The 115,343-nt window shown below is 50.3% G+C and carries 117 protein-coding genes and 1 riboswitch (2 of these 118 cut by a window edge); of the genes, 94 read left to right on the top strand and 23 right to left on the bottom strand.

The window, feature by feature from the left end; genetic code table 11:
- From tyrS to L1N85_RS00350, 3 genes are all read left to right on the top strand, one after another.
- A protein-coding gene (tyrS, locus tag L1N85_RS00340; protein ID WP_235234311.1) for a tyrosine--tRNA ligase crosses the window boundary here: on the top strand, window positions 1-312 show its final stretch. It extends 942 nt beyond the left edge of the window; the window shows 312 of its 1,254 coding nt (coding positions 943-1,254); its start codon lies beyond the left edge, outside the window; its stop codon occupies window positions 310-312.
- A gap of 131 nt (window positions 313-443) precedes the next feature.
- Window positions 444-974, top strand: coding sequence for an NfeD family protein (locus L1N85_RS00345; RefSeq protein WP_235233474.1), 531 nt, complete (start codon window positions 444-446; stop codon window positions 972-974).
- A gap of 22 nt (window positions 975-996) precedes the next feature.
- On the top strand, window positions 997-2,532 hold the full coding sequence (locus L1N85_RS00350) for a flotillin family protein (RefSeq protein ID WP_235233476.1): 1,536 nt from the start codon (window positions 997-999) through the stop codon (window positions 2,530-2,532).
- A gap of 63 nt (window positions 2,533-2,595) precedes the next feature.
- Here L1N85_RS00350 and rpsD read toward each other — a convergent pair whose 3' ends face one another.
- The gene (gene rpsD / locus L1N85_RS00355) at window positions 2,596-3,198 is read right to left on the bottom strand and encodes a 30S ribosomal protein S4 (RefSeq protein ID WP_235234313.1); all 603 of its coding nucleotides are present in this window, start codon (window positions 3,196-3,198) and stop codon (window positions 2,596-2,598) included.
- Window positions 3,199-3,562: 364 nt separating this feature from the next.
- Here rpsD and L1N85_RS00360 point away from each other — a divergent pair, with 364 nt between their 5' ends.
- The 6 genes from L1N85_RS00360 to L1N85_RS00385 all read left to right on the top strand — a co-directional run bounded on the left by L1N85_RS00360 (window position 3,563) and on the right by L1N85_RS00385 (window position 8,897).
- The gene (locus L1N85_RS00360) at window positions 3,563-5,500 is read left to right on the top strand and encodes a sensor domain-containing diguanylate cyclase (protein WP_235233479.1); all 1,938 of its coding nucleotides are present in this window, start codon (window positions 3,563-3,565) and stop codon (window positions 5,498-5,500) included.
- Window positions 5,501-5,649: 149 nt separating this feature from the next.
- Window positions 5,650-6,405: a hypothetical protein gene (locus L1N85_RS00365; RefSeq protein WP_235233480.1), complete on the top strand. Its 756-nt coding sequence runs from the start codon at window positions 5,650-5,652 to the stop codon at window positions 6,403-6,405.
- Between the two features lie 16 nt (window positions 6,406-6,421).
- Window positions 6,422-7,537: an aminopeptidase gene (locus L1N85_RS00370; RefSeq protein ID WP_235233483.1), complete on the top strand. Its 1,116-nt coding sequence runs from the start codon at window positions 6,422-6,424 to the stop codon at window positions 7,535-7,537.
- A 136-nt stretch (window positions 7,538-7,673) separates the two neighbouring features.
- A complete protein-coding gene (locus L1N85_RS00375; RefSeq protein ID WP_235233485.1) occupies window positions 7,674-7,916 on the top strand; it encodes an HPr family phosphocarrier protein in 243 nt (80 codons plus the stop codon).
- Between the two features lie 137 nt (window positions 7,917-8,053).
- Window positions 8,054-8,341, top strand: a complete 288-nt coding sequence (locus tag L1N85_RS00380) for a YlaN family protein (protein WP_235233487.1) — start codon at window positions 8,054-8,056, stop codon at window positions 8,339-8,341.
- A gap of 172 nt (window positions 8,342-8,513) precedes the next feature.
- Window positions 8,514-8,897, top strand: a complete 384-nt coding sequence (locus L1N85_RS00385; protein ID WP_235233489.1) for an Asp23/Gls24 family envelope stress response protein — start codon at window positions 8,514-8,516, stop codon at window positions 8,895-8,897.
- 58 nt (window positions 8,898-8,955) lie between these two features.
- Here L1N85_RS00385 and ftsW read toward each other — a convergent pair whose 3' ends face one another.
- Both ftsW and L1N85_RS00395 read right to left on the bottom strand, forming a co-directional pair.
- The gene (ftsW, locus tag L1N85_RS00390) at window positions 8,956-10,152 is read right to left on the bottom strand and encodes a putative lipid II flippase FtsW (protein WP_235233491.1); all 1,197 of its coding nucleotides are present in this window, start codon (window positions 10,150-10,152) and stop codon (window positions 8,956-8,958) included.
- Window positions 10,153-10,162: 10 nt separating this feature from the next.
- Window positions 10,163-10,513 (bottom strand): YugN family protein, encoded by a 351-nt coding sequence (locus L1N85_RS00395; protein WP_235233493.1) that lies wholly within the window; start codon window positions 10,511-10,513, stop codon window positions 10,163-10,165.
- 273 nt (window positions 10,514-10,786) lie between these two features.
- Here L1N85_RS00395 and L1N85_RS00400 point away from each other — a divergent pair, with 273 nt between their 5' ends.
- Window positions 10,787-11,980: an amidohydrolase gene (locus L1N85_RS00400; protein WP_235233498.1), complete on the top strand. Its 1,194-nt coding sequence runs from the start codon at window positions 10,787-10,789 to the stop codon at window positions 11,978-11,980.
- Window positions 11,981-12,055: 75 nt separating this feature from the next.
- A complete protein-coding gene (locus L1N85_RS00405; protein WP_235233500.1) occupies window positions 12,056-12,490 on the top strand; it encodes a CBS domain-containing protein in 435 nt (144 codons plus the stop codon).
- A gap of 69 nt (window positions 12,491-12,559) precedes the next feature.
- Here L1N85_RS00405 and L1N85_RS00410 read toward each other — a convergent pair whose 3' ends face one another.
- Entirely contained in the window at window positions 12,560-13,408 is an 849-nt protein-coding gene (locus L1N85_RS00410) for a thermonuclease family protein (RefSeq protein ID WP_235233502.1), read from the bottom strand.
- Between the two features lie 173 nt (window positions 13,409-13,581).
- On the opposite strand from L1N85_RS00410, the gene L1N85_RS00415 reads away from it, so the two are divergent.
- From L1N85_RS00415 to L1N85_RS00445, 7 genes are all read left to right on the top strand, one after another.
- Entirely contained in the window at window positions 13,582-15,285 is a 1,704-nt protein-coding gene (locus L1N85_RS00415) for a DNA repair helicase XPB (RefSeq protein ID WP_235233509.1), read from the top strand.
- On the top strand, window positions 15,282-17,318 hold the full coding sequence (locus L1N85_RS00420) for a helicase-associated domain-containing protein (RefSeq protein WP_235233513.1): 2,037 nt from the start codon (window positions 15,282-15,284) through the stop codon (window positions 17,316-17,318). The genes L1N85_RS00415 and L1N85_RS00420 overlap by 4 nt, the downstream gene beginning before the upstream one ends.
- A gap of 70 nt (window positions 17,319-17,388) precedes the next feature.
- The gene (locus tag L1N85_RS00425) at window positions 17,389-17,880 is read left to right on the top strand and encodes a YlbF family regulator (RefSeq protein ID WP_235233515.1); all 492 of its coding nucleotides are present in this window, start codon (window positions 17,389-17,391) and stop codon (window positions 17,878-17,880) included.
- A 129-nt stretch (window positions 17,881-18,009) separates the two neighbouring features.
- Window positions 18,010-18,273 (top strand): YlbG family protein, encoded by a 264-nt coding sequence (locus tag L1N85_RS00430; protein WP_235233518.1) that lies wholly within the window; start codon window positions 18,010-18,012, stop codon window positions 18,271-18,273.
- Between the two features lie 244 nt (window positions 18,274-18,517).
- Window positions 18,518-18,955 carry a hypothetical protein gene (locus L1N85_RS00435; RefSeq protein WP_235233520.1) on the top strand — a complete coding sequence of 146 codons (438 nt, stop codon included), beginning with the start codon at window positions 18,518-18,520 and terminating at the stop codon, window positions 18,953-18,955.
- 130 nt (window positions 18,956-19,085) lie between these two features.
- The gene (locus L1N85_RS00440) at window positions 19,086-19,997 is read left to right on the top strand and encodes a selenium metabolism-associated LysR family transcriptional regulator (RefSeq protein WP_235233528.1); all 912 of its coding nucleotides are present in this window, start codon (window positions 19,086-19,088) and stop codon (window positions 19,995-19,997) included.
- Complete coding sequence (locus L1N85_RS00445) at window positions 19,988-20,866, top strand: PHP domain-containing protein (RefSeq protein ID WP_235233530.1); 879 nt, start codon at window positions 19,988-19,990, stop codon at window positions 20,864-20,866. Before L1N85_RS00440 ends, L1N85_RS00445 begins: the two co-directional genes overlap by 10 nt.
- A 78-nt stretch (window positions 20,867-20,944) precedes the next feature.
- Here the strand turns inward: L1N85_RS00445 and L1N85_RS00450 are convergent, their stop codons facing one another.
- The gene (locus tag L1N85_RS00450) at window positions 20,945-22,687 is read right to left on the bottom strand and encodes an Rqc2 family fibronectin-binding protein (RefSeq protein ID WP_235233539.1); all 1,743 of its coding nucleotides are present in this window, start codon (window positions 22,685-22,687) and stop codon (window positions 20,945-20,947) included.
- Between the two features lie 179 nt (window positions 22,688-22,866).
- Here L1N85_RS00450 and L1N85_RS00455 point away from each other — a divergent pair, with 179 nt between their 5' ends.
- The 23 genes from L1N85_RS00455 (at window position 22,867) to spoVM (ending at window position 44,642) form a co-directional block, all read left to right on the top strand.
- Window positions 22,867-25,650, top strand: coding sequence for a calcium-translocating P-type ATPase, SERCA-type (locus L1N85_RS00455; RefSeq protein ID WP_235233546.1), 2,784 nt, complete (start codon window positions 22,867-22,869; stop codon window positions 25,648-25,650).
- A 158-nt stretch (window positions 25,651-25,808) separates the two neighbouring features.
- Window positions 25,809-26,639, top strand: a complete 831-nt coding sequence (gene dapF, locus L1N85_RS00460; RefSeq protein WP_235233552.1) for a diaminopimelate epimerase — start codon at window positions 25,809-25,811, stop codon at window positions 26,637-26,639.
- A 30-nt stretch (window positions 26,640-26,669) separates the two neighbouring features.
- A complete protein-coding gene (locus L1N85_RS00465; protein ID WP_235233555.1) occupies window positions 26,670-28,553 on the top strand; it encodes a bifunctional homocysteine S-methyltransferase/methylenetetrahydrofolate reductase in 1,884 nt (627 codons plus the stop codon).
- Window positions 28,554-28,885: 332 nt separating this feature from the next.
- The gene (gene remA, locus L1N85_RS00470) at window positions 28,886-29,146 is read left to right on the top strand and encodes an extracellular matrix/biofilm regulator RemA (protein ID WP_005548256.1); all 261 of its coding nucleotides are present in this window, start codon (window positions 28,886-28,888) and stop codon (window positions 29,144-29,146) included.
- A gap of 13 nt (window positions 29,147-29,159) precedes the next feature.
- Complete coding sequence (gene gmk / locus L1N85_RS00475) at window positions 29,160-29,777, top strand: guanylate kinase (RefSeq protein ID WP_235233557.1); 618 nt, start codon at window positions 29,160-29,162, stop codon at window positions 29,775-29,777.
- 16 nt (window positions 29,778-29,793) lie between these two features.
- Window positions 29,794-30,003, top strand: a complete 210-nt coding sequence (rpoZ, locus tag L1N85_RS00480; RefSeq protein WP_235233560.1) for a DNA-directed RNA polymerase subunit omega — start codon at window positions 29,794-29,796, stop codon at window positions 30,001-30,003.
- A 272-nt stretch (window positions 30,004-30,275) separates the two neighbouring features.
- A complete protein-coding gene (locus L1N85_RS00485) occupies window positions 30,276-30,458 on the top strand; it encodes a hypothetical protein (protein WP_235233561.1) in 183 nt (60 codons plus the stop codon).
- A gap of 45 nt (window positions 30,459-30,503) precedes the next feature.
- A complete protein-coding gene (locus L1N85_RS00490; RefSeq protein WP_235233563.1) occupies window positions 30,504-30,689 on the top strand; it encodes a hypothetical protein in 186 nt (61 codons plus the stop codon).
- Between the two features lie 125 nt (window positions 30,690-30,814).
- Complete coding sequence (locus L1N85_RS00495; protein WP_235233565.1) at window positions 30,815-30,985, top strand: hypothetical protein; 171 nt, start codon at window positions 30,815-30,817, stop codon at window positions 30,983-30,985.
- On the top strand, window positions 30,957-31,178 hold the full coding sequence (locus L1N85_RS00500) for a hypothetical protein (protein ID WP_235233572.1): 222 nt from the start codon (window positions 30,957-30,959) through the stop codon (window positions 31,176-31,178). Before L1N85_RS00495 ends, L1N85_RS00500 begins: the two co-directional genes overlap by 29 nt.
- A gap of 76 nt (window positions 31,179-31,254) precedes the next feature.
- A complete protein-coding gene (locus L1N85_RS00505) occupies window positions 31,255-31,779 on the top strand; it encodes a YfiT family bacillithiol transferase (protein ID WP_235233574.1) in 525 nt (174 codons plus the stop codon).
- 62 nt (window positions 31,780-31,841) lie between these two features.
- Window positions 31,842-33,059, top strand: coding sequence for a bifunctional phosphopantothenoylcysteine decarboxylase/phosphopantothenate--cysteine ligase CoaBC (coaBC, locus tag L1N85_RS00510; protein ID WP_235233575.1), 1,218 nt, complete (start codon window positions 31,842-31,844; stop codon window positions 33,057-33,059).
- The gene (gene priA, locus L1N85_RS00515; protein ID WP_235233578.1) at window positions 33,056-35,548 is read left to right on the top strand and encodes a primosomal protein N'; all 2,493 of its coding nucleotides are present in this window, start codon (window positions 33,056-33,058) and stop codon (window positions 35,546-35,548) included. Before coaBC ends, priA begins: the two co-directional genes overlap by 4 nt.
- A gap of 42 nt (window positions 35,549-35,590) precedes the next feature.
- Window positions 35,591-36,076, top strand: a complete 486-nt coding sequence (gene def / locus L1N85_RS00520) for a peptide deformylase (RefSeq protein ID WP_235233586.1) — start codon at window positions 35,591-35,593, stop codon at window positions 36,074-36,076.
- Between the two features lie 4 nt (window positions 36,077-36,080).
- A complete protein-coding gene (fmt, locus tag L1N85_RS00525) occupies window positions 36,081-37,037 on the top strand; it encodes a methionyl-tRNA formyltransferase (RefSeq protein ID WP_235233595.1) in 957 nt (318 codons plus the stop codon).
- Complete coding sequence (gene rsmB / locus L1N85_RS00530) at window positions 37,034-38,554, top strand: 16S rRNA (cytosine(967)-C(5))-methyltransferase RsmB (RefSeq protein WP_235233596.1); 1,521 nt, start codon at window positions 37,034-37,036, stop codon at window positions 38,552-38,554. The genes fmt and rsmB overlap by 4 nt, the downstream gene beginning before the upstream one ends.
- Window positions 38,555-38,653: 99 nt before the next feature.
- Window positions 38,654-39,700: a 23S rRNA (adenine(2503)-C(2))-methyltransferase RlmN gene (rlmN, locus tag L1N85_RS00535; protein ID WP_235233604.1), complete on the top strand. Its 1,047-nt coding sequence runs from the start codon at window positions 38,654-38,656 to the stop codon at window positions 39,698-39,700.
- A 7-nt stretch (window positions 39,701-39,707) separates the two neighbouring features.
- Entirely contained in the window at window positions 39,708-40,469 is a 762-nt protein-coding gene (locus tag L1N85_RS00540) for a Stp1/IreP family PP2C-type Ser/Thr phosphatase (protein ID WP_235233610.1), read from the top strand.
- A gap of 5 nt (window positions 40,470-40,474) precedes the next feature.
- The gene (gene pknB / locus L1N85_RS00545; RefSeq protein WP_235233615.1) at window positions 40,475-42,571 is read left to right on the top strand and encodes a Stk1 family PASTA domain-containing Ser/Thr kinase; all 2,097 of its coding nucleotides are present in this window, start codon (window positions 40,475-40,477) and stop codon (window positions 42,569-42,571) included.
- Complete coding sequence (rsgA, locus tag L1N85_RS00550) at window positions 42,537-43,502, top strand: ribosome small subunit-dependent GTPase A (protein WP_235233618.1); 966 nt, start codon at window positions 42,537-42,539, stop codon at window positions 43,500-43,502. Before pknB ends, rsgA begins: the two co-directional genes overlap by 35 nt.
- 5 nt (window positions 43,503-43,507) lie before the next feature.
- The gene (rpe, locus tag L1N85_RS00555; protein WP_235233626.1) at window positions 43,508-44,152 is read left to right on the top strand and encodes a ribulose-phosphate 3-epimerase; all 645 of its coding nucleotides are present in this window, start codon (window positions 43,508-43,510) and stop codon (window positions 44,150-44,152) included.
- A gap of 12 nt (window positions 44,153-44,164) precedes the next feature.
- Window positions 44,165-44,437, top strand: a complete 273-nt coding sequence (locus tag L1N85_RS00560) for a hypothetical protein (RefSeq protein WP_235233630.1) — start codon at window positions 44,165-44,167, stop codon at window positions 44,435-44,437.
- A 124-nt stretch (window positions 44,438-44,561) separates the two neighbouring features.
- On the top strand, window positions 44,562-44,642 hold the full coding sequence (gene spoVM, locus L1N85_RS00565; protein ID WP_010345573.1) for a stage V sporulation protein SpoVM: 81 nt from the start codon (window positions 44,562-44,564) through the stop codon (window positions 44,640-44,642).
- 95 nt (window positions 44,643-44,737) lie between these two features.
- On the opposite strand, the gene rpmB is transcribed toward spoVM, so the two are convergent.
- The gene (gene rpmB, locus L1N85_RS00570; protein ID WP_028611113.1) at window positions 44,738-44,926 is read right to left on the bottom strand and encodes a 50S ribosomal protein L28; all 189 of its coding nucleotides are present in this window, start codon (window positions 44,924-44,926) and stop codon (window positions 44,738-44,740) included.
- A 405-nt stretch (window positions 44,927-45,331) separates the two neighbouring features.
- Between rpmB and L1N85_RS00575 the strand changes: the two genes are divergently transcribed.
- The 5 genes from L1N85_RS00575 to L1N85_RS00595 all read left to right on the top strand — a co-directional run bounded on the left by L1N85_RS00575 (window position 45,332) and on the right by L1N85_RS00595 (window position 50,793).
- A complete protein-coding gene (locus L1N85_RS00575) occupies window positions 45,332-45,691 on the top strand; it encodes an Asp23/Gls24 family envelope stress response protein (RefSeq protein ID WP_235233631.1) in 360 nt (119 codons plus the stop codon).
- A gap of 58 nt (window positions 45,692-45,749) precedes the next feature.
- On the top strand, window positions 45,750-47,483 hold the full coding sequence (locus L1N85_RS00580) for a DAK2 domain-containing protein (protein WP_235234315.1): 1,734 nt from the start codon (window positions 45,750-45,752) through the stop codon (window positions 47,481-47,483).
- A 32-nt stretch (window positions 47,484-47,515) separates the two neighbouring features.
- The gene (locus tag L1N85_RS00585) at window positions 47,516-48,370 is read left to right on the top strand and encodes a DegV family protein (protein ID WP_235234317.1); all 855 of its coding nucleotides are present in this window, start codon (window positions 47,516-47,518) and stop codon (window positions 48,368-48,370) included.
- Window positions 48,371-48,378: 8 nt separating this feature from the next.
- A complete protein-coding gene (gene recG, locus L1N85_RS00590; protein WP_235234319.1) occupies window positions 48,379-50,430 on the top strand; it encodes an ATP-dependent DNA helicase RecG in 2,052 nt (683 codons plus the stop codon).
- Window positions 50,431-50,505: 75 nt separating this feature from the next.
- Entirely contained in the window at window positions 50,506-50,793 is a 288-nt protein-coding gene (locus L1N85_RS00595) for a stage VI sporulation protein F (protein ID WP_235233633.1), read from the top strand.
- A 31-nt stretch (window positions 50,794-50,824) separates the two neighbouring features.
- On the opposite strand, the gene L1N85_RS00600 is transcribed toward L1N85_RS00595, so the two are convergent.
- A complete protein-coding gene (locus L1N85_RS00600; protein WP_235233635.1) occupies window positions 50,825-50,992 on the bottom strand; it encodes a hypothetical protein in 168 nt (55 codons plus the stop codon).
- Window positions 50,993-51,130: 138 nt separating this feature from the next.
- Here L1N85_RS00600 and L1N85_RS00605 point away from each other — a divergent pair, with 138 nt between their 5' ends.
- A complete protein-coding gene (locus tag L1N85_RS00605) occupies window positions 51,131-52,444 on the top strand; it encodes a DUF2515 domain-containing protein (protein WP_235233637.1) in 1,314 nt (437 codons plus the stop codon).
- Window positions 52,445-52,474: 30 nt separating this feature from the next.
- On the opposite strand, the gene L1N85_RS00610 is transcribed toward L1N85_RS00605, so the two are convergent.
- Together L1N85_RS00610 and L1N85_RS00615 are read right to left on the bottom strand one after the other, a co-directional pair.
- Entirely contained in the window at window positions 52,475-52,801 is a 327-nt protein-coding gene (locus L1N85_RS00610; protein WP_235233639.1) for a YolD-like family protein, read from the bottom strand.
- Window positions 52,798-54,063, bottom strand: coding sequence for a DNA polymerase IV (locus L1N85_RS00615; RefSeq protein WP_235233640.1), 1,266 nt, complete (start codon window positions 54,061-54,063; stop codon window positions 52,798-52,800). The genes L1N85_RS00610 and L1N85_RS00615 overlap by 4 nt, the downstream gene beginning before the upstream one ends.
- A 283-nt stretch (window positions 54,064-54,346) precedes the next feature.
- Between L1N85_RS00615 and L1N85_RS00620 the strand changes: the two genes are divergently transcribed.
- From L1N85_RS00620 to L1N85_RS00680, 13 genes are all read left to right on the top strand, one after another.
- Window positions 54,347-55,978 (top strand): spore germination protein, encoded by a 1,632-nt coding sequence (locus L1N85_RS00620; protein WP_235233641.1) that lies wholly within the window; start codon window positions 54,347-54,349, stop codon window positions 55,976-55,978.
- A 4-nt stretch (window positions 55,979-55,982) separates the two neighbouring features.
- Window positions 55,983-57,104: a GerAB/ArcD/ProY family transporter gene (locus L1N85_RS00625; protein ID WP_235233642.1), complete on the top strand. Its 1,122-nt coding sequence runs from the start codon at window positions 55,983-55,985 to the stop codon at window positions 57,102-57,104.
- Window positions 57,073-58,308 carry a Ger(x)C family spore germination protein gene (locus tag L1N85_RS00630; protein ID WP_235233643.1) on the top strand — a complete coding sequence of 412 codons (1,236 nt, stop codon included), beginning with the start codon at window positions 57,073-57,075 and terminating at the stop codon, window positions 58,306-58,308. Before L1N85_RS00625 ends, L1N85_RS00630 begins: the two co-directional genes overlap by 32 nt.
- A 38-nt stretch (window positions 58,309-58,346) precedes the next feature.
- Window positions 58,347-58,547 (top strand): CLC_0170 family protein, encoded by a 201-nt coding sequence (locus L1N85_RS00635; protein WP_235233644.1) that lies wholly within the window; start codon window positions 58,347-58,349, stop codon window positions 58,545-58,547.
- Window positions 58,548-58,612: 65 nt separating this feature from the next.
- Complete coding sequence (locus L1N85_RS00640) at window positions 58,613-60,160, top strand: spore germination protein (protein ID WP_235233646.1); 1,548 nt, start codon at window positions 58,613-58,615, stop codon at window positions 60,158-60,160.
- 17 nt (window positions 60,161-60,177) lie between these two features.
- A complete protein-coding gene (locus tag L1N85_RS00645; RefSeq protein ID WP_235233648.1) occupies window positions 60,178-61,392 on the top strand; it encodes a Ger(x)C family spore germination protein in 1,215 nt (404 codons plus the stop codon).
- A gap of 16 nt (window positions 61,393-61,408) precedes the next feature.
- Window positions 61,409-62,500, top strand: coding sequence for a GerAB/ArcD/ProY family transporter (locus L1N85_RS00650; RefSeq protein ID WP_235233649.1), 1,092 nt, complete (start codon window positions 61,409-61,411; stop codon window positions 62,498-62,500).
- 138 nt (window positions 62,501-62,638) lie between these two features.
- Window positions 62,639-62,751, top strand: a riboswitch (TPP riboswitch).
- A gap of 183 nt (window positions 62,752-62,934) precedes the next feature.
- Window positions 62,935-64,002 carry an ABC transporter substrate-binding protein gene (locus L1N85_RS00655; protein WP_235233655.1) on the top strand — a complete coding sequence of 356 codons (1,068 nt, stop codon included), beginning with the start codon at window positions 62,935-62,937 and terminating at the stop codon, window positions 64,000-64,002.
- Between the two features lie 42 nt (window positions 64,003-64,044).
- Window positions 64,045-64,347, top strand: a complete 303-nt coding sequence (locus tag L1N85_RS00660) for a thiamine-binding protein (protein WP_235233661.1) — start codon at window positions 64,045-64,047, stop codon at window positions 64,345-64,347.
- Window positions 64,337-65,110: an ABC transporter permease gene (locus L1N85_RS00665; protein WP_235233663.1), complete on the top strand. Its 774-nt coding sequence runs from the start codon at window positions 64,337-64,339 to the stop codon at window positions 65,108-65,110. Before L1N85_RS00660 ends, L1N85_RS00665 begins: the two co-directional genes overlap by 11 nt.
- A complete protein-coding gene (locus L1N85_RS00670) occupies window positions 65,111-65,914 on the top strand; it encodes an ABC transporter ATP-binding protein (RefSeq protein ID WP_235233669.1) in 804 nt (267 codons plus the stop codon).
- Window positions 65,911-66,726: a TatD family hydrolase gene (locus L1N85_RS00675; protein WP_235233676.1), complete on the top strand. Its 816-nt coding sequence runs from the start codon at window positions 65,911-65,913 to the stop codon at window positions 66,724-66,726. Before L1N85_RS00670 ends, L1N85_RS00675 begins: the two co-directional genes overlap by 4 nt.
- A gap of 232 nt (window positions 66,727-66,958) precedes the next feature.
- Window positions 66,959-67,738: a glucosaminidase domain-containing protein gene (locus L1N85_RS00680; protein WP_235233679.1), complete on the top strand. Its 780-nt coding sequence runs from the start codon at window positions 66,959-66,961 to the stop codon at window positions 67,736-67,738.
- A gap of 71 nt (window positions 67,739-67,809) precedes the next feature.
- Here the strand turns inward: L1N85_RS00680 and L1N85_RS00685 are convergent, their stop codons facing one another.
- The 9 genes from L1N85_RS00685 to L1N85_RS00725 form a co-directional block, all read right to left on the bottom strand.
- Window positions 67,810-67,971 (bottom strand): hypothetical protein, encoded by a 162-nt coding sequence (locus tag L1N85_RS00685; protein ID WP_235234370.1) that lies wholly within the window; start codon window positions 67,969-67,971, stop codon window positions 67,810-67,812.
- Between the two features lie 189 nt (window positions 67,972-68,160).
- Window positions 68,161-68,889 (bottom strand): copper homeostasis protein CutC, encoded by a 729-nt coding sequence (locus L1N85_RS00690; RefSeq protein WP_235233681.1) that lies wholly within the window; start codon window positions 68,887-68,889, stop codon window positions 68,161-68,163.
- 13 nt (window positions 68,890-68,902) lie between these two features.
- On the bottom strand, window positions 68,903-69,907 hold the full coding sequence (locus L1N85_RS00695) for an asparaginase (protein WP_235233687.1): 1,005 nt from the start codon (window positions 69,905-69,907) through the stop codon (window positions 68,903-68,905).
- A 46-nt stretch (window positions 69,908-69,953) separates the two neighbouring features.
- Window positions 69,954-70,784 (bottom strand): carbohydrate ABC transporter permease, encoded by an 831-nt coding sequence (locus tag L1N85_RS00700; RefSeq protein ID WP_235233695.1) that lies wholly within the window; start codon window positions 70,782-70,784, stop codon window positions 69,954-69,956.
- Window positions 70,785-70,811: 27 nt separating this feature from the next.
- Window positions 70,812-71,693: a carbohydrate ABC transporter permease gene (locus L1N85_RS00705; protein ID WP_235233697.1), complete on the bottom strand. Its 882-nt coding sequence runs from the start codon at window positions 71,691-71,693 to the stop codon at window positions 70,812-70,814.
- 130 nt (window positions 71,694-71,823) lie between these two features.
- Window positions 71,824-73,167, bottom strand: a complete 1,344-nt coding sequence (locus tag L1N85_RS00710) for an ABC transporter substrate-binding protein (RefSeq protein WP_235233700.1) — start codon at window positions 73,165-73,167, stop codon at window positions 71,824-71,826.
- A 117-nt stretch (window positions 73,168-73,284) separates the two neighbouring features.
- Window positions 73,285-74,871, bottom strand: coding sequence for a response regulator (locus L1N85_RS00715; RefSeq protein ID WP_235233702.1), 1,587 nt, complete (start codon window positions 74,869-74,871; stop codon window positions 73,285-73,287).
- Window positions 74,868-76,679 (bottom strand): cache domain-containing sensor histidine kinase, encoded by a 1,812-nt coding sequence (locus L1N85_RS00720; RefSeq protein WP_235233709.1) that lies wholly within the window; start codon window positions 76,677-76,679, stop codon window positions 74,868-74,870. The genes L1N85_RS00715 and L1N85_RS00720 overlap by 4 nt, the downstream gene beginning before the upstream one ends.
- Before the next feature lie 170 nt (window positions 76,680-76,849).
- A complete protein-coding gene (locus L1N85_RS00725) occupies window positions 76,850-78,832 on the bottom strand; it encodes an alpha-amylase family protein (protein WP_235233712.1) in 1,983 nt (660 codons plus the stop codon).
- 145 nt (window positions 78,833-78,977) lie between these two features.
- Between L1N85_RS00725 and L1N85_RS00730 the strand changes: the two genes are divergently transcribed.
- The 3 genes from L1N85_RS00730 (at window position 78,978) to L1N85_RS00740 (ending at window position 81,188) form a co-directional block, all read left to right on the top strand.
- A complete protein-coding gene (locus tag L1N85_RS00730; RefSeq protein WP_235233714.1) occupies window positions 78,978-79,865 on the top strand; it encodes an AraC family transcriptional regulator in 888 nt (295 codons plus the stop codon).
- Window positions 79,866-79,958: 93 nt separating this feature from the next.
- Entirely contained in the window at window positions 79,959-80,708 is a 750-nt protein-coding gene (locus L1N85_RS00735) for an N-acetylmuramoyl-L-alanine amidase family protein (RefSeq protein ID WP_235233716.1), read from the top strand.
- A 237-nt stretch (window positions 80,709-80,945) separates the two neighbouring features.
- Window positions 80,946-81,188 carry a YolD-like family protein gene (locus L1N85_RS00740; protein ID WP_235233717.1) on the top strand — a complete coding sequence of 81 codons (243 nt, stop codon included), beginning with the start codon at window positions 80,946-80,948 and terminating at the stop codon, window positions 81,186-81,188.
- A 380-nt stretch (window positions 81,189-81,568) separates the two neighbouring features.
- Here the strand turns inward: L1N85_RS00740 and L1N85_RS00745 are convergent, their stop codons facing one another.
- Together L1N85_RS00745 and ku are read right to left on the bottom strand one after the other, a co-directional pair.
- The gene (locus L1N85_RS00745; protein WP_235233718.1) at window positions 81,569-82,465 is read right to left on the bottom strand and encodes an ATP-dependent DNA ligase; all 897 of its coding nucleotides are present in this window, start codon (window positions 82,463-82,465) and stop codon (window positions 81,569-81,571) included.
- The gene (gene ku / locus L1N85_RS00750) at window positions 82,462-83,301 is read right to left on the bottom strand and encodes a non-homologous end joining protein Ku (protein ID WP_235233723.1); all 840 of its coding nucleotides are present in this window, start codon (window positions 83,299-83,301) and stop codon (window positions 82,462-82,464) included. The genes L1N85_RS00745 and ku overlap by 4 nt, the downstream gene beginning before the upstream one ends.
- A 333-nt stretch (window positions 83,302-83,634) precedes the next feature.
- On the opposite strand from ku, the gene L1N85_RS00755 reads away from it, so the two are divergent.
- From L1N85_RS00755 to coaD, 4 genes are all read left to right on the top strand, one after another.
- Entirely contained in the window at window positions 83,635-84,084 is a 450-nt protein-coding gene (locus L1N85_RS00755; RefSeq protein ID WP_235233724.1) for a hypothetical protein, read from the top strand.
- 617 nt (window positions 84,085-84,701) lie between these two features.
- On the top strand, window positions 84,702-85,952 hold the full coding sequence (locus L1N85_RS00765; RefSeq protein WP_235233729.1) for a glycosyl hydrolase family 18 protein: 1,251 nt from the start codon (window positions 84,702-84,704) through the stop codon (window positions 85,950-85,952).
- A 344-nt stretch (window positions 85,953-86,296) separates the two neighbouring features.
- Window positions 86,297-86,890: a 16S rRNA (guanine(966)-N(2))-methyltransferase RsmD gene (gene rsmD / locus L1N85_RS00770; RefSeq protein WP_235233736.1), complete on the top strand. Its 594-nt coding sequence runs from the start codon at window positions 86,297-86,299 to the stop codon at window positions 86,888-86,890.
- The gene (coaD, locus tag L1N85_RS00775; RefSeq protein WP_235233741.1) at window positions 86,877-87,380 is read left to right on the top strand and encodes a pantetheine-phosphate adenylyltransferase; all 504 of its coding nucleotides are present in this window, start codon (window positions 86,877-86,879) and stop codon (window positions 87,378-87,380) included. Before rsmD ends, coaD begins: the two co-directional genes overlap by 14 nt.
- Window positions 87,381-87,417: 37 nt before the next feature.
- Here coaD and L1N85_RS00780 read toward each other — a convergent pair whose 3' ends face one another.
- Complete coding sequence (locus L1N85_RS00780) at window positions 87,418-88,632, bottom strand: nucleoside recognition domain-containing protein (protein ID WP_235233742.1); 1,215 nt, start codon at window positions 88,630-88,632, stop codon at window positions 87,418-87,420.
- A 201-nt stretch (window positions 88,633-88,833) separates the two neighbouring features.
- Here L1N85_RS00780 and L1N85_RS00785 point away from each other — a divergent pair, with 201 nt between their 5' ends.
- Window positions 88,834-89,889 (top strand): S16 family serine protease, encoded by a 1,056-nt coding sequence (locus L1N85_RS00785; RefSeq protein WP_235233744.1) that lies wholly within the window; start codon window positions 88,834-88,836, stop codon window positions 89,887-89,889.
- On the opposite strand, the gene L1N85_RS00790 is transcribed toward L1N85_RS00785, so the two are convergent.
- Window positions 89,867-91,123 (bottom strand): nucleotidyltransferase, encoded by a 1,257-nt coding sequence (locus L1N85_RS00790; RefSeq protein ID WP_235233746.1) that lies wholly within the window; start codon window positions 91,121-91,123, stop codon window positions 89,867-89,869. The two genes, L1N85_RS00785 and L1N85_RS00790, sit on opposite strands and share 23 nt — an antisense overlap.
- A 161-nt stretch (window positions 91,124-91,284) precedes the next feature.
- On the opposite strand from L1N85_RS00790, the gene L1N85_RS00795 reads away from it, so the two are divergent.
- The 25 genes from L1N85_RS00795 (at window position 91,285) to L1N85_RS00915 (ending at window position 113,334) form a co-directional block, all read left to right on the top strand.
- Window positions 91,285-91,806: a YceD family protein gene (locus tag L1N85_RS00795; RefSeq protein ID WP_235233747.1), complete on the top strand. Its 522-nt coding sequence runs from the start codon at window positions 91,285-91,287 to the stop codon at window positions 91,804-91,806.
- Window positions 91,807-91,844: 38 nt separating this feature from the next.
- A complete protein-coding gene (rpmF, locus tag L1N85_RS00800; RefSeq protein WP_042160385.1) occupies window positions 91,845-92,018 on the top strand; it encodes a 50S ribosomal protein L32 in 174 nt (57 codons plus the stop codon).
- Window positions 92,019-92,264: 246 nt separating this feature from the next.
- A complete protein-coding gene (gene fapR / locus L1N85_RS00805) occupies window positions 92,265-92,861 on the top strand; it encodes a transcription factor FapR (RefSeq protein ID WP_235234321.1) in 597 nt (198 codons plus the stop codon).
- Window positions 92,845-93,834 carry a phosphate acyltransferase PlsX gene (gene plsX / locus L1N85_RS00810; RefSeq protein ID WP_235234331.1) on the top strand — a complete coding sequence of 330 codons (990 nt, stop codon included), beginning with the start codon at window positions 92,845-92,847 and terminating at the stop codon, window positions 93,832-93,834. Before fapR ends, plsX begins: the two co-directional genes overlap by 17 nt.
- Window positions 93,835-93,843: 9 nt before the next feature.
- Window positions 93,844-94,830 (top strand): beta-ketoacyl-ACP synthase III, encoded by a 987-nt coding sequence (locus tag L1N85_RS00815; protein ID WP_235233749.1) that lies wholly within the window; start codon window positions 93,844-93,846, stop codon window positions 94,828-94,830.
- Between the two features lie 36 nt (window positions 94,831-94,866).
- Window positions 94,867-95,799, top strand: coding sequence for an ACP S-malonyltransferase (fabD, locus tag L1N85_RS00820; RefSeq protein WP_235233754.1), 933 nt, complete (start codon window positions 94,867-94,869; stop codon window positions 95,797-95,799).
- 20 nt (window positions 95,800-95,819) lie between these two features.
- Window positions 95,820-96,569, top strand: a complete 750-nt coding sequence (gene fabG, locus L1N85_RS00825) for a 3-oxoacyl-[acyl-carrier-protein] reductase (RefSeq protein WP_235234333.1) — start codon at window positions 95,820-95,822, stop codon at window positions 96,567-96,569.
- 90 nt (window positions 96,570-96,659) lie between these two features.
- Complete coding sequence (locus L1N85_RS00830; RefSeq protein WP_053375686.1) at window positions 96,660-96,893, top strand: acyl carrier protein; 234 nt, start codon at window positions 96,660-96,662, stop codon at window positions 96,891-96,893.
- A 148-nt stretch (window positions 96,894-97,041) separates the two neighbouring features.
- Window positions 97,042-98,283: a beta-ketoacyl-ACP synthase II gene (gene fabF, locus L1N85_RS00835; RefSeq protein WP_235233756.1), complete on the top strand. Its 1,242-nt coding sequence runs from the start codon at window positions 97,042-97,044 to the stop codon at window positions 98,281-98,283.
- Complete coding sequence (rnc, locus tag L1N85_RS00840; protein ID WP_235233763.1) at window positions 98,273-98,977, top strand: ribonuclease III; 705 nt, start codon at window positions 98,273-98,275, stop codon at window positions 98,975-98,977. Before fabF ends, rnc begins: the two co-directional genes overlap by 11 nt.
- Window positions 98,978-99,106: 129 nt before the next feature.
- The gene (gene smc, locus L1N85_RS00845; protein WP_235233769.1) at window positions 99,107-102,682 is read left to right on the top strand and encodes a chromosome segregation protein SMC; all 3,576 of its coding nucleotides are present in this window, start codon (window positions 99,107-99,109) and stop codon (window positions 102,680-102,682) included.
- Between the two features lie 41 nt (window positions 102,683-102,723).
- Window positions 102,724-103,731, top strand: coding sequence for a signal recognition particle-docking protein FtsY (gene ftsY, locus L1N85_RS00850; protein WP_235233770.1), 1,008 nt, complete (start codon window positions 102,724-102,726; stop codon window positions 103,729-103,731).
- A 166-nt stretch (window positions 103,732-103,897) separates the two neighbouring features.
- Window positions 103,898-104,260 carry a YlxM family DNA-binding protein gene (ylxM, locus tag L1N85_RS00855; RefSeq protein WP_235233771.1) on the top strand — a complete coding sequence of 121 codons (363 nt, stop codon included), beginning with the start codon at window positions 103,898-103,900 and terminating at the stop codon, window positions 104,258-104,260.
- Between the two features lie 27 nt (window positions 104,261-104,287).
- Window positions 104,288-105,673, top strand: coding sequence for a signal recognition particle protein (gene ffh, locus L1N85_RS00860; protein WP_235233775.1), 1,386 nt, complete (start codon window positions 104,288-104,290; stop codon window positions 105,671-105,673).
- A 33-nt stretch (window positions 105,674-105,706) separates the two neighbouring features.
- A complete protein-coding gene (rpsP, locus tag L1N85_RS00865; RefSeq protein WP_102712208.1) occupies window positions 105,707-105,979 on the top strand; it encodes a 30S ribosomal protein S16 in 273 nt (90 codons plus the stop codon).
- Between the two features lie 25 nt (window positions 105,980-106,004).
- Complete coding sequence (locus L1N85_RS00870) at window positions 106,005-106,235, top strand: KH domain-containing protein (protein WP_235233777.1); 231 nt, start codon at window positions 106,005-106,007, stop codon at window positions 106,233-106,235.
- A 130-nt stretch (window positions 106,236-106,365) separates the two neighbouring features.
- Window positions 106,366-106,890, top strand: coding sequence for a ribosome maturation factor RimM (gene rimM / locus L1N85_RS00875; RefSeq protein ID WP_235233780.1), 525 nt, complete (start codon window positions 106,366-106,368; stop codon window positions 106,888-106,890).
- Between the two features lie 3 nt (window positions 106,891-106,893).
- Entirely contained in the window at window positions 106,894-107,646 is a 753-nt protein-coding gene (gene trmD, locus L1N85_RS00880; RefSeq protein ID WP_235233783.1) for a tRNA (guanosine(37)-N1)-methyltransferase TrmD, read from the top strand.
- A 271-nt stretch (window positions 107,647-107,917) separates the two neighbouring features.
- Entirely contained in the window at window positions 107,918-108,259 is a 342-nt protein-coding gene (rplS, locus tag L1N85_RS00885; RefSeq protein ID WP_235233784.1) for a 50S ribosomal protein L19, read from the top strand.
- Window positions 108,260-108,440: 181 nt separating this feature from the next.
- Window positions 108,441-109,067: a signal peptidase I gene (gene lepB / locus L1N85_RS00890; RefSeq protein ID WP_235234334.1), complete on the top strand. Its 627-nt coding sequence runs from the start codon at window positions 108,441-108,443 to the stop codon at window positions 109,065-109,067.
- A 9-nt stretch (window positions 109,068-109,076) separates the two neighbouring features.
- Window positions 109,077-109,943, top strand: coding sequence for a ribosome biogenesis GTPase YlqF (gene ylqF / locus L1N85_RS00895; RefSeq protein WP_235233789.1), 867 nt, complete (start codon window positions 109,077-109,079; stop codon window positions 109,941-109,943).
- Window positions 109,944-109,969: 26 nt separating this feature from the next.
- Window positions 109,970-110,584, top strand: coding sequence for a ribonuclease HII (locus L1N85_RS00900; RefSeq protein WP_235233792.1), 615 nt, complete (start codon window positions 109,970-109,972; stop codon window positions 110,582-110,584).
- A gap of 245 nt (window positions 110,585-110,829) precedes the next feature.
- Window positions 110,830-112,662 carry a hypothetical protein gene (locus L1N85_RS00905; RefSeq protein WP_235233793.1) on the top strand — a complete coding sequence of 611 codons (1,833 nt, stop codon included), beginning with the start codon at window positions 110,830-110,832 and terminating at the stop codon, window positions 112,660-112,662.
- The gene (locus L1N85_RS00910; RefSeq protein WP_235233799.1) at window positions 112,659-112,967 is read left to right on the top strand and encodes an EscU/YscU/HrcU family type III secretion system export apparatus switch protein; all 309 of its coding nucleotides are present in this window, start codon (window positions 112,659-112,661) and stop codon (window positions 112,965-112,967) included. The genes L1N85_RS00905 and L1N85_RS00910 overlap by 4 nt, the downstream gene beginning before the upstream one ends.
- Window positions 112,960-113,334: a YraN family protein gene (locus L1N85_RS00915; protein WP_235233800.1), complete on the top strand. Its 375-nt coding sequence runs from the start codon at window positions 112,960-112,962 to the stop codon at window positions 113,332-113,334. The genes L1N85_RS00910 and L1N85_RS00915 overlap by 8 nt, the downstream gene beginning before the upstream one ends.
- A gap of 82 nt (window positions 113,335-113,416) precedes the next feature.
- On the opposite strand, the gene L1N85_RS00920 is transcribed toward L1N85_RS00915, so the two are convergent.
- On the bottom strand, window positions 113,417-114,988 hold the full coding sequence (locus L1N85_RS00920) for a YifB family Mg chelatase-like AAA ATPase (protein ID WP_235233809.1): 1,572 nt from the start codon (window positions 114,986-114,988) through the stop codon (window positions 113,417-113,419).
- A gap of 324 nt (window positions 114,989-115,312) precedes the next feature.
- Here L1N85_RS00920 and sucC point away from each other — a divergent pair, with 324 nt between their 5' ends.
- Window positions 115,313-115,343, top strand: the start of a protein-coding gene (gene sucC, locus L1N85_RS00925; RefSeq protein ID WP_235233811.1) for an ADP-forming succinate--CoA ligase subunit beta. The gene runs 1,130 nt beyond the window's last position; only the first 31 of its 1,161 coding nucleotides appear in the window; its start codon is at window positions 115,313-115,315; its stop codon lies beyond the right edge, outside the window.

The following is a 115,343-nucleotide window of genomic DNA, read 5'->3' on the forward strand; positions in this document are numbered from 1 at the left end:
CATGGCGAAGAAGCAGCAAATGCAGCGGAAAATCACTTCATTACGGTATTTCAGCAGCGTACGCTGCCGGATGATATTGAAGAAGTTACCGTATCTCCGGAAGAACTTGATAACGGTCAGATACGTATCGTGAAGCTGCTAACTGTACTTGGCTTGCAGCCAACCAGCAGCGAAGCAAGACGCAGCGTGCAGCAGGGAGCCGTACGGATTAATGAAGAGAAACTGACCGATATCCAGGCAGAGGTTACTCTGCAGGACGGAGATGTACTCCAGGTCGGCAAGCGGAAATTTGTAAAAATTAAACTTGGATAATTGTTCTAAATAAGCTTGTTGAATCGATAAAATTCAACAAGCTTATTTTTTTAGAAACAATCTTCTGTTTTTAAACGTAATAAATAACGGGATTATTAACAGGTTATGGATACTAAGAAAGGAGGAGGAAGTTGGAAACTTTATATTTGGCTTGTCTTATTGGCGGCATTATGTATGCGGTCATAAGCGTTGTTTTCGGGGATTGGCTCGGCCAGATGCTCGATGGTGCGCTCGATTTTTTATCGCTGGATGGTCACTCTTGGCTGTCGCCTGCTGCGCTTGTGGGCGGTATTACGGTATTCGGCGGCGCGGGCATCTTGCTTGAACGGTACTCGGCGTTCGGCATGGCAGCAATCCTGATTATCTCAATGCTCATTGCAATCGTAGCAGGAGCAGGCGTGTTTTTGCTTTATGTCAGGCCTATGGAGAACAGCGAAAATTCAATTGCTTTTTCACTCCAGGGGTTATCCGGCATGCTGGCTGAAGTGCTTGTTCCGATTCCAGCTTCCGGCTACGGCGAGGTAATGGTAAAAGTAGGTGCGGGGTTTACAAATCAAATCGCTGCAAGCTTTGAAGGAGTAGACATTCCCGGTGGAGCACAGGTAGTCGTAGTAGAAGTAAAGGACAGCACCTTGTACGTTTCGGAAGTGAATTTAGCTTAATAATAAGCAGCCGAGAGGGGAAATGTCAGTGCCGGATTATTTTATCATTCCTGCGATTGTTGTAGGCGTTATCGTCGTGCTTGGTCTCGCATTTTGGGCAAGGTACAAAACGGTCAGCCCGGATGAAGCGATGCTCGTAACGGGATCATTCCTGGGAACCAAGAATGCCGCTACTGATGAATCGGGGCGAAAGGTGAAGATCATAAGAGGCGGCGGCGCATTCATCCTGCCGATCTTCCAGAAAGCCGAGTTTCTCTCCTTGCTGTCGCACAAGCTTGATGTGTCTACTCCTGAGGTATATACGGAGCAGGGCGTTCCTGTTATGGCAGACGGTGTAGCGATTATTAAAATCGGCGGTGCAATGGAGGATGTAGCAACGGCGGCGGAGCAATTTTTAGGCAAGCCGACCGAAGCGCTGAAAGGGGAGGCTCAGGAGGTGCTGGAAGGGCACTTGCGAGCGATTCTTGGTTCCATGACGGTGGAAGAGGTATATCGGAACCGCGATAAATTTGCGCAAGAGGTGCAGGGCGTAGCGGCCAAAGATTTGAAAAAAATGGGTTTGCAAATCGTTTCCTTCACGATAAAAGATTTGCGGGATAAGCATGGATACTTAGACGCCCTCGGTAAGCCCCGCATTGCAGCTGTGAAACGGGATGCGGAAATCGCCGAAGCGGAAGCGGTACGTGATGCCAGAATTCAGAAGGCGCATGCGGCTGAAGCTGGTCAGAAGGCCGAGCTATTGCGGGATACGAACATTGCCGAGGCAGAGAAGGACAAAGAAATGAAGGTTGCTTCCTTTAAGCGCGATCAGGATACGGCGAAGGCCGAAGCGGATCAGGCTTATTCGATTCAAGAGGCTCGCGCGAAGCAAAGTGTCGTCGAGGAGCAAATGAAGGTCGAGCTTGTGCGCAAGGAGCGGGAAATCGACCTCGAGGCAAAAGAAATTTTACGGCGCGAGAAACAATATGACGCAGAGGTAAAGAAAAAGGCCGATGCTGACCGTTATGCGGTAGAGCAGGCTGCCGAAGCGAACAAAGCGAAGCTGCTTCGGGAAGCCGATGCTCTTCAATACCGAATCGAAGCGGAAGCAAAGGCACATGCTGCTCAGAAGCGTCTTGACGGTTTAGCCGTTGCCGAAGCGGAGAAAGCGAAGGGGACGGCAGAAGCGGAGGTTATCCGGCTTCGCGGCTTGGCGGAGGCGGAAGCGAAGGAAAAGCTTGCGGAAGCGTTCGAGAAATTCGGTGAGGCTGCCATCCTCGATATTATTGTCAAAATGCTGCCTGAGCTTGCCGGCAAGGTCGCTGAACCCATTAGTAACATCGATAAGCTTACAGTAGTCGATACGGGAAATGGTGTAGGCGCAGCCCGTCTAAGCAATTATGTCACCTCTCTGATGTCTACGGCTCCCGAAATGCTGAAGAGCGTATCCGGCATTGATGTGAATGCGCTTATTAAAGGATTAACGTCTAAAGCGATTCCGAATTCTGCTCTCGCGAACAGGGCTGAACAATTGACAGGAGCTCCTGCGGCTCCCAAGCTTCCTGACGTATCCCCTTAATGCATATAATTTAATACGTTAAAAAAAAACCCTCGAACCAATGGATCGAGGGTTTCTACATGATTAACGGCTGTAGAACTCGACGATTTGTTTCTCGTCGATATCTTGGGAAAGCTCACCGCGATCAGGCATGCGGATAAATTTACCTTCCATTGCTTGATCATTGAACTCCAAGTAGTTCGGAAGGTGATGACGGCCTTCCATAGCTTCTTTAATTGTTCTTAGGCTGCGGCTGCGCTCGCGCAGGCCGATTACATCGCCAAGAGAAACGCTGTAAGAAGCGATATCCACTTTCTTGCCGTTTACCGTTACGTGACCATGCGATACCAACTGACGAGCTCCTGCACGGGAGTTGGAAAGGCCAAGGCGGTAAACGAGATTGTCAAGACGGCTTTCAAGGAGGCCCATGAAGTTTTCACCGGCTTTACCTTTCATTTTTGCCGCTTTGTCAAACAAGTTGCGGAATTGTTTTTCGTTCAAGCCGTACATGTGACGAAGCTTTTGTTTCTCTTGCAATTGAACGCCATAACCGCTAAGCTTCTTGCGTTGGTTAGGGCCGTGTTGACCTGGTGGAAATGCGCGTTTTGCAAGTTCTTTACCTGTACCGCTCAAAGAGATTCCAAGGCGGCGGCTTAATTTAAATTTAGGTCCTGTATAACGTGACATACGTAATGTTAACTCCTTCATCAAATAAATTTGTGAATGGGAATGTGTTTCGCCGAATACGTTCAACGTCCGAGCACGCTCGTCCCTGTCAGGCTAGTCAGCCGCTGGCCTGCAGCGAACGTATTTCATGAGGGTGACACAAAACCGTACGCCCATCTATTCATCAATAAATAATATATGAACGATACTGTAGTTGTCAAGATTCCAGCTTGAAATTTACACATAAACTAAGGGAATCGAAAGTCCTATATTTTGTGGGCATAGTAGTGCAAAACTCTTACAAATGAAGTATGATGATTGTATTATTAAGCGTAAAATGGGAAGCTCATCTCCTTGGTTGACACATGGAAGGGTTGGGTGCTGCATGGACGATCGGATAAAAAGCAATTTTCCTCCTCAAATAAAGTCAACAATGGTTGAAGTGTCATCTGAATTACAATCGATTTGGTTCCATAGCGAAGATTTTAGAGATGCGGACGAGCCCATGCTGCCATCGTTGCTCGAGGACAGCTTTGAACAGTGGAGCACAGAAGCCGCTGGTTTAGCGCTATTTCAAAATGGACAATTTGCTTTATTTAATAAAGAAGGGCATGAAATCATAGCGACAGTGCCATTACTGGCTTTAATGGGCGAGGGGCGTGACGCTGCTGCGGCTGCTGCTGTCGCCGATGCGTTGACGAGCCGGCAGACGGCTGCATTCGAGGCAGCGGCCCATTTCGCAGTAGCCGTACCTCAACGCAGACGAGTTGACGGAGCCGTATTCAGCGTAATCGCTTATGTTACGACAACCGATTTTGTTCAAATTAGATCTGAGGTCGAGGCATGCGCTCTTCATTTCCGCAGCTGCTTCTATCGCAAATTCGAGGAGATCTACATCAAAGACATGCTCCTTCAGCAGCAGAGAGCCGAGAAGGAAGCGATCCGGAAGGAAAGCTTATTTCATACCGCCAAACAGCTGTATAATCAGATAGACGTTGCCTCGGTCCTATCGGAATTGCTTCGAAGCTTAGAACAATTATACCCCCACTCGGAAGTGCATTTATATTTGTCGCAGGATCATTTGAATGGAGACCCGCGCGTAAAGCCGTTAGTATTCAAAAATGCAGAGCATGATATTGTGGCTAAAGCTTTCTTGAACGGAAGTTCGGTAACCGAGCATGATCGGGACGGAACGATAAGGCTGGCGGTCCCCATGACAGGTAAGCAGGCCGCATACGGCGTTCTCTGTATGACCATCGGTCCAGGCAAATGGGATGAAGCGGATTTGCCGGCATTCCTGCTTCTTGCTGATACTTCGGGCTCAGCTTTTGAGAATGCTAAATTATATGAACAATCTAATTTATTGATTAATGAGCTCCGGCTTATCAATGAGCTTACGAAACGGTTAAATCAGTCTCTGCGGCTTAAAGAAATATTTCAATTTGCGACTAGTGAGCTGTTAACTATATTTGAAGCGAATTATTGCTGCGTTCTGCAGCTGAATAAAGAAAGTAATCAATTTGTAGTCATGTCCAGTAATATCCCTGCTCTTGCGAGTGAGCAATTTTCCCCGGAATATGGTTTCTGCGGGATGGTCTACCGAACGAAGGAGCCTATGATTATTTCCGATTATTGGCATACAAGAGTAGTCACCTCGAAGCTAATGGATAACACAGGGTCAAGATCGTTGATTGCCGCTCCAATTATGGTTGACGGCGAGGTGGTGGGCGTTATTCTCGTAGCTCATAAAGCGCCGAATTTTTTCTCCTATGAAAATTATAAATTGCTGCAGGTGATGAGTACGCATATCGGCCTAGCCCTCACGAACGCATCCTTGCATGCGGAAGTGCGTAGAATGGTCATTACAGACAATTTAACGGGTTTGCATGCCCGGCATTATTTGGATGAGCAAATTCAAAATCGGCAACGGAAGGATCCTTTCGGATCTTTAATCCTTGTCGACATTGATCATTTCAAGAAAGTAAACGATACGTACGGTCATCAGGTTGGTGACCGGATATTAATTCAAGTAAGCGGCATTATATCTGCAGCAATCAGACAAGGCGATATTGCGGCACGCTGGGGCGGCGAGGAGCTCGCGGTTTACTTGCCGGGAATTCGTGCAGAACAGGCTTACCGCATCGCTGAGCGTATTCGAATGCATGTGGAGGGACAGACCGACCCGGTCGTCACCGTTTCCTGCGGCGTTTCCGAATGGACGTACGAGGATGATAAAATTAGCGTTGAATCGTTATTCTATAGAGCGGACATGGCGCTCTATGAGGCAAAGGGAAATGGAAGAAATTGTATTTTTATTGGATAAAACTAGGATGGATGTTAGCTATCATCCTTGTATCCGCCACGAGGGCGCCGTTTACGGCGTCCTTTTCGTGTTGCTGATTTTATTTAGAATAAGGAACTGAAAGGATAGGGAACCTATCATAGTAACAGGACGGACGGGAGGACTGGCGCGTGATGCGAATGAAAGTAATCGTGACTTTTTTATGGATCGCAGGATCTATGATGTTCCTATTTGGGTGCGGAAATACCGCTGGTCAACGATCACCTGAAGAGTTGCTGTCTTTATCTTACTCGGGTCTTGCTGCTACGGATCAATATGCGTTCACAGGCTCAATGAGCATAAAAACGGCTGACGGATTCGAGTTCAAGCCGCAAATTTTTGAAGGGAAAGTCGTCGATCACAAGCAGTTGACTTTGCAGACGAATAGCGAGGACACGCTGCACTGGAATCCCGTACAAGTGCTTGAGGCGCTGAATGAATCGAATGAGGAAGTAAGCTTGGTTAACGGCAGTAATGACCCGGAGACCGTCACCCTGCATATTGCCGAGAATCAGGCCGCCTCTAAAGAAAGATGGGAGCAAAGGCTTCGTCAAGAGCTTGAGCGTCTAAGGGAAAATGTTTCTCTCGAGGATCGTTCCTATAAAGACGAGTGGCAGAAGGAGCTGGAGCGGTCGGAGAAGCAATTAAACGATATGCTGAAGACCATGAAAGCCGTAACGGTGTATGAGCTCGTAATAGACCGGGATCGGCTGCTGCCCCTCAAAATGGACGAGAAAACGGTATTCAGCTATACCTACAATGGAAAACCGCTTTCAGAGGAAAGGCATACGACTGTACGGTTTCAATCGTTTGACGGTGCGTCCAGCGATACTGTTCAACGGACGCTCAGTCATGTTACGATGGATTTGTTAACCAGCGACAGTTAGAAGGAGAGGGATTACCATGCGCGATCCACGATTGCAAAAGCTAGCTCAAAATTTAGTCGGATATTCCATCGATGTCAGGCCTGGAGAAAACATATTAATCGATATGATTGGCTCAGAACGCGAGCTGGCGAAATGCTTAATCGAAGAGGTAGCCAAGCGGGGCGGGAGACCATTCGTAGAAACGAGTGATCGTTCCGTTCTGAGGACGCTGCTGCTGCACGCCTCGAAGGAGCAGATGGAGCTATGGTCTGCGCTCGATCTGGAGCGAATGAAGAACATGCAAGGCTACATCGCGGTTCGAGCAGGAGAGAACGTGAATGAGCTTGCGGGAATCCCGGATGCAAATATGCGACTGTATGAGCAAATCTATAGAAACCCCGTACATATGGAGCAGCGCGTCAAAAAAACGAAGTGGGTGGTGCTGCGTTATCCGAATGCGTCGATGGCGCAGCTTGCCAATATGAGCACGGAAGCATTTGAAGACTTTTATTTCGACGTATGTAATTTAGATTATGCGAAGATGGATAACGCGATGGATCCGCTGCAAGCGTTGATGAACAGAACGGATCGCGTTCGCATTGTTTCACCGGGTACTGATCTACGCTTTTCCATAAAAGGCATCGGTTCCAAAAAATGCTCCGGGCACCGGAATATCCCGGACGGCGAAGTGTTCACAGCTCCTGTCCGCGACTCAGTACAGGGGACCATTACTTACAATGCGCCTAGCGTATATTCCGGCGTGACGTTTCAGAACATCTCATTCACCTTCGAGAACGGCAAAATCGTAAAAGCGGAAAGCAATGATACGGCCCGTTTGAACGAAATTTTGGATATGGACGAAGGCTCGCGTTATATCGGCGAATTTGCTATCGGCTTTAATCCGCATATTTTGCATCCGATGAATGATATTTTGTTCGATGAGAAAATTGCCGGAAGCCTGCACTTTACTCCAGGTCAGGCCTATGAAGAAACGGATAACGGCAATCGTTCCTCCGTGCATTGGGATTTGGTGCTCATTCAACGTCCGGAGTACGGAGGCGGCGAAATTTATTTCGATGATGTGCTTATTCGGAAGGATGGACAATTCGTCCTTCCTGAGCTTGAAGGCTTGAATGCCGATCATTTGAAATAAGGGTCTGAATGTACAGATTTATGATGTATGAAATGGAAAATAAAGCGGTTTTCTTTTTTTCTCTTGCTGGATGTTTAATTTCGGGTTATCATGGTGACAAAGGTAAGCTTTACTAAAATATTTGGAGGGATCACCCATGTCCAACAATGCAGCTATTGTAGAAATTTCCCAAACGGCTAGCCAATTTACTTCTTCGATCGTTCTGCAAGCCGAGAGCAAATATATCGATGTAAAAAGCATTCTCGGACTGTTCACTACATTAGTTGGAGGACACGCCTACGAACTGCATGTACACGGCCCTGATGCCGAGGCAGCAAAGAAAGCAATGGCTGACGTATTCGCTAAACATAACTTGAACGTAACTGTAATCACAGATTAGCAGCATGATACGAAAACAGAAAAGCGCTCCTTCTTTTAAGAAGGAGCGCTTTTCTGTTTTCACCTTGTATAATCCCTCTTTTTCGTCTAATATAAAGGGTATAGAAGACGGCGGATACGCGCATAGGGGGGAAAACGATGTCTTCACCGGAAATTACGGTACAATTGCATGAGAAAGCGTTTCGTCTTCTTCAGGAAGATGCGAGTAAAATAGAAAAGTTAATCGAAGTCCAGATGGAGAACTTGACTACTCGTCAATGCCCGCTGTACGAAGAAGTATTAGATACACAAATGTATGGATTCTCCCGCGAGATTGATTTTGCCGTTCGTGCCGGTTTAATAGCCGAGATGGCGGGCAAAGAAATCGTAAACAGGCTGGAGAGGAATTTGGCTTTGCTATATGAAGCATTGGAAAGAAAAGAGTAGTCTCCTATAGGGGCTGCTCTTTTCTTACTGATCATCATATATTGGAATAAGGTCGTATATGAACTTTACCAATAAATAACAGATTACCATGTCCGTTTAAAAGCACTGTTCTTGCTTCACCACTTGCCATCCATTACAATAAACATATATGGAAAAATGAGGAGTGAGTCACATGAATGAAGAACTTCAAACAGGTATTATCCGAATTTCTGATGATGTAGTAGCGACGATAGCTGGACTCGCAGCACTTGAGACACCCGGCATAGCAGCCATGTCGGGCGGTATATCCGAAGGACTCGCCAAACGGTTAAGCGGTAAAAATGTGCAAAAAGGCGTTTCTGTTGAAGTAGGGCAGCTGGAAGCAGCAATCGATCTTCGTATTATTGTCCATTACGGAATTCCAATTCAAGAAGTTTGCCGTCAGCTTCAGTTGAATGTGCGGGAGTCGGTCGAGAACATGACAGGCTTGAATGTCGTTGAAGTGAACGTTAAGGTAGAGGGTGTTGCTTTCAAAGAGGATGATGTTGAAGAGCAACAGCAGCAGCGGTTGAAGTAATTTGCAGAGCATAAATAAAAGACGGTAACTCTTGTATCAGAGATTGCCGTCTATTTATTTATGCGCGGTATGTTCGGGAATTGGCCTGTTGTTTTAATGGCTTTTCCACTTTGTTCGATTCTCTTGAGATACTCAGCAAAACGCCCATACTCATCAGGGTCACAAGCAAAGATGATCCGCCATAGCTGATGAAAGGCAGCGTAACACCCGTTAGAGGAATTGCGCCCGTCACGCCGCCGATGTTAATAAACGCTTGCATCGCGATTAATCCAATGATCCCGACGCCAACGACCGTACCGTATTGATCGGGCGAGCGAAGAGCGACAATAAGCCCGCGCCATAAAAATAATAAATAAAAGAGAAGGAAAAAAGTGCTTCCGATAAAGCCAAACTCTTCGGCGATAATCGAAAAAATGAAATCGTTATACGGGTATTTTAGGTAATGTAATTTCTGTATGCTCTCACCGAAACCTGCACCGGTTATTCCGCCGTGACCAAGCGCCTGCAAGGATGAAACCAACTGCCAGCCGGTTCCTTGCGCATCGGCAAGAGGATCTTTAAAGGCTGTAAAGCGATCGATTCTGTACTGCCACTTTTCTTGCCACGTATCAGGGGAAATGGCCATTGTCAGGCTAATAACTACGGTAAAGAATAGAACAACAGCGCTTGCTGTAAGAAATACATGTTTAAGGTTTGCTCCGCCTGCCATAATCATAATGGTAGCGCAAGCTGCAATGACCAAGCACGAGCCAAGATCCGGCTGCAGCATAATGAGACCGCATATAAAGCCAACAATGACAATGACGGGAAGCAATCCCTTTTTAAAATCGCGGAACTTTTCTCCTTTTTTGGAAATAAGCGCTCCGAGATACAAGATTAGAGCTAGCTTAGCTGGTTCCGTGGGCTGAATACCGAGATTGCCAATACCGAACCAGCTTCGGGCTCCGTTTATCGATTCGCTTACGAAAGGAACGAGCATAAGCATAATCATGACGGGTATAAAGAAGAGCATAAATGCTTTCTTGTATATCTGGTAACGCAGGTTCATCATAAACAGCATAATAAAAGTGCCAAGTCCAGCCCACATGAGCTGGCGTTTCGTAAAGTATAATGCATCATTAATCCTTGGATCCACAACTGCCACGCTTGAGCTTGCACTGAACACCATCACAAGCCCGAAGCCGACAAGCAGAAGAGTTAAAATGAGAAGCAGAAAGTCCGGTCTTCCACGGCCACCGTTCTGCGCAGCTTTCATATTTGCCCCGTTACACTAACACTAACAGCTGTTTCAATTGCTGTAATCTTTGCGTTGCCGTATTCATGATTGGCTGCGGGACCGGAGATTCATACTCCATGCCGTGAGGAAAGGTTGCCCGCCCGATATACACGGACTCGATCACAAGTACAGCATGAGGCGATTCCAGCTTGCCTTCAACCGCGCGAGTTGCTATTCTCAAAAAATAATCGGAGCCGCTGGCACGGTCCTCGAGCTTCAAATCGTATGTAGCGCGATAATATTCCCATTGCCAGCGGACAAATCCAACCTTCTCGGCTGATTCATCTAAATGGTCCAATTCGCTTTTAACACCGTTAAGTCCGGTATTTTCAATAATCATGGTAGTTCCTCCCAAAGGTTTTGTGAAGCAAAACTGACTTTGCAAGCATATGCTTCCAGTTCAAAAGACAGAGTTGTACATTCTTTACTCATGATAGTATGTTTCCCCAGCTAGCGCAAGCCTTACTCCGGCTATACGCGGACTTCAAAAGTGACATTTTGACGAAATATATGATTCGCCTCCGAACCATTATGGATAAGCTTTCTTAATTCAGCATTTATCTGTTAAACTATATGGAACCATCTGATATAACGTTGTAGGGAGGTTTGCGATATGCAAACAGAGGATATCGTAGATCAAGCGCTTCAGAAGCTTTATCCAAACATGATTCGTTGGCGCAGGCATCTTCATCAATTTCCGGAGCTGTCGTTTCATGAGAGAGTAACAGCAAGCTGGATTGCTAGCCAATTGGCAGAATTAGACTGCGAAGTACGGACAGGTGTAGGCGGACATGGCCTAATTGCAGTCATAAAGGGAGATAAACCTGGACCTGTTGTCGCTTTAAGGGCTGATATCGATGCTTTGCCAATTCAAGATGAGAAAAAATGTGAATACGCATCCAAGGTGCCTAATGTGATGCATGCTTGCGGTCATGATGCCCATACTGCAACATTATTGGCAATTGCCGCTTATTACACCGCCAATCGCGCAATTATTTGCGGTGAACGCCGATTGCTGTTTCAGCCTGCGGAAGAGGTGACGCCTGGCGGCGCATTGCCGATGATTAAGGATGGCGCCCTCGAAGGGGTGAATGCAGTATATGGCGTCCATTTGTGGACACCGCTGGCGCATGGGCTGGTTGCATCGAAGCCGGGGCCGTTTATGGCTGCGGCAGACGAGTTTATTATTGATATCATAGGACGCGGAGGACATGGCGGCTTGCCGCATCAAGCGATCGATTCGATTATGATCGGTTCTTCTCTCGTCCAATCTGTTCAATCTATCGTAAGCCGCAACGTCAATCCGCTGCATCCCGCAGTCGTTACGATCGGTTCGTTTCAGGCTGGCTCCACGAACAATATTATTGCGGAGCGCTGCAGGCTCAAGGGAACGGTGAGGTGCTTTGACGAGCAAACCAGAATGATGATTCATGAACGTCTGGAATCGCTGATCAAACATACCTGCAGCATGCATAATGCCGAATATGAATATCAGATGCGAATAGGTTATCCCCCCGTTGTGAACGATGAGATCGAGGCAGAACGTTTCTTTAAGGTCGGAGAGCAATTGTTTGGCGATCAGTCCGTTGTGCACTCGGAAGCCATTACGATTGCAGAGGATTTCTCATATTATCTGCAGCAGGTACCTGGCTGCTTTATGTTTGTTGGGGCGGGCAGTGAAGAATGCGGTGCGGTCTTTTCCCATCACCATCCGAAATTCGATATAGACGAGAGAGCGATGTTCCGCGCTGCGCGATTGCTGATTGGCATGGCAGAAGACTATGCAAACGAATTTGTCAGATCTTAATATCGGCAGGCGGGGATAAGCCCTCATGCGATCGGAGATGCTAATTCTCGAATCACGACTCAAGGAGGGCTTTTTATGAAAACAGTGAAACAGATTATGTCCACAGATTGCGTTACCGCTACGCTGCAAGATAATGTGTATGAACTGGCTGTGAAGATGAAGCAGTTTGACATTGGATTCGTTCCAATCGTAGAGGGCAGGAAACTTGTAGGCGTCGTGACTGACCGGGATTTGGTTGTTCGCGGCTACGCGGAGAAGCATTCCGGTTCTACGGCTGTGACGGAAGTGATTACGAAAGACATCGAAACGATTACATCCGATACGACCGCAGATGAAGCAGCTAAGATTATGGCGGCTAATCAAATTCGAAGATTGCCGGTGGTTGATAACGGTGAACTGGTCGGCGTGTTGGCTATCGGGGATTTAGCTGTTCGGGAAATTTTCGTTAATGAAGCCGGCGAAGCGTTGAGCGCTATTTCCGAGCATGAGCCATCACCGGTCCATTCTTAAAAGGAATATGAAAAATAAGACTGCCCCGTCGCTGGGGCAGTCTTATTTTTGGTGCGGAGCTTATTGTCGTTACTCGTCTTCCCATACAGCAACTAGCTCGTTATTCGCATTATAAAGCTCGGCAGGGTCTGATTCGCTGTTGTTCCAAATATTTGATGCTCCCCACTCTAAAGCGTTTGTGACGGGTGCTTCGGATTCTTCCGCAGAGGAAATGAGTACTTTTTGCTTCGGCGCCAGCTCATAGGGTCCAAAAGGATAGGTTTGATTGCCCCGTACGCTAACAAGCTTCCAGCCATCCATCGTAATCGACTCATTCGTCGTATTCGTTATAGTAACAAGCTCTGCCCGCTTGTCGACCTCGATCACTATGCCGCTGCGAGCGGCCTTCTTGACTGGGATATCCGTATTGTCCGAATCGGATGCATTTCTCCAGATCCCTTGTTTATTTTGCTTGGCTTGCTGTTCAATCTGTTTGTAAACGTTTTCCATTTTCACGTTGGGCTCGACAATAAGAACCTTTGCGAGACCTTGCTCGAGTAACAGCTCATTTAATATTCGTCCATCTTTCAACTCGACAATCGCGAGCGTGCGTTCATATTTGTCGGTAAGCTCCTTGTCGAAGGTGAGTCTTACCTTCTTGGATTCATTTAACAGCTGTTCCGTATAGGCGGATGCTTCCGGTCCAAAAGGCTCGACAGGACTATTCGGCTTTTTGGTTTCCGGCGTGTCCACGTACAGAAGACGAATTGTAGTTATATCGTCACCCGTTTTTATTTTGAAAGTATCCCCGTCTACAAAGTCGTATACGGAATACCATTGATTCGATTGTACGGCGTTTGATGAAAGGTCGGCAATGGCCGAGCAGCCCGCAAGCGGCAAACCAATGAGCATGAGGAAAATGATTATGTTTCTTTTCACAGCTGAAGTACCTCCGACACATTTAGCTATATATTAGATGATCTTATCACTATAACACATTTTTCTCATAAATAACGTAAAGAGTATAGATTGGGTTTAGCATAAAATAGACGAAAACCTTTCATACTGACAATAGAGATACTCTGTTTAGATTTACGTTAGGAGGAGGAAGGATGCACGGGCGCGATGACAAGCCTTTGGTTGTTCAGTCGGATTTAGTAATTTTGCTTGACGAAAGTACGCCGAATGCGGGACAGGTCAGAGAGAAACTGATCCTGTTTACCGATGCGGTAAGAAGAGCGGGTTCGATCCATACTTACCGGATGACAGCATTGACGTTATGGAACGCCGCGGCTTCAGGAATAAGTGCCAATGACATTGTCGGCTGGCTGAGCGAATACGGGAAGTACGAGCTGCCGTTTCAAGCAGAAGCAACCATAAGAAGGTTAATCGGCAGATATGGCTGCTTAAGCTTAACGATGGATTCTGGAAAGCTCCTGTTTCAAGGGGAACCGGCTTTGATGGAGCAAATATATAGGCATTCGTCCATCATTGAATATGTGCAGAACCGATTAAAGCCGAATGAATGGGAGCTCTGCAACGGCTGCAGGGGAGTCTTTAAGCAGGAGCTGACGCGTCTTGGGTATCCGGTGATCGATAGGGCCGGCTATCACTCGGGCGAGGCGCTTGCTGTACATATTCGGGAGCATACACTCCGAAATCGTCCCTTTCGCTTAAGGGATTATCAGAAGGAAGCTGTAAAGCAATTTTATAAGGAAGGAACGGTGCAGGGGGGAAGCGGCGTAATCGTGCTGCCCTGCGGCGCCGGGAAAACCATAGTCGGTATAGCAGCTTTAGCCCAGCTCAGCAGTGCGACTCTTATTTTGACCTCAAACAGCACGTCGGTCAAGCAGTGGAAGGAGGAGCTGTTGGATAAAACATCGTTAACGGACGCAGAGATTGGCGAGTATTGCGGCACTTTGAAGCAGGTCCGTCCGGTTACGATCGCAACATATAATATTCTGACTCACCGCAAATCGAAGGAAGCTGCTTTCTCCCATATGAGGTTATTTTCGGAGCGCGATTGGGGTCTAATCATTTATGATGAAGTTCATTTGCTTCCCGCGCCCGTTTTTCGAATGACAGCGGATATACAAGCTACCAGAAGACTTGGGTTAACGGCGACGCTCGTTCGTGAGGATGGCTGCGCGGAGGACGTATATTCGTTAATCGGCCCCAAGCAATTCGACATGCAGTGGAAGTCGGCGGAAGCGGGTTCTTATATCGCTTCTGTCTCGTGTACGGAAATAAGAGTGCCGCTGCAAAAAGAAAAACAGGAGCTTTACCGTGACGCCAGCGCCAGGTCAAAGCTTAGGTTAGCCGCTGAAAATCCCGGTAAAATTCCAATTGTGCAACGGCTGCTGCAAGAGCACGCAGGCAAGCCGACTTTAATTATTGGACAATATTTGAATCAATTGCATGAGATTGCCGACAGACTTAAGGCGCCGCTGTTGACGGGAGAGGTTCCGCAGCAAGACAGACAGCTGCTATATGAACGGTTCAAAACGGGAGCCATCTCGGTTTTGGTCGTTTCCAAAGTTGCTAATTTCGCGGTTGATCTCCCTGATGCGGCGGTGGCTATACAGCTTTCGGGAAGCTTTGGCTCAAGGCAGGAGGAGGCGCAGCGGATTGGCAGGCTGCTTAGGCCCAAGGAAGGAAATAACTCGGCTTGGTTTTATACGATCGTAACCGATCAAACGAAGGAAACGGAGTTTGCTATGAGGAGACAGCTATTTATGCTTGAACAAGGATATCAATATGAGAGGCTTAGTTTGCCGATTGACGGTATCGCCGCCTTGGAGGAGGCTGCTCAATGAACATACAACAGCTCTTGGGCAAGCTGAGCGAACAGCGTGAGGAGCGGTTTATTCTAGCAGATGTTTGGCGGCCCGCCATGCAGCGCGGACTTAGCTGGAGAGAGGCCGCCTTAGACCGTGAGGCTGTACAGTCGGCTGCAGAGCGCCTATCGGCCAATGCTTTGCTCGTTTTAAAAACGATGCTCCGTTCTTTCGCCGCAGTACCCGCTCAGGAAGAACGTCTGATAACGGCTGTTCGAAAACATACTGGTTTGTCAGGCGCTGAATGTCATATGGGTCTTGTTGAATTAGAGGAAGCCGGGATTTTATTCTCTGTCCGGAAAGTGTGGGGGGAAAAAATATTTTTCATCCCGGTCGACTGCTTTAGCATCTGGCAGCAATCATTATGGCCATTCCAAACCGATCCATTGTCTTCCGCTAATCAAGAAAAATTAATTAACGGCAAAATACGGACTCATTGCAGGCCGCTCGGAAGACAGCTGCTTTCCGCTTTCGCTGCTTTAGCCCAAAGCGGGCTGGAGCTTACGAAGAAAGGAGCGCTCTCCAAGAAGACGGTTGCCAAGCTGGTGCAGGTTGTTGAGCTTGATGAGCAATGTCTTCACCGCTTCGGGCTGAAATGGACTCATCGGGAGCTCTATCCGCTGAAGGCTGCATTTATTTTAGAGGCGGGTGCAGCGATCGGATTGCTTCAATCGGGCGAGGGAGCATTGAAATGGAAGGAAGATTCGCTTACAAGCTGGCTGGAGCTGGACGAAGGCAGCAGGGAGCGTCAGTTAATGGATTGGTGCCTAAGGCTGCTCCTTCCGGCCGGAGGAGCAAGCTCGCATGCGGCAGCTGCTTTGATCGGTTTAGAGGCCCGTTTATGGTATTCCGAACGCGACGTGGAGGAATGGTTAAAGAAGACCCGCGTTGAAACATTCATGAATGCCGACTTGAATGTCCGCTGGCCCGCTCCTTGCTGGTATGAACTGTTCCACAGTCTAGGCTGGATGGAACTTGTTGATTGCTGCGGCTCAGACGGCCGCGAGCGTCTGTTCAGGTGGAAAGGATCTTATTCCGCGCATGCCCGCGGCAGCGCTGCGGTCGAGGTGAATCCTCATTATATAACCATACAGCCCAATGGTGAATTAATAGTCGAGCCCAGCTGCCCCTTTACGATTCGATGGGAGTTGGAATTGCTTGCCGAACGAGTATCGGATGAGCAAGTAGCCGTATATCAGCTTAAACCCGTTACGGTTGCGCGGGCATTGGAAAATGGAAGAACAAATAAATCCATTCAGTCCTTCCTTATGGAGGCATCCGGCAGTGACTCCTTGCCTTCCGCTTTCGAAGCATTGATGGAGGTGTGGACCAGCCGGGCATGCCGATATTCGTTTGCAGAGGCCGTCTTGCTGCGCTGCGACAGCGAACAGATGGCAGAGCTGGTTGAGAAGGATTCCGAAATGGCTCCTATGCTGTTGGCTAAGCTCGGAGCATCGGACTTTATGGTCGACAAGTCACAATTGGATGAGATTAGACGCCTGCTGCAGCAGGCGGGTTATCCGCCGCGGAAGGGCGTTCAATCCTATCCCGAAACCGATCATAAATGTTATCCTTTCGTTAAGCATTTGGCAAAAGCTTCACGAAATTCGGCGTTGACCTTCACACCAGAAATTAAGTCTGCAGATACCTTTATTTATGAAACATGTCCACTGCATCATTTTGAATTGACGGACGGCAGCGCCTCCGAGAGTATGCAGCCTTTTTTGCAACTGGAGCAAGTGCCTGCGATCTGGACGAAGCAGCTCCGCTCGTATCACCATTCCACAAGAAAAGAGCTCATTGAGCAGGCATTGGAGTGGCAAACGCCTGTTCAACTGCGAATCGAACAGGAGCTGCGTTCATTTGTGCCTGAGAGAATTGAGCAGCAAAATGGGACCTGGGCGGTTGTCGGGCTGCTGAGGGATGAGCAGGAACGACAGCTGATTCGTCTGACTCCCGACATGTGGGAAGAGATGCGTCTCGTTATTCCCGGCCTCGCCGATCCAACATAATCTCTATCTATTGGCTAAGCGAGTATGGTATGATAATGTAGAAATTAGCGAATTGGGATGGGGTGGATGAATGCCTACTGCTGAAGAGTTGGCGGCCGTTCAGATGGAACAACCGCAAGGCGTCGTTTCTTCGCTAGATATGGCGTCGCTATTGCTTTGCGCCTACGAGTTAGGGGATTGGATAAATCAATCGGCGGAAGTTGCCGAATATTTATATTGGAAGTCGGTCGTGAATGAGGACGATGAAGTGAAACAAATGACGAAGCGATTCGCGAAAGCGAAGGAACTGTTCGTCGAATGTGAACGTTTTGGCCGCTTTCATCCCGATTACAACGAAGCGAAAGATAAAGTGAAGCTAATCGAACGTGAGCTTAGCGAGGTCGAAAGCGTTCGCCGCTTCAAACTTGCCGAGCAAGTCGTGGATGAAATGCTTTTCGACGTATCCCGTACGATTGCCGAGTCGGTTTCGGACAATATTAAAGTGCCGGGCAACGAGAAGGCCGGCGGCGGAAGCTGCGGCAGCGGCGGTTCATGCAGCTGCGGCAGCGGCGGCTGCGGTTAAATCGAATAGATTACGAAGCAGGTTTGCTGCGCAAACCATAGCGAATGCTCACGAAGCAGGTTTGCTGCGCAAACCATAGCGAATGCTCACGAAGCAGGTTTGCTGCGCAAACCTTTTAGGAGGGACGAGATGTTACCGGATCGAACGGGTTATATTATATGGGTTAGTGATTTGAAGGCGGCGAGATCACTCGAGAGATTCGGATCCGTACATTATATGTCACGTAAGATGCATTACGTCGTTATGTACATGAATGCGGAGCGTTCGGAAGAAGCCGTAAGACAAATGGGAAAACTGCCCTATGTTCGCAAGATTGAGCGATCGTACCGCAACGAAATCAAGACCGAGTACAGCAAAGACAGTGAAGACAAAACAAGGTTCTATAGTTTGTAGCCTGCAGGGGCCGGCGATTCCAACCCTGATAATTTTAACTTACGTTGGGTTTGGCAATAATGAGATAACAGACGCTTCTCAGCATGATTTTATCGCTGAGAGGCGTCTTTTTCATAATTATATCCAAAAAGTTGCAAATATGGTCTGACTTTAATTTTTTGTTGTAAATACGGACAATCATGGTAAAATGGTATTAAATTCATAGGATAAAAGCCCTGGTTCTTTGGAAGGAGTAGGTTGCGTAATGAAAGATAAAATGACGAGAAGATGGAGTACATATGAGTCGTTTTATATCGATTTGGGGGATAAGAAGGTAGCGGATATCGTAATTACGAACCATGCTAAAAGCCGCTGGCTGGATCGAATCGAAAGCGAGAAAACCGGTTTCGAAGACATTGCCGAGTTTTTGTGGGAATGCTTGAAGCAAGGCCGGATCGCGCCTTATTACCGCAACGAACAAGATGTGTATCTCATTGATAACGATCTCGTGTTTGTCGCGGAATTTTCTGAATCAATCACGGAAACGGATATTATCGGAAATCCTTTACATAAGATGATCATTGTTACCTTTTTGGGACGTATGTCTGAAACAATTGAACTTAGGGACCTAAAATCCTATTATTCGTGGTTGCGCCATTCCCGGAGAATGACGCTTGTGAAAAGCAGCAGGAAGCGCAAGTAAGGCACATTAAAAGTTGAATATAAATGAAGGAGCGTTAATCTGAAAGGATTGAACGCTTTTTTTGTTAGTCGATTAAGGATCTGTATAAGCTTTGTAGTATAATAACGACATAAGAAAGGATGAATATTCGATGGCACTTAATTTTCATCAGTTGCACATTTTTTATACGGTTGCGGAACGAGGCAGTTTTTCAGCTGCAGCGCAAGCTTTACATATGACTCAGCCGGCCGTTACGATGCAGGTGCAGTCGTTGGAAGATTATTTCGGCACGAAGCTGCTGCAGAGATCTACCAAGCGGATCGAGTTGACGGAAGCGGGCAGAGCGCTTATGCCTTATGCTCAGCGGAGCATTGATATAATTCGTGATACGGATCAAGCGATGTCCGCTTTCACGAAGCAGCTCAAAGGAAGGCTTCAACTGGGCTCCAGCCTGACGATTGGGGAGTATATTTTACCTCGGTTGCTCGGTCCGTTCGGCCAAGAGTATCCGCATATCTCGATCAGTATGAAGGTTATGAATACTTCACAAATAATGGAAGATATATTGAATCATCAGCTTAATTTCGGCTTGATCGAAGCACCGGTTAATCACCCGGACATGCATATGGAAGCTGTGATGAGTGACGAGCTCCGCCTGATCGTTTCTAAGGACCATCCATTAGCCGATCGCTCTTCGGTGACGCTTAAGGAAGTCATGGAATATCCGTTTGTTTTGCGTGAGCAAGGCTCTGGAACACGGCTTGTCATGGAGGAACAGCTAAGGAATAAGAACATCGACCCTGCCTCAATGAAAATCGTAATGGAGCTTGGAAGCACCGGCGCTGTGAAATCGGCCGTCGAGGCGGGGCTTGGCATTTCATTCATTTCCTCGTCTTCGGTAAAGCATGAGGTCGCGCTTGGATTAATTCGTATGATCAAAATCTCGGATACGAAATTTCAGCGTCAATTTTACTCGATTTATTTGAAATCAGCGCTGCTTCCTATTTCTGCAGTTACCTTTTTAACCTTCTTGAGAGAGAGGGATTTGCAACAATGGCTCTAATGCGCGGGCTGGCAGATCTGCATACGCATACGACCGCATCGGATGGCATGCAGTCACCGGCGGAAAATGTGCGGCTGGCGAAAGCGGCTGGTCTTGCGGCCGTTGCCATAACCGATCATGATACGGTGGCTGGCGTAGCGGAAGCCGTCCTGGAAGGGATGCGTACAAATATTATTGTTGTTCCAGGCGTTGAGCTCAGTACCGCAGCGAGCGGCATTGATATACATATTCTTGGTTATTTTACGAATAACGAGGATGAGCGGTGGATTGCAAGGCTTACCAGCCTAAGGGGTACAAGAGATCGCAGGAACGTTATGATAGTGGAAAAGCTGCGCGGGCTGGGCATTCCGATTACGATGGAGGAGGTGCTCGCGGCTGCCCATGGCAGCAGTGCTGAGGACTCGTTGCTGAATTCGGAGGGAAGCGTTGGCAGACCTCACATCGCGGAGGTGCTCGTTCGCAAAGGCATTGTGTCCAGTATGAAAGAGGCCTTCGACCGCTATCTTGCTTCAGGAGCAGCGGCATACGTCAATCCGCCTCGCCTGCATCCCATTGAGGCAATGGAATGGATCAAGGAAGCAGGCGGAACGAGCGTCATTGCACATCCGGGCCTATATGGGAACGATGCGCTGGTAGAGGAGTTGATTCAACATGGCGTTCAAGGAATAGAAGCGTATCATTCCGATCACGGGTCTGAAGAAGAGAGCCGCTATACGAAGCTGGCCGATATATATGGTTTGATAGTTACCGGAGGCTCGGACTTTCACGGCATACGCCGCGGCCAAATTTTTCATGGCGCAGTCGGCAGCCGTGCGGTAGATGTGCATGTGCTTCAGCAGCTTCGGCCTAGTCGGGAGAAATCGGAATGATGGCCCGCCTCTAAAAAACTCTATCGGAAAAATAAAATCACGGCTTCTTATTTGATCAAAATAAGAAACCGTGATTTTTTATTTCGCTTCAACAGCAAGTGATTTGATCCGCTGTTCATCCGGCGTAATGAACAATGTCTTTTGATTGTCGTAAATGACGAAGCCAGGCTTGGCGCCGTTAGGCTTGCGCACATGACGAATAGTCGTGTAGTCGACCGGGATCGAGCTGGAATCGCGCGCCTGGCTGTAATGTGCGGCAAGCATGGCCGCTTCCTCCAGCGTAGCGTTGCCGAAATCGTTGCCTCGTATGACAACATGAGACCCCGGTATATCCTTCGTATGCAGCCACGTATCAGAAGGCGCGGCGAGCCGATTCGTCAAATATTCGTTTTGCGTATTGTTCTTGCCTACATACACGATTGCCCCCTCGGAAGAGGTGTAGCAAAGCAATGTCGGGCGCAGCGCCTTCTTCTTCTTGGGACCACGGCGGCCGCGTTCCTTCATGTAGCCCTGCTCAACGAGCTCATCGCGAATTTCTCCTATATCTGCGAGTGAGGCATTATCCAATTGCTGCAGCAGCGCTTCGAAGTACTGTATCTCCGTACGAGCGATCTCCATTTGCTCCGCCACAATGGCCAGGCTGTTTTTATGCTTCGTGTAACGCCGGAAATAACGCTGTGCGTTGTCAGAAGGCGTTAGCTGCGGATCAAGCTCGATCTTTACCTCCGTCTGCTCCTCGTCATAGAAGTTAATGAGCGTTATGGCCGTGTCGCCGCGCTTTATTTGGTGCATGTAAGCGGTCAGCAGTTCGCCGAGCACGCGATATTTTTCCGCGTCCTTTGCTTCGGCCAGCGTGTCTTCGAGCTTTTTTATTTTTGTTACGTTTTTGGCTTTTTCGTTTTGTACGAACCGGATCAGATCCGCAGCGCGCTGCTTCACGGTGTCGCGTTCTGCTTTATTGCCATAGAAGCCTTCCAAGCAAGCGCTGACGTCAGAAAATATTTTCGCATCTCCTTGAATATGCGTAAGCTTCGTTATGGAGAAATACGCTTTACCGCTGTTTTGCTCCGTTACTATGGTTGGAGCGTATTGGTCGGCTTTCACTTCGCCCATAAAGCTTGAGAAGCTGTTCCAAAGTGTAGAGAGGCTATCCGCTTCATCGTCTCCTTGCGACCGGTATACGAGTTCCTTGGCAAGCAGAGGACTGAAGCCGCTAAGAACGTCTACCAGACGCTTATACATCGGAGAAGACTCATCCGCGGACTGCAGCGCTTCCCCGAATTGCTGCTCATTTTCTATCATTAACGGATCAACCTTCCCTTGATCGGGAGGCGAGGCATAGCTGCTTCCGGGCAATACGATGCGGTGGCTGCTTATAGCAGGCGTGACATGATGAATGCCGTCATGGATGATGCCTGTCTGGGGATCCATCAAAATAATGTTGCTGTGACGGCCCATAATTTCAATAATGATCGTCTTGTTCGATAAGTCTCCCAGCTCGTCGCGATGCTTGACCTCGATATGAATGATGCGTTCGCGTCCGATTTGCCGTACCGACTCGATGATGCCGCTTTCGCAATGCTTGCGGAGCAGCATGCAAAACATAGGCGCCTCCATCGGATTAACGTAGCTGCCGGTTGTCCAATGAACTCTAGGGTAAGTTGGATTAGCGGATAAGAGCAGCTTGCCCTGCATGCCCGCTCCGCGGATGCCAAGCACAAGCTCGTGGTCGGTGGGCTGATGAATTTTATGTATACGGGCGCCGACGCAGCGCTGGAGCTCCTGCGTGATCGCATGGGTGACGATGCCGTCTAATGCCATGGTGTATCGTTCCTCTCTTCCGTTTAAGTCTTTCTCTATCATGCCATAGTTGAGACAAAAACTTAAGCCCTTGTTGGGATATTTTATAGGCTGTCCGAATACATTTACCCTAGAAGGGCTGTCCGAAGGGCCGGCATTGCTGCAGCTTGGCTCGGCATATCACGGAAGGGAGTTATACCATGGAACAAGTGAAATGGCATCAAATGGGGACAAGTGAGCTGATAGATACGTTAGTCAGCTCCCCGGATCAAGGGTTGACGGCGGCCGAGGCGGCGCAGCGCCTCGAGAAGAACGGGAGAAACGAGCTGTCAGAAGGTAAACGCATATCGCCGATTATCCTTTTTCTAAACCAGTTTAAAGATTTTATGGTGCTCGTATTAATGGGTGCGACTTTAATTTCAGGATTGCTCGGCGAGTATTTAGATGCGATTACGATTGTTGCAATCATTGTTTTGAACGCGGTGCTCGGGTTTGCGCAGGAGTTCCGTGCCGAGCGTTCGTTACGCGCGCTAAAAGAATTGTCTGCACCTTCGGCGAAGGTTAGACGCGGAGGAGAGCTTGTAACGGTTCCCGCGAAGGAGCTCGTTACAGGTGACGTCGTTTATTTGGAAAGCGGAGACCGCATTCCGGCGGACTTGCGCTTGTTCGAGGCAAACAGCTTTTACGTGGAGGAATCCGCGCTTACCGGTGAATCCGTGCCGGTTGGGAAGCATGCCGCGGTCATTTCCGAGGCTGATCTCCCGCTGGGCGACCAGCGGAATATTGGCTTTATGGGTACGATGGTTACTCGCGGCACGGCTAAAGGTATCGTTGTCCGCACGGGAATGGCTACGGAAATGGGGAAAATCGCCGGCCTCATCGAACAGACGGAATCGATGGAGACTCCTCTGCAGCATCGGCTGGAGCAGCTTGGTAAAATATTGATCATCGTCGCGGTGGGCTTAACCATTATGGTAGTCGTCGCGGGAATCCTGCACGGTCAGCCAGCCTACGGCATGTTCCTTGCCGGTGTCAGCCTTGCGGTGGCTGCCATTCCGGAGGGCCTTCCGGCTATCGTGACAATCGCGCTGGCGCTTGGCGTACAGCGTATGATTAAACGAAAGGCGATCGTAAGGAAGCTGCCTTCCGTTGAAACGCTTGGCTGCGCATCGGTTATTTGTTCGGACAAAACGGGCACGCTGACGCAAAATAAGATGACGGTCACGCATGTTTGGATCGGCGGCAGAAGGCTGGAGGTAAGCGGAGAGGGCTATGTGCCAAGCGGCTCGATCTATGAGGATGGCAAAGCTCTTGATGTAAAGCATGATTTATCGATTAAACGGCTGCTGCAGATAAGCGCCTTATGCAATAATGCCCAACTGGTACAGCTGGCAGAAGATGAGCCGAAAAAACGGAAAAGCAAGGAGCCGCAGGAGGAGTGGACTTTGAAGGGCGATCCGACCGAGGGAGCGCTCGCTGTACTGTCGGCAAAGCTCGGTTCTTCGGCAAAGTCCTTAGAACAGCTTTATAAACGAGAGAAGGAATTTCCGTTCGATTCGGAAAGAAAGCGGATGTCCGTCATAGTCTCCCATCAAGGTGGGCGGCTTATCTGTACGAAGGGTGCGCCGGACTTGCTGATGGAGCACTGCACCTATGTGCTATGGGACGGCAAGGTCGTGCCGTTCACTCCTACACTTAAGCGCAAGTGCGCGGAAGCCGGCGAGGTCATGGCGCAATCCGCGCTGCGCGTGCTTGGACTCGCATATCGCGATTTGCGCGCAGGCGATGTGTGCGATACGGAAAGCGATGCGGAATGCCAGCTCGTATTTGTTGGATTAACGGGCATGATCGATCCGCCGCGTCGCGAGGTGAAGGAAGCGATCGCGACTTGCCGGCGCGCCGGCATCAAGACGGTGATGATTACCGGCGACCATCAACTGACCGCGGAGGCAATCGCAGGACAGCTTGGCATCATGCCGCGAGGCGGCATCGCCATGAGCGGCAGGCAGCTGGAAGCGATGGACGATGAGCAGCTCGATCGGCTTGTCGATAATATTTACGTATATGCCCGCGTCTCGCCGGAGCATAAGCTGCGCATCGTGAAGGCTCTTCAGCGTCAAGGCCATGTCGTTGCGATGACGGGCGACGGCGTAAATGACGCGCCAGCCATAAAGGCTGCCGATATCGGTATCGCGATGGGCATTACCGGAACGGATGTCTCGAAAGAAGCCTCGGCGCTCGTGCTGAGTGATGACAATTTCTCGACCATCGCAGCAGCTATCGAGGAAGGCCGCGGCATTTACGAAAATATCCGTAAATTTATCCGTTACCTGCTTGCATCTAACGTCGGTGAAATATTAGTCATGTTCCTGGCGATGATGGCGGGTTTGCCTTTGCCGCTCGTTCCGATTCAAATATTGTGGGTGAACCTCGTAACGGACGGGCTGCCCGCAATGGCGCTCGGCGTTGACCAGGCGGAGAAGGATCTGATGCAGCAGAAGCCGCGCTCGGCGAAAGAAAGCATTTTCTCGCGCAGGCTGGGGTGGAAGATCATTAGCCGCGGCATCTTGATCGGCGTATGCACATTGGGCGCGTTCTGGATTACTTTAAAAGAAGGGCAAGGAAGCGCAGACCAATTAATAAAGGCGCAGACGGTAGCATTTGCGACGTTAGTTATGGCGCAGCTGATTCACGTATTCGACTGCAGAAGCTCGCGCTCTATTTTCCATCGCAATCCTTTGCAGAACAAGTATCTCGTGCTCGCGGTTATTTCGTCCTTGCTTCTTATGCTCGGCGTGCTTTACATTGAAGCGCTGCAGCCTATCTTCAAAACTGTTCCGATCGGTTTCCGTGAATGGTGTCTCGTCTTTGTCGCCGCAGGAATTCCTACGTTCCTGATGGGAATTGGCAGCGTCCTTGGCAAACCTAAGAAAACGAATACGAAATCCAAATGGCCGCTCGGTCCGCAGACAGCTGCCAAATAACAGAAAAATGCAAATGATGATACAAATTATGAATAGCGTTTCTCCTTGCTTTGCGGTATGCTATTAGAAAAAATCATAGCGAAACGAGCTATTGCCGAAAGGACGGCATTAGCCGTTTTCACTTGTACCGAAAGATATGGCGAGGAGAGAGCATTCATATGAATTTCACGAAAATGAACGGATTAGGTAATGATTTCGTAGTTATAGCAGAGGAACAGCAGCTTCCGGATAACGCCGCAGAACTGGCGATCGAACTATGCAACCGGTTTTTCGGTATTGGCGCCGATGGACTTGTCTATATTTTGCCATCGGAAATCGCCGATTTTCGGATGCGCATTATTAATTCCGACGGTTCAGAAGCCGAGCAATGCGGCAATGCGATACGGTGCGTAGCGAAATATGTATACGATAACGGTTTGACCGATAAAGAAGAAATTACGATTGAGACACTTGGAGCCGGCGCGCAGAAGGTACAGCTAACGGTTCAAGAAGGCGAAGTTGTGTCCGTACGCGTTGACATGGGTCAACCGATTCTGAATGGCGTGCAGGTGCCTACAACCGTAGACGCAGAGCGTGTCATCGAGCATCCTATTGAGGTGGACGGACGCGAATTTCGGTTCACCGCCGTATCCATGGGTAACCCGCATTGCGTTATTTACGTGGATGATGCCGTCCATTTCGATCTGAACACGTGGGGGCCGAAGCTTGAAACGCATCCGCTGTTTCCTCGCAAAATCAATGTCGAGTTTGTCACGGTCAATTCCCGTACTCATACGGATATGAGAGTCTGGGAGCGCGGCGCCGGCCCTACGCTCGCTTGCGGCACAGGAGCATGTGCAACCGTCGTTGCTTCCGTTTTAACCGGAGCTACCGACCGTACGGCGACGGTTTCGCTTAAAGGCGGCGATCTGCTTATTGAGTGGAACGAGTCGGATAATCATGTGTATATGACTGGACCTGCTGCGGTATCATTCCGCGGCACTTTGTAAGAGCAACGTAAGATGGGTGGAATGAATAAAATGAAACCGGATTTGCGGGAAGCGCTAGCTGAGCGTATCTTGACCGGGGACGGCGCAATGGGAACCTATCTGTATCAGATGGGGTTCCCTGTCGGCGTTTCTTATGAAGAATTTAATATCCTTCGTCCCGATGTCATCGAAAATATTCATCGCCGGTACTACGAGGCCGGAGCTCGCGTCATTGAGACGAACACGTTTTCTGCCAATTTGGAGAAGCTTTCGAAATACGGTCTGGAAGGCGAGATGGAAGCGATTAACCGTGCAGGCGTCCGCGCCGCGCGTGCGGCGATCGGCGCGGACGCCTATGTCGTCGGTGCGGTCGGTTCCATTCGTGACGGCAAGCTTAAAAACCTGCGAACGTTAAAAGTATCCGAAGCCTACGAGCGTCAAATGCATGCCCTGCTTGATGAAGGGGTGGACGGGCTGCTGCTGGAGACGTTCTACGATCTTGACGAAATGCGGCTTGCGCTTCGGATTGCACGGGCTTCTACCAGCCTGCCTGTCATCTGTCAATTTGCCGTGGAGGATGTTGGCCGCACGCAGGAAGGCAATGGCATGAAATCCGCGTTCGACCAGTTGCAAGAAAGCGGCGCCGATGTAGTCGGCTTCAATTGCCGCAGCGGTCCTAACGGAATCATGAGAGCGATCGATTCGATGACGGGTCCCGCAGGTTTGCCGGTATCGGTCTACCCGAATGCGGGTATCCCGGATTATATTGACGGTAAATATACGTATTCCGCGGGTCCTGAATATTTTGCCGAGACGGCAAGGCAATTCGCAGATCGCGGTGCGCGATTGATTGGCGGCTGCTGCGGAACAACGCCTGAGCACGTAGCGGCGATGGCCGCGGCACTGGATGGTTACGTTCCTCGTATCGGACAATCATCCGCAGCACCTAAACCCGCGGAAATGATTGCCGTTCAACCTGTCGCAAAGCAAGCTGAGCGTACTTCGTTTATTGACGAGCTTAAGAAGCAGTCGGTACGCGAGCCTTCCATCGTTGAGCTCGTAAGAGAGCGGCACACGGTTATCGTCGAGCTTGACCCGCCTCGCGATCTTGATATTCGCAAGTTTATGGACGGCGCCGCCGCTTTGAAGGAAGCGAAGGCGGATGCAGTGACGATGGCCGACAACTCGCTGGCCGTCACCCGTATGAGCAATATTGCGCTGGCCGCTCTCGTACAAGAAAGAGTGGGTATACGTCCGCTCGTTCATATCGCATGCAGAGATCGTAACCTTATCGGTACGCAGTCCCATATGATGGGGCTCGATGCGCTTGATATCGATCATGTGCTCGCCGTTACCGGAGATCCGGCGCGCTTCGGCGATTTACCTGATTCAAGCTCGGTGTATGACCTAACCTCGTTCGAAATGATACGGATGATTAAGCAGCTTAACGATGGAACGGCCTTCTCGGGCAAGCCGCTGAAGCAAAAGGCGAATTTTGTCGTGGGCGCCGCATTTAATCCGAATGTTAAGCATTTGGATAAGGCGGTTCAGCGTCTCGAGCGGAAAATCAAGTCAGGCGCGGACTATATCATGACCCAGCCTGTATACGATCCGACTCTCATCGAACGCGTCGCAGAAGCGACCAAGCATTTGACTGTGCCGGTCTTTATCGGCATTATGCCGCTTGCAAGCGGCCGAAATGCCGAATATTTGCATAACGAGGTGCCAGGCATTCAACTGTCAGACGAAGTGCGGAAGCGGATGGCAGGCCTCGAAGGCGAAGCGGGCCGGACGGAAGGCGTGCAAATTGCCATGGAGCTGCTGGATGCCGCATTGCCGTATTTTAAGGGCATCTACTTGATTACTCCGTTTATGTTTTATGATATGGGTGTTCAGCTTACGAATTACGTCTGGCAGAAGACGCAGCGTAAGTAGCTAAATAGGGGAGAATGGATGCGAATAACAGGCTTTTTTTGCTTGTTTTCGCATTTTCGCTTGTTCGATTGTAAAAAATCAATTAAAATAAAGCATGGATACAGTTGCCATGCTGAGTGCGGCATAGCAAGGACATGCATTCAAAAGTGGCATTGGCATAAGCTTTAGCTTGCTTCATGACGTATGTACCGCACTTTTTTCGTCAACAATAGTGCAGTAGTTCTGTCGTTATTTGGAAAGAACAGAATCTTGCCGTATTCACATTTATAATAAACAATGACGATTTAAAGGCAGATGCACAAGGAAGACCGTAGGCGGAGGAGGAACCAGGCTTGGCTATTAAACTCATTAATATCGGATTCGGTAATATTGTATCGGCAAACCGCATTATTTCAATCGTAAGCCCGGAATCGGCTCCGATTAAGCGGATCATTCAAGAAGCGCGGGACAGACATATGCTTATTGACGCGACATATGGGCGCCGCACACGCGCTGTTATTATTACGGACAGCGATCATGTTATTTTATCAGCGGTTCAGCCGGAGACGGTTGCACATCGATTGTCTACGAAGGACGACGATAACGACGAATAGTACGGGGAGTAATATGGATAAGGGATTGCTAATTGTATTGTCCGGTCCTTCAGGGGTCGGCAAGGGGACGGTTTGTTCTGTTCTCCGTAACAAGGTGCCTGACTTAATTTATTCGGTTTCAGCAACGACTAGATTGCCGCGTCAGGGTGAAGTGGACGGCGTTAATTATTTTTTCAAGAGCAGAGAGCAGTTCCAGGATATGATTGCGCGTGACGCCCTTTTGGAACATGCCGAATATGTTGGTAACTACTACGGTACTCCGCGTGATTTTGTCGAGCGCACTTTGGCGAGCGGCAAGGACGTTATTTTGGAAATTGAAGTACAGGGAGCACTTAAGGTTAAGCAGAAGTTTCCCGATGGCATTTTCGTATTTTTGTTACCTCCTTCCTTAGATGAGCTCAAGCAGCGAATTACTGGCCGCGGCACGGAATCCTTGGATACGATCAACAATCGTATGTCTGTCGCTGTAGAGGAGATGAACCTGCTCCGTCATTATGACTACGCGGTTCTGAATGATGAAATCGATGCTGCTTGCGATCGTATTCGCAGCATTATAATTGCCGAGCATTGCCGTAGAGACCGGTTCGTGCCTTATGTTTCGGACATGGTAGCTGCAATCGAGAAAGCATGAGTGAGGAGAATGAACGATGTTGTATCCGTCTATTGACGAAATGGTGAAAAAGGTTGACAGTAAATATACGCTTGTCGTAGCGGCTTCCAGACGCGCCCGTATGCTTCGCAACGGTGACAAGTCTGAGCTTCGCAATCCGCGCTCCCGCAAATTTGTCGGCGTTGCACTGGAAGAAATTTATGGCGGACTGCTTCAGGTCGAGAAGCTTCCTGTGAAAGAAGATTAGTTTTTCTAATAAAAAATGAAAATAAGAAGGATTGCAGACTGGAGACAGTTTTGCACTCCTTTTTTATTATATGGTGAAGTATGCGCAGCTTAAAATAGAGAATAAATGGGCTGGGCAAATCGCGAAGTGCTCATCTAAGGACTGACAGAGGAAGTTAGTGGATTTATACAGTATAGTGAATAAGTGTTTCGGAGCCGCTTTATCACCTGCTGTTTGTAAGAAAGGACATTCCCGATATTCTGTGGTTGATTCGTATACCCTAGGAGGTAAAAATGGATCCTATTTTATTTTTTATTATCTGTTTGGTCGTTTTTCTGCTCTTGTTGTCTATTGTTATTCGAGGGGCGATTAATTCCTCAAAGCTGACAAAGCAGCTGGAGGAGCTGACGAATGAGGTTCAATGGCTGCGAATAGAAATAAAAGAGAACAAGCATATTGCCGATAAGCGTGTTTAACTGGCAGAGGCTGTAACGAGTTAACTAGCCCGGAGGTGAGAGACTTTGGCGGATGAACAGGAGATACGCGAGTTGAAAGAATCGCTCGAGAAGTTGGAGCGTGATGTCCAAAGGCTGACGGCTGCGTCGAAGCGTGTGAGGACGGGCTGGCAGAGCTTTCTGATTGGATTTTTGATCGTAATTGTTGCGATGCTTATTGGAATCGGAGTTATACAATTCTTTCTTGCTTAATAAAATAGCCTCACGGTATTCGATGAGATTGGCTAGCCTCATCGCTAGTGAGGTGGGAACTCTACCCTACCTGCCTCGGTGAATGCCGAGAGGCTATTAAATAAATGAAGAGGAAGTCTGTACGCATGAATAGTAGGCTTAGCCAGTATCCTGCCTTGTCAAAGGGTTTTATTATGAGATTCGTAGAAAATTGTTTTTCGCTTGATTATGACGTGGAGGAGCATTTGATAAGCAATATTAGTATCATTCCGACGGTTGGCGATCAATATGTACAGGCCGCATATCCCGCATCCTGATTTTGTCCGGCTTGTCGGATACGGCGAGGTTAAGCTTGTCGGAGAGCCATTAAATCCTCCGGATGGCGAGCAGGTAATCGCAGTTGAAATGGTCGACATCGATGAGGCGGTTAGAAAGTTTGAGGAGATCGGCAGGTCTGATATAGCCGAGCTTTATAAGATGGCGCATCGTATAAGAAATGAAAAGCTCTAGTTAGTTTTTGGAGTCTCGTATGGTATGATAAAAGGTGTGAATAATGTGGCTGGGATCTAGAACAGGAGGGAACGGAATGGACAAATTGCGTTATCCAATTGGGAGATACTCGTTCGAAGGAATGACCGTTAAGCATCGTGAGCAGTGGATTTCGGAGATGGAGAAGCTGCCCGCCGGGCTGAAGGCAGCGCTTGCAGATTTGGACGATGAGCAGTTGGATACGCCATACCGGAGCGGCGGATGGACGTTGCGCCAGGTTGCGCATCATTTGGCGGACGCTTCGATGAATTGCTTCTCGCGCTTTAAGCTTGCACTAACGGAGGCGAATCCGACGATTAAGCCGTTCGATGAAGAAGGGTGGGCAAATACCGCAGACAGCCTGCAGGCTTCGCCCGAAATAAGCTTGGCGATCGTGGAGGGCATATATGCCCGCTGGGTCATGCTGCTTCGTTCGATGAATGCCTCAGACTATGACAAAATGTTTTATCATCCCGAAAAAGGCAGCCAAATTGGCTTGGCCTACTTTCTTGGATTCGTTGCATGGCACGGAAGGCATCATGTTGCGCATATAACGAGCTTAAGGGAACGCAAGGACTGGTAGCTTAAGCGGATTTTTTTCGCTATAGATCGTCAGACGCAGTTTTTTTGGACGGGAGATACACCATGCTAAAAGGGAAATCGATCATACTAGGCATAACAGGCGGAATTGCAGCCTATAAAGGCGCGGCGCTGTGCAGCAAGCTGGTGCAAGCCGGCGCGAAAGTAAATGTCATCATGACGGAATCGGCTACAAAATTTATTACTCCGTTAACATTGCAAACGTTATCGCGCAATCCGGTCTATATCGATACGTTCGATGAACGGGACCCCGCGGTCGTATCGCATATCGATTTGGCTGATCATGCGGATTTAATCGTTATCGCTCCTGCTACCGCAAACGCGATAGCGAAGCTTGCGGGAGGTCATGCGGACGACATGCTGAGCACGACGCTGCTCGCGGCTGCTTGTCCGATCTTGATCGCTCCTGCAATGAACGTACATATGTATGAGCACCCGGCCGTAGTCAGCAATCTGGAGCTGCTCGCTTCGCGCGGCGTTATGTTCGTAGAGCCGGGTACGGGACAGCTTGCCTGCGGCTATGTTGCGAAAGGAAGGCTTGCCGAGCCTGAAGAAATTGCAGCCGCGATCGAGTCCTGGTTTGCCAGAAGTGGAACGCTTGCAGGTAAACGGGTGCTTGTAACGGCAGGCGGCACAATGGAAAGGCTTGATCCGGTAAGGTATCTAACGAACGATTCATCCGGCAAAATGGGCTTTGCGATCGCGGAGGCCGCATTGCTGATGGGAGCTGAGGTTACGCTGGTCGCGGGACGTACGGCCGTGCCGCCTCCCGCAGGCGTTGAGCTTGTCCGGGTAGAGTCTGCGCAGCAGATGCTTGATGCTGTCACCGGCGTTTACGACAAAATGGACATCGTCGTGAAAGCGGCGGCTGTGGCCGATTATCGTCGTGCGGCTGGCGTCAGCGATCATAAGCTTAAGAAGAGCGGCGAGCGGTTAACACTGGAGCTCGAAAGGACGACGGATGTATTAGAGACGCTGGGCAAACGGAAAAATCATCAATTTCTCGTCGGCTTCGCGGCAGAAACAGAACAGGTCGAGCGTTATGCGATGGATAAGTTGCGCCGCAAGCATTGTGACCTTATCGTTGCCAACGATGTAAGCATAGAGGGCGCCGGCTTCAATGGCGATACAAACATCGTGCAGGTATATGGCGAGGAGGGTCTTGTGGAAGCACTGCCCCTCCTCTCGAAGCGAGAGGTCGCGAATCGCTTATTGGAGCTGATTGCAGACAGGCTTCCCCGTTCTGGAGGGAAGGAAGCATGATCGCTAAAGTCATTGTAGACGTGCCGAGCCGCCAGACGGATCGGCCGTTTGATTATGAGGTGCCTTCGGTTATGGAGGATTGGATCGAGGTTGGCAGCCGAGTGGGCGTACCTTTCGGGGGGCGGGTGCTGCAAGGCTTCGTCACGCGGCTTGCGGCGGAAGCGGATATCGATCCGATAAGGCTAAAGCCCATTTCCGAGCTGCTTGATCCCGTTCCGCCGCTGCTGCCGGATCTCATTGAGCTCGCGAAGTGGCTCAGCGACAAATATTGCTGCTCATGGACTACGGCGCTGCAGGCGATGATTCCTGCCGCGTTAAAGGGCAAGGCTGAGCGGCTTGTCGGCATTCAGGATGAGGAGGCCGCAGCCGGGGATCTCCCGCCGGCATTGATGGAGTGGATAGGCGGCAGCGGATCATTCGTCAAGCTGGAAGCGCTGCTGGAACGGTTTCCGGAGTATGCGAGTGCGGTAAAGACAGCGCTTCGAGCGGGCGTGCTGGTCGAGCAAACGTCCATTCGCGACCGTCTTGCCATTCGTAAGGTGCTGACTGTATTCCTGCCGAGCACTGCGGAAGCGGTTCGTGCTGCCTTGGAGAAGCTGCCTGCAAGGGCGGCTAAGCAGCGAGAGGTGCTTGCGTATATGCTGGACCATGGCGGGCCGCTCCCGCTTCAGCAGCTGCTTGCGGGAGCGGGCGGCTCGGCTGCAAGCGTGCGCTCGCTTGCAGAGAAAGGCTTGCTCGAGCTTCGCGAGGTGGAGCAGCAGAGAGATCCTTATGCCGGCCGGGATTTCGAGCGAACGATCGCCTTGCCGTTAACCGAGGGCCAACAGGAGGTATATTCGCGCATTTCACGGGCGGTGGACTCCGGCGAGCCTCAGACGATGCTGCTGCATGGCGTAACAGGCAGCGGGAAAACCGAGGTATACTTGCAGTCCATCCAATTTTGCCTGGAGCAGGAGAAGCAAGCTATTGTGCTGGTACCGGAAATATCGCTCACCCCTCAGATGGTAGAGCGTTTTAAGGGACGGTTCGGCGATGCCGTCGCGGTGCTGCACAGCAGGCTTTCAAATGGCGAACGTTATGACGAATGGCGTAAAATTCGCAATCGCCAGGTTCAGGTAGCCATTGGAGCGCGGTCTGCTATATTCGCTCCATTCGAGAGAATAGGCCTTATTATTATTGATGAAGAGCATGAGTCCTCCTATAAGCAGGAGGAAAGTCCGAAATACCATGCGCGGGACGTTGCCGTGAGGAGAGCGAAGCAGCACGGGGCTGCGGTCGTGCTCGGGTCTGCCACGCCTTCTCTGGAGTCGTTCGCGGCGGCAAGCCGTCCGTTGAATGCGCTCGAACGGGGACGTGAGCCCGCACTGCTGCCGATGCCGGACCGTGTCGGAGGCAGACCGATGCCGCCAGTCACAGTGATCGATATGCGCGAGGAGCTGAAGGACGGCAACCGTTCGATGTTCAGCCGTTTGCTGCACAGCTCGCTGGCAGAGAGGCTGGGGCGCGGCGAGCAGTCGGTGCTGCTGCTTAATAGGCGAGGGTATTCGACATTCGTCATGTGCCGCTCCTGCGGTTATACGGCAGCTTGTCCTCATTGCGATATTTCGCTTACCTACCATCAGAAATCACGGGCACTGCGTTGTCATTATTGCGGGCATGCCGAACAAGCGCCGGCGACCTGCCCCTCATGTCAGAGTGAGCATATTCGGTATTTCGGCACGGGCACACAACGGGTAGAAGAGGAGCTCGCGAAGCTGTTCCCGGGCATTCGGGTCATTCGAATGGATGTCGATACGACGACGGAGAAAAATTCGCATGAGAAGCTGCTCAAGCAGTTCGGGGAACGCAAAGCGGACGTGCTGCTTGGTACGCAAATGGTAGCGAAAGGGCTCGATTTTCCATACGTTACATTAGTGGGCGTCATCGCGGCGGACACGTCGCTTAATTTACCGGACTTTCGCGCCGCGGAGCGTACGTTTCAACTGCTTACGCAGGTGGCGGGCCGGGCGGGTCGGCATCATTTGCCTGGAGAGGTTGTCATTCAAACGTACGTGCCCGAGCATTATGCGGTTGTGACGGCACAGAAGCATGATTATGCCGCTTTCGTTAGTGAAGAGCTCCGGCACCGCGGCGCTATGGGTTATCCGCCTTATTGCCGTATCATACTCGTGACGATGTCGCATGAGCAGCTGCCCCTCCTGTCCTCGGTCAGCGAGCAGTTTGCGGCTGGGCTGAGGGAGCTGGCGGAGCATGAAGGCGTGCTGCTGCCGTTAAACAGCGGCTTTAACAGGGCGCTGGAGGTGCTTGGACCCGTCGCTTCGCCTATTTCCAGAATGAAAGATCGCTACCGTTTTCAATGTGTGATAAAATATCGTGGGAACACGGATGCATCGGCTCTCGTTCGCAGGGCGCTCGTTCCGTTTGCGGATGGGCCGCCGCAGCGGCAGGTGCAGTTCAGTATTGACGTTGATCCTCAAGTTATATTATAAATTGCAATTACTATTTTAATGTTCGTAAAGGAAGGGAATACAATGAGTATCCGCATAATTGTGAAAGAACCAGATCCGGTATTACGGGAAGTGGCAAAGGAAGTAACGAAATTTAACGCCAATTTGCAAAAGCTGCTGAAGGATATGGCGGAGACGATGTATGATGCGGAGGGCGTTGGCCTTGCCGCGCCACAAATCGGCATCTCCAAGCGCGTTATCGTGGTGGATGTAGGCGATGAGAACGGTTTGATAGAAATGGTTAATCCTGTCATTGTCGAGCAGGAGGGCGAGCAGCTTGGACCGGAAGGCTGCCTAAGCATTCCGAACCTGAACGGGGACGTGCTGCGTGCCGATCGCATCACGGTTACCGGCCAGGATAGCAGCGGACAGACGTTTACGGTCGAGGCGCAGGGCTACTTCGCGCGTGCGTTCCAACATGAAATCGACCATTTGAACGGGATATTGTTTACCGATTTGGCGGAGAGCATCTACGACATTTCGGAAAGACCGAGAAAAGGCGGCGAATAGCTTCATGCGTATTGTGTTTATGGGAACGCCGGAATTTGCGGTTCCCGCTTTAAAACTGCTTTTAGAGCAGAACTACAATGTTGTCGCTGTCGTAACGCAGCCGGATCGGCCGAAGGGCCGCAAAAAAACGTTGACGCCGCCGCCTGTAAAGGAAGCGGCGTTGTCGTTCGGACTGCCTGTGCTGCAGCCCGAGCGCATGAGGAGCACGGAAGCGGTCGCTGCCGTTGCCGAGCTTAAGCCGGACCTCATCGTTACCGCGGCTTACGGCCAAATCCTGCCGAAGGCGGTGCTTGAGCTGCCGCGTCTTGGCTGCATCAATGTGCATGGCTCTCTTCTGCCGAAATACCGCGGCGGGGCGCCGATTCAGCGCTCGATCATCAACGGCGAAAGCACTACAGGCGTTACGATCATGTACATGGCCGAAGGGCTGGACACGGGAGACATGATCAGTGTCGTCCAGCTCCCGATTACCGATGAGGATACGTCGGGGACGATGTTCGAGAAACTGAGCATTGCAGGCGCGGAGCTGCTGGGGAAAACGCTGCCGTCCATTATCGCGGGTGAAGCGAAGGCGGAGCCGCAACAGGATGAGCTGGCGAGCTATGCGCCTAATTTGACGCGCGAGGATGAACGAATCGATTGGAACAAATCCGCTCGCCACCTATTTAATCAGGTGCGGGGACTATCGCCAATGGCAGGCGCGTTTACTTTTTTATACGGTGAAGTGTTTAAAATATGGGCCTGCGCCGTAGTTAGGGATGGCGCGGAAAGCGCGTCGGCTGCTGCACCCGGAACCGTTATTGCGGCTGATAATAATGGCATTATCGTACAGACTGGCGATGGCATGCTTGCGCTGAAGGAGATTCAGCCGGCCGGAAAGAGGACGATGAGCGCAGCGGATTGGCTGAAGGGGGCTCGGCTTGAAGCGGGCACCCGGCTTGGCGATGGGGGTGCGGCATGAGTGAAAGCAATACTCGCAAGCCGAACCGCGCGGGCGGTATGACAAACTCCTCTAGCGGAAAATCCAAGTCCAAGCGACCCCTGACCCGTCCGTCTAACGGAAGCGGAACGGCAATAGCCGGGCAGCAAGGTGCGCAAGCGCAGCGGAAATTAAAATCGCCGCGCGAGCTGGCGATGGATACCTTGGTCAAGGTTTCGCAAACCGGCGCCTATAGCAATTTGCAGCTTAACCGTACGCTGCAGGAGGCGCAATTGCAGCGGGCGGACGCAGGACTGGTGACCGAGCTCGTTTACGGCACGATTCAGCGGCAAGCCACTCTCGACTATTGGCTCGCCCGTTTCGTCTCCAAAGGATTACATAAGCTTGAGCCATGGGTTCACCAGCTGCTGCGCATGAGCGCCTATCAACTGCTGTATTTGGATCGCATCCCGGCGCATGCGGCGGTGAATGAGGCTGTAACGATTGCCAAGAAGCGCGGGCACGCCGGCATTTCGGGCATGATCAACGGTGTGCTGCGCAGCATCGACCGCGGCCGCTCGGAGCTGCAAGCGGCGGAAATAAAGCATGCGGATCCCATCATGCAAATCGCGTTAAGACATTCTTATCCGGAGTGGCTGGTCAAACGCTGGGCAGCCGCTTATGGCGCGGAGACTGCGGAGGCGATTTGCGCGTCCGGCAACGAGCAGCCTCATGCGAGTATCCGGGCGAACACGCTGCGGAGCAGCCGCGAGGCTTTGATCGAACAATTGCAGGCCGCGGGCTATTCCGCGGAGGCATCGTCGATAGCTCCGGCAGGGATTATCGTAGATAGAGGCGGAAACCTTGCAGATACGGACGGTTTCCGCGAAGGTTTGTGGACGGTGCAGGACGTGAGCTCGATGCTAGTTGCCGAGGTCGTCGCTCCAAAGGCGGGCATGCAGGTGCTGGATTGCTGCGCCGCTCCAGGCGGCAAGAGCACGCATTTAGCTGAGCTTATGGGCGGCAAGGGCAAGGTATGGGCCAATGATTTGCACGCTCATAAGCGCGACCTGATCGTCTCGCAGACAGAGCGTCTGAAGCTTCGCAACGTGGAAGCGATCACCGAGGATGCCTTGAAGCTTGGAGAGCGCTTTAAGCCGCGGTCGCTCGATGCGGTTCTTCTTGATGCTCCATGCTCGGGGTTCGGAGTCATTAAGCGAAAGCCGGAAATCAAGTGGACCAAAACGGCTGGCGACGTTTCGGATATCGCAGCATTGCAGCAGCGGTTGTTGAATGCGGTATGCGAGCTCGTTCGTCCCGGCGGGGTGCTCGTCTACAGCACTTGTACGATTGAACGAGCAGAGAACGAGGAGCAGGTGGCCCGCTTTCTTCGGGAGCATCCTGAATTCCAATTGGATGCCAATTGGCCCGAAGACATCGTGGAGCAGCTAAGAGAAGCGGGCGCGATCGGCAATGCGTTTGAAGGTCAGGCGCAGCTGCTTCCGCAGCATTTTGACAGTGACGGCTTCTTCATAGCGCGGATGTTGAAGCGCCCATAGCGGAGGCTTATGGCTCGACATGGGCGTTTGTGGTAAAATAAATCGATGGCGGCACGCTTATAGCGTGATCGCCCTACTATAAGGTACAGGTGTGATGAAATGAAACCGTGTATATATGACTTCACGCTCGAACAGCTTCAACAATGGATGAAAGACAACGGTGAGCCGGCTTTTCGCGGCGGACAGCTGTTTGACTGGTTATATGTGAAGCGTGTTAAGAGCTTCGAAGATATGTCCAACCTGTCGAAAGCGCTGCGCGACAAGCTTGACGAGCACTTTCAGATTTTGACGCTAAATGAAATTACAAGATTCGAATCCAAAGACGGAACCGTCAAGTTTCTGTTCGGACTGCATGATGCGCATGCAATCGAGACGGTTATTATGCGTCACAACTACGGCAACAGTATCTGCGTTACGACGCAGGTTGGCTGCCGGATCGGCTGTACGTTCTGCGCCTCGACGCTCGGCGGCTTGAAGCGGAATCTGACTGCGGGCGAGATTGTGGCTCAGGTCGTGACCGCTCAGCAAATGCTCGATGCGACAGGCGAGCGCGTCTCCAGCATCGTTATCATGGGTTCGGGAGAGCCGTTCGAGAACTACGACGCGACGATGACGTTCCTTCGCCTCATGATTCACGAGAAGGGCCTAAACATTGGTCAGCGCCATATTACAGTATCGACTAGCGGTATCGTGCCGAGCATGTATAAATTCGCAGATGAAAATACGCAAATCAATTTGGCGCTGTCGATTCACGCGCCGAACGATGCTCTTCGCTCCAAGCTGATGCCGGTTAACCGCCGCTTTCCATTCGAGGACGTTATGGCTGCCTGCCATCATTATATAGCGAAGACCGGCCGCAGAATTACGTTTGAGTATGCGCTCATCGGCGGAGTGAATGACCGTCCGGAGCATGCGCAGGAGCTTGCGGAAGTGCTGGAGGGCATGCTGTGCCATGTTAACTTGATTCCGGTTAACCACGTTCCCGAACGGAACTATGTTCGGACGCCCCGCGAGGATATTTTCGAATTCCAGCGGGTGCTTGAACGCAATAAGGTCAGTGTAACAATCCGCAGGGAGCAAGGGCATGACATTGCGGCAGCCTGCGGTCAATTAAGAGCGAAACATATGGAGTCGACGACGAGGTGATGACGGATTGTTAACGGCAAACCGCAGTGATATCGGACGGGTTCGTCAAGTGAATGAAGACCAGGCATGGGTAGGCCAGCTGGGTAACGGGATAACGCTCGCTATCGTTGCCGATGGAATGGGCGGTCATCAAGCCGGCGATGTTGCAAGCCAAAAGGCGGTAGATGCGTTTCGCAGCATGCTGGAGCAAAGCGCCGCAAAGTCGGATTTGTCCGTGCAGGAAGGAAAAATGCTTATTCGGCAAGCGATAACGCAGGCTAACGAAGCTGTGTTTGAATTGGCATCCCATAATGAGCTTTATCATAATATGGGAACGACGATTGTAGCAGCGCTAGTGAAGCGGGACAACGCCATTATCGGGCATGTTGGCGACAGCCGTGCTTATAAGATTACGGAAGGCGCCATAACGCAATTAACGAATGATCACACGCTCGTGAACGAGCTGGTCAAATCCGGCCAGCTCAGCGTGGAGGAGGCTGCTCATCATCCGAGACGCAATGTGCTTACGCGCGCGGTTGGGACGGATTCTCACGTTGAAATCGACGTTCAAGCGGTGGAGTGGTCCCCGCATGATGTGCTGCTGCTCTGCAGCGACGGTTTGTCAAATATGGTGAGCGAGCAGGAAATGCTGCAAACGGTCAGGACGGAGCAGCTGGAGCTGGAAGCCAAAGCTGACCATCTCATTCAGCTTGCGCTGCACGCTGGCGGGGACGACAATATTACGGTCGTTATCCTGCAAGAAGCGGCTGGCACGAATCGAGAGGGGTGACGGGTATGATCGGACATGATTTAGGCGGACGTTATGAAATTTTGACGCGAATCGGCGGCGGCGGAATGGCGCTTGTATACAAAGCGCATGACGTGCTTCTAAACCGAAATGTAGCGGTCAAGGTGCTGCGTCAGCAGTTCGTGCATGATGAGGAATTTATTCGCCGTTTTCGCCGCGAGGCGCAATCGGCAGCTGCGCTGTCTCATCCGAATGTCGTCAGCATCTATGATGTGGGTCAAGAAGAGGATACGCATTACATCGTTATGGAATACGTTGAAGGCCAAAATTTAAACGAAGTCATACAAGAGCGGGCGCCGCTGCAAGCGAATGAAGCGGTGCGCATTGCCGTACAAATTGCGGATGCGCTTGATCATGCTCATCAAAATCATATTATTCATCGCGACATCAAGCCTCATAATATATTAATAGGCAAAAACGGACGGGTGAAAGTAACCGATTTCGGCATAGCGCGGGCAGTCACTTCGTCCACGATTACGCAAACCGGATCGGTCATCGGTTCGGTGCATTATTTTTCTCCGGAGCATGCGAAAGGTATTAACGCCGGGGAGAAATCCGACTTATATTCGCTCGGTATCGTGCTTTATCAAATGCTGACGGCAAAGCTTCCGTTTCTTGGCGAAAGTCCAATCAGCGTAGCTTTGAAGCATTTGCAGGAAACGTTCGAAGAGCCGCGGATCGTAAATCCTCATATCCCGCAAAGCGTGGAGAACGTTATTCTCAAAGCGATGCGCAAAAATCCCAATGAGCGCTACAGCTCCGCGCATGAGATGCTGCTTGACCTGGATGGCAGTTTGCGTCCCGAGCGGCTGAATGAACCGAAAATATCGTTCATAAGCGTCAATGATATGGATGAAACCCGCGTTATGCCTGCCATTCGCGGCGAAATTCGACCGGAAGCAGTTAAGGAACGCGAGGATATGGCTGCGACATCGAATACGAATGTGCAGTGGAATAATAACGAGGAGCAGCAGCAGCAGAGAGCGAAGGGCTGGAAAAAGCCGCTTACCGTCGTTGGCGTTACGCTTCTCATATTAGCGCTTATTATTTGGGGCTTTATTTGGCTTCTTGGCAGATTGGACGTAGCTGAGGTGGACGTGCCGTACGTGGTTGGCAAGACTGAGACTGAAGCTAGGCAAATGATTGAGGCGGCTGGACTTAAGGTAGAGGATCCTGTCATTCGCGAGCATAACAAAGAAATTCCGCTCGATCAGGTTATAAGCCAGACGAAGATGAACATGCGAGTCAAGGAAGGCTCACTCATTCAGCTTACCGTCAGCGACGGACCTGAGCTGGAAGAGCTGGGCAATTACATCGGAAAATCGCTGCAGGCCGCGATCGATGAGCTCGGTGCCCTGGGAGTGACGGAGGAGCAAATTGTCGTAGACCCCGTGTTCAGTGAGCAAGCGCCGGATACCATCATTCAACAAACGCCAAATGCAGGGGAGCAATTTAATCCGGAATCGGCAGAGTTTACATTCATGGTCAGTAAGGGTCGTGAAACCGTTCCGATGCCGAACCTGATCGGCAATAGCTTGGATGAGGCGAAGGATTTGATCAAGGCTAGCGAGCTGGTGCTTAAGGATGCGGACATTTTGTATGAACCAAGCTATCTGCACCAGAAGGATTATGTAATCAGCCAGCATCCTTACGAGCCGAAGGACCAAGCAGCTAAAGGGTCGAAAATTTCGATAAGCGTTAGCTCAGGACCGCCTAAGGATGCGAAGGAGCACCAATTCAATATCGTAATATCACCTGCGGAAGCAGGGAAAACAAGCGAAATCCGAATTGTATATTCCGATGCCCGCGGTGAAGATATCGAGTGGGACAAACGGCAAATTACGAGTACGCAGACATTCCCCGTTACGGTCGTTCTGGCACCTGACACGGAAGCTAGAGTTACGGTATATCGCGACAATCAGTTCATCGATACGAAATCCATTTCGTATGAGGAGCTTGCACAGGGCACCGATTCGTCTACCTTGACGATCCCGGGTGAAGAACCGCCGCCTTCTGAGGAGCCGGCGCAAGCGGAGGTTAACGAAACCGATGAGGAAACAGACGAAGAAGAGCAGCAGCCTTAATGCCGACAGCAGCTCTATCCAGCTAAAAGGCACGATCGTGAAGGCGCTAAGCGGCTATTATTATGTGCGGGCAGAGGATTCGGACCCGAACGCGGATATGGTTCAGTGCCGCGCTCGGGGTGTGTTTAAGAACAAAGGTATATCTCCGCTCGTTGGCGATGAGGTTATGTTCAGCTTAACCGAGAATGGAGAGGGCACCGTTGAGGAGATATTGCCGCGTTCCTCAGAGCTGATTCGTCCGCCGGTCGCTAATATCGATTTGGCGATTCTCGTATTTTCTGTAACGGAGCCTGCGCTGAACCTGCAGCTTCTCGATAAATTTCTCGTTCATATCGAGCATGCGGGCATCCCCGCGGTGCTTTGCCTGAGTAAGCAGGATTTAGAAAAAGACGGTGTGGAGACGGAGGAGGCGCAAGCTGCGGCCGCCTCCGTTAATCGTATTTACCGTTCCCTTGGTTATGAGGTTTTTGGTACGAGCTCGCGCCTTGGCGAAGGCATCGACGCATTGCAGGAGCGGCTTAAGGGGCACCTGGCGGTATTCGCCGGGCAGTCGGGCGTGGGTAAATCATCGCTCCTTAATGCGATCGTGCCAGGCCTTGAGCTTGAAACGAATGCAATCAGCAACAGACTCGGACGAGGGAAGCATACGACCAGACATGTAGAGCTAATCGAAATTGGCGGAGGTCTTGTGGCGGATACGCCTGGCTTCAGCCAGCTGGATTTTACGGAACTGGGCATTGAGGATTTAGGCTATTGCTTTGTTGAAATGAGAAAGCTTTCGCCGGATTGCAAATTTAGAGGCTGTACTCATTTGCAAGAGCCGGGCTGTGCGGTGCTTGCTGCGCTCGAGGCAGGCGTAATTGAGCGAAGCAGGCATGAAAATTATGTGCTGTTCATGGCTGAATTGAAAGAGAAAAAACGGAGGTACTAACAACTATGACAATAATCGCACCTTCTATTTTATCGGCGAATTTTGCGCGTCTGGGCGAAGAGATCGGGGCTGTTGAAGCGGCGGGAGCGGATTGGATTCACGTCGATGTCATGGATGGACATTTTGTCCCGAATTTGACCTTCGGCCCTCCCGTTATTGCTGCTGTACGTTCAGCTACCTCGCTGCCCTTTGACGTTCATCTGATGATCGAACGCCCGGAGCTGTCGGTTGCCGACTATATTGCAGCGGGAGCGGACCGGATTACGGTTCATGCCGAAGCTTGCGTTCATTTGCACAGGACGGTGCATGACATTAAAGAAAGAGGACTGCCGGTCGGTGTGGCGATTAATCCCGCAACGCCTGTAACCGCCTTGGAGCCTATTTTGCAGTATTTGGATCTCGTGCTTATTATGACGGTAAACCCTGGCTTTGGGGGACAAGCTTTCATTCCTTATTCGCTCGTTAAATTGCGTCAGCTTCGTGCGATGCTGGATGAGAGGGGTTTGAACGCGGTCGACATCCAGGTGGATGGCGGCGTTAACCCAAGGACTGCTCCGATGATTCGCGAGGCAGGAGCTAATGTGCTTGTGGCAGGCAATGCCGTGTTCGCCGAGAGAGACCGTGCAGCGGCAATCGCTGCGCTGCGTTAGGAGCGGCACGCGATGAATGATCGGTTCAAAACGGCGCTCTGGCTTATCGGCTACACGTTTCTTGCAGGTTTGATGCTGGCGATTTTCTCCATGCTGACGGAAATTTATAAGTATTTGTTTTCGTTGCTGGCGTTATACATAGGGATAAGATTTTTTCGGAGATTTGAAACGTTGGGGATGAGAATTGCCTTCTTTGTACTAGCGATCGTTTTTTATTTGCTTATCGCGGTCATTATTGCCGCAGTCATTTATTTGCGGGATAATTCTTTGCCCGTAACCGTTTAATAATGGGCCCCTCCGGACAGACTCACGATGGAATAGGACGAACTGACGAAGCATAGGATGGTTACATGAGCGATGGTTCTTGTCACGGATCAATTCGATGAGCGTGTCTGAGGAGGGATGAGGCATGAAATTTTACACGATAAAACTGCCGAAATTTTTGGGCGGGTTCGTTAAGGCTATTTTGAATACCTTTCAAAAAAATTAGATCCGAAAGCCGGCGGATCCCCCGCGGCCGCGATCGTAAACATGAAAAAAAGCACCTGAGCGCTCAGGTGCTTTTGTCTATGGCCGCAGCCATCATTATACGCGAGTAACTTTACCGGACTTCAGTGCGCGAGCGCTGACATAAACACGTTTCGGCTTACCGTCAACCAGAATGCGAACCTTCTGCACGTTTACGCCCCAAGAACGACGTGTTTTGTTGTTAGCGTGGGAAACGTTGTTACCTGTACCAGGTGCTTTACCTGTAAGAAAACATTTGCGGGACATGACTACACCTCCTTTAAGTTTTGCGGGTGCAAAACTGATTCCGTAAACAACGGCTTCGTTAAATTATAAGAATTTACAAGTTTCACGGCTATAAATTGACTTATAATTCACCGCAAAACAAGCTTAGCCGCCAATGGACAGCGTCAGCCGTTTACGCTTGTGCGTGAGGATAACTTCAATCGCAAGCGAAATTACATTTAAACACACTCGAATATCGTATCATAAACCTCGGGACTGTTCAACCTAAATATACACCTAAATATACATTAGAGCCTGTCTCTCAAGCAGGAGAAATCGTGATATACCGCGGAATGACTGGATTTGACGAACGGACTTCTATAAAGAAGCCGTTTATAGTACAATGATACAAAGTCCATAATACATACAGTAAGGGAGTGAATTTCCATGCCTCTGCAGCTCAGCACCGAACTAGGTTCCATCCATATCACAGACCATTGCATAGCCACCCTTGCAGGCTCGGCAGCCATGGATTGTTATGGACTTGTCGGAATGGCCTCTCGTAAACAGCTGAAGGACGGAATTGCCGAGTTGCTCGGACGAGAAAATTTCACCCGCGGCGTAGAGGTTAGACGGGAAAATGAAAAGCTGCATATTGACCTCTACATCATCGTGAGCTATGGAACAAAAATTTCCGAGGTAGCGCATAACATTCAATCGAAGGTAAAATATGTGCTGAATGACGTAATCGGTCTACAAGTGGAAGAAGTTCATATATTTGTGCAAGATGTCAGGGTATCGAAGTAACACAGGGAGGGAATTTTCGTTGGGTAAGCGCTCTATAAACGGATCTGATTTTGCTGCAATGGCACTGCTCGGCGCGGACTATTTACAACGTAACGCAGAGTACGTGAACGCGTTGAATGTGTTCCCGGTGCCGGATGGCGACACGGGAACGAACATGAATTTAACGATGACCTCCGGTGTCCGCGAGCTTCGCGGCAAGCCATCGGCAAGCATCGGCAAAGCAGCAGAAGCATTGTCCAAAGGGCTGCTGATGGGAGCTAGGGGCAACTCGGGCGTTATTCTATCGCAGCTGTTTCGAGGCTTTTCAAAATCGCTTGCGGGTTTCGAGGAGGCTGGCGCCACCCAGGTAGCGGCCGCGCTTCAGCACGGCGTAGACATGGCTTACAAAGCCGTTGTGAAGCCGGTAGAGGGAACCATTCTTACGGTTGCCAAGGAAGCTGCCAAGCATGCGGTGCAATACTCGCGCAGAACGAATGATGTTGCCGAGCTGTTGCGGGAGGTCCATCAGAAGGCGCATGAAGCGTTGCAGCGCACGCCTGATTTATTGCCGGTGCTTAAGCAGGTCGGCGTAGTCGATTCGGGCGGACAAGGTCTCGTCTTTATTTATGAGGGTTTCGTGCGGAGTTTGTTAGAGCTTGACGGAAGCGGGTATCAGGATTCATATTCGATGCCATCGGAAGCGGCTCCGCCGGAAGAGGTGGCTGTTCCTGCTGCTGCTCCTGTTCCGCGAGCGCAAGAGCCGAAATCGGCACAATCGCGCTTATCGACGGAAGCGATCGAGTTCTTATACGATATGGAATTTTTTATTAATCGCAAGCTAAGCGGAAAGACAGCGGTCTATTTTGATGAATCCGCTTACAATCGTGCCCTTGAAAAAGACGGCGACTCTATATTGGTTATTGCAGAGGATGATATGATTAAGGTTCATGTACACTCCCGCAAGCCTGGAGACGTCCTGAATTTGTCGCTTCCGTACGGCGAATTGACCGATATTCATATCCTTAATATGCGTGAGCAGCATCGTGATTTGCTCGAGCGCGAGGCGGTTGACGTTAGCGGCGCGGATTATTCCTCCACGGAGTTGCTTGCCGGCCAGGCTGTACCTGTCACTCCGCCGGGACAAGTATTCGAGCGGGCTCCGTTCGGCATTATCGCGGTTGCCATGGGCGAAGGAATTGCGGACATTTTCATGGAAAACGAAGTGGACTCCGTATTATCGGGCGGCCAAACGATGAATCCGAGCACGGAGGATTTTGTTAAGGCGATCGAGGCGTTATCAGCGGAACATATCTATATCTTGCCGAATAACGGCAATATCATATTGGCGGCCGAGCAGGCGGCCGAGCTGAGCGGGCGTAACGTATCGGTAATCCCGACACGCACCATTCCGCAAGGATTGGCGGCGGTACTTGCTTTCAAGGAGGATGAGTCTGCTGAGCGGAATGCGGCATGGATGAAAAGCGCGGCCGAGCAAGTGCTCTCCGGTCAAGTGACGAAAGCTGTGCGCGACACAGCGATTGAAGGCGTGGACATCCGGGAAGGAGATTTTATCGGGATCAAGGAGAAAACGATAGTCGTTTCCCATGCAAGCCTGCTTCAGGCTTGTCAAGGGCTAATCGGAAGCCTGCTGGATGGCGGCGGCGATTTGCTGACGGTGCTGACGGGCGAGGATGCTGAATCATCGGAGACGGCTTCGCTTTGCGAGTGGATCGCAGAGCAATATCCGCAGCTTGAGCTTGAAGTGCAAAAAGGCGGTCAACCGCTATATCCATATGTGTTTGCAGTGGAATAACAGATTCGTTTTAAATTTGGAGGGGATAGATGGTGGGGAAGGTCAGAATCGTAACAGATAGCACGGCAGACATTCCGGCAGAGATCAGAGAGCGGTTAGGCATTTCGATGGTGCCGCTTAAGGTGATCTTCGGGGAGGAGACCTATTTAGACGCTGTAACGATTGATAACGAGCGGTTCTATGAGAAGCTTGCGCAGTCAACGGTGCTTCCGACCACCTCGCAGCCTTCGCCGCTCGAGTTTTCGGAGGTTTACGAGCGCTTGCTTGCAGAGGATGCCGACTCGCCGATTATTTCGATCCATCTGTCAGCGGCGCTCAGCGGCACTTATCAATCGGCGGTTATCGCGCATTCCATGCTTGAGGCAGAGTCGGATATTACGATCATAGATTCGCAGTCAGCTTCCTACGGGTTTGGCATGCGTGTCGTAAAAGCGGCCGAAATGGCGCAAGCGGGGGAAACGAAGGAAAGGATCATCGAAGAGATCAAGCAGCTTCAGCGTGATACGCAGCTTTATTTTCTCGTTGATTCACTTGAATATTTGCAGAAGGGCGGCCGGATCGGCAAGGCTTCCGCGCTTATTGGATCTATTCTAAACATTAAGCCGATCCTGTCGCTGGATCAAGACGGCATCGTACATGCGGTAGATAAGGTGCGGGGTTCCAAAAAAGCGATGACACGCATTGTCGAGCTGCTAGGGCAAACTTTCGGTAATGAGCCGGTCAGCGTTACGATGGCTTGGACGCAGCGCAATGCTACCGCCGAGGAGCTAAGCGAGCTCATTAAGAGCCGGTTCAATGTACAGGCGATGGATTGGACGACGGTAGGAACCGTTATTGGCACGCATACCGGACCAGGCACGTCAGCCGTGTTCATGCATAGGTTGTAATCCGTATGATGAAGCTGGATCAAATTTCAGTTCGGCAAATCAAAGGCGTGAGCGCTCCTAAGGAACAAGAGCTTCACGCCTTTGGCGTGCAAACCGTCGCTGATTTAATCGATTATTTTCCGTTTCGGTATGAGGATTATCGGATTCGCGAGCTTACGGACGTGAAGGAAGGCGAGAAGGTTACGGTGCTCGGCCACGTTCGGGGAGCGCCTGTCCTGCAGCGTTACGGGCGCACCAAGTCCAGGCTGACATGCAAGGTAGAGGTAGGGCAATGGCTAGTGACGGCCGTATGGTTCAATCGGCAATTTCTGCAGGATCAGCTTGTAACCGGCCGTGAAATTATGCTAACCGGCAAATGGGAGCAGCAGCGGCTCCAGATCACGGTGTCGGACTCAGAGTTTCCGGGCAGCGGAGGGGCCGCGAAGACCGGGACGCTGCAACCGGTTTATTCGGTTGGCGGGAGCATCACGCAAGCCTGGATGCGCAAGACGATTCGGCAAGCCATGACGCAGTATGGAGTCATGATCGAAGAGATGCTTCCGTACGAGCTTGTTCAGCGGCATGAGCTGATGGGAAGGCGAGACGCTGTCCAGCGCATTCATTTGCCGGATGATACGAAGGAAGGACAAGCCGCGCGCAGACGGCTGGTGTACGAGGAGCTGTTCCTGTTCCAATTGAAGCTCCAGGCGTATCGCGCTCTCAATCGAAAGCGGAATGACGGCATCGCTCATCGGATCGAAAGCGAAACGATTCGTCAGTTCGCCGCCACTTTGCCCTTCGAGCTGACGGACGCGCAGAAGAAGGTCATTAATGAAATTTTGACGGATATGCGAAGGTCCTCTTGCATGAATCGGCTGCTGCAGGGCGACGTTGGATCGGGTAAAACGGTAGTCGCGGCCATTACGCTTTACGCAGCGGTTAAAGCCGGTCATCAGGGCGCGCTTATGGTGCCGACCGAAATATTGGCCGATCAGCATATGCGTTCGCTGCAAAGGCTGTTCGCGGATATGGGCATCGAGGTCGCTCTGCTTACCGGAAGTCTGACCGAGCGTAAGCGGCGCGATGTGCTTGCCGGTCTTCAGATGGGGATGATCGATATCGCGGTGGGGACGCATGCGCTCATTCAGGAGGATGTATTCTTCCGCAGTTTAGGACTTGTTGTTGTTGATGAGCAGCATCGCTTCGGCGTTAATCAGCGGAGCGTGCTTCGCCGCAAAGGAATGAATCCCGACGTGCTCACGATGACGGCTACCCCTATACCGAGAACGATGGCGATTACCGCTTTCGGCGATATGGACGTCTCGACGATCAAGGAACGGCCGATTGGACGTAAGCCGATTAAAACCTATTGGGTGAAGCATAGCATGATGGAGCGCGTGCTTGGCTTTATTCGCAAGGAGGTCAGCAAGGGGCGGCAGACGTACATCATTTGTCCGCTTATTGAGGAATCCGAGAAGCTTGATGTCCAAAATGCCATTGATCTCTATGTGCAAACGCAGCAATCCTTTCCCGATCTTCGCGTCGGCTTGCTGCATGGCCGGCTAACCGCCTCCGAAAAGGACTCGGTCATGAGCGCCTTTGGGGTTAATGAAACCCAGGTGCTTGTCGCGACTACTGTCGTAGAGGTTGGCGTCGACGTGCCGAATGCCACGCTCATGATCATTATGGATGCGGAACGGTTCGGGCTGTCACAGCTTCATCAGCTGCGCGGCCGGGTAGGCCGCGGCGAGCATCAGTCGCATTGTATTTTGGTGGCCGATCCGAAGTCGGAAACCGGGCGCGAACGAATGAAGGTCATGACGGATACGGATGATGGCTTCGAAGTATCGAGGCGCGATCTCGAGATACGCGGACCGGGCGATTTCTTCGGTACGAAGCAGAGCGGGCTGCCGGAGTTCCGGCTTGCGGATATGGTCGCCGATTATGAGGTGCTGGAGCAAGCCCGCGAGGATGCGGCTGATTTGACCGCGAGGGATGATTTCTGGACGAGTGAGGTATTTGCAAAAGTGCGGCAGGTGCTGCAGAAAGATCCATTTTTTCAAGGGGAACAACTGGACTAGGCAAGATTTACCGGCATTCGGCATATAGTTTAAAGATGTGAATGGATTGGATTGCCGGATGGAGGTGTCAAGGCGGTGAGTTACCAAAAGTACGGCATACGGCCGCAGCTCGTCGAGCGTGTCAAATTTAAATTAAAAAACCCTGTTACGAAGGATCGGATTAGGGAGCTTCTGGGAAACGTGACGAAGGTTGATTTGCAGGACCGGCCGAAGGTCAGGAAGCTTGTGAAATCGGCAGCCGTTATTTTGCAGGAGCAGCTTACAGATACGCAGGAAGATCAAATCGTCGCCTTCGTAATGGGACAAAAAATCGATCCCAACAACACGTTTCATTTGCTGAAGCTGTGGGGGATGTTTCGCTGACCGTAACAGGTCGGCGATTTTTTTTGTACGGCTACCATAGCTCCAGCTGCTCACCTGCCTCAAACGGCTCGATGAGAGAGGCGTCGTCGTTACGCACACTGCCTACAGAGCAGGATACGGCATAAGCCTCGAGCTCGTCCGCATCGTACGGACGCAGGAGTGGTGTCAACTGTTCTGCATCCGTTAATGAACGATCCAACCAGATTGTCCTTATTATACAACGCCAATTCGAGAAGCGCATATGCTGCTTATATGGTATGGCCAACCGCTCCGTGGAGGATACTGGTTAATACAGGTATGACAGATAACGATGACGTCTGAACAAGGAGCGCTGACGATGGACGACAAGGATGGGGTTCGAATGCATCGCCGGTCAATCGGCTATTGGCTGGGGCAGCTGCTTGCGCTGCCAGGCGTGGCGTTCGACTATGCGGCAGGGAAATGGGGGGCAATGAGCGCTTCGCACTCGATGGTTGCAGAGGCGGTACCGCTGCAGCTCTCGCAAGCTGCGGTAGCGAAGCTTACGGCTGCATGGACAAAGCTCGGCGGTTCTGCCGCTGATTGCCAGGTATCCGCCGCCTTTACCGCGGAAGAGCTCGCTCTCATTGCCCGCATTCGAGCGGAAACCGCGGCCTGCAACCGGAATAACGTAACGCGAACCGAAGCTTATCGCTCGGTTTATTTTCGCACGCCGGAGCTGCATTGGTCGCTGCTTGCGCATATGGTATCGCGTAACGGCGGCTGGAACATGACGGATTTGCAGGGAGAGTGGCTTCCGCTTCTCCTTAGTTCCGAGAAGAGGGAGGCCTTATTCCGATTTCTGGAGCAGGCGAACGCGTTTATTTTCCAAGACGCTTATCCCCAGCTAAGGCTCTGCGAATGGAGCCTGCGGGAAGGGCGGAGCTTATTCCATCTGCTGCCCGCGTTCGGCGTTTCGAGGTTCATGCTGCCGGCATGGAAGCAATTTTGGCGTGAACGGGATCCCGTGCCGCTAACGATTGCCCTCATTGTTAATGAGCAGCATTATATCGAGCGGAGAGTCGTGCAGCAGCCGTATTTTCGCGATAAGGTGCTCCATACCTTGTTTTTTGGTTTGCAGTCGCTGCTGCAGCTTAACGGCGTGGTTTTCCCCTACGGGAGCGGGCAAGAAACAGAAAGGGGCGACGGTGCAGCGGCGCTGCGGCTTTCGGGACTCATCTTGGAGCGGTTCGAGCATTTGAAGGAGCGTATCGAATTCGGAAAGCGGCTGTATGCGATGTTGTTCGGCATTCCGCGCGTTTATGAGGGCGCACGGAGCTTCGCGGGTGCGATTAAGCATACGGGCTCGCGTGCCGACTACGCGCCGCATCTGTTCGCGAAGGTGCGTCATCAGCCGCCCGGGGGCATCTATGCAGAGCGGCTGCTCGGCGGTAGCCTGAAGCCCGGCGCGGAGCCGATCTACAGCCCGGAGCTTTGCGCGGCGTGGAGCGACCGGCCGCTGGAGACGCCCGGGCACGGCGATTGGTTTCGTTCGACGGCCGATGCAGTGCCTTATTTCCAGAAGCTGCCGCTGCCGCATAGGTTTGAAATTACGAATGAATACGGGCTTATGCTCAATAAGATCGAGCTGGCGGTGCTTGCGATGCAGCGGGGCGGTCAGGATCCGGAATGAAGCGGGATATCGCCGAATTACGGAGAACACTTACTCATCCGCAATAGCCCCCACGATATCATGGATGGCGAACCATTCCCCGTCGACCATAAAACGGCCATTCAGCTGATCGACGCGGTCCACGATGCCGATGACGGTCAGCTCCTCGACCGGATGGAACAGCCGCAGCGTAATTTGCTGCCGCAGCCGCAACGACTCGGTCACGGAGCGTACGACATGCTCCCACTCCTGCTCGTCAAGCTCGACGCGCTGCCGCAGCCGGAGTGCCGCCTCATGCTCATTAATGGCGACCTTGTGCTCGGGCAGCATCATGCGGCTCGATTCCCAAAGTCCGTTTCCTTCCAGCTTCTTTCTCATTTGTAATGTCCTCCAATTTTCTCGGAGCGGTGCCCGGCCTGCCCGGCAGGGGTAATCGAAACCGCTCTTAAAATAATAGCATCACCGTACTTCCGCTTAATCGCATCCGTCGCCCTCTCAAGCGCCATCGTCTTCTCGCGATGCGGATCGAACAACGAAAGCTGATATTCATCATCAGCCGAAAATTGCGAGAGGCTGACGCCAACCTTCCTCACCGGGCAGCCGTCCCAGTGCCGCCGCAACAGCTCAACGGCCGCGCGATAAACCTGATTCGTCACGTTGGTCGGATCGTCCATCTTCATTTGGCGGCTGAAGCCGGTCGGCCGGTCATAGTCGGCTCCCATGCAGCCGACGGAAACGACATGGCCCATATACCCTTTCCCGCGGCAGCGCTGGCAGACGAGCTCGGTCAGCTCGAGCAGCACAACCTTTATTTCCTCAAGCTTCCCATAATCACGCGGCAGCGTCATCATATGCCCGACCGACTGCGGCGCCACCTCGTGGGTGCCGGGGGTGACGGGGCTGTCATCGATCCCGTTCGCCATACGCCAGTACAGCTCAGCGTTAATATCGGAATTTTTGCCGAATTTGCGCCGCATCATCAGCTTCAGCTTCTCCAGCGGCGTTTCGGCCAGCTTGCCGATCGTCTCCATGCCCATGGCGTTAAAATGGCGCGTCATGCGGCTGCCGACCATGAACATGTTGGCGATGGGCAATGTCCACAGCGTCTCATGAAGCTTATCCTTCGGCAGGACAAACACGCCTGAATCGTTTTTCTTGGCGTAGTTGTCGCAGGCCGTCTTCGCCAAAGCTTTGTTCTCGGAAATGCCGAAGCGGGTGTATATCCCAAGCTCCTCTTGAATTCGTGCCTGAATGATGCGTGCGAGCTCCTCCGGGGATCCGTATAAATGCAGCGAGCCCGTGACGTCGAGAAATTGCTCATCGATCGAATAAGGCTCGACGAGGTCGGTATACGATTGATAAATGCAAGTAATGATCATCGAAATGTCGATATACAGCTGCATACGCGGTCTAATGATGACGAGGTTCGGGCATTTGGCCAGCGAATCTCCGAGGCGCTCCGCAGTCGTTACCCCGAACGACTTGGCGATGGGGCAAGCGGCAAGAATAATGCCGGATCTCCGCTCCGGATCACCCGCCACGACAACCGGCAAATCCCGATATTCGGGATGCTCCGCCTTCTCCACTGATGCGTAAAACGATTGGCAATCGGCAAGCATGACGACTCTGTCAAGAGACATAGACGACACAACCGATCAAGCCGAGCCATTTTTCCAATGTCATGATGCTTCCCTCCAGGCGAGAACGTTTGTTCTTATTATATACAGAACGCTCGTTCTTATTCTACAGGTTTTTTGTGGTTATTATTTACAGGGGTTGAAAGCCCGGCTTATGCGGTTCGAAGAAGCGTATTTTTCCATGAGCCGATGGATAAATTTTCAGAAGAACGTAAAAGATACCTTATATAATATTTCTGTCATTATGAAAGAAATAAGCAAATAGCAGCATTAGGGCGGTGATGAAATGCCATTTATGAAAGGGTTTAAAAAATCAAATAAAAAAACGAAGGCCGCTGCTCCAAGCCAGAAGTTAGCTGCCCATGAGCACGATCAAATCAGCGGCAATCTTGAGGATACCATTGCGTTCATCAATGATTTATTGGGCGCAAATATGGATCTTACGGTGCGCCGGTTCCATGTGTTTGGCAAGTATCAGGCGGTTATGTATTATTTCTCCAATATGATTAATCAAACGGTAGTTAACACGGACATATTAAAGCCGCTCATGTACATCCCTCCGCATTTGGAAGGGAAAAATCTAGAAATCCAGCAGTTGGAAGAGGTATTGCTTAACGATACCCTTTATCACAGCGAGGCCAAAATGGAGAGTCAGCTGTCCACTCTGGTTGAGGGAATATTACGCGGAGATACAGTCGTAGCGATTGAAGGAATCAAAGAGGCGTTAATCATCGCAACTCGTACTATTGATAAGCGAGGCATTGATCAGCCTGCAACCGAGCAGGTCATTCGAGGGCCGCGTGAAGGCTTCATCGAAATGTTAGGAACCAATATAGGACTGCTTCGATATCGGTTACCATCGTCGGACCTTCGCATTGAATCAATGGAAATCGGTCGCCGAACCAAATCGAAGGTTGCCATTTGTTATATGGAAGGCATTACGAATCCCGAGCTTGTTAAGGAAGTGAATACCCGACTGGCTAAGATTGATATCGATGCGGTGCTGGATTCAGGCTATTTGGAGCAGTTTATCGAGGATAATCATCTGTCGCCGTTTCCTCAGGTGCAGTACACGGAACGCCCCGATAAAATCGTTGCCAATTTATTGGAGGGCAGAGTTGCCATTCTGGTTGACGGTTCTCCGCTCGCATTGGTCGTTCCGACGGTATTTAACCAATTTTATCAGACGGTGGAAGATTATACGGAACGATTTCTGATGATGAGCGCGGTCCGATTGGCCAGACTCGTGGCTTTGATGTTCTCATTGATTTTCCCATCGTTATATGTCTCGATCATCTCCTTTAATCCCGAGTTGATTCCGACCGAGTTTGCGGTTGCTGTAGCCGGGGGACGAGCAGGCGTCCCTTTCCCTGCGGTCATAGAAGTGCTCATCATAGAAGTATCCATGGAAGTATTGCGGGAAGCGACGATCCGGCTGCCCCAGCAGGTCGGGGGAGCCCTCTCCATCGTCGGTGTGCTTGTTGTCGGACAAGCGGCCGTGGCTGCAGGCTTCGCCAGCCCCATCACCGTCGTCATCATCGCCTTAACGACAATCGGATCATTCGCAACGCCGGCCTATAACGCGGCGCTGGCTTTGCGCCTTCTTAGATTTCCGCTTATTATGATGGCGGGTACCTTTGGCCTTTACGGCGTTATGATTGGTTTAATCCTTATCGCGAACCATCTCTTATCGCTCAAATCGTTTGGAGTGCCGTACTTAAGTCCGCTTGTACCCGGGAACTTTCAAGGTATGAAGGATTTGATCATACGAGGACCTTTAAGCTGGATGAAAAACAGGCCTTCGTTCCTGAATCCGGTCGACAAAGTTAAAGTGGGTGATGTGACAGCGGGGGAAGCTCGAAACGGTTCCGATTCTGCACAGACCCCATCAACGAATGAAAAAGAGAAGGAGGGTTAACTGCATGGAAGAGCAGCGCCAGATTACGGTTATTCAAACAGCCGCCATACTTGTCAGTACGATTATCGGAGTGGGGGTGCTTCCGCTTCCGCTCTTTGCCGTCCGCGCGGGCGAATCGGCCGCTCCGCTGGTAACCCTTTTCGGTATGGCGGTTGCGTCAATCGGCTTGGTATTAATAACTTGGCTGGGCATGCGATTTTCGAATAAAACGATCATTCAATACAGTGAGGATATTATAGGGAAATGGGCAGCCAGGCTTGGGAGCCTTCTCATCATCGTCTTCTTCGCCGTGCTAACCTCGCTTACCGCCAGGGAATTCGGGGAAGTAGTCGTCACATCGGTTCTCAAATCAACACCCGTAGAAGTGACGGTCATCGTCATGCTGTTACTCGCAGCCATTTCTACACGCAATACGATTACCACCTTTGCCTATATCCATCATTTTTATTTTCCACTGCTTTTAGTTCCAATCCTATTAATTGCGTTTCTTTCCTTTAAAAATGCAGAGGTTATCAATCTCCAGCCCATATTTGGAAATGATCTGAAAGGCATAATGATGGGCACCATGACAATTGCTGCCTTATTTCAAGGCTCTTTCATCCTGACAATGGTCATTCCTTCGATGCGCAAACCCGAGAAGGCGATGCTGGCAAGCTTCTGGGGAATGCTTATTGCGGGAGGCTTGTATTTATTAATCGTCGTGGCTGCGGTTAGCGTATTCGGCGCGGAAGAAATTAAGAATCTGCTCTGGCCGACGCTGGAATTAGCCAAAGCAACGTCGCTGCCGGCGAATATATTGGAACGGCTGGATGCGGCAGTTCTTGCGGTCTGGGTGACAGCTGTATTTACGACGTTGCTTTCAAGCTATTTTTTTACTATTTATGCTATAACCCAATTATTTCGATTAGCCGATCACAAAATGTTTTCTTTTTTCCTTCTCCCATTTGTCTTCATCATGGCAATGCTGCCTCAAAACATTGTACAGATGTACGATATCATTGAAAACGTCGGACGAATTGGATTATACATTACGATCGGGTATCCAGGTCTGCTGTTCATGATTTCTATCCTACGCAAGAAGAGAGGGAATCAAAATGGAGACGAATCAATGGATAAAATCGGTTAAGCTGGTATGCGTCATGCTGATTACGGTTCCATTGCTCACAGGATGCTGGGATCAGCTTGAAATTGATGAGCGCGCTGTCGTTCTGGGGGTTTCCATCGATGTGGCCGGTGAGGATGCCGAACAAGAAGAAAGCGAGGTTGGACATGTTCAAGGGGCAGTCCCCGCACCGCGAAGCGGCATGGTACGGGTTGGAGTGCAAATTGCCCTTCCAGGGAGGATTCCTCTTGGACCGGGGGAAGGCGGAGGAAGTCAGGAGGATTCGCAGCAAACCGTCTGGGTCATTGAAGTAGTGGGTCACTCCATCAATGATGCCTTCATGAACTTGCAGCAGCAAATATCCAGCAAGCTATTCTTCGGACATTTGCGTGTCATCGTCATATCTGAGGCACTAGCCAAAAAAGGCTTGGAAAATGTGAACGATTACTTCCGCCGCAATTCGGAGGTGCGCAGAATGGCATGGATGATGATTTCGAAGGGACATGCGATGGGCTTAATGCGTGCTGCGCCTAAACTGGAACGAATGCCTACGCTGTATCTCATGTCAACCTTGGATGAAGGGATCAATTTGGGCAGGTTTCCAAAGGATTATTTAGGAATCTTTTGGAGCAATACGTCAAAGAAAGGACAGGAAGGGTTTTTGCCTTATGTGGAAATGAAGAAGGAACAGAACGTCGAAATTATGGGCTTGGCCTATTTCAAAAACAATAGAATGGTCGGCGTAACGAAACCGCTTGAGATTGCCGGATATTTAGGGCTTAAAGGGGTCAACCCCGCGGGATATAGTGCGGTTATTAACCTGGAAGGAATGGATGAATCCGTAATGACCAACGTCACCCAGCGCGGTTCGAAATTCGATCTTCAAATTAAAAACGGGCTGCCGCATTTTACAATAGACGTTAACCTTGAGGTGAATTTAGAGGAGAAAATGAATGATGAGCAGCTCATAGATAATACGGAAACCATTAAATCAATCGACCGGAAGCAGGAAGAGGTCTCCGAAAAATTTTATAAGGATATAATAAGAAAAACACAGGAAAAAGGATCGGATATTTTCGGCTTCGGCGAATATGTGAGAGCGAAAAAACCGGGTTATTGGAATAAGCGAATCAAAACCAAGGAAAACTGGCAGCGCATGTATAAGGATGCAACATTCGATGTTAACGTTACGGTAAATGTTCGACGGATTGGAATGAAGGCAAAGTAAACGTTCGTATGCGGAAGTGCTAAGGAGACGGACAAACTATGATTGGTGAAGGTTATACCGTGAGTTCCCTCAGTTACATTGTATTCTTATGCCTGATAAGCGGATTTTTAATCTTGCAGGCTGACGCAAGAGGTTATAAGGCGAAGGCGATGAACAAGGAAAAGAAAGTATCCCGTGTCATCGGCTGGCTGAATATCGTATTCGGGCTGCTTATGTTAATAGGGATGTTCGTCCTCTAAGCCGATACATATTTGCACCCATAATGCGCCAAAATAGAAGCACCATGGAAACGAAAGGTGCCATTATGAACAAACAAAGCGCAGAAGCGTTAACGCCCTTTAGTCCGTCGCTGCATGCGAACGTGCAAGCTATTCGCAATCGCTTCGGAGGCAGTTGCGATTTAGTTATCCGGTTGTTTAGCAGCGATGCAGCTCCTGAACGTGAGCTGGCCATCATTTACGTAGACGGTATCGTGGATTCGGAGACGATTAACGAAAGTATTATGGAGCCGTTAATGTCATTAAAGCTGCCGCAGTATAGGTATCAGAAGGGCGGAAAGCTTCTGGATGCCCTGCGCAGCTGCGTCGTTTCAATCGGATCGGTTCAGGAGATCAACACGATGGACGAGGCGCTTCTGTATATGACCGACGGATTATGCATTATTTTGGCTGATGGATGCGCGGCGGCGTTAACCGCGGATGTAAATGGAGGCAGTCAAAGAGCCGTCTCCATCGCACAAACGCAGACGGTCATTCGCGGGCCGCAATACGGCTTCGTGGAAAACATAAGGACAAATATAAGCTTAATCCGCCGAATTATTCGATCTCCCGACCTTCACGTACAAATGCATAAAATCGGTAAGCAAACGCATTCGAACGTAGCCGTGCTTTATTTGCACGGGATCGTGAACGAGGGGATTTTAAAGGAGGTTTACCGCAGGCTGGCGGCAATCGACATTGACGGCGTGCTCGAAAGCGGCTATATCGAGGAGTTTATTCAAGACGAGACGTTTACGCTGTTTCCTACCCTATTGAATACGGAGAGGCCGGATTCGGTTGCCGCGGCGCTGCTTGAAGGAAGAATAGCTGTTTTGGTTGACGGGACGCCGATCGCTTTAATGGCTCCAACGACCTTTTTCTCTTTTTTCCAGTCGCCGGAGGATTACTATCAGCGGTACGACATCGCTTCTTTCGTGCGCATCATCAGGTACGTGGCCTATATCGTGTCTATGCTGCTGCCCGCCTTATATATTGCGGTAACGACTTATCATCAAGAAATGCTGCCGACCACACTGCTTATCAGTCTCGCTGCCCAGCGGGAGGGGATTCCGTTTCCCGGTCTTGTCGAGGCGCTTCTTATGGAGATGACATTTGAGGTGCTGCGCGAAGCCGGCTTAAGGATGCCGAGGGCGATCGGGCCGGCGATTTCAATCGTTGGCGCTCTCGTATTAGGACAATCCGCCGTTCAAGCGGGCATAGTGTCGGCAGGGATGGTCATCGTCGTCTCGTTTACGGCGATATCGAATTTTGTCATGCCGGAATTCAATATGGCGGCTACATCGCGAATTATTCGGTTTGGTTTCATGCTGATGGCCGGGATGCTCGGGTTTTTCGGTATTTTCGTATCGGTACTGTTCATGCTGATTCATCTAACGTCGCTGCGCTCCTTCGGCGTGCCTTACATGTCGCCGCTCGCGCCTGGACCGACCAGGCAAGGATTGTTTCGAGATGTGTTCATCAGGCTGCCGTGGTGGGCAATCGTGCTTCGGCCTCTCGATATGAATTTGCGCAATCCGAAGCGAAGGCCGAACGGGAAGAAGCCGCCCGCACAGCGTCATACCGATAAGCCTTAGCGGAGGGAGAGGGAGCATTGAATTATTGGAAGACTACCGTGCTGCTGCTGCTGCTGGCTTGCTTGCTCGGCGGCTGCTGGAACCGGGTGGAGCTCAATGAAATCGGCATTGTTTCGGCTACCGGGGTGGATTGGAAGGATGGGAAGTGGCAGCTTTCTTATCAGGTTGTTATTCCGCAGGCCATATCCAGTCAAAGCCCTTCTGCAGGCCCGTCTGCTGCCGTAAACGTCTTCTCGACGACGGGAGACAACTTCCGCATCGCAACGAGCAAGGCCAGCCAGGAAACGTCGCGGCAGCTTTATTTTGCCCATAATCAAATTATCATTATTGGACAGGAGGCTGCGCGTAAGGGACTCGGCCAATTGTTCGACGTTTATTTGCGAAACGCCGATTCCCGCGAGACGGTCAGCGTATATTTGTCAAAGGGAAGCGCAAGGAGAATGCTCGAGCAGCTCATTCCTTTGGAGAAAATACCGGGCAATGCCATACAGGGCATGATTACAAATGAGGAAATGAACAGCTCGGTTTTTCGGCAAATGACCATGCATAAAGTCGTGCTGGATTTGCTGGGTACGTCGCAAGCGGTCGGCATTCCAAGCTTGGTCGTTGGAGGTACGGGCGAGAGCATGGACCGGTCAAGCAAGTTAAGCCGCACGAATACGCCCTCGAAGGTAAGGCTCCATGATCTGGGATTAATACAGAAGGATAAGCTGGTCGGATGGATTACGAAAGAGGAAAGCTTCGGCGTAATGTGGCTGGCCGACCATATTAAACGGACGACGGTAGCGTTCGGGTGCAAGCAGGAGGATAAGGAGCCGGAGGAGTCCTCTATGCGCATCATAAGCGCGAAGACGAAGCTTCGTCCGGAAAAATCGGGCGGCAAATGGATCATGCATGTTCATGCTGAAGCTGAAGGAACGCTGCTCGAATACAATTGCGGGGGAGACATGACCGAGCCGCCCGAAGTGGAGAAGGTGGAAAGAATTGTCGAGAGCGAGCTTAAGGCTGTCATGGAAAAAGGGTGGCAGGCCGTTCGCAGGCACCGGGCGGATATCGTTGGGTTTGGAAGCGTTATTCACAAAAAATACCCAAAGGCATGGAAAGAAATGAAGGATGAGTGGTCTGAGCATTTCTCACGGATGGAAGTAAAGATAACGGCTAACGTGAAAATCAATTCTACGGGCATGAGCGGCAACGGCTTTAAGAAGACGCAGGAAAAGTCCCGTTCGTAGCTGGAAAGGAGACGGTATGCAGCAAATCGGCAAAAACCAGCTGTCCATTCTCATTATTATTTTCCTCATCGGCAGCACCCCTTTGTTCGAGCTCGGCATTAAGGCGAAGCAGGACGCATGGATAGCTATGACTGTTGCCGCGGCTGCCGGTTTGCTGCTTACCGTGATGTATATCCGCATTCAGAAACGCGCTCCGGAGGCCGGGCTGGCCGAGCTTTACATGATGCATTTTGGCAAATGGATTGGAGGGGCCGTGGGGCTTATACATGCCTGTTGGTTCGCGTATGAATCGATGCGCAATGTAAGAGATGTCGGCGAGCTGACGATGATGGGGCTCCTGACGCTCACTCCGAAGTGGATTGTCATGCTGCTGATCTTAAGCGTATCCGCCTATACCGTCAGCAAAGGGCTGGAGGTGTTCGTTCGGATCGTACAGCTGCTGTTTCCAGTTGCAGCTCTTAGTTATTTGTTTGTTATATTGCTGCTTCTCATTTCCAGATTGCCGGATATAAGCCGGTTGCAGCCTGTTCTGGAGAATGGAATTGCGCCCGTCATGAAAGCGGCCTTTCCGGACCTGCTGTCCTTTCCTTTTGGCCAAATGATCACAATGCTCGTATTCTGGAAATATGTGCACGAGAAAAAAATAATCGGCCGTGTATCGTACTGGTCCCAGGCAGGGGTATCGCTATTTTTGATTTTGATGAACATGCTCATCATGAGCGTGCTCGGCCCGGAATTGTCCTCTTTATCCGCATTGCCGTTGCTGGAGGTCGTCCAACTGATCAGGCTGGCTAACATTTTGGAGCGGCTTGACGTTATCGTTACCCTGCTTCTTTTTATCGGGCTTTATGTGAAAATGACGGCTCTGTACATGGCTTCGGTATTTACGTTCAGCGCCGTAACCGGCATTCCGTACCGGCACTGTGTCATGCCGATCGCTCTCGTTATTTATGCGTCGTCGTTTTTGGAAGCGAACAATACGTATCATATATGGATCGGTCTTGATGTTACGTTGAAAATTGTCCCGTTGTTACAGGTGGCGCTGCCTTTGCTCATGCTTGCGGTTGGCATAAGGAAGAAGTACAAAGATGCTAAAATAGCGGTTTAGCCGCTAAGCCCCGATCAAACGGACCGATATTGAAGGTATCGATGTCCGGCACGCTTTTAAGAAGCGGTGATAATCGTTTTCAAAAAAGACTGGCATTTTGATCGGGTTTTGTTTACAATTGAACATGTTGACGAAACTTAATATGTTCCGGGGAGCTGGTTAAGCCGGCTGAGAGGGGATTCTTTTCACAATTCCGACCCGTTAAACCTGATCTGGGTAATGCCAGCGTAGGGACAGAAGCTCTGTTTATTCAGCGGCTTGATTAAAACGATCAAGTTTATGCATGGGTTATTGGCAGCGCAGCCGAATGTATGGCGTCCTCCGGATCGGGAGGACGCTTTTTTAATTGTTGTTGCATCCATGAACCGGTTACTAACGAGTGCTCGTCATCATCATTTATACAAATAGTAGCTGTGGAGAGGGGAACAAACATCATGAATCAGAATAAGACGGTACAAGCATCATGGAGAATCATCACGGCTATGCTCGTATTCGTATTGGCGCTGGCAGGCTGCGGTGCGAATAACGCGCCGGCAAGTGATGAGCAGCAGGAGCAGCATGAGCAGCAGGAGCAGGGACAAGAACAAGAGGGAGCGGACAAGCCGCTCGAGAAGGTGCAGGTCGTGCTCGATTGGACGCCGAATACGAATCATACGGGACTTTATGTCGCGAGGGATAAAGGTTTCTTCAAGGAGCAGGGCCTGGACGTTGAAATTATTCAGCCGGGTCAGAGCGGCGCCGATCAGATGGTTGCCACGGGCAATGTGCAGTTCGGCGTAAGCTATCAGGAATCGATTACGATGGCCCGCATCGCAGACGTTCCGCTCGTATCGCTTGCAGCCGTCATTCAGCACAACACCTCCGGCTTTGCTTCGCCGCTTGAGAAGGGCATCGATTCGCCTGAGAAATTCGAAGGCAAAACTTACGGCGGCTGGGGAGCTCCCGTTGAAGAGGCGGTTATTCAATCGCTGATGCAGGAGAAAAACGCCGACATTAGCAAAGTGAATATCATCAGTATAGGCGACGGCGATTTCTTCACGGCTGTTAAGCGCGATATTGATTTTGCCTGGATTTATTATGCATGGACAGGCGTGGAAGCAGAGCTTCGCGGCGAAAAAATCAACATGGTTTATTTGACTGATTATAGCGATAAGCTGGATTACTATACGCCCGTTCTTACGACAAATGAAACGATGATCGCAGAGAAGCCGGAAATCGTTAAATCGTTCACGGCGGCAGCTGCCAAAGGATATCAATATGCCATTGAAAATCCGGAGGATGCAGCCGAGATCCTGATTAAAGCGGAGCCGGACCTCAATCCCGAGCTTGTACGCGCGAGCCAGAAGTGGCTGAGCCCGAAATATCAGGACGATGCGCCGCGCTGGGGCGAGCAGAAGCTTAGCGTATGGGAGAATTACGCGGATTGGATGTTCGAGCACAAGCTGCTTGAGAAGGAGCTTGAGGCGGAGAAAGCATTTACGAACGAGTTTTTGCCGGAATAGCTGGATGCGGCTTACTTATCATTAGGGGAGAGAAGGATTCGGATGGCAAACGCATTAGTAAGCATACAAATACTGCCGGCAACGCCCGGCGGCGATAGCGTTATTCCTTATGTGGATCGGGCTATCGAGATTATTAAACTAGCGGGTGTGCCCTATCGTGTAGCTCCGCTCGAGACGACGATGGAAGGCGAGCTTAGCCATCTGCTAAGCGTCGTGCAGTCGATGAGCGAGGCGATGACGGAGTTGGGCTGTCCATCCGTCATTTCGCAGGTGAAAATTTATTACAACCCGGCAAACGGCGCTTCCATGGGCAGATTGCTGGAGAAATATCCAGATGGCCATTAGGAAGAGCGGCTGGGCGAAGGCTTGGCCTCCAATGGCCGTACTGGCGGGTCTGCTAGCTTGCTGGCAGGCGGCGGTAACGTGGGGAAAGGTCGATAAGTGGCTGCTTCCTTCGCCGCTTGCGATCGTACAGGAGGCGATTCAAATATGGCCTCGGCTTATGGAGCATACGGAAGCTACGGTGCAGCTAACGCTGCTCGGCTTCGCGGGAGGATCGGCGGTGGGCTTCGTGCTCGCCGCTTTGCTGCATCTAATTCCAGGCTTCCGCTCAGCCGTGTATCCGCTGCTGGTTCTGTCGCAGAACGTCCCCATCATCGCTATTGCCCCGATTTTAACGATGCTGCTCGGCTACGGGCTCCTGCCTAAGGTGCTGCTTGTCACGGTAGTTTGCTTCTTTCCGATAACCGTGGCGATGCTTAGCGGCCTGTCAAGTCCGGATGCGCAGCTTCGCCATTATTTTCAAATGATCGGAATCGGCAAATGGCAGCTGTTCTGGCGGCTTGAACTGCCGCATGCCATCGTTCACTTGTTCTCCGGCCTGAAGATATCCGCATCCTACAGCGTCCTGAGCGCGATTGTGGCGGAATGGCTCGGCACGAATAAAGGGCTGGGCGCGTTCATGCTTATATCGTTCAAAGGGTTTATGCCGGATCGCGGCTACGCGGCGGTCTTTATCATTGTGACGCTCAGCCTTACGCTGTTCGGACTGATCGTTCTGGCGGAGCGTATTGTCATTCGGTGGCAGCCTGTGAAAGAGGTGGAATAAATGATGAGCGATAAAGCAAGCATTCATGCCATGACGACGCTGCAGGTACGGGGCATTCGCAAGTCTTTCGGGAAAAGGGCCGCGCGCAAGGAAGTGCTCGGCGGGTTATCGTTATCCGTCGCAGACGGGGAATTCGTCTCGATCGTCGGTCCGTCCGGGAGCGGGAAGACGACGCTGTTTAAAGTCATCGGCGGCTTGGAGCAGCCCTCGGAGGGCGAAATATGGGTGGAAGGAAAGCAGACGACCGGCGAGCGCGGCCACATCTCGTATATGCCGCAGCAATCGGCTTTGCTGCCATGGCAATCTGTTGCCGGCAATATTGAGCTGTCGCTTGCGATTTCCGGCTTGGACCGCAAAGCGGCGAAGCTGAAGACGAAGGAATGGCTGGAGCGGATCGGCCTGGATGACTATGCGGATGCTTATCCGCATATGCTCTCCGGCGGCATGCTGCAGCGGGTTTCATTCTTAAGGGCGCTGCTTGCGCCGCAGCGATTGATGCTGCTTGACGAGCCGTTCGGAGCGTTGGATGCCTTGACGAGATTGCAGATGCAGCAATGGCTGATGTCGATCTGGGATCAGAACCGCAGATCGGTGCTGCTCGTAACGCACAGCATCGAAGAGGCGCTGTTTTTATCGGACCGCATCATTGTGCTGTCCGCTTCGCCAGCCGTTGTGCTGGAGGAGTTTGTCGTGCCCTTCGAACGACCGCGCAGCGAGGCGCTTTGGACGAACCCGCTCTTTAATGAGCTGAAGCAGCAAATTTACGAGCTGCTTAAGGCAGGCGGGAAGGAGGCGAATGAATGACGGCAAAGGGGACGGACGGCGCTTCGTGCATGGACGCGCATCTTCACGTTGATTTGTATCCGGAAGCGGAGCGCGGCGCACTGCTGGAGGGAGCCTTCAAGAATGGCGTAGCTGCCGTCGTAGCGGTTTCCATGCATTTGGCATCCTCGGCTGTGAACCGGGAGCTGTCGCTGCGGTATCCTGGCCGGGTTCACCCGGCCTACGGTTTTCATCCGGAGCAGCCGATTCCTTCGGAGGCGGAGATCGATGAGCTGCTCGGTTGGATTCGTATGCGGCATGACGCGGGCGAGCGGTTCGCGATAGGCGAGGTCGGTCTTCCGTACTATACGAGAATGGAGGCTGAAGCGAAGGGAGAGCGTTTAGACGAGGCGCCGTATTTGGTGCTTCTGGAGCGATTCGCAGCGCTAGCGTCGGAGATGGATCGGCCGATCGTGCTTCATGCGGTATACGAGGATGCGGATAAAGCATGCGATATTTTGGAGAGACATGGCGTTCAGCGGGCTCATTTCCATTGGTTTAAGGGCAGTGCTGCCGTCCTGCCGCGAATGGCCGAAAGCGGCTATATGATTTCGATCACGCCGGATGTGGCGTACGAGGAGGAGATTCAGCGGCTCGTCGGGCATTATCCGCTTTCGCTTATGATGGTGGAGACGGACGGTCCGTGGCCGTTCGAGGGACCGTACGCCGGGGAGTCTACGCGGCCGGCAATGGCTGCTGATGCAGCGAGGCATATAGCGGCCTTAAAGAAGCAGCCTGCAGAGCAGGTAGCTTGTCTGCTGCTTGCGAATACGCGGCGCTTTTATGGGATTTAGCCAAGATTTCATGTTAGGAGAAGTCCGGCTCGGAGGATATCGGATTCTTCGAGGCGGGCTTTTTTTATCATTCGAACCAGTCCAAATTGCATTTTTGGCAGCGGAGTAAGTTTGTCCGCCCGGGTTGAACCTTCCTTCGTACCGATTTGTCCGTTGCCTTTCGCGCTGCTGCTGCATACAAAGGTAAGAGCGAGGTAAGTTCCAGGTAAACCTAATAGAAAGGAGTCTGACGATGGCTAAACTTACGAGGAATCAATTTTTTGCGGTATTGGCGCCTACCGTTATTCGAATAAAGCGGGAAGGATCGACTATGTTTCCTTCCGTGCGGCTTGCGCAAAATTTGCTCGAAACCGGCGGCGTCATTCATTCGTGGAACAACTTGGGCGGAATAAAGGTAGGCAGCGGCCAGACGAATGCTTATTGGCATGGCGAAGCGGTGGTAAAGGGAACCTGGGAGTACATTGATGGTCGGAATGCCAGCACGAGAGCTGCTTTTCGGGCCTACAAAAGCGTGTATCACTTTTATAAAGATTTGGATTTGCTGCTTGCAATGCCGCGTTATGCACGCGTTCGAAATGCGCCGACGCCAGAGAGCCAAGCCGAAATGCTGCAGGCGTGCGGCTATGCGACAGATCCGGCGTATGCGACCAAGCTAAAGTCGATTATTGAACGATACGGGTTAAAAAGATACGATGCGTTAGGCAGCAGGCATGTTCAGAAACCGGAGAAGCTGAAGGATGCAATCGCAATCCCGGTTGTGTACGAAGGTCAAGTGATTTCGGACGGATACTTGCTAAACGGGGTGACATGGGTTCCGGCGAGGCAGCTGGGAGAGGCGCTTGGAGCGGTGATCGATTGGACGGGAACGGAAGTGACCGTAAACGGTAAGGCGATCGAAACTATTCTGTCGGAAGCAACCGGCTATGTGAAGGTTCGCGATCTGGCAGCGGAGCTTGAATTACAGGCGAGCTGGGACGCCGGGGCAAGTGTCGTATTGCTCGGAATCGGGTAAGGTAAGCTTGTCCATAAAAAAAGAAAAACTGGCTTCCAACCCCTTTAAGGCAGGAATGTCAGTTTTGTCGTTCATTTGCCTTTCCTTGATGCGGCCCAGAATGCGAGTATGATAAGGGGAATGAGAATGAACCATGGAATAGTAATCGTTCCGCCAACGATAAAAGCTAAAGCCATTACTGCAATAATGCCGATAATAATGTACAGACAGCCTCTGCCGAATGTTTCCATCACGATCGCCTCCTAAAGGTTTTGCGACAGCAAAACCATCTTCGTAAGCATATGCTCCATGAAAGTATATTCGTTTATAACGTTATTATGGTTTACAAGGTTTCAAAAAAAATGACCCACATCGCTGTGGGCCGGTGTCTTATGAACAATATCCAGGGGGAGCTTCGACGCAGAATTACATTCTGTTCATATTCAACCCGGTGTGAACATTTTATCGAGGGAGTGTCTTGCTTCCTGTACCAGAGCCTTATTGACACAGCCGGCAGGTTGATGAACGCCGCTGCCAAAGTGCACTTCCCGCACTTGAGACGCTTGTAGAAAAGCGGGGAGCGACGGTATGCTGAGTCCGCTTCCCGCCATAATCTCTATGGATGAATGAGTGCTGAGCCGTTGGAGCCGCCATAATTGCCCTGCCGCATGCAGCACGGAAGGCTGCCCGGCAGACGTTAGCACCCGTTTAATAGACGGATAGCGCATTAATGTGCAGAATGCTTCGTCGAGATTGGGTGTCGCATCGAAAGCACGGTGGAATGTTATGTCCATCTCGCCAGCCTCGTCTAGAAGCAGCTTAAGTGCCGTTTCATCGATAAGCCGTTCATCTGTAAGGCAACCCATTACAATGCCTGCGCGTCCAAGCCGCCTTACCGACCTGATATCGGCAAGCATCGTTTCCAAGTCGTCCTCGCTGTAGACGAAAGAGCGGCTGTGGGGGCGAATCATCACTTGCACATCTATCGAGACTGCGTCCAGTGTTCGTTCTATCAGCCCGATGCTAGGCGTCAGGCCGCCTTCCGATAGTGCGGAGACGAGCTCGATTCGATTTGCGCCGCCAGCTTCGGCAGCAAGCGCATCGCTTACACTCATCGCAATCACTTCCAAAGTGATGCCCGGTCGGTTCAAAGGCACATGTAAGTTATGCATTGTTGTTATCTCCTTAAAGAGGCTGCAGATTGAAAACAGCTTCGTTTCGGCCGACGACCAAGTTATTGTCATTGTAAATAGCGGCTGGTGCCAGTTGGCGCAGCTTCTCGATAGTCGTATGGTTGTCATACCCGAGTTGTTTCAGCACGGACGCTGCAATGATTGGCCATTCATCTTCCGATCCGTCAAGCACCTTAAGGGCAATGCCAAGCCGCTCCTTCTTCAAGGCGAAGCAATAGACGCCTTTCGCGCCTCCCTTGGCAACAATATTGTCATCGCTGTTGAGCGCCGAACAGATTAGACCGGTTCCGCTCACCATCTCCGGATGGCGGTTCATTAATCTGGTAAGCTTCGTGACAGCTTCCCGCACTTCTTTATTTTCAATGAGATCCGGGCAAGCAAGCTTCAAATACGCGGTTGCCAAATGGTTAAGCGGCATAGCGAACACCGGAAAACCGCAGCCGTCTGTTCCTAGCGTTATGAGCGATTGATCTATTTCGGCCATCATGGCCAGCGTGGCGATAATTTCCCGTTGAACGGGATGGTCTTCATGCCAATAATCGGACAAGGAATAGTCCTTGTGAAAACTGAGCGCTAACACGCCCAAATGTTTACCTGAACAATTGTGGTACAGCTTCCGCTGCGGGCTTCCTGCTGCAATGAGCGTTCGGCTTGCAGATATATTGAGCGGATAAGTTGGATGACAGACGAGCGACTGCTCCTGCAGTCCGGTCTTCGCTATAATCGATTCCAGAGCTTCGACGTGAAAGGGCTCCGCACGGTGCGAGGCCGTTAAAATCGTTAATTCTTTTTCGTTAAAAGGGTAATGTCTGTCCGTACCGTTGACAAAAAACGGAATAGCTTGAAATGGTTTTCCCGATGATCTCAAATAAGTAACGTGATTTGGATTACCTGCCCGGTACACGACGGAACGGTTATCATTTACGATACAAATATGGCCGGAGTGCACGTTTTCAAGCATTTCGCCACGATATTCTTCCACTAATCTAACTTCCATGCGGAAACCTCCCAAAAGTAATTTGTGCTGCCTCTGCTTTCATACCCTATTCTTTGACGGCGCCAGCACTAAGTCCATTCTCGACTTTTTCTTGGAATAATAGATAGACGATAATGGTAGGGATGATTGTGATCATAATACTAGCAAAAGTTGGGCCCATTTGAACAGAGCCATATTGACCGACGAAAGACATAAGTGCTATTGAAATATTGAATAGGCTTCTATCGGAAATGAGCAGAACGTTCCAAATAAGGTCATTATAGATACTGAAAAAAGCTAATATTCCAGCCGTAGAAACGGCGGGCATTGTGAGCGGCAGTAAAATTCGGAACAGCAGCGTTCCGGGTTTGCATCCATCAATGACAGCGGATTCGTCGATTTCCTTACTAATGCCGCGCATGAAACCCGTAATGAGAAAGATGGTGAAAGGAAGCTCGATGACTGCGTACAGTACGATTAAAACGACATAATTGTTAAAGCCGTTCACCGTTCCTATAAGTCTGGAGATCGGTATCATCAAGGAGAAGACAGGAATCATCAGCCCAGTAATAAAATACAAATAGATCGCTTCTCTAAACTTAAATTTGATGCGGGATAATACAAACGAGGCCATAAGCCCGAGTATAAGAGCAAGCACCGTTCCTGCAGCAGCATAGAGGAAGGAGTTCAATACGGCCCAATCCATATGGCCTTCAACGATCGCCCGCTTATAATTGGACCACAGCCATTGCGCAGGAAGCGCAAACAAGTTTTCGCTATATATTTCCGTATTGTCCTTCAATGAGTTTTGGAACGAGAACAGCAGCGGATACAAAAAAACCAATGAACATAACACAGAGAAGGCATATATCAATAAACGGAATGGAGACAATTTCATAGATGTTTTCACCTGCCTTGAATAGTTTTAATGGTCTGCTTTGGAGCTCATTAGCTTATTGAGTACAATGGTCGCCAAGAAGCCGACAACAATAATAAATGTGCCGATACTGTTGCCCATGCCGAAGTTGTTGTATTTAAAGGATTCGTTGTAGAGCATCGTTGTCGGAACATCGGTCGCACCGTTCGGTCCGCCGCCTGTCATGACATAAATTTGCCCGAACACGCGCAGTGACTGTGTAACGGCCAGCACCGCAAATATTTTAAACGTTTCTTTCATGAGCGGAATCGTAATGAAAAGTATATTTTTCCAGCCGACCGCTCCGTCAATGGATGCAGCCTCGTAAATTTCTTCTGAAATCGAGACAATGCCGCTTGCGAAAATAATCATGTTTAAGCCGCAATATATCCATGCATTAACGGCAACGACTACATAAATGGCGATATTCGGTTGACCGAGCCAATCTTGCTGGAGCATGCCGAGTCCGATTATTTCAAGCAGCTTGTTTACAAGACCGCCGTCGCCTTTAAGCAGAAACTGCCACATTAAGCCGACTGATGTTAACGGAAGAATGGCGGGCATAAAATAGGCCACTTTAAAAAACCGGCGGCCTTTCATTTTGCTCGTAATGATCAAAGCCAGCGAGAAGCCGATCGGCAAAATGAGGACGAAGGAAGCGACGATAAATACGCCTACATTTTTTAAGGAACGGTAAAACTCAGCTTTTTTAAACATGTCGATATAGTTGCTCAAGCCGACGAACTCTAGCGCGACGCTCTTAATACCGTTCCAACTGAAGAAAGACATGTAAGCCGTTTGAAATACCGGGACAATGAAAATGAACGTATAAAGTAAGAAAACCGGCAGCAAAAACAGAATGACAGTCGGATATACTTTTCGTCCGAACATAGGGCAGCCTCCTAACTTCTAATTTACTTTCATATCGTTCGAAATAAAACACCGTCCCGCTTATCACCCGTCCGCGAAATGGGCGGGATGATGCGGGACGGCGCAGTCGTCTTACGAGTGGTGCAGCTTATTATTTCCGATTGGATTGAACAAAGCTTTGAATCGCATCGGCTGCTATTTGCGGCGAATTTCCTGCGAACATGCCTTGAATTTCGTTTCTTACTTTGTCTTGAAGCTGAGCAATAGGGTCATAGGCGTAAATTTCGCCTTTAAAGCCTGAAGCTGAAGCTTGTGCAGCGGCAAAAGCTTGGGTAATCGGATCGACGGCATCCGGTGCGATTTCCATTTTGACCGGATAGACGCCGCCTTTCGTAAATTCCAGGTAATATTGGAAGGATTCAACGGAAGTAAGGAATTTCACCAGTTTGATCGTTGCGTCCAATTCTGCGCCCTTGGCTTCCTTAGAAACGGAATATCCGCCCGCTCCTCCGAACCAAAGATCTTTCGTTTCCGGTGCATCTGCAAAGGCTGGAAATGGAATGACGCCGATTTTGTCTGCGATAGCGGATTCGGCAAGCTGGCTGATTCCCCATGAGCCTTCGTAAAGCATTGCGCTTTTGCCTGCAATGAAGTTAGCTGTAATCGTATTGTTGTCGGTTGTAACTATGTTGTTGCCTAGAATGCCTGCCGTTTGCCAGTCCTTCATCAGTTGAAGCAATGAAGTCATGTCAGGATCATTCCATTTTGCAGCGTCGGTTACAAGCGCCTCGGTTTTGGATTGTCCGAACTTTTTCAGAGACAGGTTTGTCAGCATATGACCGCCGCGGAAGTTTTCCTTATCGGCGATTGCCATCGGCGTAATACCGATTTCCTTGAACTTGTCGGCTACGGCTGACATTTCTTCAATGGTAGTTGGCGGAGACATCCCGATTTTCTCGAACAATTCTTTATTGTAGTAAATCGCGATGCTGTAAAATTCGGTCGGAACGCCATAAGTGCCTTTTACATCCTTGTACTGCCATGTATCAAAAAGGGGGAGGAAAGCGCCGGACCATTCCGGATCTTCGTCCAAGTAAGGTTGAAGATTAAGGGCGATATTCGTAGCATATTCTTTAAATGCTTCTCCGCCGTAGTTGGTCCAAATGTTCGGCACATTGCCGGTCGCAAGTGATGTTTTCAATTTGTTGTTGAAGGCGTTCTCGTCATTCAGCGATTCGTCAACGACAGTGATGTTCGGATTCTCATCCATGAACTTCTTCAACAGGTTCTGAAACGCGACTGCTGTCGGACTTGTTCCGGAAGCGCGGGATAAAATCGATATCGTCACTTTTTCGTCGGTTGCAGCATTTTCCGTATTGCTGCTGTTCCCGTTTGTGTTCGCCGGCACATTCGTGTTAGATCCGCATGCAGCAGTGAATACCGAAACGAATAACAGCATTGTCATTAAGAATGAAAGTCTATTTTTCTTTACCATTCTCCAAAAACCTCCCATTATGTGATATATTATCGGCAGCTTATGTCCCGATATCGTCATTATATAGAGCGGGATGGGGCGATTGAATGGAATTTCTTTACCGGACCGGTCATATTTTTACGATAAAAACGCTTTCACTATAAAATGGGACGGGGGAAGCCCGTAATGTTTTTTGAAACATTTGCTGAAGTAGTGGGGATCGGCAAAACCTATTTGCTCCGAAACTTGTGATAGGTTCTGATAGCCGTTGTCCAGCAGTTCTTTCGCTTTCACCATCCTGCATTTCGTTAAATAAGTGACGACAGAATAGCCTGTCTCTTTCGTGAAAATGCGGCTCAAATAGCTGGGATTGACATGGATGCTGGCAGCGATGCCGTTTAAGTCAAGAGTGGAATCGGCATAGCTTACGTCGATAAATTGCTTCGCTTTTTCCACAAGTAAGGCCGGCGTTGATCGTTTCGGAGCACCGCTTGCGCTGAGTATTTCCTTATAATTATCGCAAACCCACGCTTCAATTGCGTTCAGAGATTCAAGCTTTCTTACTAATGAGTCAGGAGCGAATACTTCGTTAATTTCAGTAATGGCGGTTATCCGGTACTCAGAAGCGTATAATCTTAATGCAGCAACGAGTTCGCTCAGCAGCAAATATAATTGATCGAGTGTGGTTGGATTATCCTTCATTTGCTCGAATAAGGAGTGAATCGACTCTAATGTACCGAGCAGGCTGCCTAGACGAAGCTGAATGAGCATGTCTTCGCGCACAGCAAACAGAGCTGAGCCCGTACCCGAACTAGAGAGCTGGTTAAAGTGAATGATACGGTCGCTGCCGAGCAGCGTTTTATTCGCACTGGCAATGGACGCTTCTCGGAAGCTGACCGGGAGTTCGGCAATCCCTTCCTTCACGGCACCGACCCCCGTGGTTATGGTGAATGGCGTCGTATTTCGAATCCGGTTCATCGCAATGCGGCATGTTTGCAGCAGCTTGTCCATGCGGGTACTGGTATAAATAGCGCCGGTGTTTGCTGCTACTATGAATTGATCGTTGTCGATAAATGCTTCCGCACCGGGAACGGTCGCGAAGCATTCGCTTAAGACCGCGAAGAGGTTAGAATAATCCGGCTGCGCAGTCGTGCTTGCCCGGTCGATGGTCATTATTATGGATACGAAGCTGGTCCCGGTGAGCTCCGGACAATAAAGCGACAGCTGCTCCGGATTAGGGAGGGGGGCCGATTCGGTCACCAGCTTACGCATAAACGTATTCCGCAAGACGGAGTGGCTTTCCTGCAGCTGAAGCTGTATCGTCGAGGCGGAATGTTGTTCTGCTGTTTCCTTATGAATGCCCACAACAAGCTCACTGACGGCGCTGATAAGCTCTATCGTATCAACAGGCTTGAGTAAGTAATCACTAGTACCAGCCTTCAAAGCGGACTTTGCATACTCGAACGTGCCGTAACCCGTCAAAATAATAATTTTTACAGCGGGATGCGTTATACGGGCTTCTCTTGCAAACGCCAGCCCATCCATAATCGGCATGTTGATGTCTACAATGGCCAGTTGGATATGCGCTTCTGTAAGAAGAAGCATAGCATCCTCGCCGTTATCTGCTTCTGCAGCTATTTCACATCCCAGCGACTGCCAATCCAGACCGAGCTTTAATCGTTCACGTACCAAATATTCATCGTCGACAATCATGACGTTAATCATTGCTGTTCACTCCCTTCATGCAGTGTCGGCAGAATGGCTGTAATGGTCGTACCTTCGCCCTGCACGCTGTCGATTTGCAGGCCATACTCCGGACCAAAATATAGCTTAATCCGATCATTCGTGCTTTTTACTCCAAAGCTCTCCGCTTTATGACCGCTGTCGCTCCCACGGATGAGACGGCGTGCTAATTCAGGGTCCATACCGACTCCGTTATCTTTCAACTCAAGATAAAGGCGATTCGCTTGCACGTATCCGTTTATTTCGATAAGGCCTTTGCCGCGCTTGTGCTTTAATCCGTGATAGACCGAATTTTCCACTAGAGGCTGCAGCAACAGCTTCACTGTAACTAGTGAAAGAATGGAAGGATCGACGTTTATCGCGTAATTGAGCTTGTCTCCATATCGAACCTTCAATATGTCCAAATAATGCTGCGTAATCATCATTTCATCGCCCACAGAAATAATGGCGTTTCCTTTGCTGAGAATACCGCGGTAGAAACGAGCGAGCTGATTGACGAGCATGATGATGTCACCGTTGCGCTTAAGCTCCGCAAGCCCGCAAATGCTTTCCAGCGTGTTGTACAGGAAATGGGGATTGATTTGCGCCTGGATGGCAGCAAGCTCGTATTCCTTCCGTTTCTTTTCTTCCTCCAGATTACTTTGCATTAGAGCTTTCGTGCGGCTTACCATTCGGTTGAACTCCACAGCTAATTCGCCGATCTCGTCACGAGATTCAATATCCAGAGAAACATCGAGCTCGCCTTGCTTAACCCGCTTGACTGTTTCTTTAATTTGGTGGAGAGGCCTCGTAATTGATTTTGTAATGAGCAGCGTTAGAATTACGGCAAGCCCGATAAAGACGATGCCTAGCGTGAACAGCCGGCCGGTCAGCAATTGGTTGTCCTCTGTAATTTCGCTTATGGGGACGACACCTACGATTGTCCAGTTCAGCCGCTCGTATTTACGTGATATGACTAGATAATCGGTTCCGTCGATCAAATATTTATTGCCGCCCTGCTGCTGCAGAACCGCGGGATAGAACGGCATATTGCTTATAGAGCTGTAAAGCTGATCTTGGTGCTTGCCGGATACGATTTGTCCGTCATCGTTAATGATGTAAATCTCGCCGCTGTGACCAAGCTGAATATTCGCATATTGATCGCTAATATAACGCTCCTTAATCGACAATTGCAAAATGCCGAGCGATGCGGCGGTCTCCTGCGAATTAAACCGTTGAAACAACGAAACGACGCTATTCTGTTTCGAGTCCTTCCAATAATTGCTCGGCTTTGTTTCTTCCCATGCAAGTCCAAATGCAGAACCTTTGAACCGATCGAAAAACGCCATGCTGACATCCTGAATCGATTGCAATCCGCCGGAGTCGTATATTTGATGATCATTATCGTACATGATGATGGCATCGACAAAGGATTTGCCGTCGGCGATGCTGCTTAGCGCGTTTTGTACAGTAATATAACGTTGATAGTAAGAGAAGGAAGTATCCGTGTTTGCCGGAGGACTCTCCGCGGAGATAAGGGTCTCCTGAATGATCCGGTTTTGAATCGATATTTTTGCGTAATTTTCGGCGTTGTCGAAGATGAGATCAAGTTTTTCAGAGACTAGCACTAAATTTTGCGATGTGCTGTTAATGGCATTTTTGATAAGGATGACGGATGATATTTGATAATTGGATACGGCGAGTGCCGTTATGAGCAGCGAGAGGGCGACTGTGAAAAATAGGATGATACGCGTGTGAATGGATTGGGAATATGCCCAGCGATTAAATCGTTTGGATAGTTGCAGCAGCATGTGAGAGCACCTCCGCATCAGTTTGTGGCTGCCGTCCGGGCAATAAAAAGACGACCGCTCTGCACCTTGGAAGAGCGGTCATTATTCGTTCATTTATTATTATAGTAAAAGGGATAGTGCAAATTGTCTATCTATTCGCAATAAATAGTTTAAATGAATCTTGACAAGTACTAATTAATATTATTATATTCTATTACTACCATTTGATGGCATTTTATCTGATCAATTTGATAGTGAAGGTCATCTCCATCTACAGTAAATGTTACTTTGTTCAAATCCGGGGCAGTGTATACGCCGGTAATCTCTTTGCCGGGCAATCGAACCGTTACGTGAATGCCTGATAAAGGAATGATATCTTCAATGATTTCTACACCGTCCCCGCGTTTAACCGGACTTGCATAAAGCAAATGGTTAACGTAGCGGCTCTCGGAGGATTGCTTCTGCAGTGTGACGATGCCCTGAGCAGGCAAGTTGGTTTGAAGCGTTTTGTCTGGCAGCAGCAGGTTCAAAGCGTAAACAATCGTTTCCTTTAACGCCAGCGTACCTTTGACGGCATAATCCTCGAATACGTTCCATGCTACGTAAATGCCGTTCGCGCTCTCTACCATTCCGGGACCGCCGTCGTTTAGGCTGCTGGGGGTATGCTGGTGGGAGCAGAAGTTATAAACATCACGGTTAAAATAAGGATCCTCGCGCTTGCCGAGCTCCGTTCCGCCATCCAGTTCAACACGGCGGCCATTCGCATAGAAAATGTAAGACGCTTCTCCCAGCGGCTCGAGCGGGAATAAAGGCCTGAAATAATCAGGCTGATAGGGATTGCTTCCGGCATCCCGCACACCCAGATCGATCACGAAATGAGTTTGCCCGGGGTTAAGTCCTGAATTGCCGGTTGCCAGAAGTTTGCCGCCGCCTTCCAGGAAGGAAGCGAGCTTTGCTTGCAATGATTCATTAATAACGACGTAATCCGGGAGAATGATTACTTTATACCGGTTGAAATCCGATTCGAGGTCAATGACATCGAATAAGAAATGGCCTTCCAGCAGCATGCGCACGGCGCCTGCATCGGATTTACCTGTAAACATCGCGTCATTCTCTTGATTCGCGCCCGAAGCTTCAACCGTCAGCAGTCCGATATCTGCTGCATGGGTTACGTTGACACACCATTTTTCTTTACGTTCGACCTCCGAGTAGGCTGCGCCAATTAAACGGTAAGTGGCCGGATCCATTAATCCTTCCGGATGCAGCTGATCGCCAATCGAACAACGGGCGCCGTTCGCAAGGCTGAGCGCTGTTTCATATCGAAGCGCGTTCGGATGCTTGTAACCGCCGAATTCGCCCCAGAACGTGTGGAACTTGCCTGTCATACCGAGAAAATCCATTCCGAGCTGTTGCGCATAACGCGCTGACAAAGGGAAGTGGTCATAGCCCCAGCCGCCGGTAGGCAGTGATTCGAGCTCAAGATGCGTATTCATTGCTGCAAGATCACGTCTGCCTTGACTGATGTGTCCCGCATTATGGAAGATCGGCATATCGGGTTTGATCGCGTGGATCGCTTCTTCGACTCTGCGCGTGTAGTTCCTGTAGATGCGCTCGCCAAGCTCGATAATGTTCGTTTTCACGCGAGGATCCTTGCCTTCACGATGCAACTGCGCGATACATGTGTGGCAATAGCATTGACGTACGCCGACAATGTCCAGGAAGATACCATCTGCATCATATTTTTGCACAACCTCTTCGATTTGCGTAATCATCATATCGAGGTAAGGCGAATTTAAGCAAAACTGATGGAAGCCCGGGGTCATAAATCCGTTTACCCAATTGGTTTCATCCTTCTCATTGCGCATCAGCCATTCCGGATGAAGGAGGGCCATTCTCTCGTCAAGTCCGACGGATAAGTAAACGGGAGTCTTAACGCCAATCTCGTGAGCAGCTTCAATTTGCCGCTGAAGCAGATCAAATTCGAGATGAGGGTGGATTTCGTTTGTTCCGGAAGGAAAGTAAGCCCATCCATGATGGCATTTGGCGAATACAGTAATCGAATCAACGTGCCCGAGACGCAGCATTTCTTGAAATTGCTCTTTTGAAAAGCGCTTTGCAATGTTTGTAATTTTTTCAGTGGTATGGAAGTCGAGATGTACTTGTCTGAATCGCATGGTATACGCTCCTTTATAAATAAATAATGTATTCCCTAGTAATATAGGTCTATTGTAAGATGATAAGAGAAAGCGTGTATTTAAAAAAGATTCCTTCATTTATATAAAATTCCGCTAATTTAACGATTGAAAGGAGGGCGAGCCTATGAAGAGGCTTACCGAAATGACCGTTTATTTGCGATCCGCCCACACTTATTCTTATACTGGAAGCATTCACGAAGAAACGCGGGTAGGTCACGCCTTTGCGTTCCATCTGTTCGTTCAAGGGAAGGGGATTATGTTTGTAGAGGGGAAGAAATATGAGGTAGGGAAGGGCTCGCTTCTGTTCATCCGTCCTGGACAAGCACATTCGTTTCATCATAATCCCGGTTTGCAGCTGGAGGCGTTCAATATTTACTCCGACTTATGGGAGATTCCGGGCAGCGGTTCCTCGACATTTTCCTTCCAAACCGATTCAGCCGACCCTCGTCTGCTCACGCTGCAAGAGATTTGCCCGGAGCTGGATGAGTTGCCGACCCATGCGATGATTACCCCTTATCCGGACGCCGTCGATTTGTTTATTCAAATATGCGGCTTACATGGCTCGGCCGGGTTTTACAGCGAAGAAATGAGCGCTAATTTGATGGCGGGGTGGTTGATGCGTTTCTATAATATCGTTCGCGAAAGGCAGCCGCGCGACTACCGGATTATGCATGTGCTCGAAGAGATCGACCGCAGTCCGGAACGGCAGTTCCATTACGCCGATTGGTGCAGGCGGTACGGGCTGGAAAAGACGCATTTCTATAAGCTGTTCAGAAGCGTTACCGGGATGACGCCAAAAGCGTACCAGCTTAAGCAGAAGATGACGAAGGCTTCCGTGCTTCTGCTGGAGAGTAATCAGTCCGTTACTTCGATTGCGGAGCAGTTGGGGTATGATTCGATCCATTATTTCTCCAAACAATTCGCGGACGTGATCGGCGTGCCGCCTTCAACGTACAGGCTGAGAAACCGCGGCGGGAGCTTGGGGTCATTTAATTTTCATGGAAGCCGCTGAAGGCTGCGGCGTCCGCTTCGGGCAAATGCTGAAAACGGGCACACCGAAGGGAGTGCTAGTCAATAAATTAAATAGAGGGAAGGAGTGATGGAGATGGCTTTTCTAATTGCGATCTGCGACGGCCATGGGATGGCGACTGCCGGCAAACGCACGCCTGTGCTGCCGGACGGAACGGTCATGAGAGAAAATGAATTTAACCGGGCGGTAGCCGCTTTGCTCGATGAGCATTTGAGGCGCAGCGGGTTTCAGACATTGCTCGTTGCCCCGACCGATGCGGATACGCCGATTAATACGCGCACGCGCATTGCAAATAACGCGAACGCCGATTTTTATATCAGCATTCATGCTAACGCATTCGGAACGACCTGGAACAGCGTGCGAGGAATTGAGACGTATCATTATACGGGCAGCTCCGAAGGCAAGAAAGCTGCGGATATCATACACCGCTATTTGATTGGCGGCACGGCGTTACCCAATCGGGGAGTAAAGACGAGAAGTAATTTGGCTGTATTGCGGGACACCTTCATGCCTGCCGTGTTGGTGGAGTGCGCATTTATGACGAACTTGGATGATGCAAGGCTGCTTCTATCCGGCTCCTACAGAGCCGAGTGCGCGTACGAGCTGGCTCGCGGCATTTGCGAATATTTCGGCATGCCGTTTATCGAGAGAGAAGAAGAGGACGAAGAGGTGGAGGCGAGCGGCAGTATGACAGCAGAGGATGCAAACAAGATCATACTGTTTTTAAGCGCAGCCTACTTTGCAACGACTAACCAAGAAGCGCGGGAAGAATTCAACCGATTGGCGAACGAGCTGCGCATAGCGAGCGGTCAGGCTACGGAGTAATAACAAGGAGCTCACGGAGGTGGGCTTTTTTTAAATATAAGAAAGTGTAAGTTTGAAACTTATACTTTCTTATATTTCACCGCGAAACGAGCTTTTGCCGCCAAAGGACGGCATCAGCCGTTTACGCTTGCGCTATGATAATGTCTTTTGGCATGCATCCGGAATGGGTATATAATGATAGGTACTCAGTGTGTAGAAGCAATGAAGAAATAAAAGAAGAGTTTGGAGGAGAGTCAATTGGCAAAGGGTCCAAAACGGCCGACGAGGGATGAATATCAATTAGAGGAGCTCGGCGAGCGGTTAGTAGAAGCGCAGCAGGAAGAATCGGAATTATTATTTACGGTATGGAATTGGGACGTTCAACCACAGGGGAAGATTGTACATATGGATTCACGTACGAAAACGGTTCATGTGGCTTATCAAGGGGAGACCGTTAAAATTCCTTTCTTAGACATTATGAAAGTAGAAAGCGCGTATTGATTGCGATATCATTTGTTTTCATATTCTTAAACGAGTAGTGCGAAAGCGGCGTGCCCTTTGATGAAGGGCGCGCCGCTTTATAACGCAAAAAACCCATAGAATGGGCCTTTCGCGTTGGAATTTTTAATGGATAGTCTTTCATGGTTTACATGGAGCATAATTTCTAGTGGTTCTTAATAGACGAAGCCGCCCATGCAGCTACAAGCGATAATTACCAATAAAATGAAAAGGACCAGAATGGAACCAGTGTTTGTGAAAGCACCACCTACGTATCCGGACATGATTCAATGCACCTCCTCATGTTGTGAGTACTCTGTAGGTTATGCATGGCTGCTGTTTTGTGATTGGGTGTTTGTAACGGAGATATATCATCACTGTCATTAGCCCATCGGTTCATAAACTCCTCCAAATCCGATTAATTTGGGTTGACGCAGAAGCCCTGATTCCGTGAATTCAAGTGCTGATACGCTACACGGGAAATGTACCCCAAGCCAGACGATATCGGATTTCTGCATACTGGATGAGATTGAGGGGAAGGGGCATTCCCCGGGATAGTCTTGCATAAATTGCTGCAGCATCTTCTTAGAGGCGTTGTCCAGTCCCGACACATGTCCGATATAACGGTCCTTGTAACGCAATACAAGGCTGGAGACCCGGCCCTCTTTACGTTTTATCCCTACAACGTCTGCAACGATCCGTATTTCTTTCCTCTTTTTGAACCAATCTTTATGTTTTTTTCCTTCGATGTAAGGGCTGTCCAGCCGTTTCGAGATCATTCCTTCCCATTCGCGTTCATTAAGCCATTCCCAGAGAGCGTGACCATCGTAAAAAAGGTCAGTCACAAATAACCGCGGCTCTTTATTAGGAAGCTTAGCTGCAAGCCGCTCGAACCGATCAATGAAAGGGAGCGGACGAATGTCTCTACCGTCGTCATACAGCAAATCGAACATGACGAAGATGAGGGAATCATCATTCGATCTTTTCCTTACCCCTAATCGGTCCCGCAGGAATTTTGGTCTAGTTCCATCAAAATAAGCAATCTCGCCGTCAAGCACACATGCGCCGATCTTTAACGGCTTCAATAATTCTACGATCTCAGGAAAAGTATCGTTCCGAGGTTCCATCCGTTTCGAAAAAATCTCTACGCCGCCGTTGCCATCCAACCGGACTAAGGTGCGGACGCCGTCCCATTTTATCTGGTATCCCCATTCTGTACCGACAGGTATATCCGGCGAGGTGACAGGAGCCATCGGAACAGAGGGCAGCGACATGCTCATGAAACGTTATCCTTTGTATTTTTGGATGTGCTTTTCCGTTTCCTCTTTGCAGCGGCAGGCGGTGTTTTGATTGCTTCCAGGCTTGCCTGTAGAGCAGCCATAAGATCGATAACATTCGACCTGCCTTCAGCAGGCGTTGATACAATATCTACACTCTCGCCAGCAATCTTCTGTTCAATCATTTCAAGCAATGCTAAACGGTAGTCGTCCGTATATTTCTCAGTCTGAAATTTTTCGCTCAACTGCTCGACAAGCGTTTTGGCCATCGACAGTTCCTTTTCATTAACGGCTGTTTGCTCGGGCAGATTAGGGATCTGGGATATCGAACGGATCTCGTCCGGAAAGTGCATCGTCTCCAAACATAAGCAATTATCGACGACACGTATGGCGGCTAAGCTGCTTTTGCTCCGGATTGAGATTTTGGCGATACCTATTTTTCCGGTTTGCTTGATTGCCTCGAGCAAGAGACTATAAGCACCTGCGCCAGCCATATCAGGCGAGAGGTAATATGCCTTTTGAAAGTAGAGGGGGTCGATTTCCGAAAGGTCTACAAAGTCGAGAATTTGAATCGTTTTAGCGGATTCCGGCTTTATTTTCTCAAGCTCTTCTTCTTTGACGATGACGTACTTATCTTTCTCATATTCAAAGCCCTTTACGATTTCATCAGGCCCGATTTCCTTATCGCAATGACGGCATGTTTTTGCATAAGAGATCGGCATTCCGCATTCCTTATGCAGGCTGCGGAAATGGATGTCCTTATCTTCTGTAGCCGTAAACATTTTCACCGGAACATGAACAAGGCCGAAACTGATCGCGCCTTTCCATACTGTATGCATAAATTTCCCGCCTTATCTTTTTCGATTAATTATCGCTGTTTAGCCAGCGCTTTCCTGTCATCTGACATTGGCGGTTGTTCCGCCAATGAACAACCAAGTCAAACCGTTAATTCCTCCACGAGTAATCAATTTTATTGTAATGTAGTATATCCACAAACTGATTTAATTACTAATCGTAACTGTAACTTCCATGTGAATATTTTTCGGATAGGGAGGAAAAATAAAAATGTAAATTGGTAACTATTGGATTATGGAATTTATTGGGAATTTAGATGATGTCCAAAAAAGCATTAGCAACGTTTAATAAAATATTAGGGAAAAGTTGGGAAGGGAATGGGGAAATGTGACCGTACCGAGGCTCTACTATGGAGTATAGCTTTACCAGGATTTGGGCAAATATTAAACGGCAAGTTTTTAAAAGGGCTATTATTGATTGGCTTGGAATTTATAATCAATGTTCAATCCAATTTGAATGAAGTGATAATCTCCAGTTTTCACGGTGATATTACGAAAGCAATAGCCCAAACGGATTATCAATGGTTAATGTTTTACCCCTGTATTTATATGTTCTCTATCTGGGATGCTTATAAAGAAAGCAGGGGCACTCCTTCGCCGTATGCTGTTGTTCCTGTCGCGTTTGGGGCGTATTTCGGAACGATTGGCGTGATATTCTCACGTGACCTATTAGGTGCCGTATGGTTAGGCCTTCTAGGAATGTTCGTGGGGATTGGTGTGGGATTAATGATTAAAAAAATACTGATTAAAAGGGCAACCGTTATGTAAAGTAAACTGGTTGCCTTTTTGCTATGATTTGAATCGGTAAGTTTCGGGAACACGACATGATAGGACCAATTGTTTACTTTTTGATGAATTAAGATTGGAATATTAAGTATCTCGACAAAAAAGAAAGCCCATATAATGGGCCATCTCATTCATTCTATTTTAGGAGTTGACGTACGGAGGTTACGTCGCAGGGGTACGATTAATAGCCATAGCCACCAAAGAAACCGCAACTACAAACGATAATTACCAACAAAATGAATAGGACCAGAATGGAACCTGTATTCGTGAAAGCGCCACCTACGTTACAGGACATTGTTAAATGCACCTCCTTCACATCTTGAGTACACTGTAGATTATGTATGATTTTGGGTTTATGATTGGGTGTTTGTTACGGAGAGACATTTGCCCAATTTCAAGATCATTGAGAGGAATAATCATCGACTTAGCCGCCATCTATTTCCTATCGGCAATGCGGCATCCTTGCAACCAATTAAATTAGACATACATTTTGCTAGAAATGAATGGCAGCTTTCCCATTGAAATTCACTATCATAGCGGATCGTTTCGCTATAAAATTTACTCTCGTAATCTATGAAATTACGGGAGGAAGTTATCACTTGAATATAGCTTTTCGGCGAATGATTGTCGTTTTGATGTTTGTTGTTTTTACGTGGCAAGCGGCTGCGGGAACGGCAGATGCTTTAGGTTCCAACATGTTAAACGGGAAGCCTTTGCAAACCGCTGATTACGTAACCGTGGCGAAAGTAACGCATTTATCCGCTCCGGTGCATGTAAAAGCACTTTCCGGTTCCGCGAAAGTGGCTACTTTAAAACGCGGGGTTGAATATCCGGTCATTTCAGTGGCTAAATACCATTACCAAGTGCAGCTGCTTGGAGGAAAAAAAGGTTGGATTCGCAAGTCGTATGTGTCCGTTCGCAAGGCTAATCGTTATGTGTCCGGTTGGAACTACCTTGGAGGTACGGACAAATTTATTGAGGTCAGCGATATAGCGGCTCTCGATGTCGTAATGCCTCGTTGGTATAGATTGAGTCAGGATGGGCTTGTATCAACTTCACCTGACAAACGTTATGTTGATTGGGCGCACTCAAAAGGGAAGAAGGTTTGGGCGATGCTCGGCAATGGGTTCGATATGGAACTCACGGATCGTGTTCTGTCTTCTCCCGCCAATCGTCAGGAGGTAATCAGCAAAGTAAAGGATTCGGTGCTTGCGAACGGGATTGATGGGATTAATGTTGATTTCGAGAACATGAAGCTGGAAAATCGTGAGGAGTTCGTCATCTTTATTCGCGATTTAAAAAAATCCTTATCCGCTGGCAACAAGCTCGTTTCCGTCGATGTGACGCGGGAAAATCCGGACCCGAATTGGTCCGGGAGCTACGACCGCGCCGGTTTGGGCAAGGCTGCGGACTATGTAATCATGATGGGCTATGACGAATATTATGAAGGGCGCGGCGAAGCCGGCTCTGTCTCATCCTTGCCATGGGTGGAAGAAGGATTGCGCTTATTGCTTAAGGATGTGCCTGCTCATAAGGTGATCCTTGGCGTACCGTTTTATACCAGGGAATGGACGGTTCCCGCCGGCGGCGGCAAGGCAACGTCTAAAGACGTATTTATGAAAGACACCGATGTTTGGATTTCTGAGCGTGGGCTAACCAAGAAATGGGATTCGGTCTCCCGACAAAATTACGTTGAATTCACCGATACGGCCGGTCGGCATCGTTTGTGGGTGGAGGATCGGATATCGATGGCTGCGCGTTGGAGCCTTGTGAAGAAATATTCACTCGCCGGTATATCCGCATGGGCCATCGGACAAGAGTCGGCAGATATTTGGAGCGTGTTTAAGTAAATAGGCGATTATAAAACCGTATGAGTTATATAACATAGATCAATAATAAATGTATTTGAAAAAATCGGGCGCCCCTTACGGGGCGCCCTTTCATGGGAGAGGAGAAACCGGACGAAGAGCTTATGGGGAAACGTAAGTCTTCTCCGCGGTTGTCTACGACATCTTGCGACGCCGATAAATTTATCTTGTCCGCTTTGAGGGGAAATATACATTTTTAGGACAACATTTATTTTTGCTCCACCGGAATTGATTACTAGGACATGTTTTTCGACACGCTTCCGCTTTATTAACAATGGGATTCTATGGTACGATAGTCGGTAACGAGAGAAAAGGGGGCAATTGCAGTGAGAGTCATTGCGGGCGAGGCCAAGGGCCGTACGCTGAAGGCTGTGCCCGGTATGAATACTAGGCCGACAACGGATAAAGTGAAGGAAGCCATATTTAGCATGATCGGTCCTTACTTCGACGGAGGAACGGCGCTGGACCTGTTCGCAGGTACGGGCGGCTTGGGCATCGAAGCTTGGAGCAGAGGCGTAGAACGAACGGTTTTTATTGATCGGGAGAAGATAAGCGTCGACACCATTCGTCAAAATGTAGAAACGGCAAAGATGGGCAGCGCTGCCGAAATTTATCGGAATGATGCAGAGCGTGCAATGAAAGCGTTAGCTAAGCGGGAACAGAAGTTCCGGCTTGTTTTTCTTGATCCGCCATACAAAATGATTACGATGGATGTGCTGATGTCGCAATTGGCGGATAATGGAATGCTGGAGCCTGCGGCAATCGTAGTCGTGGAGCATGATGCTGATCATCGATATCCGGAACAGCTGGAATGTTTTGAGCAAATCAAGCATGCCAAATACGGTGATACTGCCGTGTCCATATACAAATACAACAGCCGTGACAGTCACGACGGGAGTGAAGCCGATGTCAACGATTAAACAAGAGCGGGTAGCCGTATATCCCGGCACCTTTGATCCGGTAACTTATGGCCACCTCGATATTATTCGCAGATCCGCCAAGCAATTTGACCGGCTTATAGTAGCCGTTTTGAATAATACGAGCAAAAATCCGCTGTTCACTGTGGAAGAACGCAAGATGCTGCTCGCCGAGGTCACGCGAGACATTCCTAATGTCGAGATCGACAGCTTCCGGGATCTGCTTGTTCGTTTCATGAAAACCAAACAGGCGAACGTCATTATTAGAGGCATACGTTCCGTTACCGATTTTGAATACGAGCTCCAGCTCGCTTCGACCAACCATTTGCTAGACGATGAAATCGATACGATGTTTATGATGACTAATCCAAAATATTCTTATTTGAGCTCCAGTATTGTCAAAGAAATCGCCCAGTTTCATGGAGCGGTGCATGAGCTCGTGCCGCCTGTCGTGGAGCAGCGGTTAAGAGAGAAATATAAATCGCGAACGTAAGTTAGCGTGAAGGAAATAGCAGGTTGGAATTTGACGTTTAATGCGATTTACCGGCCCGCCGATAGGGCAACAGCATTAAGGCAAGCGTAATCCCGATGACGGCGATCAGCAAGCTGCCGGTTATGGAATATGGCCACAGCGAGGGCAAGTCGGCCGTCTTCACGCCAACGGCCGAATTCGGAACAAAGGAATCGGCAGGAGCTGTCGCAGGCATGGCCCCGGGCCCGGGCTCAAGCACGATGCGAAGCAGCGATGTGGCAGGCTTCCACAACAATAGCATGAACAAGGCGGCATGAGCGGCGTGAACAGTTCTGAGCAGAACGAACGGCAGCAGCTTGAGATCGGTACCTGAGATCGCATAGCCTGCTTGCAATATGCCGCTCAGCCCGCTCCAAGCAAGCACGGCGGCAATGGCGGCGGCGTTAACAAGCGTGCCGGTTCCCGGCGCATCCCATATGGCGGCGGCATATGCGCCAAGGTGGCTTTCGAAGAACGCTTGTGTAATGAAGCCAAGCCCGAAATCCCTCAGCAGCGGATCAAAGAGTGGCTCTGACAGCTTCGCAAGCACGGCGGCGAAAATCATGAAGCCTCCAATCATCATCAGCTTCTGAAAGCTGGCGGAGACGGCATCGCCAAGCGCTTTGCCGAAGCTGCGGCCGTCCTGCTCCCTGCCGAGGCGAAGCGCATCCGCTGCCCTGCCCAGCAAGCTGCCGCCCGGTTTATCTGCTGCGGGAGATTGTCCAGTTTCATTGCGGCTCCATAACGTAGTAAGAAGGATTAGCCAAAGCGCCGACAGCCATACGGCTGCCGCAATTATACTTCCAGCAATGGGCTTGTGAAGAAAACCGGCACCGATCACGACAAGCATAAACAAAGGGTTAGGCATGTGAGTAAGGGCTAGCAGACGCTGGCCCTGTTGTTTTGTGACAAGATTCCGTTTGCGAAGAGAAGCAACTGCTTCTGCGCCTGTCGGATATCCGCCCATCCAGCCTAGGACGATCGCAAGAGCGGACTCTCCGGGGAGCTTGAATAGCCGCTTCATTAATGGCTGGAGAATAGCTCCGATCGCATGGGCAAGCCCAAAGGCTGTTATCATTTCAAACAGGACGAGAAACGGCAGCAGGCCGGGGAATACGATATTCCACCATACGGTGAGCCCTTGCAGCGAAGCTTGAAAGGCGGCATCCGGCTGCAGGATGATCGCAACGACTAGAAGGATAGACAAAATTGCTAACGTAACCGTTTTGGCCAATGCCACTCAGCTCCTTGTACTGTACGGGGATTATAATAAGGTTCAACGACCACTCCTGACATGAATAAGTGGACAAACGTATACGTTAAATAGTACGCATATGCAGCGGGCGATAGACCATTTAGGAACGAGTCATATTAAGCCTGCTAAATTATGCCCTTACGCCGCCGATTATTTTTGGATTCAGTTGGGAGTGATAGGATGCCATTGAAACGATCCGATTTACGCCGCATCGTGTTTATAGCCGTATCTGCCGCTGTTTCGATGTGGGTGCTGCTATACGCTCCAACGCCTTATGTCATCTACGAACCGGGCCTTGCGGTTCCCGTAAAGCCGATGATTGCGGCCCAAAAGGGCGATAGCCCGGGTGAAGGCGCATTTTTGCTCACTGCGATTAAATTGACGGAGCCTAATTTTTTGCAGACCATTTCATCCATGTGGAGCCCGAGAAAGGATGTTCATCTGAAGCGGGATGTGCTAAGAGGCTATACCAGGCAGCAATATGCGGAGAGATTGAATGTTATTATGCAAGGCTCGCAAAATAATGCGATCGAGGCGGCTTATCGTTATATCGGAATACCGTATGAAAGCAAATCGCAAGCCATTATCGTATCCGATATTCAAGCGCAGAGACTGAATGCAGTCTTGCCTTTCGAAGCGGGGGATAAGCTGATTGGCATAAAGGGCGGCGAACGTTTTGGCAGCATCCCGGAAGCGTTCGATATTTTAAAGCGGCTGGATGCCAAGCAGGAGTCGGCTTTTGAGGTGGAACGGAGAGGTGAAATGGTTAGCGTTCCATTCTTTGCCGGCGCCTTCCATTCGTCCCTGTCGGCTGAACAGATGCTGCAGGCGCTTGGCGTTACGGGATTGACCGAGCTGCGCGGCTTGGAACCGGCAGACAGCCGCAACCGTCTTACGATCGAAGCTGGAGATATAGGCGGCCCTTCAGCAGGCCTTGTTTTTGCGCTGCAGGCGCTTGACCTGTTGACCGCGGGCGATTTGACAGGCGGACATCGTATTGCCGCTACTGGAACGATAACGGTAGATGGCAAGGTTGGCGCGATAGGCGGAATCGAGCAGAAAATCGTCATTGCAAGCGAGGAGGGCGCTCAGCTGTTTCTGGCGCCCGCCCGTAATTTTGAGGAAGCGCAAGCCAAGGCGAAGTCGCTTGGCACTTCAATGAAGGTCGTTAGCGTTGCGACGCTTCAAGACGCCATGGATCACGTGGAAGCGTTCAACGCGGCGTCTCCAAAGTAACCGGCTTGTCTATATAATCACGGTAGAGGGATTGGAAAGCTGCTTCGCGGGGCATTCCTAGCATATATACGCTGCTCGCTTGTACATCCAGCTCGAGATATCTGTAAGGACGGGGGGATCTGGCTGCGCTAAGCAGAACCGGCAGCTTGGCTGAATGGCGCATGCGCCTCAGCAGTTGCTTGCCTTTTTCGCTGAAGCCCAGTATTCTTATATACTCAATGCCGGAGGCGAGCTTCTCCGCTGTGAAATCTGCCTTGGCATGTCCTAGCAAAATGGCTAAAAGCGCTCGTTGAAGCTTCGTACGGGTGTAACGCTTCGTCTTTAACAAAGCCAGCAAATCGTCGAATTGTCTGGCGGCAAGCTTAGGCAGCGAGCGGCGAATGCGGTGCTCCAGCCCCTCCGTGACCTCATGCAAGCATGCGAGCTCCGTAGCCGATCGCGTAACGATGGCATGGAGCAGCGGGTTCGTGAACTGCTCCCAGCTAATCGGGCAATGACCGGCGGACCATTGCTCTTGCAGCGTACGGAAGGTGGAATCCGGCACGAAGGAGCGGGCGCCTTCAAGCGACCGCTGGTCGAGCAGCAGCTTGCGGATAGCGGTCGCGCTTGCTATTTGGCTATCGGATGCGGTGGTTTGATTATATTGAGCCTTTTCCCGAGCAATAGTAAAGGGCTCCATTTCTCCGTCCATTCGTTTTAGCGCCAGCAAATAATGCAAAGCCAGCGTATGATTGGGCAAGGAGAATGGAAAATTAGCGGCAGAGGTATTTCCTTGGTTTGATAAATAGGCAGAAACAGCCTGGCTATACGCGCTCGGATAGCTGATTCCCGTTTGAAGCAGCTGCTTTAGCAGCGATTTAAAAGCGGAAGACTCGTGGGCGATCGCTTCGGCCGCTTGCAGAAGGGGACCAAGGTCGCCGCTTTCCGTACCGAAGCAGAAGGAGTCCACGATACCGGTTGCTTCTAACAAGGTTACGGCACCGTATGCGAACCATTCCGCGGCTTGAGTTGCGTAAGCCACCGGGAGCTCAATGACAAGATCGCAGCCTCCTTCTAACGCCGTTTTCGTTCTAGACCATTTGTCGAGGAGGGCAGGCTCTCCCCGCTGCAGGAAATGACCGCTCATAACGGCTACGACGGCATCCGCCTCCGTTATTTTGACCGATTGTTGCAAATGATACAGATGACCGTTGTGAAACGGATTGTATTCAACGATAAGACCGACTGTGCGCATTTGCCTGATCCTCTCTTTGTTAAATGTTGGTTGTATTACTATAGCATAGAGAAGTCCATTATACATGGTCAGCTTGCGCAAATAAGGAAAACCAGTGTGGAAATGTTGACAAAACGGTAGGCTGATAGATATAATAATCTTTGTTTGTTTGGGGTGATCAGATGCAGTTTCATATGCAAGAAACGATGTCCAAAGGTTTGAAAACGACAGTCAACGAGCAGTTAGATGTCAGTGACCTTTATAAAGGACGCCAAGATGTTTACCGTATAGGACCGCTCCAAGTATCGTTAGCGGTAACCGGACATGAAGGCTTTATCGAAGCCGATGGCGAGCTTGCCATCGATCTCGAGCTTGCATGCTCCCGCTGCCTTGAACCGGTGCAGGAACGCATTGTCATTCCTTTTTCTGAAATGTTCAAGCCGGCTGCGTCTGACGTGAAGAGCGACGAGTATACGGAGGAAGAGATCAGTGACTTTGTTGAAGTGAATGCGGAAAGACTGGACCTGAAGCCTTATGTGGAAGAAGCGCTTGAGCTGTCCATTCCTTATGCCCCGCTTTGCGGCGATGACTGCAAGGGACTCTGTCCAACATGCGGACAGAACTTAAATGAGCACAAATGCAGCTGCGAGACGGACAAGATTGACTTGCGCTTTGCAGCGCTAAAGGATCTGTTTAAGGAATAAGCGATTTGCCGATTGATTTTTTGAAGGAGGTGTTAAATATGGCAGTACCTCAACGTAGAACATCCAAGACACGCCGCGACAAGCGTCGTACTCATTTCAAGCTTGCAGTACCTGGTATGGTGAAATGTGAGCAATGCGGAGAGCTGAAATTGGCTCATCACGTATGCAAAGTTTGTGGATATTACAAAACAAAAGAGATCATCGCTCAATAATGGGATGGTTTCAAAGGTAGCACTTCATCAGCCGATGAGGTGCTATTTTTAGTGCGATGGTCTGGCTGCAGACATTTTTTCATGCTTCGTTGCGCTGGGGCATATTTTTTTATATACTTAATTAGTACCAGGTGATAATATCAAGTAACATACATACCGCAAGGAATGCGCATGCTATTATCAAGACGCTGTTAATATGCTTTAACAGTCACTATACGGTAGAAGGTGGTGCCGAACATCGAACGAATGCCCAAACGGCAGCGGCATCAGCAGCTTGCCCGATTAATTGATGAAAATCCTTTTATAACGGATCGGGAGCTCACGCGTCTGCTTAAAGTAAGCATTCAGACGATTCGGTTAGACCGGATGGAGCTTGGCATCCCGGAGCTTAGAGAACGTTTGAAGCTGATGGCCGAACGCTCCTACGATTCCGTAAGGTCGCTGCCTTTGCATGAAGTGATTGGCGATATCGTGGATCTTGAATTGGACAAAAGCGGAATTTCGGTGTTTGAGATTCGTGAAGAGCATGTATTCTCCAGAACGGGGATCGCACGCGGACATCACGTATTCGCTCAAGCGAATTCGCTTGCAGTTGCTGTCATAGATGATGAAATAGCACTTACCGTAACAGCTGATATCCGCTTCATTCGCCCGGTTAAGCTGGGAGAGAAATGCATAGCGAAAGCTTATGTGCGTTCGGTTTCGGGGGAACGAAGCAAGGCGAAGGTTGAGTTGTTTACTTATGTAGGCGATGAAATGGTGTTTCAAGGCAACTTTGTTATTTTCCGGTCCGCGGGAGAACATGGCAGTGAAGGGGGAGACGAACGTGCGGATCGCTATTGATGCAATGGGCGGGGATCACGCTCCTGGCTTAATTGTACAGGGAGCGCTGGAAGCTGCGGCGCAGTGGCCGGATACGGAGCTGCTGCTCGTCGGGGATACGTCTGTAATTGAACCGCTCATGAAAGGACAGAAACCTGCGAATATGACGATTTGTCATGCGGACGAGGTTATTGGTCCCGATGATGAGCCGGTGAAGGCGGTGCGGCGGAAGAAAGGGGCGTCCATGGTCGTTGCAGGGCAGCTCGTGCGCGAGAAGCAAGCGGATGCTATGCTGTCCGCAGGCAATACGGGCGCGCTTATGGCAACGGGGCTGCTCGTTGTCGGCAGGATGGACGGCATTGAGAGGCCGGCGCTTGCGCCTATGATGCCGACGATGGATGATATTGGAGTGCTTGCGCTCGATCTGGGCGCTAATATGGATGCAAAGCCAGAGCATTTGCTGCAGTATGCGATTATGGGCAGCATTTATCGAGCCAAGGTGCATGGGATGAAGAAACCTCGCGTTGGATTGCTTAATGTAGGCACTGAAGCGAAAAAAGGGAATGAAATATCGAAGGTCGCTTATGAGCTGCTGGAGCAGGCGCCAATCCATTTTATCGGAAATGTTGAGGCAAGGGATGTACTGACACGAAATTGTGACGTGCTTGTCTGCGACGGCTTTGCCGGCAATATTATGCTGAAGGCGATGGAGGGAGCGGCCGGTACGATTTTCACCTCGCTGAAGGATGCCTTCGGTCAATCGTTAATGACGAAGCTGGCTGCGGCAATCATGCTTCCGAAGCTGCGTACGATAAAGAAAAAGATGGATTACAAGGAGCATGGCGGAGCGCCTCTCCTTGGTTTAAACGGCCTTGTCGTGAAATGCCACGGCTCGTCCGACGTTGTCGCGGTGAAGAACGCGGTCCGGCAGGCGCGGATTGCCGTACAGGGTCAACTAATTGAATCGATCGCAGATGAAATCAACGGGAAGTGAGTGAGGAAAATGAGTTTACATCCTGTAGGCATAATCGGAACGGGCAAATATGTTCCGGAACGTATTTTAACGAATCAAGAGCTTGAACAAATGGTGGATACAAACGACGAATGGATTGTTACTCGTACAGGGATCAAAGAGAGACGATTGGCTGCTGATGAGGAAGCTACCTCTGATCTTGCCCTGATTGCATCGCTCAAAGCGATCGAGGCAGCCGGCTTAACGGCTGAAGACATTGATTTAATCATTGTAGCGACCATTACGCCCGATATGTTTTTCCCATCGACCGCATGTTTGCTTCAAGATAAGCTGGGCGCGAAGAAAGCCGCTGCTTTCGATTTATCGGCAGCCTGCTCAGGCTTCATTTATGGGCTTGCAACCGGTTCGGGCATGATTGCCTCCGGCATGTATAAGCATGTCCTTGTCGTAGGCGCCGAAACGCTTTCGCGCATTACCGATTACACGGACCGCAACACATGCATTTTGTTCGGCGACGGAGCTGGCGCTGTCGTACTGGGACAAGTGGAAGAAGGCCGCGGCTTCCTTTCGTTTGAGCTAGGCGCGGACGGCAGCGGCGGAGATCTTCTTAAGGTTCACGGCGGCGGCTCGCGGGTTCCGGCAACGGAAGAAAGCATACAGTCCAAGCAGCATTACATTTATATGGCCGGCAATGACGTATTCAAGTTTGCTGTACGCATTATGGGAAGCGCCGCCGAGGATGCCTTGCAAAAGGCTGGCATAACAAAGGATGAAATCGACCTTCTGGTTCCGCATCAAGCTAATATCCGAATAATTCAGTCCGCGCTTAACCGGTTGAACCTGTCGGAAGATAAAGCGATGATCAACCTTGATAAGTATGGAAATATGTCGGCTGCGTCGATCCCGGTCGCACTTGCGGAAGCAGTAGAGCAAGGACGCGTGAACGAAGGCGATTGCGTCGTGCTTGTAGGTTTCGGCGGCGGTTTGACATGGGGCGGTTCGGTACTCATTTGGTAAAATTATAACGAATGCTCTGTTTAGGAGGAAGCACGCTTGAGTAAAACAGCTTTTGTTTTTCCTGGGCAAGGCGCCCAGGCGGTTGGTATGGGGAAGGATGTATACGATGCCTTTGACCGTTCGCGTACCATTTTTGAACAAGCGGATCAGGCGCTTGGATTTTCACTGAGCACCATTATTTTTGAAGGCCCTGAACATGCGCTTAAGCAAACCGCAAACACACAGCCTGCTCTATTGACGGTTAGTATTGCGCTGCTTGAAGCGCTCGAAGGACGAGGTTTAAAGCCCGATTTTGTTGCGGGCCACAGCCTTGGCGAATACAGCGCGCTTGTAGCCGCCGGCGTACTCTCGTTCGAGGATGCGGTACGGACGGTTCGGGCTCGCGGACAGTTTATGGAACAAGCGGTTCCCAGCGGTCAAGGCGCAATGGCGGCCGTTCTCGGTGCCGAGCGTGAAGCGTTGGCAGCGCTATGCGCTAAGATTACGTCTGATGGTAATGTTGCCGAGCTCGCGAATGTGAATTGTCCGGGACAAATAGTTGTGTCCGGCACGGCTGCGGGCGTTCAAGCGGTTGTCGAACGCGGCAAGGAAGAGGCGGGAGCGAAAAGGGTCATTCCTCTGGAAGTAAGCGGGCCTTTCCACTCCTCGCTAATGAAGCCTGCCGCGGATAAGCTTGAGGCAGCGCTCGCGGGTCTTAAGCTGCTGGATGCCTCCGTGTCTGTCGTTGCGAATGTGACGGCCAGCGTCGTGACTGCGGCTGACGAAATTCGCGGTTTGCTTGTTGAACAAGTATATTCGCCGGTCCTTTGGGAGGACAGCATCCGTTACTTGATCGGGCAGGGCGTAGACACGTTCGTGGAAATCGGATCGGGAACGGTGCTTGCAGGCTTGATTAAAAAGATTGACAAGAACGTTCGCGTTATTTCGGTGAACAGCATCTCTGCGCTTGATGCGCTGCAGGTGAATTAACTTCAATTGGAGGGGATATGATGTTTGCCAGCCTGGAAGGGAAGAAGGCGCTTGTTACGGGAGCATCCCGGGGTATTGGAAGAGCGATCGCGATCGCTCTGGCTGAAGCCGGCGCAGATGTAGCCATTAATTACTCCGGCAGTGAAGCTGCGGCGGCAGAAACGGCGCAAGCGGTAGAAGCGCTTGGAAGACGCGCAATCGTTGTGAAAGCGAACGTCGGCAAAGCAGATGAGTTTGAAGCGATGGTGAAGGAAGTCATCGAGCAATTCGGAGCGGTACATATTTTGGTGAATAATGCCGGCATTACAAGAGATAATTTAATTATGCGTATGAAGGAAGACGAGTTCGATCAAGTCATTGAAACAAATCTCAAAGGTGTTTTCAATGGCATTAAAGCGGTCACTCGTTCGATGATGAAGCAGCGCTCGGGCCGCATCATTAACATTTCATCGGTCGTTGGCGTGCTCGGGAATCCGGGACAGGCTAACTACGTTGCCGCTAAGGCCGGCGTGATCGGTCTAACGAAAGCGAGCGCGCGCGAGCTTTCTTCACGCGGCATTACCGTTAACTGCGTTGCACCCGGATTCATTCAGACGGAAATGACCGATAAGCTCCCGGAAGAAATGCGCCAGTCGCTGTCGGGCCAAATTCCGCTTGCCCGTCTTGGTAACCCGAGCGACATTGCTAACGCGGTCCGTTTCCTTGCATCTGATGCTGCAGCCTATATGACTGGACAGACGATTCATGTGGACGGCGGCATGTATATGTAACATCTATAATTCCGTTCTTTGGAATTAAAACGGTTGCGTATGGCATTTTATCTTTAATTCTCGTATAATACCATGGAGGAGGTGAACCGGATGTCCGAAGTAGTAGATCGCGTAAAACGTATCGTCATCGACCGACTAGGCGTGGACGAAGCGGAAGTTACACTTGAAGCTTCATTTAAAGATGACCTCGGCGCTGACTCTCTTGATGTCGTTGAATTGGTCATGGAGCTGGAAGACGAGTTTGATATGGAAATCTCTGATGAAGACGCAGAGACAATCACCACTGTGGGAGAAGTAGTTAAATACATACAATCTCATACGTAAGAAGGACGAGTCCCGTTATAACAAACGGGACTTCTCTCCATCCAGACCGTTTTCATATTCTGATTATGCAAAGCGTTTTAGCTTTTATATATAAATAAAGATGATGCAAGCGCGGTCATCTACATTGCTGTCTGCAGAGGTGAATGGAATGAAGCAAAGAGTTGTCGTAACCGGTATGGGAGTTATAACCTCGCTTGGCTCGGATTTAGAGCAGTTCTGGGGGAATTTATTAGAAGGAAAATCTGGCGTCTCCGTCGTTGAGGCTTTCGATTTTTCTGAATATCCAACGAATATTGCCGCAGAAATCAAAAACTTCAGTCCTGAAGATTACGGTTTAGATAAAAAAGAAGCGCGCAGAATGGACCGTTTCGTACAATTTGCGGCAGTAGCCAGTCAGTTGGCGATTAAGGACGCAAATTTAAAGATCGGTGAAAATGCGGATGCGGAGCGTGTCGGCGTTATGGTCGGCTCGGGTATCGGAGGGCTCGGCACCTGGGAGGATCAGCATAACATTCTGCTCGAGAAGGGGCCAAAGCGCGTCAGCCCGTTTTTTATCCCGATGATGATCGCGAATATGGCCTCTGGCCAAGTCTCGATGCTGACCGGTGCGAAAGGCCCGAACAGTACGGCCGTAACCGCATGTGCGACGGGTACTCACTCCATCGGGGATTCGTTCAAGATGATTCAACGCGGCGATGCGGACGTCATGATCGCTGGCGGCGCGGAAGCGACGATCAGGCCGACAGGTATGGCCGGCTTCTGCTCGATGCGTGCGATGTCCGTTCGCAATGACGAGCCTGAGAAGGCAAGCCGTCCATTTGATATTGATCGGGATGGATTCGTTATGGGCGAGGGCGCCGGCGTACTCGTGCTTGAATCGCTTGAGCATGCTGAGGCGAGAGGCGCAATGATCTATGCGGAAATCATCGGTTACGGAATGAGCGGCGACGCTCACCATATGACGGAGCCGGATCCGGACGGCGCTGCGCGCTGCATGACGAAAGCGATCAAGGATGCAGGTATAGAACCAGCCGATATCGACTACATTAATGCGCATGGTACGTCAACTCCGGTTGGAGATCGTTCGGAGACGAAAGCGATCAAGAAGGCGTTCGGCGATCATGCCTACAAGGTAGCGATCAGCTCGACGAAATCGATGACGGGTCATTTGCTCGGCGCTGCGGGCGGCGTAGAAGCCGTTATCCTGGGCTTGACGCTCAAAAGCGGCGTTATCGCTCCAACGATTAATTTGGATAATCAAGATCCGGAATGCGATCTCGATTATGTGCCGAATAAGCCGCGAGAAGCGAACGTGAAGACGGCGCTTTCCAACTCCTTCGGCTTTGGCGGACATAACGCTACGATCGTGATGAAAGTATATGAAGCGTGATTCCTTCCTTGAGCTGCAGCAGAAGCTGCAGCTAAGCTTTAAGCGAACCAAGCTGCTGAGGCAAGCCTTCACCCATACCTCATATGTGAATGAACATAAACGAGGATCCGCGCAGGACAACGAACGGCTGGAATTTTTGGGAGATGCCGTGCTTCAATTGCTCGTGTCCGAATATTTGTTCACGACTTACCCGCAGCGTCCGGAAGGCGAGCTGACGCGAATGCGTGCTTCGATCGTGTGCGAGCCGTCTCTGGCACAGTTTGCTGAACGGCTGGAGCTTGGCTTCCATGTTTTGCTTGGGCGCGGAGAGGAACAATTAGGAGGCAGACAAAGGCAGGCTTTGCTTGCCGATTTGTTTGAATCGTTTGTAGGTGCCATCTTCTTGGATGCCGGCATCGAAAGAACGAGGAGCTTCTTGAATGAGCACATGTTTCCGTATGTTGATTCTAATGATTTCGGGTTGCTCATGAAGGATTCCAAGTCTAAGCTGCAGGAGCGCTCTCAGCATCATGGCCTTGGTTCGGTCGAATATCGAATCATAGAGGAGCGCGGTCCTGCGCATGACCGCGAGTTCGTTGTTGAGGTTTATCTCGGGGAAGAGCGCTATGGCGTGGGAAGCGGGAGAACGAAGAAGGAAGCGGAGCAGCGTGCGGCAGCAGAAGCTTGGCGCATGCTGTCGCAAGAGCAAACGTAAGCATGGAGAGTGTTCCCAATGGTCTGAGGACTGCGGGATGCTCTCTTTTTTTCGGTCAATATGAGTCGCGGAATGGTTATCAGGGGCTATAAGATGTGGTACAATGAGGGGTGAGGTGAAAACCAAAATATGTTTCTGAAACGGATTGAATTATCAGGCTTCAAGTCATTTGCCGATCGGACCGAAATGGAATTCGTAACCGGCATTACAGCGGTAGTCGGACCGAACGGCAGCGGCAAAAGCAATATTTCGGACGGCATACGTTGGGTGCTTGGCGAGCAAAGCGCGAAAAGTTTGCGCGGCGGCAAGATGGAGGATATCATTTTTGCAGGCAGCGACGCGCGCAAAGCAGTCAATTACAGCGAGGTTTCGCTTACTCTTGATAACGGAGACGGCGCATTGCCGCTTGAGTATAACGAGGTAACGGTAACCCGCCGGGTGCATCGGAGCGGCGACAGCGAATATTTAATTAATAAGCAGCCTTGCAGGCTGAAGGATATTACCGAGCTGTTCATGGATACGGGTATCGGTAAGGAGGCTTACTCCATTATTGGACAAGGCCGCATTGAGGAGATTTTGAGTACGCGCTCAGAGGACCGGCGCGGTATTTTTGAGGAAGCTTCGGGCATAGTGAAATATAAGTCCCGCAAGCGCGAGGCTCAGAAGAAGCTTGATGAGACGGAGCAGAATCTGCTGCGGATTCACGATCTGGTTTCAGAGCTTGAGGATCAAGTGGGGCCGCTGCGCAAGCAGTCGGAGAAAGCGATTCATTTCAAGCAGCTTAAAGAACTGCTCAAAACCAAAGAGATCTCGATGTATGTACATAGCATTGAACAAATACACGGCTCTTGGACGGAGGCAAACGGAAAGCTGGAGCGCTTACAGCAGGAGCAGCTCCAGCTTTCGACCGTCGTAAGTAAGCATGATGCGCATTTGGAGAAGGATCGTCAGCAGCTGCGCGAGCTCGAGCTCGAGCTTGACCAATTACATGAATCGATGCTGCAAATAAGCGAGGATTTCGAGAAATGTGAAGGATATGGCGAGGTACTCAAAGAGCGTAAACGCAATTTAGAGCAAAATAAGCGTCAACTGGAGGAATCGATTGCGGTGCAGGACGCGCGTATCGTCACGTTGACGCAGGAGGAAGCGGAGTTCCGCAGCAAGGCGGCGGCGCTGCAGCTTCAGCTTGCTGACCTGCGGGCTCAGATTGCGGATGAGGAAGCGAAGCTGTTAGGCGTTGCCGGCGGAGCGGTGGCCGATGCGGAGGAGACGCTGAAGGGAGAGCTCCTTGAGGTGCTGAGCTCGATGGCGCAGCATCGCAATGAGATACGCTATGCGGCTCAGCAGCAAGAGACGCTGCAGCGGCGAATGGAGCGGATAAGCGAGGATGAGACGAAGTGGCTGGAGCAGCAGGAGCGTCTGGATGAGAGACGCTCGGAGCTTGCGCAGGCGCTCGAAGCGACGCTTGCCCGTCTAGAACAGGCAAGAAGCCGCACGCTCACCGAGTCGGAGCAGACAAAAGCGATTTCGCAGAGCCTCGATGAAGTAACGGCTGCCATGCGGAAATGGGAGCAGAAGCTGGACAGCCATGTATCCAGACGCGACACGATGAAAGAAATGCAGGACGCGCTTGATGGCTTCATGCAAGGCGTCAAGGAAGTGCTTAAGGCATCGCGGCGGGGAAGCGGCGGCATTAGCGGCGTTCATGGCGCGGTGGCAGAGCTTGTCCGCGTGCCGGAACGAATCGAGACGGCTGTTGAGACGGCACTTGGCGGCGCGCTGCAGCATATCGTTATGGAGGATGAGAAGTCCGCTCGCGCAGCAATTGGCTTTCTGAAGCAGCGCCAGCTTGGACGGGCTACTTTCTTGCCGCTTGACGTTATTCGCGGCAGACAAGTGCCCGAGCACGACAAGCGCAACGCTGAATCGATTGAGGGTTTTGTCGGCGTTGCAGCGGAATTAGTCAGCTCCGATAGCCGTTATGAAGCTATCGTGAACAATTTACTCGGTAATGTCCTGCTCGCGGAAACGCTTGAACAAGCCAACCGGATTGCTTCCAAATGCCAGTATCGCTATCGCGTCGTTACTCTTGAGGGCGATATCGTCAATGCGGGCGGCTCGATGACGGGGGGCAGTCTGCAGAAGAAGGGCGCAAGCTTATTAGGCCGTCAGAGACAAATCGACGTACTCGATCAAGAGATAGCGGATGCAAGCAGGATGGCGGAGCAGCTCCGGAACAAGCTAAGTGATTTGCGCAAGGAGCAATCGATACGCTCGCATAACATCGAGGAGCTGCGCGCCCAAGGCGAGCAAAGCCGGATTGAGGAGCAGCAGATAAGGGCGGAGATTCAACAGCTTCATAACGAAGCCAAGCATTTGGACGAGCAGAAGCAGCTTTATACGGCTGACCGAACCACACATATTTCGGAGCAGAAGGATATACAGTCGGCTGCGGCTGCGGCTGAGCTTCGGTTGGAGCAGCTCATTCAGGATGAATCAAGGCTGCAGGATGCGATCCGTATGGCGGAGGAGCGGCGCAAAGCTAGTGAATCCGCGAAAGAAGAGCTGCAAGGCCAGTTGACCGATATTAAAATCGCCGCGGCGAAAACGGATCAGGTGAAGCTTTCGTTCGAGGATCAAGCGACGCGCGTTCGCGCTGATATACAGAGAGCCAAGCAAGAGTTAACAGGCTTGCGATCATTATCGGCGCAGCAGGAGGAAGAGCTGACGCGACACGCCGAGGAGAACGTCCAGCAAATCGAGCAGCTTAATCACTTAAGGTTACAGAAGCAGCAATGCGCGGAGCAGACCGATTTGAAGCGGGCAGCCCGCGCGCAGCGTATCGCGGAGCTCGATGAAGGCGAAAGTGAAACGAAGGAGCAGCGTGCAAGGCTAAGACAGGTTGAGGAGCAAATGCGGCAAACGGAAATCGCGGCGAATCGGCTTGACGTGGAGCTGGACAACCTGCTGCGCAAGCTGAGCGAGGAGTATGAGCTTAGCTACGAATTGGCAAAAGAGCAATATCCGGTTCCGGAGGATGTTGTCGGCACGCAGAACGAGGTCCGTGATATTAAACGGCAAATTGCGTCATTGGGAGAAGTGAATTTAGGAGCAATCGAGGAATATGAGCGCGTGAAGGAACGGTATGAATTTTTGTCCGCTCAAAAGGATGATTTGATCGAAGCGAAGACGACGCTCTACCAAGTTATTCGGGAAATGGATGAGGAGATGTCGAAACGCTTTAAGACGACATTTGAGGCGATTAGAGGTCACTTCGTCATCGTATTCGCCAAGCTGTTCGGAGGAGGACGGGCCGACCTTGTGCTGGCCGAGCCGGATAAGGTGCTTGAAACGGGGATCGATATCGTAGCGCAGCCGCCGGGCAAGAAGCAGCAAAATCTGCAGCTTCTATCGGGCGGCGAGCGGGCATTGACGGCAATCGCGCTGCTCTTTGCCATTTTGCAGGTCAAGCCGGTGCCTTTCTGTGTGCTCGACGAGGTTGAGGCTGCGCTTGATGAAGCGAACGTATCGCGTTTCGCGCAATATTTGCGCGAGTTCTCGGGCCTTACGCAATTCATCGTCGTTACGCATCGCAAAGGGACGATGGAGGAAGCGGATGTGCTGTACGGCGTTACGATGGAGGAAGGCGGCGTATCGAAGCTGGTATCCGTCCGTCTGGAGGAAGACGAGCCGGTATCTGCATAAATAAACGGGTCCGGTATTGCGAGTATGGAGGAATGGGAAAGATGAGTTTTTTTAAAAAGCTAAAAGAAAGCATCGCAACGAAAACGGAAGCGGTGACGAATGTTTTCAAGGAAGGCTTGGCGAAGACGCGCACGGCTTTCGCCCAGAAGGTCGAGGAGCTTATCACTCGCCGCAAGAAAATCGACGAGCAGTTCTACGAAGAGCTTGAAGAAATTTTGATCGGCGCCGATGTTGGCGTGAATACGGTTATGCAATTGATCGACGAGCTGCGCGTTGAGGTGAAGAAACGTAAAATTGAAGAGGCAGCGGATTTGCAGCCGGTTCTATCGGAGAAGCTCATTCAGCTTATGAAGGGCGATGATCATGCTGGTCTACGTATGGCAGCAAGCGGCATAACCGTTATTTTGTTCGTTGGCGTGAACGGTGTTGGCAAGACGACGACGATCGGAAAGCTTGCGCATAAATTTAAGAATGAAGGCAAAAGCGTGCTGCTGGCAGCCGGGGACACATTCCGTGCCGGCGCGATCGAGCAGCTTGAGGTATGGGGGCAACGAGTAGGCGTCGATGTTATTAAGCAGCAATCCGGCTCTGATCCTGCAGCGGTCATGTTCGATGCCGTTCAAGCGGCCAAGCAGCGCGGCGTAGACGTTCTGTTATGCGATACGGCAGGCAGGCTTCAAAACAAAACGAACCTGATGGAAGAACTTAATAAAATTTTTCGCGTTATCCAGCGCGAGCTTCCGGATGCCCCGCATGAGGTTTTATTGGTTCTCGATGCGACTACCGGCCAGAACGCGCTCAGCCAGGCGAAGCTGTTCGGGGAGAAGAGCGGCGTTACCGGTCTTGTGTTAACCAAACTTGATGGTACGGCTAAGGGCGGAATCGTCATTGCTATTCGAAACGAGCTTAGCCTGCCGGTGAAGCTTGTCGGTCTTGGAGAGAAAATGGGCGATCTGCAGCAGTTCGATTCGGAGCAATTTATACACGCTTTGTTTGCGGGATTAATTCAGCGCGAGGATGCTGAAGGGTCGGAGGAAACGGCTAAATAAGCGTGTAATAACTCTCTTTTTTCAACGGCTGCAGCATCTTGTTAGAGTGACAAGGGCAAATGCTTGACAGCAGCCCATATCGTCCTGTATGATAAGAGACGTTGTCAGCTGTAAAGGCCTTTTCCTTGACGGCTGCGCGTATGGTTGTGATACAGGAGGGTTTAGGATGAAAGCAAATGAACCAAATGCCTTATCCAAGACAACCCGAATCAATCTATTGTTCGACTTTTACGAGCCGCTCCTGACAGAGAAGCAGCGGACGTTCTTAAAATATTATTTTCACGACGATTTCTCGCTCGGCGAGATTTCCGCGGAGTTCGGCATAAGCAGGCAAGCGGTATATGAGCATATCAAGCGTGCAGAGCAGGCTCTAGAAAGCTATGAGAGCAAGCTAAGCCTACTGGAAAGGCATGAGTCGCTGCAGAATTGGACCGTCCAGCTGGTGAACGTCATCAATGATCTTTCGCTTAACGAGCAGGACAGACAGTCTCTGATGAATATCATTGCACAAATTAACTCGCCAGAATAATAAACGAATGAATGGAGGTGACGGTACATGGCAGCGTTTGAGAGCTTATCGAGTCGGCTTCAAAATGTGTTCAGCAAGCTGAGGGGCAAAGGCAAAGTTTCCGAAGAGGATGTTAATGATGCGATGCGCGAGGTGAGATTGGCGCTTCTGGAAGCGGACGTTAACTTCAAGGTCGTCAAGGACTTTATCGCGAAGGTGAAGGAACAGGCTGTTGGCTTAGATGTATCTAAGAGCTTTACGCCCGGCATGGTCGTCATCGATATCGTTAATAAAGAACTCACGGAGCTTATGGGCGGTACGCAGAGCAAGCTTGTGAAGGCCAATAAGCCGCCAACGGTCATTATGATGGCCGGTTTGCAGGGTGCCGGTAAGACCACGACGACGGGCAAGCTGGCTAAGCTGCTCCAGAAGGGTAATCATAAGCCTCTTATGATCGCATGCGATATTTACCGGCCCGCTGCGATTAAGCAGCTGCAGGTTCTCGGCGATCAAATTAATGCGCCGGTGTTTTCGATGGGCGATCAGACCTCTCCCGTGGATATCGCGCGTGCCGGACTTCAGCATGCGAAGGAGAACGGCAACGATTACGTCATCATAGATACAGCGGGCCGTCTGCATATTGACGAAGAATTGATGGAAGAGCTGAAGCAAATTCATCAGATTACGAAGCCGGATGAAGTGCTTCTAGTCGTCGATGCAATGACCGGGCAAGATGCGGTTAACGTAGCGAAGAGCTTCCATGAGCAGCTTGAGTTAACGGGCGTCGTCCTCACGAAGCTCGACGGCGATACGCGAGGCGGTGCGGCGCTTTCCGTTAAAGCCGTGACGGGCTGCCCGATCAAATTCGCGGCAATGGGCGAGAAGATCGACTCCTTGGAGCCGTTCCATCCCGAGCGTATGGCATCCCGAATACTCGGCATGGGCGACATGCTTTCGTTGATCGAGAAGGCACAGTCGAACATCGATGCCGAGAAGGCCAAGGAAATGGAACGCAAGATGCGTACCGCGGAATTTACGTTCGAGGATTTCCTTGAACAGATGGAGCAGGTTAGGAACCTCGGACCGCTCGATCAAATTATGGATATGCTGCCCGGCATGAACAAGATGAAGGGCATGAAGGATATGAAGGTCGACGAGAAGCAAATCGGCCGGGTCGAAGCGATCGTTCGTTCCATGACCAAGGAAGAGAAGCAAAAGCCTGAGCTTCTTAACCACAGTCGGCGTAAGCGGGTAGCGGCAGGCAGCGGAACGACGGTTGTCGAAGTGAACCGTTTGATCAAGCAGTTCGATGACATGAAGAAAATGATGAAGCAATTTTCATCGATGATGGGACCGAAAGGACCAAAAGGATCTAAGGGCGGCAAGAAAGGGCTCAAGGGTCTGCTCGGCAAAAATATGAAGTTTCCGTTTTAAATCGCATTTATCACTTGAAGGAGGTGAATTTCCATGGCAGTACGTATTCGTTTGAAAAGAATCGGTGCTCACAAGGCTCCTTTCTACCGCGTAGTCGTATCGGATTCCCGTTCGCCGCGTGACGGACGTTTTATCGAAGAGATCGGCACTTACAACCCGGTTGCACAACCGGCTCAAGTTAAGATCGACGAAGAAAAAGCGTTGAAATGGTTGCAAACAGGAGCTCAAGCTTCTGATACCGTTCGTGACTTGCTTTCCAAAGCTGGTGTTATGAAAAAGTTCCATGAGCTTAAGCAACAGAAATAACTGTTGAGCAGCGGAGGGCTTTGAGATGAAAGAATTGATTCTTGTTATAGCGAAGGCTTTGGTGGATCATCCGGATCAGGTTCAAGTCAATGTGAAAGATGATGACCGAGGCACGATATACGAGCTTTCGGTTCACCCTGAGGATATCGGTAAAATCATCGGCAAGCAGGGACGCATAGCGAAAGCGATGAGAACGGTAGTCACTTCTGCTTCCGTTAAATCGCAAAAGCGCGTCATTGTAGACATCATGTCATAACGCACGCACTCAAGAAGGGCCAGGATCAATATCCTGGCCCTTTTCCGATGGACGGCTTCGTTCGCTAACTTGGAACGAAGCCGTTTTTGCATGTATAATACGGTTATACGAAAATGAAGGGCTGGTTGACATGAACGAAAAGTGGTTTACGGTCGGAAAGATAGTTAATACCCATGGCATTCGAGGTGAGCTTAAGGTGCTCTCGCAAACGGATTTCGCCGATGTTCGGTTTGCGGCGGGCAGCAAGCTTCTCATGTTGAACGAAGAGAGCGGCGACTCGATGGAAGTGAAGGTCATTAGCTCGCGTTCTCACAAGAACGTATACATAGTGAAGCTGGAAGGCTTTAATGACATTAACCTCGTAGAGAAATACAAAGGATGGGTGCTAAAAGTGTCCGAGGCTGAATTAGTTCCGCTCGATGAGGGCGAATATTATTATCATGAAATTATCGGTTGCCGAGTTTTGACGGAGGAAGGCGAGGAGCTAGGCGTTATATCTGAGATCTTAAGCCCGGGAGCAAACGATGTGTGGGTGGTGGACCGTCCGAAGGGCGCAGGAAAGCAGCTCCTGCTGCCCGTCATTGACGATGTATTGATCAGCGTTAACATCAAGGAAAAACTCGTAACGGTTCGTTTGATGGAAGGATTGATTTAACGAATGAAAATAGATGTGCTGACGCTGTTCCCGGAAATGTTCGATGGCGTGTTTGGCGCCAGCATTCTGGGGAAAGCAAAGGAAAAGGGGATCGTCTCGCTGGAGGCGATTAATTTCCGGGCTTACTCGAATAATAAGCATAATACCGTTGATGATTATCCTTACGGAGGCGGAGGCGGCATGGTTCTGAAGCCAGAGCCCGTATTTGCAGCTGTAGAAGACTTGAAGCTCGAGGAAAATATTCGGCCAAGAGTTATTTTGATGTGCCCGCAAGGGGCGCAATTTACTCAGCAGAAGGCGGAGGAGCTTGCGAGGGAGCAGCATCTCGTCCTTATATGCGGCCATTACGAGGGTTACGATGAGCGGATCCGCGAGCATCTCGTGACGGACGAGCTGTCAATCGGAGATTACGTGTTGACAGGGGGCGAGGTGCCCGCTATGGTCGTAATCGATAGTGTCGTTAGACTGCTGCCAGGCGTACTTGGCAACGAAACCTCAGCCGTTACCGATTCCTATAGCACCGGCCTGCTCGAGCATCCGCATTACACGCGTCCAGCCGAGTTCCGCGGATGGCAAGTGCCTGATGTGCTTATCTCCGGACATCATGCGAACATTGAAGTGTGGCGCCGCGAGCAGTCGCTCCTTAGGACGCTGGAGCGCCGTCCAGACCTGCTGCAGCAGGCAAAGCTTACGGACAAGGAACGGAAGTGGCTGGCTGCCAGGGCGAAGCTGGACGCATCAGGTAACGAACGGTAGCAAGATGCAGTTAACAAGAAAGCCGCTGCGGGACATCAGCAGCGGCTTTCTTGTTAGCCTATGAATGGGAAACCGATTATGGTGTATAGAAGTATTGGGTATAATAGACATTATAGTATGATTGTTTAAAAAACGTGTTGTATTGCTCGGTTCTTTGTGGTAAAATTTCTAATGTTGTTCGTTAAGTCGGACGGTCCGCTATCAGCGATGACCCGATTCATAGGAATGCGGCGAGCTCATAAGAACGTCTATGGTGGAAGGAGTGAATCAAATGAATCTTTTGCAAACAATTGCGCTAGAAAACCTGCGTCAAGATCTACCGAACTTTCGTCCTGGCGACACCTTGAAAGTTCACGTAAAAGTTATCGAGGGAACGCGTGAGCGTATCCAATTGTTCGAAGGCGTTGTAATCAAACGTCGCGGCGGTGGAATCAGCGAAACTTTTACAGTGCGTAAAATTTCCTACGGTGTTGGTGTGGAAAGAACATTCCCGCTTAACTCGCCTAAAATCGAAAAAATCGAAGTGGCTCGCCGTGGTAAAGTACGTCGTGCGAAACTGTACTACCTGCGTAGTCTTCGCGGTAAAGCTGCTAGAATTAAAGAAATTCGTTAAGATCAAACGACAAGAGGGGCTTGCGCAAACAAGCTCCTTTTCGTTTTTCTAATTTCCCCATACATAATCAGCATATAGAAAGAAGGCGGGCAAAGTGGACTCACAGCAGCGTAATAACGGGTTGAACGACGGCAGCGATAATGATTCAACGGAAACGCAAAGTCATGCATTTCAACAAAATATACCGAACCGTGCCGCGGCCCATGCTTCCGGCTCTGGCAAGCAGAGCGGCGCTTATAAGGAAATCGTGGAATGGATCAAAGCGCTTGTTATCGCGGTCGTTCTCGTATTTCTCATCCGTCAATTTCTATTCTCGCCGTTTATTGTGGACGGGCCATCGATGCAGCCGAATTTTGAGACTGGTGAACGGTTAATTGTTAACAAAATTATATATGCGATTCGAGAGCCGAAGTTCGGCGAGGTTGTCGTGTTCGATGTCCCGGAGCAAGATCGAAAGTTTATTAAGCGAGTAATTGGCGTACCGGGGGATACGATAAGACTTGAGGGCGATGACCTTTATATTAATGAAAAGAAAATCGATGAGCCCTATATAAAGGAAGCTATTGAAGCGGCCCATGCGAAAGGCGAGTTATATAATTTGGCAGGACCAGACTCTAACTTCCCGAACTCAAGTAATCAGGAAATGACTGTTCCGGAAGGTGCGATATTCGCATTGGGCGACAATCGAAGGAATAGTTCGGACAGCAGAGTTATCGGTTTTGTAACCGATGATGAGGTGGTCGGACGGGCCGATATTATTTTTTGGCCGCTGAACAAGCTGGAATTTATTAAGCACTGGACTAAATGAGGTGAGTAAATGACCATTCAATGGTTCCCCGGTCATATGACCAGGGCGAAACGGCAAATACAAGACAAGCTGAAACTAATCGATCTTGCCATCGAACTATTGGATGCCCGGGTTCCGCTTTCAAGCCGCAATCCGATGATTGAGGAAATTTTGAACGGCAAGCCGCGGCTAATTGTATTGAATAAATCCGATTTGGCAGATCCGAAGACAACGGAGCAATGGATGGCTTACTTCCGTAACGAAGGTTATGAGTCCATCGCAATCGATTCATCGACAGGCACGAAGGTAAGTGAAGTTCCGCTGAAGGCGAAACAAATTTTACATGATAAAATCGCTCGTCAAATTGCTAAAGGAATCAACCCGCGCGCCATCCGCGGACTGATCGTCGGTATACCGAACGTCGGTAAATCAACGCTTATCAACAAGCTCGCAGGTCGCGCTATCGCGTTGACCGGTGATCGTCCGGGTGTAACGAAAGGGCAGCAATGGATCAAAGTCGGCACCGAGATGGAGCTGCTCGACACGCCGGGCATTTTGTGGCCGAAGTTTGAAGATGAGCTTGTCGGCTACCGTCTTGCGATGACCGGAGCCATTCGCGAACAGATTTTGAATGTGGACGATATCGCATTTTTTGCCATGCGTGAGCTTGTGGAGCGTTATTGGCCTACCATTAAGGAACGGTATGAGCTTGAAACGCCTCCGAAGAATATTTCCGATTCCGACGAGATCGTTCGTGTGATGGAAGATATCGGACGGCGAAGAGGGTGCCTGGTTAGTGGCGGACGCGTTGATTTGGAGAAAACTTCAGGCATTATTTTACGGGATTTGCGCTCTGGCAAGCTCGGTCGTATCACGCTTGAGGCTCCGCCCTATTAAGCGGATGCAGATTGGGGGAACGTGACGTGCTGCAATATGAACAGTCGTTATGGCAGGAAGGCTTTAAATCGATTGCGGGAGTAGATGAGGTTGGCCGCGGCTGCCTGTTCGGCGATGTAGTTGCTGCTGCTGTTATTTTGCCGCCGGGCCATATTATCGAAGGGGTAAACGATTCGAAGAAGCTCTCTGAGAAAAAGCGCGACCAGCTATATGATAAGATCGTACAGGAATGTGTGGCGTGGTCGGCGGCCCGCGTAGATGCGGAGACGATCGATCGAATAAACATCAAGCAGGCCTCTAGATTAGCGATGAAGCTTGCGGTTGAATCTTTGCAAACGCCGTCCGATTATATGCTCGTTGATGCGGAGAAAGTCGACGTGCCTTTGCCGCAGCTTTCGATTATTAAAGGGGATGCGGCCAGCCAGTCGATCGCTGCAGCCTCAATTGTGGCCAAAGTTACGCGCGATCGGCTTTGCGCGGTGGAATGGGAGCACCGGTATCCGGTATACGGCATTGCCGTTCACAAGGGCTATGCGACAAAGCTGCATAGGGAACGATTGCTTGAACATGGTCCGTGCCCGCTTCATCGCAGATCATTTCTTGGAAAGTTATTTCCAGAGGAGCAGTTGCAGCTGTTCTAGCCAATTGTAAATTTAAAAGATCAACGCTCGCTTGATTGCACAAGGATGATAAATCCATGTGTGATTGATGAGCGTTTTTTGTTTCTGTTTGTTTTGGAGGATTGGTGCTTCAGGGTTGGGGAGCTTTAGCCGATATAGTAGTTATAGGAATGACCTGATTCGTATGCGGAAACAAAATGACAGTGAAGTAAGCACATGTACGGAAGTCGAACGAAGGCGCTGCTGCGACGGAGGCGGGAAAATAGATGAATATTAGTCAAATGATGAGAAGCTTCCTGGGTGAAGCGTCAAGTACCGATACTCGGGCAATGGAGCTCAAGGTTGGTCAAATTGTACGGGGAGTTATTTTGCAAGTAATGGAAAATAACGAGGCGCTTGTGCAAATCAATGGCATACAAGTGCGGGCGAAAATGGAAATTCCGCTGCAGGCGGGCCAGACGGCGATGCTGCAGGTACAGCCGCAATCAAACGGAGCGCTTGTTGCGCTGAAGCAGATAGATCCGAGCGCTGCAGGATTGCCAGAGGATACGTTCAAAGAATGGGCCAAGCAGCTCGCGTTGCCTGAACAGAAGTGGGCGGCCTCGATCGTAAAGGACTTACGCAATGAAGGCGTCATTCTCAACCGCGAGGTATCGCAACTATTTCAACAGGCAGCAGCGTCGCTGCCTTCAGGCAGCGATGCCGAGCAATGGATGCAGGCGTCCACTGCTGCATTTAAACGAGGGTTGCCGATGACGGGCGCAACGATAGGCGCATTGCAGCAGGTCATGTTCGGGAGAAACGCCCACGAGCTTCTGGAGACGCTGGAGCAGCAGCTTGCGTCGGCCGCTAATACTCTCGACGGCGAGGAAGATAGAAAGCTTGTATCCCAGGCAATGGCACGTGTAGACAACTTGCTTGCTGAAGGAGCGAAGCTGCTTCGCGGAGCAGCTTCAGCTGGAGAACAGCCAAGCGCTAATTCGATAAATGACAAGCACACGGGAATCGTTGCACGTTCCGACAATAAGCTAAGCGGCAATGGATTGTCAGCTGTTGACGCTGATCATAAAGACCTTAACGCAATGCCCCAATCGGGCCGTGGCACAGCCAATCCATCCAATTGGCTTGGACAGATGATGAAATGGCTAGGCGTGGATCATGAGCTTCAGCTAACGAAATTGTTGACATTGGATTCTCAGGCAATGCAGAACGCGCTTGTGACGCAATCAAGCGAGACGGACAAGACTAATGTGACCGCAGAAGCAGAACGCAATCGGGTCGCTGCAGTAAAGGCAGGCGATGCGGCCGGTGCATTACAAGCCATTGAAGAGGAAGGGGATACGCATTCGAACCGTGCAGCAGCGACAGCTGGAAAACCTGCGGATATGGAAATTCAGCAGCCTGACCGGATGCTGGATTTGCGGAATCAAGTTGAACGTGCTTCTGCGATAACATCGCCGCCATTATCGATGGCGTTGGATAACAGTACCGCTGCCGATCCTGCGCAGCCAGTGCAGCCGGTACAGCAGGAAACGCTCAAAAGCGCGCTGCTTACGCTAATAGCGGCGGACGACGTTCCTCCCGCCATTAAGGAAACGGTCCAGCAGCTTGTTCAGCAAATTACCGGGCAGCAGCTGCTTTTAGCACCGGAACGGAACAGCTCGATGCTTACGCATGTGACGATGTTTATCCCTTTAAATAGTCCCGATGGCAGTCAAACGGCATCCGTACATATACAAACGCGCCGTGGACGTAAAGGAGAGCTGGATGCCTCCAATTGCAGATTATTGTTTAACCTCTACATGAAAACGTTAGGCGACACATTGGTTGATGTAAACGTAGTGGACAAAATCGTAAGCTTGAATTTGTGGAATGACTATCCGGCTATAGCAGCGCTTGCAGATGCTTCACGTTCAGAAATTGTGACAAGTCTACAGCAAGCGGGATACAAGCTGCTTTCACTGCGAACGATCCCCCTGCCAAAAGCGGGGCAGACAAGCGCGGAGGCGCTATCGGCAGCCGCTGCGAACATGCAGCAGCCTCCCGATTTATCATCGTTTTCTTCTACCCGCTACAAAGGAGTCGATTATCGCATATGAACAGCGAACAAGAGATGAATTCAGGGAAGCAGAATATAAAAAAAGCAGTAGCCTTAAAGTATGAGCCGGGTGAAGGCACCGCTCCAGTCTTGGTAGCGAAGGGAAAAGGAGAACTGGCTGAGCTTATTCTTGAGCGGGCGAAGGAGAATGGCATTCCGATCCAAGAGGACTCCTCTTTGGTCGAGGTGCTATCCAAATTGGATGTGGATCAGGAAATACCTCCCGAACTTTACACATTGGTTGCAGAAATTTTGAGCTTTGTCTATCGGTCGGACCGCAAAGCGAGGGAGATGAACGATGAGTGAGAAAGATCAAAGGATACAGACGGGAAAGTTTGGCGAGGATGCAGCCTGTGATTACTTGATCGAAGCGGACTATAAAATCGTAGAGCGGAATTGGCGCTGCCGATCCGGGGAAATCGATATTATCGCGGATGATGCGGGCAGATTGGTGTTCATCGAAGTGCGAACGCGCAAGACGGGAGGCAGGTTCGGAACGGCCGCGGAATCCGTAGACCGGCGCAAACAGCAGCAAGTCAGAGATACGGCACAGGTTTATTTGCGGAGCATAGGCTGTTCTGCGGAATCGATTCGCTTCGATGTCATTGCCATTACGATGAGCCGGCAAATGGACAGCATTCTCGAGTATAAGCATTACGAAGGTGCTTTCTGAAATTAAGTACGAATGCGATGAATACATAATAAACAGGGGCTTCCAAAGGGATTAAATCTAATGGAGAAGCCCCTGATTTAAGTTACCAATGCTGCGGATTATCTATTCTGCGGTATTGAATCGCTTCGGCTACATGCTCCGCTTCAACGGTCTCGCTTGCCTCTAAGTCGGCGATTGTGCGGGCAAGCTTAAGCATCCGGTCGTAGGCACGCATGCTGATGCCAAGCGCTTCAAAAGCATTTTCAAGCAGGCTCGAAGCTTCCGGCCTTAGATTGACTGTTTTCCGAAGTGCGGAGGCGGAAAGGTCGCCATTGAACAAAGTTCCGTGTCCGGTGAGCCGTTCATATTGAAAGGATCTTGCTGCAACGACCATCTGCCGCATTTGTGCGGAAGTAAGGGAGGGACCCGTTTGAGCGCTGTCGAATGAGATGGGGCGAGGCACCTCTAAATGCAAATCGATCCGATCAAGGAGCGGACCGGAAATTTTGGAGCGATAACGGCTAATGGCAGAAGCGCTGCAGATGCAGCGTTTGTCCCCGTATTCATGCCCATAGTAACCGCACGGACAAGGATTAAAGGAAGCGGCGAGCATGATATTTGCCGGAAACTGAAATACGGCCTTGGAACGTGATATCGAGACGATACGATCCTCGAGCGGTTGCCGCATCACTTCCAAAACCTGTCTTGGAAATTCGGGTAACTCATCAAGAAAAAGGACGCCCCGATGGGCTAAAGTCACTTCTCCGGGCTTTGGAATCGAGCCTCCGCCAATCAGTCCGCCTGCTGAGATCGTATGATGAGGGGCGCGAAAGGGCGGATGCGTGATAAGGCCTTGCGAGCTTTCCGTCAGCTTGCCGGCAACACTGTATATTTTTGTAACCTCGAGTGCTTCTTGCTCCGTAAGCGATGGCATTATACCGGGTAACCGGCGGATCATCATCGTTTTTCCGGTGCCCGGGGGGCCGTTTAGAATCAAATTATGCTTGCCGGCGGCTGCGATTAGCATGGCCCGCTTGGCTTGGTGCTGCCCGATGACATCCCCGTAATCTCCGATGCCGGTATGCAGTTCGTTTGTAGCGCCGCTATTCAACCCAATGTTGGAGCGAATGCCCATCGGGGGTTCTTGAATATGATCCCAGCCGTTTTGTTTATTCTTCTGAAGGTCAAGCTCCTTCAAATGCGACAATGCAAATAGCTCCATGCCGGATATCCAGGCGGCTTCCTTTACGTTGCCATGCGGCAGAAGGACTCGAGTAATGCCGCTTTGCTTGGCTTGTTCGATCATCGCAAGCACACCTGCAACGGGACGAACGCTTCCATTAAGCGAAAGCTCTCCGATCAGAAGCGTATGTTCAAATGGCACCGCGCTGATTTGTCCGCTGGAAGTCAATATGCCCGCAGCTATAGCCAAATCGAAGGATGTGCCTTCCTTGCGGAGGTCAGCCGGTGCCAAATTGACCGTAATCCGATCCATAGGAAAAGTAAAACCGCTGTTTTTTAGCGCCGCTCTTACTCGTTCGACCGATTCACGGACTGCAGGGTCAGGCAAGCCTACGATATTAACCTGCGGGAGTCCGCTCGCAATGTCAACCTCTACCGATATCCTTTTCCCATCGACACCGTATACGCTTGCGCTTTGAATTAAACTGAACATGACAAAAAGCACCCCCATCTCAGAATGAAGGTGCTTCCTTACCATCCGTACCATTAATTTTGCAGTTGAAAATATCATAATTTAGTTGGTTTCAACTTGTCAATGCACAAAAAAGAATAGCGTATAGGAACGGTGATTTGGCTATACTAAATGGCGTAGTTTGTCGGTTTAAATCGTTTAATCTCAATTTGAGATTAAACTCATATCAAAAAAGCCGTATTAATTGTGTGTGAAACTAAGGTAACAAATGGGGAAAGGTGCTACAATGATAGAGGTTTATGTACATATGACTGATTTCAGTCTGTGAAATGGAGGATTTCAACAATGAATATCCATGAGTATCAAGGGAAAGCGG

Origin of the sequence: Paenibacillus alkaliterrae (assembly GCF_021532375.1) — a bacterium.
Taxonomy (GTDB): domain Bacteria; phylum Bacillota; class Bacilli; order Paenibacillales; family Paenibacillaceae; genus Pristimantibacillus; species Pristimantibacillus alkaliterrae.

Bases quoted from the DNA above. Each gene is read 5' to 3' on its own strand.
- L1N85_RS00400 (WP_235233498.1), top strand. From the start codon at position 10,787: ATGCAAACAGAGGATATCGTAGATCAAGCGCTTCAGAAGCTTTATCCA.
- rpmF (WP_042160385.1), top strand. From the start codon at position 91,845: ATGGCAGTACCTCAACGTAGAACATCCAAGACACGCCGCGACAAGCGT.
- L1N85_RS00370 (WP_235233483.1), top strand. From the start codon at position 6,422: ATGCGCGATCCACGATTGCAAAAGCTAGCTCAAAATTTAGTCGGATAT.
- recG (WP_235234319.1), top strand. From the start codon at position 48,379: ATGAAGCTGGATCAAATTTCAGTTCGGCAAATCAAAGGCGTGAGCGCT.
- L1N85_RS00450 (WP_235233539.1), bottom strand. From the start codon at position 22,687: ATGGCATTAGACGGCATCGTCACCCATGCGATCACGCAGGAGCTCCAG.
- fabF (WP_235233756.1), top strand. From the start codon at position 97,042: ATGAAGCAAAGAGTTGTCGTAACCGGTATGGGAGTTATAACCTCGCTT.
- L1N85_RS00605 (WP_235233637.1), top strand. From the start codon at position 51,131: ATGGACGACAAGGATGGGGTTCGAATGCATCGCCGGTCAATCGGCTAT.
- L1N85_RS00920 (WP_235233809.1), bottom strand. From the start codon at position 114,988: ATGTTCAGTTTAATTCAAAGCGCAAGCGTATACGGTGTCGATGGGAAA.
- L1N85_RS00445 (WP_235233530.1), top strand. From the start codon at position 19,988: ATGGCTCTAATGCGCGGGCTGGCAGATCTGCATACGCATACGACCGCA.
- L1N85_RS00420 (WP_235233513.1), top strand. From the start codon at position 15,282: ATGAACATACAACAGCTCTTGGGCAAGCTGAGCGAACAGCGTGAGGAG.
- L1N85_RS00385 (WP_235233489.1), top strand. From the start codon at position 8,514: ATGAATGAAGAACTTCAAACAGGTATTATCCGAATTTCTGATGATGTA.
- L1N85_RS00790 (WP_235233746.1), bottom strand. From the start codon at position 91,123: ATGCGCACAGTCGGTCTTATCGTTGAATACAATCCGTTTCACAACGGT.
- L1N85_RS00380 (WP_235233487.1), top strand. From the start codon at position 8,054: ATGTCTTCACCGGAAATTACGGTACAATTGCATGAGAAAGCGTTTCGT.
- L1N85_RS00635 (WP_235233644.1), top strand. From the start codon at position 58,347: ATGATTGGTGAAGGTTATACCGTGAGTTCCCTCAGTTACATTGTATTC.
- ffh (WP_235233775.1), top strand. From the start codon at position 104,288: ATGGCAGCGTTTGAGAGCTTATCGAGTCGGCTTCAAAATGTGTTCAGC.
- fapR (WP_235234321.1), top strand. From the start codon at position 92,265: ATGCCCAAACGGCAGCGGCATCAGCAGCTTGCCCGATTAATTGATGAA.
- L1N85_RS00650 (WP_235233649.1), top strand. From the start codon at position 61,409: ATGCAGCAAATCGGCAAAAACCAGCTGTCCATTCTCATTATTATTTTC.
- ylxM (WP_235233771.1), top strand. From the start codon at position 103,898: ATGAAAGCAAATGAACCAAATGCCTTATCCAAGACAACCCGAATCAAT.
- fmt (WP_235233595.1), top strand. From the start codon at position 36,081: ATGCGTATTGTGTTTATGGGAACGCCGGAATTTGCGGTTCCCGCTTTA.
- L1N85_RS00405 (WP_235233500.1), top strand. From the start codon at position 12,056: ATGAAAACAGTGAAACAGATTATGTCCACAGATTGCGTTACCGCTACG.
- L1N85_RS00655 (WP_235233655.1), top strand. From the start codon at position 62,935: ATGAATCAGAATAAGACGGTACAAGCATCATGGAGAATCATCACGGCT.
- rimM (WP_235233780.1), top strand. From the start codon at position 106,366: ATGAACGAAAAGTGGTTTACGGTCGGAAAGATAGTTAATACCCATGGC.
- pknB (WP_235233615.1), top strand. From the start codon at position 40,475: ATGATCGGACATGATTTAGGCGGACGTTATGAAATTTTGACGCGAATC.
- rsmB (WP_235233596.1), top strand. From the start codon at position 37,034: ATGAGTGAAAGCAATACTCGCAAGCCGAACCGCGCGGGCGGTATGACA.
- coaD (WP_235233741.1), top strand. From the start codon at position 86,877: ATGTCAACGATTAAACAAGAGCGGGTAGCCGTATATCCCGGCACCTTT.
- L1N85_RS00915 (WP_235233800.1), top strand. From the start codon at position 112,960: ATGAGTGAGAAAGATCAAAGGATACAGACGGGAAAGTTTGGCGAGGAT.
- L1N85_RS00830 (WP_053375686.1), top strand. From the start codon at position 96,660: ATGTCCGAAGTAGTAGATCGCGTAAAACGTATCGTCATCGACCGACTA.
- priA (WP_235233578.1), top strand. From the start codon at position 33,056: ATGATCGCTAAAGTCATTGTAGACGTGCCGAGCCGCCAGACGGATCGG.
- L1N85_RS00500 (WP_235233572.1), top strand. From the start codon at position 30,957: ATGTACAGGCCGCATATCCCGCATCCTGATTTTGTCCGGCTTGTCGGA.
- L1N85_RS00720 (WP_235233709.1), bottom strand. From the start codon at position 76,679: ATGCTGCTGCAACTATCCAAACGATTTAATCGCTGGGCATATTCCCAA.
- L1N85_RS00870 (WP_235233777.1), top strand. From the start codon at position 106,005: ATGAAAGAATTGATTCTTGTTATAGCGAAGGCTTTGGTGGATCATCCG.
- L1N85_RS00630 (WP_235233643.1), top strand. From the start codon at position 57,073: ATGGAGACGAATCAATGGATAAAATCGGTTAAGCTGGTATGCGTCATG.
- L1N85_RS00375 (WP_235233485.1), top strand. From the start codon at position 7,674: ATGTCCAACAATGCAGCTATTGTAGAAATTTCCCAAACGGCTAGCCAA.
- L1N85_RS00710 (WP_235233700.1), bottom strand. From the start codon at position 73,167: ATGGTAAAGAAAAATAGACTTTCATTCTTAATGACAATGCTGTTATTC.
- L1N85_RS00440 (WP_235233528.1), top strand. From the start codon at position 19,086: ATGGCACTTAATTTTCATCAGTTGCACATTTTTTATACGGTTGCGGAA.
- L1N85_RS00905 (WP_235233793.1), top strand. From the start codon at position 110,830: ATGAATATTAGTCAAATGATGAGAAGCTTCCTGGGTGAAGCGTCAAGT.
- L1N85_RS00660 (WP_235233661.1), top strand. From the start codon at position 64,045: ATGGCAAACGCATTAGTAAGCATACAAATACTGCCGGCAACGCCCGGC.
- L1N85_RS00730 (WP_235233714.1), top strand. From the start codon at position 78,978: ATGAAGAGGCTTACCGAAATGACCGTTTATTTGCGATCCGCCCACACT.
- ftsW (WP_235233491.1), bottom strand. From the start codon at position 10,152: ATGAAAGCTGCGCAGAACGGTGGCCGTGGAAGACCGGACTTTCTGCTT.
- L1N85_RS00575 (WP_235233631.1), top strand. From the start codon at position 45,332: ATGCCTCTGCAGCTCAGCACCGAACTAGGTTCCATCCATATCACAGAC.
- L1N85_RS00395 (WP_235233493.1), bottom strand. From the start codon at position 10,513: ATGATTATTGAAAATACCGGACTTAACGGTGTTAAAAGCGAATTGGAC.
- rpoZ (WP_235233560.1), top strand. From the start codon at position 29,794: ATGTTGTATCCGTCTATTGACGAAATGGTGAAAAAGGTTGACAGTAAA.
- L1N85_RS00670 (WP_235233669.1), top strand. From the start codon at position 65,111: ATGATGAGCGATAAAGCAAGCATTCATGCCATGACGACGCTGCAGGTA.
- rsgA (WP_235233618.1), top strand. From the start codon at position 42,537: ATGAGGAAACAGACGAAGAAGAGCAGCAGCCTTAATGCCGACAGCAGC.
- L1N85_RS00640 (WP_235233646.1), top strand. From the start codon at position 58,613: ATGAACAAACAAAGCGCAGAAGCGTTAACGCCCTTTAGTCCGTCGCTG.
- L1N85_RS00795 (WP_235233747.1), top strand. From the start codon at position 91,285: ATGCAGTTTCATATGCAAGAAACGATGTCCAAAGGTTTGAAAACGACA.
- L1N85_RS00705 (WP_235233697.1), bottom strand. From the start codon at position 71,693: ATGTTCGGACGAAAAGTATATCCGACTGTCATTCTGTTTTTGCTGCCG.
- L1N85_RS00465 (WP_235233555.1), top strand. From the start codon at position 26,670: ATGAAACCGGATTTGCGGGAAGCGCTAGCTGAGCGTATCTTGACCGGG.
- rpe (WP_235233626.1), top strand. From the start codon at position 43,508: ATGACAATAATCGCACCTTCTATTTTATCGGCGAATTTTGCGCGTCTG.
- rnc (WP_235233763.1), top strand. From the start codon at position 98,273: ATGAAGCGTGATTCCTTCCTTGAGCTGCAGCAGAAGCTGCAGCTAAGC.
- L1N85_RS00695 (WP_235233687.1), bottom strand. From the start codon at position 69,907: ATGGAAGTTAGATTAGTGGAAGAATATCGTGGCGAAATGCTTGAAAAC.
- ylqF (WP_235233789.1), top strand. From the start codon at position 109,077: ATGACCATTCAATGGTTCCCCGGTCATATGACCAGGGCGAAACGGCAA.
- rlmN (WP_235233604.1), top strand. From the start codon at position 38,654: ATGAAACCGTGTATATATGACTTCACGCTCGAACAGCTTCAACAATGG.
- dapF (WP_235233552.1), top strand. From the start codon at position 25,809: ATGAATTTCACGAAAATGAACGGATTAGGTAATGATTTCGTAGTTATA.
- gmk (WP_235233557.1), top strand. From the start codon at position 29,160: ATGGATAAGGGATTGCTAATTGTATTGTCCGGTCCTTCAGGGGTCGGC.
- L1N85_RS00735 (WP_235233716.1), top strand. From the start codon at position 79,959: ATGGCTTTTCTAATTGCGATCTGCGACGGCCATGGGATGGCGACTGCC.
- rplS (WP_235233784.1), top strand. From the start codon at position 107,918: ATGAATCTTTTGCAAACAATTGCGCTAGAAAACCTGCGTCAAGATCTA.
- L1N85_RS00580 (WP_235234315.1), top strand. From the start codon at position 45,750: ATGGCACTGCTCGGCGCGGACTATTTACAACGTAACGCAGAGTACGTG.
- L1N85_RS00615 (WP_235233640.1), bottom strand. From the start codon at position 54,063: ATGTCTCTTGACAGAGTCGTCATGCTTGCCGATTGCCAATCGTTTTAC.
- ftsY (WP_235233770.1), top strand. From the start codon at position 102,724: ATGAGTTTTTTTAAAAAGCTAAAAGAAAGCATCGCAACGAAAACGGAA.
- L1N85_RS00360 (WP_235233479.1), top strand. From the start codon at position 3,563: ATGGACGATCGGATAAAAAGCAATTTTCCTCCTCAAATAAAGTCAACA.
- L1N85_RS00755 (WP_235233724.1), top strand. From the start codon at position 83,635: ATGGGGAAATGTGACCGTACCGAGGCTCTACTATGGAGTATAGCTTTA.
- rpmB (WP_028611113.1), bottom strand. From the start codon at position 44,926: ATGTCCCGCAAATGTTTTCTTACAGGTAAAGCACCTGGTACAGGTAAC.
- coaBC (WP_235233575.1), top strand. From the start codon at position 31,842: ATGCTAAAAGGGAAATCGATCATACTAGGCATAACAGGCGGAATTGCA.
- L1N85_RS00815 (WP_235233749.1), top strand. From the start codon at position 93,844: ATGAGTTTACATCCTGTAGGCATAATCGGAACGGGCAAATATGTTCCG.
- L1N85_RS00560 (WP_235233630.1), top strand. From the start codon at position 44,165: ATGAATGATCGGTTCAAAACGGCGCTCTGGCTTATCGGCTACACGTTT.
- L1N85_RS00415 (WP_235233509.1), top strand. From the start codon at position 13,582: ATGCACGGGCGCGATGACAAGCCTTTGGTTGTTCAGTCGGATTTAGTA.
- smc (WP_235233769.1), top strand. From the start codon at position 99,107: ATGTTTCTGAAACGGATTGAATTATCAGGCTTCAAGTCATTTGCCGAT.
- L1N85_RS00620 (WP_235233641.1), top strand. From the start codon at position 54,347: ATGCCATTTATGAAAGGGTTTAAAAAATCAAATAAAAAAACGAAGGCC.
- L1N85_RS00505 (WP_235233574.1), top strand. From the start codon at position 31,255: ATGGACAAATTGCGTTATCCAATTGGGAGATACTCGTTCGAAGGAATG.
- L1N85_RS00745 (WP_235233718.1), bottom strand. From the start codon at position 82,465: ATGAGCATGTCGCTGCCCTCTGTTCCGATGGCTCCTGTCACCTCGCCG.
- L1N85_RS00430 (WP_235233518.1), top strand. From the start codon at position 18,010: ATGTTACCGGATCGAACGGGTTATATTATATGGGTTAGTGATTTGAAG.
- L1N85_RS00625 (WP_235233642.1), top strand. From the start codon at position 55,983: ATGGAAGAGCAGCGCCAGATTACGGTTATTCAAACAGCCGCCATACTT.
- L1N85_RS00725 (WP_235233712.1), bottom strand. From the start codon at position 78,832: ATGCGATTCAGACAAGTACATCTCGACTTCCATACCACTGAAAAAATT.
- ku (WP_235233723.1), bottom strand. From the start codon at position 83,301: ATGCATACAGTATGGAAAGGCGCGATCAGTTTCGGCCTTGTTCATGTT.
- L1N85_RS00455 (WP_235233546.1), top strand. From the start codon at position 22,867: ATGGAACAAGTGAAATGGCATCAAATGGGGACAAGTGAGCTGATAGAT.
- L1N85_RS00665 (WP_235233663.1), top strand. From the start codon at position 64,337: ATGGCCATTAGGAAGAGCGGCTGGGCGAAGGCTTGGCCTCCAATGGCC.
- fabG (WP_235234333.1), top strand. From the start codon at position 95,820: ATGTTTGCCAGCCTGGAAGGGAAGAAGGCGCTTGTTACGGGAGCATCC.
- L1N85_RS00700 (WP_235233695.1), bottom strand. From the start codon at position 70,784: ATGAAATTGTCTCCATTCCGTTTATTGATATATGCCTTCTCTGTGTTA.
- L1N85_RS00680 (WP_235233679.1), top strand. From the start codon at position 66,959: ATGGCTAAACTTACGAGGAATCAATTTTTTGCGGTATTGGCGCCTACC.
- L1N85_RS00425 (WP_235233515.1), top strand. From the start codon at position 17,389: ATGCCTACTGCTGAAGAGTTGGCGGCCGTTCAGATGGAACAACCGCAA.
- L1N85_RS00715 (WP_235233702.1), bottom strand. From the start codon at position 74,871: ATGATTAACGTCATGATTGTCGACGATGAATATTTGGTACGTGAACGA.
- rpsD (WP_235234313.1), bottom strand. From the start codon at position 3,198: ATGTCACGTTATACAGGACCTAAATTTAAATTAAGCCGCCGCCTTGGA.
- def (WP_235233586.1), top strand. From the start codon at position 35,591: ATGAGTATCCGCATAATTGTGAAAGAACCAGATCCGGTATTACGGGAA.
- trmD (WP_235233783.1), top strand. From the start codon at position 106,894: ATGAAAATAGATGTGCTGACGCTGTTCCCGGAAATGTTCGATGGCGTG.
- L1N85_RS00610 (WP_235233639.1), bottom strand. From the start codon at position 52,801: ATGAGAAAGAAGCTGGAAGGAAACGGACTTTGGGAATCGAGCCGCATG.
- L1N85_RS00785 (WP_235233744.1), top strand. From the start codon at position 88,834: ATGCCATTGAAACGATCCGATTTACGCCGCATCGTGTTTATAGCCGTA.
- spoVM (WP_010345573.1), top strand. From the start codon at position 44,562: ATGAAATTTTACACGATAAAACTGCCGAAATTTTTGGGCGGGTTCGTT.
- L1N85_RS00675 (WP_235233676.1), top strand. From the start codon at position 65,911: ATGACGGCAAAGGGGACGGACGGCGCTTCGTGCATGGACGCGCATCTT.
- L1N85_RS00435 (WP_235233520.1), top strand. From the start codon at position 18,518: ATGAAAGATAAAATGACGAGAAGATGGAGTACATATGAGTCGTTTTAT.
- L1N85_RS00690 (WP_235233681.1), bottom strand. From the start codon at position 68,889: ATGCATAACTTACATGTGCCTTTGAACCGACCGGGCATCACTTTGGAA.
- L1N85_RS00485 (WP_235233561.1), top strand. From the start codon at position 30,276: ATGGATCCTATTTTATTTTTTATTATCTGTTTGGTCGTTTTTCTGCTC.
- L1N85_RS00350 (WP_235233476.1), top strand. From the start codon at position 997: ATGTCAGTGCCGGATTATTTTATCATTCCTGCGATTGTTGTAGGCGTT.
- L1N85_RS00910 (WP_235233799.1), top strand. From the start codon at position 112,659: ATGAACAGCGAACAAGAGATGAATTCAGGGAAGCAGAATATAAAAAAA.
- rpsP (WP_102712208.1), top strand. From the start codon at position 105,707: ATGGCAGTACGTATTCGTTTGAAAAGAATCGGTGCTCACAAGGCTCCT.
- L1N85_RS00495 (WP_235233565.1), top strand. From the start codon at position 30,815: ATGAATAGTAGGCTTAGCCAGTATCCTGCCTTGTCAAAGGGTTTTATT.